The organism is Pseudomonas sp. TWR1-1-4 (genome assembly GCF_049897165.1).
In the GTDB taxonomy this organism is placed as follows: domain Bacteria; phylum Pseudomonadota; class Gammaproteobacteria; order Pseudomonadales; family Pseudomonadaceae; genus Aquipseudomonas; species Aquipseudomonas canadensis.
In genome coordinates, this window is sequence record NZ_JAFCVS010000005.1 from 622,601 (window position 1) to 733,732 (window position 111,132).

110 protein-coding genes (2 of these 110 only partly in view) are annotated in these 111,132 nt (G+C 59.8%); 54 read left to right on the forward strand and 56 right to left on the reverse strand.

From position 1 onward, the window contains the following. The 15 genes from ACP7C6_RS18635 to mnmG form a co-directional block, all read right to left on the reverse strand. Positions 1-334: the 5' portion of a DeoR/GlpR family DNA-binding transcription regulator gene (locus ACP7C6_RS18635; protein WP_028618576.1), read on the reverse strand. The gene continues 434 nt to the left of window position 1, outside the view; the window shows 334 of its 768 coding nt (coding positions 1-334); it begins with the start codon at positions 332-334; its stop codon lies beyond the left edge, outside the window. 193 nt (positions 335-527) lie between these two features. Continuing rightward, positions 528-1,895, reverse strand: a complete 1,368-nt coding sequence (glmU, locus tag ACP7C6_RS18640) for a bifunctional UDP-N-acetylglucosamine diphosphorylase/glucosamine-1-phosphate N-acetyltransferase GlmU (RefSeq protein ID WP_028618577.1) — start codon at positions 1,893-1,895, stop codon at positions 528-530. A gap of 123 nt (positions 1,896-2,018) precedes the next feature. Continuing rightward, positions 2,019-2,435 carry a F0F1 ATP synthase subunit epsilon gene (locus ACP7C6_RS18645; protein ID WP_003177061.1) on the reverse strand — a complete coding sequence of 139 codons (417 nt, stop codon included), beginning with the start codon at positions 2,433-2,435 and terminating at the stop codon, positions 2,019-2,021. A 44-nt stretch (positions 2,436-2,479) separates the two neighbouring features. Further along, positions 2,480-3,856: a F0F1 ATP synthase subunit beta gene (gene atpD, locus ACP7C6_RS18650; RefSeq protein ID WP_010207684.1), complete on the reverse strand. Its 1,377-nt coding sequence runs from the start codon at positions 3,854-3,856 to the stop codon at positions 2,480-2,482. Between the two features lie 27 nt (positions 3,857-3,883). After that, positions 3,884-4,744 carry a F0F1 ATP synthase subunit gamma gene (atpG, locus tag ACP7C6_RS18655; protein ID WP_028618578.1) on the reverse strand — a complete coding sequence of 287 codons (861 nt, stop codon included), beginning with the start codon at positions 4,742-4,744 and terminating at the stop codon, positions 3,884-3,886. Positions 4,745-4,794: 50 nt separating this feature from the next. Continuing rightward, complete coding sequence (atpA, locus tag ACP7C6_RS18660) at positions 4,795-6,339, reverse strand: F0F1 ATP synthase subunit alpha (RefSeq protein WP_010207686.1); 1,545 nt, start codon at positions 6,337-6,339, stop codon at positions 4,795-4,797. A 21-nt stretch (positions 6,340-6,360) separates the two neighbouring features. Continuing rightward, entirely contained in the window at positions 6,361-6,897 is a 537-nt protein-coding gene (locus tag ACP7C6_RS18665) for a F0F1 ATP synthase subunit delta (RefSeq protein WP_028618579.1), read from the reverse strand. 12 nt (positions 6,898-6,909) lie between these two features. Next, positions 6,910-7,380, reverse strand: a complete 471-nt coding sequence (locus tag ACP7C6_RS18670; RefSeq protein WP_008439543.1) for a F0F1 ATP synthase subunit B — start codon at positions 7,378-7,380, stop codon at positions 6,910-6,912. Positions 7,381-7,436: 56 nt separating this feature from the next. Beyond that, complete coding sequence (gene atpE / locus ACP7C6_RS18675) at positions 7,437-7,694, reverse strand: F0F1 ATP synthase subunit C (RefSeq protein ID WP_002555987.1); 258 nt, start codon at positions 7,692-7,694, stop codon at positions 7,437-7,439. A 134-nt stretch (positions 7,695-7,828) separates the two neighbouring features. After that, positions 7,829-8,698, reverse strand: coding sequence for a F0F1 ATP synthase subunit A (atpB, locus tag ACP7C6_RS18680; RefSeq protein WP_016978714.1), 870 nt, complete (start codon positions 8,696-8,698; stop codon positions 7,829-7,831). A gap of 16 nt (positions 8,699-8,714) precedes the next feature. Beyond that, complete coding sequence (locus ACP7C6_RS18685; protein WP_426109089.1) at positions 8,715-9,122, reverse strand: F0F1 ATP synthase subunit I; 408 nt, start codon at positions 9,120-9,122, stop codon at positions 8,715-8,717. Positions 9,123-9,270: 148 nt separating this feature from the next. Next, positions 9,271-10,143 (reverse strand): ParB/RepB/Spo0J family partition protein, encoded by an 873-nt coding sequence (locus tag ACP7C6_RS18690; RefSeq protein ID WP_016970690.1) that lies wholly within the window; start codon positions 10,141-10,143, stop codon positions 9,271-9,273. Positions 10,144-10,152: 9 nt separating this feature from the next. Continuing rightward, positions 10,153-10,950: a ParA family protein gene (locus ACP7C6_RS18695; RefSeq protein WP_016978715.1), complete on the reverse strand. Its 798-nt coding sequence runs from the start codon at positions 10,948-10,950 to the stop codon at positions 10,153-10,155. Between the two features lie 18 nt (positions 10,951-10,968). Continuing rightward, on the reverse strand, positions 10,969-11,613 hold the full coding sequence (gene rsmG / locus ACP7C6_RS18700) for a 16S rRNA (guanine(527)-N(7))-methyltransferase RsmG (protein WP_028618580.1): 645 nt from the start codon (positions 11,611-11,613) through the stop codon (positions 10,969-10,971). Beyond that, positions 11,610-13,502 (reverse strand): tRNA uridine-5-carboxymethylaminomethyl(34) synthesis enzyme MnmG, encoded by a 1,893-nt coding sequence (mnmG, locus tag ACP7C6_RS18705; protein ID WP_068937761.1) that lies wholly within the window; start codon positions 13,500-13,502, stop codon positions 11,610-11,612. The genes rsmG and mnmG overlap by 4 nt, the downstream gene beginning before the upstream one ends. 565 nt (positions 13,503-14,067) lie before the next feature. On the opposite strand from mnmG, the gene ACP7C6_RS18710 reads away from it, so the two are divergent. The 3 genes from ACP7C6_RS18710 to ACP7C6_RS18720 all read left to right on the forward strand — a co-directional run bounded on the left by ACP7C6_RS18710 (position 14,068) and on the right by ACP7C6_RS18720 (position 18,049). Further along, positions 14,068-14,574: a sigma-70 family RNA polymerase sigma factor gene (locus tag ACP7C6_RS18710; RefSeq protein ID WP_426109090.1), complete on the forward strand. Its 507-nt coding sequence runs from the start codon at positions 14,068-14,070 to the stop codon at positions 14,572-14,574. Beyond that, positions 14,574-15,518, forward strand: a complete 945-nt coding sequence (locus ACP7C6_RS18715; RefSeq protein ID WP_426109091.1) for a FecR domain-containing protein — start codon at positions 14,574-14,576, stop codon at positions 15,516-15,518. The genes ACP7C6_RS18710 and ACP7C6_RS18715 overlap by 1 nt, the downstream gene beginning before the upstream one ends. 92 nt (positions 15,519-15,610) lie before the next feature. Beyond that, a complete protein-coding gene (locus ACP7C6_RS18720) occupies positions 15,611-18,049 on the forward strand; it encodes a TonB-dependent siderophore receptor (RefSeq protein WP_426109092.1) in 2,439 nt (812 codons plus the stop codon). Between the two features lie 83 nt (positions 18,050-18,132). Here the strand turns inward: ACP7C6_RS18720 and mnmE are convergent, their stop codons facing one another. From mnmE to rpmH, 5 genes are all read right to left on the reverse strand, one after another. Then, positions 18,133-19,503: a tRNA uridine-5-carboxymethylaminomethyl(34) synthesis GTPase MnmE gene (gene mnmE, locus ACP7C6_RS18725; protein WP_426109093.1), complete on the reverse strand. Its 1,371-nt coding sequence runs from the start codon at positions 19,501-19,503 to the stop codon at positions 18,133-18,135. 79 nt (positions 19,504-19,582) lie between these two features. Continuing rightward, positions 19,583-21,265 carry a membrane protein insertase YidC gene (gene yidC, locus ACP7C6_RS18730; protein WP_068937756.1) on the reverse strand — a complete coding sequence of 561 codons (1,683 nt, stop codon included), beginning with the start codon at positions 21,263-21,265 and terminating at the stop codon, positions 19,583-19,585. A gap of 2 nt (positions 21,266-21,267) precedes the next feature. Further along, entirely contained in the window at positions 21,268-21,513 is a 246-nt protein-coding gene (gene yidD / locus ACP7C6_RS18735; protein ID WP_003213574.1) for a membrane protein insertion efficiency factor YidD, read from the reverse strand. Further along, complete coding sequence (rnpA, locus tag ACP7C6_RS18740; protein WP_068937760.1) at positions 21,506-21,910, reverse strand: ribonuclease P protein component; 405 nt, start codon at positions 21,908-21,910, stop codon at positions 21,506-21,508. Before rnpA ends, yidD begins: the two co-directional genes overlap by 8 nt. Positions 21,911-21,926: 16 nt before the next feature. Beyond that, positions 21,927-22,061 carry a 50S ribosomal protein L34 gene (rpmH, locus tag ACP7C6_RS18745; RefSeq protein WP_003213577.1) on the reverse strand — a complete coding sequence of 45 codons (135 nt, stop codon included), beginning with the start codon at positions 22,059-22,061 and terminating at the stop codon, positions 21,927-21,929. 585 nt (positions 22,062-22,646) lie between these two features. Between rpmH and dnaA the strand changes: the two genes are divergently transcribed. From dnaA to gyrB, 4 genes are read left to right on the forward strand one after another with little or no spacing between them, the layout of a single operon-like run. Continuing rightward, the gene (gene dnaA / locus ACP7C6_RS18750; RefSeq protein ID WP_032864428.1) at positions 22,647-24,164 is read left to right on the forward strand and encodes a chromosomal replication initiator protein DnaA; all 1,518 of its coding nucleotides are present in this window, start codon (positions 22,647-22,649) and stop codon (positions 24,162-24,164) included. Positions 24,165-24,202: 38 nt separating this feature from the next. Continuing rightward, positions 24,203-25,306 (forward strand): DNA polymerase III subunit beta, encoded by a 1,104-nt coding sequence (dnaN, locus tag ACP7C6_RS18755; RefSeq protein WP_010207719.1) that lies wholly within the window; start codon positions 24,203-24,205, stop codon positions 25,304-25,306. A 20-nt stretch (positions 25,307-25,326) separates the two neighbouring features. Further along, a complete protein-coding gene (gene recF, locus ACP7C6_RS18760; RefSeq protein ID WP_068937310.1) occupies positions 25,327-26,430 on the forward strand; it encodes a DNA replication/repair protein RecF in 1,104 nt (367 codons plus the stop codon). A 4-nt stretch (positions 26,431-26,434) separates the two neighbouring features. After that, positions 26,435-28,852, forward strand: coding sequence for a DNA topoisomerase (ATP-hydrolyzing) subunit B (gene gyrB / locus ACP7C6_RS18765; protein ID WP_028618589.1), 2,418 nt, complete (start codon positions 26,435-26,437; stop codon positions 28,850-28,852). Between the two features lie 105 nt (positions 28,853-28,957). On the opposite strand, the gene ACP7C6_RS18770 is transcribed toward gyrB, so the two are convergent. Then, positions 28,958-29,680, reverse strand: coding sequence for a response regulator transcription factor (locus ACP7C6_RS18770; protein WP_028618590.1), 723 nt, complete (start codon positions 29,678-29,680; stop codon positions 28,958-28,960). Between the two features lie 246 nt (positions 29,681-29,926). On the opposite strand from ACP7C6_RS18770, the gene ACP7C6_RS18775 reads away from it, so the two are divergent. Further along, positions 29,927-30,844 (forward strand): FecR family protein, encoded by a 918-nt coding sequence (locus ACP7C6_RS18775; protein ID WP_353632009.1) that lies wholly within the window; start codon positions 29,927-29,929, stop codon positions 30,842-30,844. Positions 30,845-30,847: 3 nt separating this feature from the next. Further along, positions 30,848-33,127, forward strand: a complete 2,280-nt coding sequence (locus tag ACP7C6_RS18780) for a CHASE2 and HATPase_c domain-containing protein (protein WP_236317359.1) — start codon at positions 30,848-30,850, stop codon at positions 33,125-33,127. Between the two features lie 181 nt (positions 33,128-33,308). Here the strand turns inward: ACP7C6_RS18780 and ACP7C6_RS18785 are convergent, their stop codons facing one another. The 4 genes from ACP7C6_RS18785 to glyQ all read right to left on the reverse strand — a co-directional run bounded on the left by ACP7C6_RS18785 (position 33,309) and on the right by glyQ (position 37,705). Beyond that, positions 33,309-34,079 carry a lysophospholipid acyltransferase family protein gene (locus tag ACP7C6_RS18785; RefSeq protein WP_426109094.1) on the reverse strand — a complete coding sequence of 257 codons (771 nt, stop codon included), beginning with the start codon at positions 34,077-34,079 and terminating at the stop codon, positions 33,309-33,311. An 82-nt stretch (positions 34,080-34,161) separates the two neighbouring features. Beyond that, a complete protein-coding gene (gene gmhB / locus ACP7C6_RS18790; protein WP_426109095.1) occupies positions 34,162-34,698 on the reverse strand; it encodes a D-glycero-beta-D-manno-heptose 1,7-bisphosphate 7-phosphatase in 537 nt (178 codons plus the stop codon). 2 nt (positions 34,699-34,700) lie between these two features. Next, positions 34,701-36,755 carry a glycine--tRNA ligase subunit beta gene (gene glyS / locus ACP7C6_RS18795; protein ID WP_068937314.1) on the reverse strand — a complete coding sequence of 685 codons (2,055 nt, stop codon included), beginning with the start codon at positions 36,753-36,755 and terminating at the stop codon, positions 34,701-34,703. After that, positions 36,752-37,705, reverse strand: a complete 954-nt coding sequence (gene glyQ, locus ACP7C6_RS18800) for a glycine--tRNA ligase subunit alpha (RefSeq protein WP_003187265.1) — start codon at positions 37,703-37,705, stop codon at positions 36,752-36,754. Before glyQ ends, glyS begins: the two co-directional genes overlap by 4 nt. 81 nt (positions 37,706-37,786) lie before the next feature. Between glyQ and ACP7C6_RS18805 the strand changes: the two genes are divergently transcribed. Then, positions 37,787-38,344 (forward strand): DNA-3-methyladenine glycosylase I, encoded by a 558-nt coding sequence (locus ACP7C6_RS18805; RefSeq protein ID WP_068937315.1) that lies wholly within the window; start codon positions 37,787-37,789, stop codon positions 38,342-38,344. Positions 38,345-38,384: 40 nt separating this feature from the next. Continuing rightward, positions 38,385-39,272, forward strand: a complete 888-nt coding sequence (locus tag ACP7C6_RS18810; RefSeq protein ID WP_028618597.1) for a lysophospholipid acyltransferase — start codon at positions 38,385-38,387, stop codon at positions 39,270-39,272. 72 nt (positions 39,273-39,344) lie between these two features. Here ACP7C6_RS18810 and ACP7C6_RS18815 read toward each other — a convergent pair whose 3' ends face one another. The 5 genes from ACP7C6_RS18815 to def all read right to left on the reverse strand — a co-directional run bounded on the left by ACP7C6_RS18815 (position 39,345) and on the right by def (position 43,923). Next, complete coding sequence (locus ACP7C6_RS18815; RefSeq protein ID WP_426109096.1) at positions 39,345-39,653, reverse strand: tetratricopeptide repeat protein; 309 nt, start codon at positions 39,651-39,653, stop codon at positions 39,345-39,347. 42 nt (positions 39,654-39,695) lie between these two features. Further along, complete coding sequence (gene trkA / locus ACP7C6_RS18820) at positions 39,696-41,069, reverse strand: Trk system potassium transporter TrkA (RefSeq protein WP_028618599.1); 1,374 nt, start codon at positions 41,067-41,069, stop codon at positions 39,696-39,698. A 22-nt stretch (positions 41,070-41,091) separates the two neighbouring features. Beyond that, complete coding sequence (gene rsmB / locus ACP7C6_RS18825) at positions 41,092-42,402, reverse strand: 16S rRNA (cytosine(967)-C(5))-methyltransferase RsmB (RefSeq protein WP_426109097.1); 1,311 nt, start codon at positions 42,400-42,402, stop codon at positions 41,092-41,094. Further along, a complete protein-coding gene (gene fmt, locus ACP7C6_RS18830) occupies positions 42,399-43,349 on the reverse strand; it encodes a methionyl-tRNA formyltransferase (protein WP_028618601.1) in 951 nt (316 codons plus the stop codon). Before fmt ends, rsmB begins: the two co-directional genes overlap by 4 nt. 67 nt (positions 43,350-43,416) lie before the next feature. Beyond that, positions 43,417-43,923, reverse strand: a complete 507-nt coding sequence (gene def / locus ACP7C6_RS18835; protein ID WP_016978734.1) for a peptide deformylase — start codon at positions 43,921-43,923, stop codon at positions 43,417-43,419. Positions 43,924-44,058: 135 nt separating this feature from the next. Between def and ACP7C6_RS18840 the strand changes: the two genes are divergently transcribed. The 3 genes from ACP7C6_RS18840 (at position 44,059) to ACP7C6_RS18850 (ending at position 46,605) form a co-directional block, all read left to right on the forward strand. Then, positions 44,059-44,835: a peptidoglycan-binding protein gene (locus tag ACP7C6_RS18840; RefSeq protein ID WP_122555062.1), complete on the forward strand. Its 777-nt coding sequence runs from the start codon at positions 44,059-44,061 to the stop codon at positions 44,833-44,835. 63 nt (positions 44,836-44,898) lie between these two features. Then, complete coding sequence (gene dprA / locus ACP7C6_RS18845; RefSeq protein ID WP_068937319.1) at positions 44,899-45,993, forward strand: DNA-processing protein DprA; 1,095 nt, start codon at positions 44,899-44,901, stop codon at positions 45,991-45,993. Positions 45,994-46,047: 54 nt separating this feature from the next. Beyond that, positions 46,048-46,605 carry an L-threonylcarbamoyladenylate synthase gene (locus ACP7C6_RS18850; protein WP_003170728.1) on the forward strand — a complete coding sequence of 186 codons (558 nt, stop codon included), beginning with the start codon at positions 46,048-46,050 and terminating at the stop codon, positions 46,603-46,605. A gap of 81 nt (positions 46,606-46,686) precedes the next feature. On the opposite strand, the gene ACP7C6_RS18855 is transcribed toward ACP7C6_RS18850, so the two are convergent. Further along, positions 46,687-47,664: an NADPH:quinone reductase gene (locus tag ACP7C6_RS18855; RefSeq protein WP_068937320.1), complete on the reverse strand. Its 978-nt coding sequence runs from the start codon at positions 47,662-47,664 to the stop codon at positions 46,687-46,689. Positions 47,665-47,823: 159 nt separating this feature from the next. On the opposite strand from ACP7C6_RS18855, the gene hemF reads away from it, so the two are divergent. Then, positions 47,824-48,756, forward strand: a complete 933-nt coding sequence (gene hemF / locus ACP7C6_RS18860) for an oxygen-dependent coproporphyrinogen oxidase (RefSeq protein ID WP_426109098.1) — start codon at positions 47,824-47,826, stop codon at positions 48,754-48,756. Beyond that, positions 48,756-49,574, forward strand: a complete 819-nt coding sequence (gene aroE / locus ACP7C6_RS18865) for a shikimate dehydrogenase (RefSeq protein ID WP_122686976.1) — start codon at positions 48,756-48,758, stop codon at positions 49,572-49,574. Before hemF ends, aroE begins: the two co-directional genes overlap by 1 nt. A gap of 119 nt (positions 49,575-49,693) precedes the next feature. Here aroE and ACP7C6_RS18870 read toward each other — a convergent pair whose 3' ends face one another. From ACP7C6_RS18870 to betC, 3 genes are all read right to left on the reverse strand, one after another. After that, complete coding sequence (locus ACP7C6_RS18870) at positions 49,694-51,262, reverse strand: SulP family inorganic anion transporter (protein ID WP_028618607.1); 1,569 nt, start codon at positions 51,260-51,262, stop codon at positions 49,694-49,696. 133 nt (positions 51,263-51,395) lie between these two features. Then, positions 51,396-52,310, reverse strand: a complete 915-nt coding sequence (gene choX / locus ACP7C6_RS18875) for a choline ABC transporter substrate-binding protein (protein ID WP_028618608.1) — start codon at positions 52,308-52,310, stop codon at positions 51,396-51,398. Between the two features lie 15 nt (positions 52,311-52,325). After that, entirely contained in the window at positions 52,326-53,840 is a 1,515-nt protein-coding gene (gene betC / locus ACP7C6_RS18880; RefSeq protein ID WP_426109099.1) for a choline-sulfatase, read from the reverse strand. A gap of 103 nt (positions 53,841-53,943) precedes the next feature. Between betC and ACP7C6_RS18885 the strand changes: the two genes are divergently transcribed. The 6 genes from ACP7C6_RS18885 to ACP7C6_RS18910 all read left to right on the forward strand — a co-directional run bounded on the left by ACP7C6_RS18885 (position 53,944) and on the right by ACP7C6_RS18910 (position 59,581). Then, positions 53,944-54,894, forward strand: coding sequence for a choline sulfate utilization transcriptional regulator (locus ACP7C6_RS18885; protein ID WP_028618610.1), 951 nt, complete (start codon positions 53,944-53,946; stop codon positions 54,892-54,894). A gap of 31 nt (positions 54,895-54,925) precedes the next feature. Next, a complete protein-coding gene (locus ACP7C6_RS18890) occupies positions 54,926-55,255 on the forward strand; it encodes a DOPA 4,5-dioxygenase family protein (protein ID WP_028618611.1) in 330 nt (109 codons plus the stop codon). 96 nt (positions 55,256-55,351) lie between these two features. Then, positions 55,352-56,311, forward strand: coding sequence for a 2-dehydro-3-deoxygalactonokinase (locus ACP7C6_RS18895; RefSeq protein WP_068937324.1), 960 nt, complete (start codon positions 55,352-55,354; stop codon positions 56,309-56,311). A gap of 1 nt (position 56,312) precedes the next feature. Then, on the forward strand, positions 56,313-56,933 hold the full coding sequence (locus tag ACP7C6_RS18900; protein ID WP_028618613.1) for a 2-dehydro-3-deoxy-6-phosphogalactonate aldolase: 621 nt from the start codon (positions 56,313-56,315) through the stop codon (positions 56,931-56,933). A 47-nt stretch (positions 56,934-56,980) separates the two neighbouring features. After that, entirely contained in the window at positions 56,981-58,129 is a 1,149-nt protein-coding gene (gene dgoD, locus ACP7C6_RS18905) for a galactonate dehydratase (protein ID WP_122686974.1), read from the forward strand. A 144-nt stretch (positions 58,130-58,273) separates the two neighbouring features. After that, entirely contained in the window at positions 58,274-59,581 is a 1,308-nt protein-coding gene (locus tag ACP7C6_RS18910) for an MFS transporter (RefSeq protein ID WP_028618614.1), read from the forward strand. Positions 59,582-59,605: 24 nt separating this feature from the next. Here ACP7C6_RS18910 and ACP7C6_RS18915 read toward each other — a convergent pair whose 3' ends face one another. The 3 genes from ACP7C6_RS18915 to trpB form a co-directional block, all read right to left on the reverse strand. After that, positions 59,606-60,046, reverse strand: a complete 441-nt coding sequence (locus tag ACP7C6_RS18915) for an anti-virulence regulator CigR family protein (RefSeq protein WP_028618615.1) — start codon at positions 60,044-60,046, stop codon at positions 59,606-59,608. A 136-nt stretch (positions 60,047-60,182) separates the two neighbouring features. Next, entirely contained in the window at positions 60,183-60,992 is an 810-nt protein-coding gene (gene trpA, locus ACP7C6_RS18920; RefSeq protein WP_028618616.1) for a tryptophan synthase subunit alpha, read from the reverse strand. Further along, positions 60,992-62,218 (reverse strand): tryptophan synthase subunit beta, encoded by a 1,227-nt coding sequence (trpB, locus tag ACP7C6_RS18925; protein ID WP_068937326.1) that lies wholly within the window; start codon positions 62,216-62,218, stop codon positions 60,992-60,994. The genes trpA and trpB overlap by 1 nt, the downstream gene beginning before the upstream one ends. Positions 62,219-62,327: 109 nt before the next feature. On the opposite strand from trpB, the gene ACP7C6_RS18930 reads away from it, so the two are divergent. Continuing rightward, positions 62,328-63,224 (forward strand): LysR family transcriptional regulator, encoded by an 897-nt coding sequence (locus tag ACP7C6_RS18930; protein ID WP_028618618.1) that lies wholly within the window; start codon positions 62,328-62,330, stop codon positions 63,222-63,224. Here ACP7C6_RS18930 and ACP7C6_RS18935 read toward each other — a convergent pair. Continuing rightward, positions 63,221-63,547, reverse strand: coding sequence for a DUF883 family protein (locus tag ACP7C6_RS18935; RefSeq protein WP_003170746.1), 327 nt, complete (start codon positions 63,545-63,547; stop codon positions 63,221-63,223). The genes ACP7C6_RS18930 and ACP7C6_RS18935 overlap by 4 nt on opposite strands. A 156-nt stretch (positions 63,548-63,703) precedes the next feature. Here ACP7C6_RS18935 and ACP7C6_RS18940 point away from each other — a divergent pair, with 156 nt between their 5' ends. Then, positions 63,704-63,919, forward strand: a complete 216-nt coding sequence (locus ACP7C6_RS18940) for a dodecin (protein WP_007953919.1) — start codon at positions 63,704-63,706, stop codon at positions 63,917-63,919. A gap of 115 nt (positions 63,920-64,034) precedes the next feature. Continuing rightward, the gene (locus ACP7C6_RS18945) at positions 64,035-64,262 is read left to right on the forward strand and encodes a DUF1161 domain-containing protein (protein ID WP_028618619.1); all 228 of its coding nucleotides are present in this window, start codon (positions 64,035-64,037) and stop codon (positions 64,260-64,262) included. 59 nt (positions 64,263-64,321) lie between these two features. Here ACP7C6_RS18945 and ACP7C6_RS18950 read toward each other — a convergent pair whose 3' ends face one another. Continuing rightward, positions 64,322-65,323: an LLM class flavin-dependent oxidoreductase gene (locus tag ACP7C6_RS18950; RefSeq protein ID WP_028618620.1), complete on the reverse strand. Its 1,002-nt coding sequence runs from the start codon at positions 65,321-65,323 to the stop codon at positions 64,322-64,324. Between the two features lie 217 nt (positions 65,324-65,540). Here ACP7C6_RS18950 and ACP7C6_RS18955 point away from each other — a divergent pair, with 217 nt between their 5' ends. Next, positions 65,541-65,972 (forward strand): OsmC family protein, encoded by a 432-nt coding sequence (locus ACP7C6_RS18955; RefSeq protein ID WP_003170750.1) that lies wholly within the window; start codon positions 65,541-65,543, stop codon positions 65,970-65,972. Positions 65,973-66,188: 216 nt separating this feature from the next. Continuing rightward, positions 66,189-66,428: a DUF1161 domain-containing protein gene (locus tag ACP7C6_RS18960; RefSeq protein WP_016969660.1), complete on the forward strand. Its 240-nt coding sequence runs from the start codon at positions 66,189-66,191 to the stop codon at positions 66,426-66,428. Here the strand turns inward: ACP7C6_RS18960 and ACP7C6_RS18965 are convergent, their stop codons facing one another. Continuing rightward, positions 66,429-66,851 carry a hypothetical protein gene (locus ACP7C6_RS18965; protein ID WP_028618621.1) on the reverse strand — a complete coding sequence of 141 codons (423 nt, stop codon included), beginning with the start codon at positions 66,849-66,851 and terminating at the stop codon, positions 66,429-66,431. It lies immediately after the preceding gene. A 141-nt stretch (positions 66,852-66,992) separates the two neighbouring features. On the opposite strand from ACP7C6_RS18965, the gene ACP7C6_RS18970 reads away from it, so the two are divergent. Further along, the gene (locus ACP7C6_RS18970; protein ID WP_426109100.1) at positions 66,993-68,036 is read left to right on the forward strand and encodes an aminopeptidase; all 1,044 of its coding nucleotides are present in this window, start codon (positions 66,993-66,995) and stop codon (positions 68,034-68,036) included. Positions 68,037-68,131: 95 nt separating this feature from the next. On the opposite strand, the gene ACP7C6_RS18975 is transcribed toward ACP7C6_RS18970, so the two are convergent. Then, a complete protein-coding gene (locus tag ACP7C6_RS18975) occupies positions 68,132-68,791 on the reverse strand; it encodes an HAD family hydrolase (RefSeq protein WP_426109101.1) in 660 nt (219 codons plus the stop codon). Beyond that, positions 68,788-69,330, reverse strand: coding sequence for a gamma carbonic anhydrase family protein (locus ACP7C6_RS18980; protein ID WP_016978759.1), 543 nt, complete (start codon positions 69,328-69,330; stop codon positions 68,788-68,790). Before ACP7C6_RS18980 ends, ACP7C6_RS18975 begins: the two co-directional genes overlap by 4 nt. A gap of 54 nt (positions 69,331-69,384) precedes the next feature. Between ACP7C6_RS18980 and prlC the strand changes: the two genes are divergently transcribed. Both prlC and ACP7C6_RS18990 read left to right on the forward strand, forming a co-directional pair. After that, positions 69,385-71,484 carry an oligopeptidase A gene (gene prlC / locus ACP7C6_RS18985; protein WP_308908175.1) on the forward strand — a complete coding sequence of 700 codons (2,100 nt, stop codon included), beginning with the start codon at positions 69,385-69,387 and terminating at the stop codon, positions 71,482-71,484. Then, positions 71,481-71,756, forward strand: a complete 276-nt coding sequence (locus ACP7C6_RS18990) for a YheV family putative zinc ribbon protein (RefSeq protein WP_010207776.1) — start codon at positions 71,481-71,483, stop codon at positions 71,754-71,756. The genes prlC and ACP7C6_RS18990 overlap by 4 nt, the downstream gene beginning before the upstream one ends. A 112-nt stretch (positions 71,757-71,868) precedes the next feature. Here the strand turns inward: ACP7C6_RS18990 and ACP7C6_RS18995 are convergent, their stop codons facing one another. Next, the gene (locus ACP7C6_RS18995; protein ID WP_426109102.1) at positions 71,869-72,525 is read right to left on the reverse strand and encodes a tyrosine-protein phosphatase; all 657 of its coding nucleotides are present in this window, start codon (positions 72,523-72,525) and stop codon (positions 71,869-71,871) included. Positions 72,526-72,755: 230 nt separating this feature from the next. Here ACP7C6_RS18995 and ACP7C6_RS19000 point away from each other — a divergent pair, with 230 nt between their 5' ends. The 6 genes from ACP7C6_RS19000 (at position 72,756) to ACP7C6_RS19025 (ending at position 80,329) form a co-directional block, all read left to right on the forward strand. Then, entirely contained in the window at positions 72,756-73,508 is a 753-nt protein-coding gene (locus tag ACP7C6_RS19000) for a gluconate 2-dehydrogenase subunit 3 family protein (protein WP_426109103.1), read from the forward strand. A gap of 2 nt (positions 73,509-73,510) precedes the next feature. Then, positions 73,511-75,295 carry a GMC family oxidoreductase gene (locus tag ACP7C6_RS19005; protein WP_126569393.1) on the forward strand — a complete coding sequence of 595 codons (1,785 nt, stop codon included), beginning with the start codon at positions 73,511-73,513 and terminating at the stop codon, positions 75,293-75,295. A gap of 12 nt (positions 75,296-75,307) precedes the next feature. Further along, on the forward strand, positions 75,308-76,603 hold the full coding sequence (locus tag ACP7C6_RS19010; RefSeq protein WP_311893496.1) for a cytochrome c: 1,296 nt from the start codon (positions 75,308-75,310) through the stop codon (positions 76,601-76,603). Between the two features lie 81 nt (positions 76,604-76,684). Then, positions 76,685-77,743 (forward strand): PA0069 family radical SAM protein, encoded by a 1,059-nt coding sequence (locus tag ACP7C6_RS19015; RefSeq protein WP_028618629.1) that lies wholly within the window; start codon positions 76,685-76,687, stop codon positions 77,741-77,743. A gap of 227 nt (positions 77,744-77,970) precedes the next feature. Further along, complete coding sequence (locus ACP7C6_RS19020; protein ID WP_028618630.1) at positions 77,971-78,702, forward strand: carbonic anhydrase; 732 nt, start codon at positions 77,971-77,973, stop codon at positions 78,700-78,702. An 85-nt stretch (positions 78,703-78,787) separates the two neighbouring features. Then, a complete protein-coding gene (locus ACP7C6_RS19025) occupies positions 78,788-80,329 on the forward strand; it encodes a SulP family inorganic anion transporter (protein ID WP_028618631.1) in 1,542 nt (513 codons plus the stop codon). Positions 80,330-80,397: 68 nt separating this feature from the next. Here the strand turns inward: ACP7C6_RS19025 and ACP7C6_RS19030 are convergent, their stop codons facing one another. After that, entirely contained in the window at positions 80,398-81,045 is a 648-nt protein-coding gene (locus ACP7C6_RS19030; protein WP_068937335.1) for a hypothetical protein, read from the reverse strand. A 367-nt stretch (positions 81,046-81,412) separates the two neighbouring features. Between ACP7C6_RS19030 and coxB the strand changes: the two genes are divergently transcribed. Genes coxB through ACP7C6_RS19050 form a run of 4 tightly spaced genes read left to right on the forward strand, consistent with a single transcriptional unit; the run spans position 81,413 to position 85,681 of the window. Next, complete coding sequence (gene coxB, locus ACP7C6_RS19035; RefSeq protein WP_028618633.1) at positions 81,413-82,540, forward strand: cytochrome c oxidase subunit II; 1,128 nt, start codon at positions 81,413-81,415, stop codon at positions 82,538-82,540. 58 nt (positions 82,541-82,598) lie between these two features. Then, positions 82,599-84,185 carry a cytochrome c oxidase subunit I gene (ctaD, locus tag ACP7C6_RS19040; protein ID WP_095014128.1) on the forward strand — a complete coding sequence of 529 codons (1,587 nt, stop codon included), beginning with the start codon at positions 82,599-82,601 and terminating at the stop codon, positions 84,183-84,185. Positions 84,186-84,206: 21 nt separating this feature from the next. Continuing rightward, entirely contained in the window at positions 84,207-84,758 is a 552-nt protein-coding gene (locus ACP7C6_RS19045; RefSeq protein ID WP_028618635.1) for a cytochrome c oxidase assembly protein, read from the forward strand. 35 nt (positions 84,759-84,793) lie between these two features. Further along, entirely contained in the window at positions 84,794-85,681 is an 888-nt protein-coding gene (locus ACP7C6_RS19050) for a cytochrome c oxidase subunit 3 (protein ID WP_028618636.1), read from the forward strand. A 6-nt stretch (positions 85,682-85,687) separates the two neighbouring features. Here the strand turns inward: ACP7C6_RS19050 and ACP7C6_RS19055 are convergent, their stop codons facing one another. Then, positions 85,688-85,891: a twin transmembrane helix small protein gene (locus ACP7C6_RS19055; protein ID WP_016978774.1), complete on the reverse strand. Its 204-nt coding sequence runs from the start codon at positions 85,889-85,891 to the stop codon at positions 85,688-85,690. Between the two features lie 28 nt (positions 85,892-85,919). Between ACP7C6_RS19055 and ACP7C6_RS19060 the strand changes: the two genes are divergently transcribed. Genes ACP7C6_RS19060 through ACP7C6_RS19080 form a run of 5 tightly spaced genes read left to right on the forward strand, consistent with a single transcriptional unit; the run spans position 85,920 to position 89,843 of the window. Next, the gene (locus ACP7C6_RS19060) at positions 85,920-86,684 is read left to right on the forward strand and encodes an SURF1 family protein (protein ID WP_426109104.1); all 765 of its coding nucleotides are present in this window, start codon (positions 85,920-85,922) and stop codon (positions 86,682-86,684) included. Beyond that, positions 86,650-87,234: a hypothetical protein gene (locus ACP7C6_RS19065; RefSeq protein ID WP_068937338.1), complete on the forward strand. Its 585-nt coding sequence runs from the start codon at positions 86,650-86,652 to the stop codon at positions 87,232-87,234. Before ACP7C6_RS19060 ends, ACP7C6_RS19065 begins: the two co-directional genes overlap by 35 nt. Positions 87,235-87,244: 10 nt before the next feature. Continuing rightward, positions 87,245-88,324 carry a COX15/CtaA family protein gene (locus ACP7C6_RS19070; protein ID WP_426109105.1) on the forward strand — a complete coding sequence of 360 codons (1,080 nt, stop codon included), beginning with the start codon at positions 87,245-87,247 and terminating at the stop codon, positions 88,322-88,324. Continuing rightward, entirely contained in the window at positions 88,312-89,211 is a 900-nt protein-coding gene (gene cyoE / locus ACP7C6_RS19075) for a heme o synthase (RefSeq protein ID WP_028618640.1), read from the forward strand. The genes ACP7C6_RS19070 and cyoE overlap by 13 nt, the downstream gene beginning before the upstream one ends. Further along, positions 89,208-89,843: an SCO family protein gene (locus tag ACP7C6_RS19080; protein WP_028618641.1), complete on the forward strand. Its 636-nt coding sequence runs from the start codon at positions 89,208-89,210 to the stop codon at positions 89,841-89,843. Before cyoE ends, ACP7C6_RS19080 begins: the two co-directional genes overlap by 4 nt. 99 nt (positions 89,844-89,942) lie before the next feature. Here the strand turns inward: ACP7C6_RS19080 and ACP7C6_RS19085 are convergent, their stop codons facing one another. From ACP7C6_RS19085 to ACP7C6_RS19095, 3 genes are read right to left on the reverse strand one after another with little or no spacing between them, the layout of a single operon-like run. Next, complete coding sequence (locus tag ACP7C6_RS19085; RefSeq protein WP_028618642.1) at positions 89,943-90,713, reverse strand: MetQ/NlpA family ABC transporter substrate-binding protein; 771 nt, start codon at positions 90,711-90,713, stop codon at positions 89,943-89,945. A gap of 51 nt (positions 90,714-90,764) precedes the next feature. Beyond that, complete coding sequence (locus tag ACP7C6_RS19090) at positions 90,765-91,439, reverse strand: methionine ABC transporter permease (RefSeq protein ID WP_010207814.1); 675 nt, start codon at positions 91,437-91,439, stop codon at positions 90,765-90,767. Beyond that, complete coding sequence (locus ACP7C6_RS19095; protein WP_028618643.1) at positions 91,439-92,446, reverse strand: methionine ABC transporter ATP-binding protein; 1,008 nt, start codon at positions 92,444-92,446, stop codon at positions 91,439-91,441. Before ACP7C6_RS19095 ends, ACP7C6_RS19090 begins: the two co-directional genes overlap by 1 nt. A 244-nt stretch (positions 92,447-92,690) precedes the next feature. On the opposite strand from ACP7C6_RS19095, the gene katE reads away from it, so the two are divergent. Beyond that, positions 92,691-94,853, forward strand: a complete 2,163-nt coding sequence (gene katE, locus ACP7C6_RS19100) for a catalase HPII (RefSeq protein ID WP_426109106.1) — start codon at positions 92,691-92,693, stop codon at positions 94,851-94,853. A gap of 87 nt (positions 94,854-94,940) precedes the next feature. Here the strand turns inward: katE and ACP7C6_RS19105 are convergent, their stop codons facing one another. From ACP7C6_RS19105 to ACP7C6_RS19120, 4 genes are read right to left on the reverse strand one after another with little or no spacing between them, the layout of a single operon-like run. Then, entirely contained in the window at positions 94,941-95,660 is a 720-nt protein-coding gene (locus ACP7C6_RS19105; RefSeq protein ID WP_028618645.1) for a PA5502 family lipoprotein, read from the reverse strand. Between the two features lie 37 nt (positions 95,661-95,697). Next, on the reverse strand, positions 95,698-96,486 hold the full coding sequence (gene znuB / locus ACP7C6_RS19110) for a zinc ABC transporter permease subunit ZnuB (RefSeq protein WP_311893493.1): 789 nt from the start codon (positions 96,484-96,486) through the stop codon (positions 95,698-95,700). Then, on the reverse strand, positions 96,479-97,264 hold the full coding sequence (gene znuC / locus ACP7C6_RS19115; protein ID WP_426109108.1) for a zinc ABC transporter ATP-binding protein ZnuC: 786 nt from the start codon (positions 97,262-97,264) through the stop codon (positions 96,479-96,481). Before znuC ends, znuB begins: the two co-directional genes overlap by 8 nt. Next, positions 97,264-97,746 carry a Fur family transcriptional regulator gene (locus tag ACP7C6_RS19120; protein WP_028618648.1) on the reverse strand — a complete coding sequence of 161 codons (483 nt, stop codon included), beginning with the start codon at positions 97,744-97,746 and terminating at the stop codon, positions 97,264-97,266. Before ACP7C6_RS19120 ends, znuC begins: the two co-directional genes overlap by 1 nt. Positions 97,747-97,804: 58 nt before the next feature. Between ACP7C6_RS19120 and znuA the strand changes: the two genes are divergently transcribed. Then, a complete protein-coding gene (znuA, locus tag ACP7C6_RS19125) occupies positions 97,805-98,734 on the forward strand; it encodes a zinc ABC transporter substrate-binding protein ZnuA (protein WP_068937340.1) in 930 nt (309 codons plus the stop codon). A gap of 27 nt (positions 98,735-98,761) precedes the next feature. Here the strand turns inward: znuA and ACP7C6_RS19130 are convergent, their stop codons facing one another. Beyond that, positions 98,762-99,715, reverse strand: coding sequence for a homoserine kinase (locus tag ACP7C6_RS19130; RefSeq protein WP_028618650.1), 954 nt, complete (start codon positions 99,713-99,715; stop codon positions 98,762-98,764). Between the two features lie 56 nt (positions 99,716-99,771). Continuing rightward, positions 99,772-100,062: a DUF2782 domain-containing protein gene (locus ACP7C6_RS19135; protein WP_012721523.1), complete on the reverse strand. Its 291-nt coding sequence runs from the start codon at positions 100,060-100,062 to the stop codon at positions 99,772-99,774. A gap of 74 nt (positions 100,063-100,136) precedes the next feature. Here ACP7C6_RS19135 and polA point away from each other — a divergent pair, with 74 nt between their 5' ends. Beyond that, positions 100,137-102,914, forward strand: coding sequence for a DNA polymerase I (polA, locus tag ACP7C6_RS19140; protein ID WP_426109109.1), 2,778 nt, complete (start codon positions 100,137-100,139; stop codon positions 102,912-102,914). 269 nt (positions 102,915-103,183) lie between these two features. Here polA and yihA read toward each other — a convergent pair whose 3' ends face one another. Next, positions 103,184-103,825 (reverse strand): ribosome biogenesis GTP-binding protein YihA/YsxC, encoded by a 642-nt coding sequence (gene yihA / locus ACP7C6_RS19145; protein WP_028618652.1) that lies wholly within the window; start codon positions 103,823-103,825, stop codon positions 103,184-103,186. Between the two features lie 192 nt (positions 103,826-104,017). Between yihA and ACP7C6_RS19150 the strand changes: the two genes are divergently transcribed. From ACP7C6_RS19150 to ACP7C6_RS19175, 6 genes are all read left to right on the forward strand, one after another. Next, complete coding sequence (locus ACP7C6_RS19150) at positions 104,018-104,239, forward strand: c-type cytochrome (protein ID WP_016978791.1); 222 nt, start codon at positions 104,018-104,020, stop codon at positions 104,237-104,239. Positions 104,240-104,273: 34 nt separating this feature from the next. Further along, complete coding sequence (locus tag ACP7C6_RS19155; protein ID WP_426109110.1) at positions 104,274-104,885, forward strand: c-type cytochrome; 612 nt, start codon at positions 104,274-104,276, stop codon at positions 104,883-104,885. Between the two features lie 168 nt (positions 104,886-105,053). Beyond that, on the forward strand, positions 105,054-105,689 hold the full coding sequence (gene dsbA, locus ACP7C6_RS19160; protein ID WP_068937343.1) for a thiol:disulfide interchange protein DsbA: 636 nt from the start codon (positions 105,054-105,056) through the stop codon (positions 105,687-105,689). 10 nt (positions 105,690-105,699) lie between these two features. Next, positions 105,700-106,578, forward strand: coding sequence for an endonuclease/exonuclease/phosphatase family protein (locus ACP7C6_RS19165; protein WP_028618653.1), 879 nt, complete (start codon positions 105,700-105,702; stop codon positions 106,576-106,578). Then, positions 106,575-108,623: a diguanylate cyclase gene (locus ACP7C6_RS19170; protein ID WP_426109111.1), complete on the forward strand. Its 2,049-nt coding sequence runs from the start codon at positions 106,575-106,577 to the stop codon at positions 108,621-108,623. Before ACP7C6_RS19165 ends, ACP7C6_RS19170 begins: the two co-directional genes overlap by 4 nt. An 88-nt stretch (positions 108,624-108,711) precedes the next feature. Further along, on the forward strand, positions 108,712-109,488 hold the full coding sequence (locus tag ACP7C6_RS19175) for an N-acetylmuramoyl-L-alanine amidase (protein ID WP_028618655.1): 777 nt from the start codon (positions 108,712-108,714) through the stop codon (positions 109,486-109,488). On the opposite strand, the gene ACP7C6_RS19180 is transcribed toward ACP7C6_RS19175, so the two are convergent. Further along, positions 109,485-111,132: the 3' portion of a KinB sensor domain-containing domain gene (locus ACP7C6_RS19180; protein ID WP_236318435.1), read on the reverse strand. 140 nt of this gene lie beyond the right edge of the window; only the last 1,648 of its 1,788 coding nucleotides appear in the window; its start codon lies off the right edge, out of view; it ends in the stop codon at positions 109,485-109,487. The two genes, ACP7C6_RS19175 and ACP7C6_RS19180, sit on opposite strands and share 4 nt — an antisense overlap.

Sequence of the window (111,132 nt, forward strand, 5' to 3'; positions counted from 1 at the left end):
GGCCCAGTTCGGGGATCATGGCGGCGGTGGTGCTGCCACTGTCGATGATGATGCGAGCGTGTTCACGCAGGCGCATCACGGCGGCACGGGCGATGGCGCGCTTGTACACCGAGATGGGCTGGGCAGCGTCGCCCACCAACTCCTGGGGCATGGTGATGGCGCCCCCGTAGCGACGCAGCAGCAGGCCGTTGCTTTCGAGTGCGGCCAGGTCCTTACGGATCGTAACTTCCGACGTCTCGAAACGCTTGGCCAATTCGTCCACGCTGACTTCGCCCTGTTCATTGAGCAAGGTCAGGATGTTGTGGCGCCGTTGGGGAGTATTTCGTTTCGACATGGTGACGATAAGTTTCGTTTCGAAAGATAACGAAGGCAATCAAAACCTATTGCCGAAAGATCGTCAAGCGGGACACACAAAAAAACCTGTAGGAGCCGGCTTGCCGGCGATAGCGTCGGTGTGTTCAGCGGTGAACATTCGGGCGTTATCGCCGGCAATCCGGCTCCTACAGGTTGTGCGGGTTGTGGATAAGTCAGGTCTTTTTGATTTTGACCGGACGCTTCCAGCCGTCGATGTTGCGTTGGCGGGCGCGGGCTACCGCCAGTTGAGACTTATCCACATCCTGGTTGATGGTTGAGCCCGCTGCGGTGTTCGAGCCATCTCCGATAGAAACGGGGGCGATCAGCGAGTTGTTGGAGCCGATAAATACGTCTTCACCAATGGTAGTCTGGTACTTGTTTGCGCCGTCGTAATTACAGGTAATGGCACCAGCGCCAATGTTGCTGCGAGCCCCAATCACCGCATCACCGAGGTAGGCCAAGTGGCCGGCCTTCGCATCGTCACCCATTTTGGCGTTTTTCAGCTCGACGAAATTGCCCACGTGCGCCCTGGCGCCCATGACGGTTCCGGGGCGCAGTCGCGCAAACGGACCCGCATCGCTGCCCTCCCCCATCACCGCACCGTCCAAGTGACTGTTGGCCTTGACCACCACGCCTTTGCGCAGGGTACTGTCCTTGATCACGCAGTTAGGGCCAATCACCACGTCGTCCTCGATGATCACGCGGCCTTCGAGGATCACGTTGATGTCGATCAGCACATCGCGGCCGACGGTCACTTCACCGCGTACATCGAAGCGTGCCGGGTCACGCAAGGTCACGCCTTGGGCCATCAGGCGACGGCCTTCGCGCAATTGGTAGTGACGTTCCAGTTCGGCGAGTTGCTTGCGGTCGTTGGCGCCCTGCACTTCCATCGGGTCGTGGGGCTGCTCGGTGGCGACCAGCAGGCCATCGCTTACTGCCATCTCGATGACGTCGGTGAGGTAGTACTCGCCCTGGGCGTTGTTATTGGACAGGCGGCTCATCCAGTCGCCGAGCTTATCGGCGGGGACCGCCAGGATCCCGGTGTTGCCCTCGGTAATGGCGCGCTGGGCTTCGCTGGCATCTTTGTGCTCGACAATAGCGGCAACCTTGCCATCGGCGTTACGCACGATGCGCCCGTAACCGGTGGGATCATCCAGTTCAACCGTCAGCAGGCCCATCTGGCCAGGCACGACGTGCTTGAGCAGGCGTTGCAGGGTTTGGACTTCGATCAGCGGTACGTCGCCGTAGAGGATCAGCACAGTGTCGGCGGTGATGAACGGCACGGCTTGGGCGGTGGCATGGCCGGTGCCCAGTTGTTTGTCTTGCAATACGAAATTCAGATCGTCCGCGGCGAGGCGCTCACGTACCACATCGGCGCCATGGCCGATCACTACATGAATGCGTTGCGGATCGAGTTGCCGGGCGCTGTGGATAACATGGCCCAGCATGGAATTGCCGGCAACCGGGTGCAGCACCTTGGGCAGGGCCGAACGCATGCGGGTGCCCTGGCCTGCGGCGAGAATGACGATTTCAAGAGACATGAGTGGCTACCAATCCTGGGCGGTCCGGCTTCAGACCAAAGAAGTGTTCTGCTGAAAAAGAAAAAGGGTAGCCGAGGCTACCCTTTTTAATCAATCGCGCATGAAGCATGACGGCGTGGCCGGTTACTTCTTGCGGATCTGCTGGAGCGTGCGCAGCTGAGCTGCAGCCTCGGCCAGACGTACAGCAGCAGCGCTGTAGTCGAAGTCCGCACCCTTTTCGTTCAGGGCCTTCTCAGCAGCCTTGACGGCTTCCTGAGCGGAGGCTTCATCCAGGTCGCCAGCACGTTGCACGGTGTCGGCAAGAACCTTGACCATGTTCGGCTGAACCTCGAGGAAACCACCAGAGATGTAAAACACCTCTTTTTCCCCGCCTTGCTTGGTCAGAGTGATCGGACCTGGCTTCAAGCTGGTGATCAACGGCGCGTGACCCATGGCAATACCAAGGTCACCGAGTTCGCCGTGTGCAATCACCATCTCTACCAGACCGGAGAAGATTTCCCCTTCCGCGCTGACGATATCGCAATGGACTGTCATAGCCATCTGATTGCCTCAACCTGATGAGCGCCCGTTTCCGGGCGCCTGGATTACAGTTTCTTGGCTTTCTCGATCGCTTCTTCGATGCCGCCGACCATGTAGAACGCTTGTTCTGGCAGGTGGTCGTAGTCACCGTTGAGGATGCCTTTGAAGCCAGCAATGGTGTCTTTCAGGGAAACGTATTTACCCGATGCACCGGTGAAGACTTCAGCCACGAAGAACGGCTGCGACAAGAAACGCTGGATCTTACGAGCACGGTTTACCAACTGCTTGTCGGCTTCCGACAGCTCGTCCATACCCAGGATCGCAATGATGTCCTTCAGTTCTTTGTAACGCTGCAGCACGTACTGAACGCCGCGAGCGGTGTCGTAGTGCTCCTGGCCGATCACGTTCGGGTCCAGCTGGCGCGATGTCGAGTCGAGTGGATCGACCGCTGGGTAGATACCCAGGGAAGCGATGTCACGGGACAGAACGACGGTGGCGTCCAAGTGGGCGAAGGTGGTCGCTGGCGACGGGTCGGTCAAGTCATCCGCAGGTACGTATACCGCTTGGATCGAAGTGATCGAACCTTCCTTGGTCGAAGTGATACGTTCTTGCAGAACGCCCATCTCTTCAGCCAGGGTCGGCTGGTAACCTACTGCGGAAGGCATACGGCCCAGCAGTGCGGATACTTCAGTACCGGCCAGGGTGTAACGATAGATGTTGTCGACGAACAGCAGAACGTCGTTACCTTCGTCACGGAACTTCTCGGCCATGGTCAGGCCGGTCAGTGCTACGCGCAGACGGTTACCCGGCGGCTCGTTCATCTGACCGTAAACCAGTGCCACTTTGTCCAGAACGTTGGAGTCCTTCATCTCGTGGTAGAAGTCGTTACCCTCACGGGTACGCTCACCCACACCGGCGAACACGGAATAACCGCTGTGCTCGATGGCGATGTTACGGATCAGTTCCATCATGTTTACGGTCTTGCCTACACCGGCACCACCGAACAGACCGACTTTACCGCCTTTGGCGAACGGGCAAACCAGGTCGATAACCTTGATGCCGGTTTCCAGCAGGTCGTTGCCGCCAGCTTGTTCCGCGAACGAAGGTGCTGGACGGTGAATGCCCCAACGCTCTTCGGTGTCGATCGGACCAGCTTCGTCAATCGGGTTGCCCAGTACGTCCATGATCCGGCCCAGGGTCGCTTTACCGACCGGTACGGAGATGGCTGCGCCAGAGTCGACAACGTCCAGACCGCGCTTCAAGCCTTCGGTGGAACCCATCGCAATGGTACGAACTACGCCGTCGCCCAGCTGCTGCTGAACTTCCAGGGTAGTGTCCGCGCCTTGTACTTTCAGCGCGTTGTAGATGCTCGGTACGCTGTCGCGTGGAAATTCCACGTCGATAACGGCGCCGATGATTTGAACGATACGTCCGCTACTCATAGCTGGATCCTCTGAATATTTGAACCGTTAAACCGCGGCAGCGCCGCCGACGATTTCCGAGATCTCTTGGGTGATCGCAGCCTGACGCGCCTTGTTGTAGATCAGCTGCAAATCGCTGATCAGATCACCGGCGTTATCGGTAGCGTTTTTCATCGCGATCATCCGCGCCGCTTGTTCAGCTGCGTTGTTCTCGACCACCGCCTGGTACACCTGCGACTCCACGTAGCGCACCATCAAGCCGTCAAGCAGCTCTTTGGCGTCTGGTTCGTAGAGGTAGTCCCAGTGGTGCTTGAGTTCCTGATCCGGAGTCGCCACCAGTGGAATCAATTGCTCCACGGTTGGCTGCTGGGTCATGGTGTTGATGAACTTGTTGGATACCACGGAGAGGCGGTCAATCCGGCCTTCCAGGTATGCATCCAGCATCACCTTCACACTGCCGATCAAATCGTTGATCGACGGCTCTTCACCCAGGTGGCTGATAGCTGCTACGACGTTGCCGCCGAAGTTGCGGAAAAAGGCCGCACCCTTGCTACCAACTACACACAGATCAATCTCGACGCCGTTTTCGCGGTTTACCGCCATGTCCTTGACCAGGGCCTTGAACAGGTTGGTATTCAAACCACCGCACAAACCACGGTCACTGCTCACAACCACATAACCCACACGCTTAACTTCGCGCTCGATCATGAATGGGTGGCGGTATTCCGGGTTGGCGTTGGCCAGATGCCCAATTACCTGGCGGATACGCTCCGCATAAGGACGGCTAGCAGCCATGCGCATTTGTGCCTTGCGCATTTTGCTGACCGCCACTTTTTCCATGGCGCTGGTAATCTTTTGCGTGCTTTTGATGCTCGCAATCTTACTGCGAATCTCTTTTGCGCCTGCCATGTAACACCTATCAGGTTAGCAAGCGGGAGCCTTGCGGCTCCCGCTGCGGCTTACCAGGTTTGGGTGGCCTTGAACTTCTCGATACCGGCTTTGAGGCCAGCGTCGATTTCGTCATTGAAGTCACCCTTCACGTTGATCTTGGCCAACAAGTCGGCGTGATCGCGGTTGAAGTAAGCAATCAGCGCTTGTTCAAAGCTGCCGACCTTGGCGATTTCGACGTCAGTCAGGAACCCACGCTCAGCGGCATACAGCGACAACGCCATGTCAGCGATCGACATTGGGGCGTATTGCTTCTGCTTCATCAGCTCGGTAACGCGCTGACCATGCTCAAGTTGCTTACGGGTCGCTTCGTCCAGGTCAGAAGCGAACTGGGCGAATGCCGCCAGTTCACGGTACTGAGCCAGAGCGGTACGGATACCACCGGAGAGCTTCTTGATGATCTTGGTCTGAGCGGCACCACCCACACGGGATACCGAAACACCGGCGTTCACTGCAGGGCGGATGCCCGAGTTGAACATGGCCGATTCCAGGAAGATCTGACCGTCAGTGATGGAAATCACGTTGGTCGGAACGAACGCGGAAACGTCGCCAGCCTGGGTTTCGATGATCGGCAGTGCGGTCAGGGAACCGGTTTTGCCGGTCACTGCGCCGTTGGTGAACTTCTCTACGTACTCTTCCGAAACGCGGGATGCGCGCTCCAGCAGACGGGAGTGGAGATAGAACACGTCGCCTGGGTAAGCTTCACGGCCTGGTGGACGGCGCAGCAGCAGGGAAATCTGGCGGTAAGCCACTGCTTGCTTGGACAGATCGTCATAAACGATCAGCGCGTCTTCACCGCGGTCGCGGAAGAATTCACCCATGGTGCAACCGGCATACGGTGCCAGGTATTGCAGTGCAGGCGATTCCGAAGCACTGGCAGCCACGATGATCGTGTTTTTCAGTGCGCCGTTCTCTTCCAGCTTGCGAACCACGTTGGCGATGGTCGATTGCTTCTGACCGATGGCTACGTAGACGCAGAAAATGCCGCTGTCTTTCTGGTTGATGATCGCGTCGATCGCCAGAGCGGTTTTACCGATCTGACGGTCACCGATGATCAGCTCACGCTGGCCACGGCCGACAGGGATCATGGCATCGACAGCCTTGTAGCCAGTCTGTACAGGCTGGTCTACCGACTTACGCCAGATCACGCCTGGAGCAACTTTCTCGACCGCGTCGGTCTCGGTGTTGCCCAGTGGACCTTTGCCGTCAACAGGGTTACCCAGTGCGTCGACTACGCGACCCAGCAGTTCCTTACCAACCGGAACCTCCAGGATGCGGCCGGTGCACTTGGCGCTCATGCCTTCGGCCAGAGACTGGTAAGCACCCAGGATAACGGCACCTACGGAGTCCTGCTCCAGGTTGAGGGCCATACCGAAGACGCCGCCCGGAAACTCGATCATCTCGCCGGACATTACGTCGGCCAGACCGTGAATCCGCACGATACCGTCAGATACGCTGACGACAGTGCCTTCGTTACGGGCTTGGGAGGTCACATCGAGCTTGTCGATGCGGCCCTTGATAATTTCACTTATTTCGGAAGGATTGAGTTGCTGCATTGCTCTGCTGCCCCTTCAAACTCAAGATTTCAATGCTTCGGCAAGATTCGCGAGTTTGCCGCGAATCGAGCCATCGATAACCAGGTCGCCGGCGCGAATGACAATGCCCCCAATGAGGGACTTGTCTTCCGCAACTTGCAGGCGCACTTCCCGGTCGAGTCGTGCACTGAGAACCTTGGCGAGTTTGTCTTGCTGTTCTTGGTTCAATGCAAAAGCACTGGTCACTTCAACGTCTACCGACTTCTCTTGCTCGGCCTTGTACAGGTCGAACAGAGCGGCAATCTCCGGCAGAAGCAGGAGACGGTCGTTTTCGGCAACGACGTGGATGAAGTTCTGCACTTTCACATCAAACTTGTCGCCGCACACTTCAATAAAAGTGGCGGCCTTGTCTGCGCTCGTCAGTCGCGGGGCCTTGAGCACGCTCTGCATTGTGTCGTCTTGCGACACTGCTGCAGCCAGGCCGAGCATGGCTGACCAAGAGGCCAGCTGCTGGTGGGCCTGGGCGTGCTCGAAGGCTGCCTTAGCGTAAGGTCGGGCCAACGTGGTCAATTCTGCCATGATCGCCCTCGCTTAAATTTCAGCAGCCAGTTTGTTTACCAGCTCCGCGTGCGCGTTTTGATCGATTGTGGCACCCAGGATCTTCTCAGCACCGCCGACGGCCAGAGCACCCAGTTGGGCACGCAGCGCATCTTTGACACCGTTCAGTTCCTGCTCGATCTCGGCCTGAGCCTGAACCTTCACACGGTCAGCGTCGATACGGGCTTTTTCAACAGCCTCTTCAACGATCTGGTTACCGCGTTTCTTGGCTTGCTCAATGATTTCGGCTGCTTGAGCTTTCGCTTCGCGCAGTTGTTGACCCGCTTTATCTTGGGCCAACTCCAGGTCGCGAGCTGCTCGTGCTGCAGCGTCCAGCCCATCCGCGATCTTCTTCTGACGTTCGTGCAGAGCTGCGATGACCGGAGGCCATACGAACTTCATGCAGAAAACGACAAAAATCAAGAACGCTAAGGACTGACCAATAATGGTTGCATTAATGTTCACGCCAATACCTCGCTCATTCGTTGCACAACACACCAATCACTCGAAAAGACGAGTGATTAACCGGCGAGTTGACCAACGAAAGGGTTCGCGAAGGTGAAGAACAGAGCGATACCAACACCGATCATGGTCACGGCGTCGAGCAGGCCGGCGACGATGAACATTTTAACTTGCAGCATTGGAACCATTTCTGGCTGACGCGCTGCGCCTTCCAGGAACTTGCCGCCCAGCAGGCCGAAACCAATGGCAGTACCCAGGGCGCCCAGGCCGATCAACAGTGCAACAGCGATAGCGGTTAGACCAACTACAGTTTCCATCTTTCCTCCCGACTTTTACGTCGTATGGTTTAGGTTTTTTAGATTTTAAAGCGGTAAAACAAATCGTTTCATAGCCCGGTAGGGCCTACCTTCCCGTTTGACCGGGAAGGACATCAGACTAGTCGAGACTGGTCTTAATGGTTCTCTTCGTGCGCCATCGACAGGTAGACGATGGTCAGCATCATGAAGATGAAGGCCTGCAGGGTGATGATCAGGATGTGGAACACAGCCCACGCCCACTGCAGAACAATGCCCAGGCCGCTAAGCCAGAGCAGGCCGCTGCCGAACATCACAGCGATCAGAATGAATACCAGCTCGCCGGCATACATGTTGCCGAACAGTCGCAGAGCCAGGGAAATCGGCTTGGCGATCAGGGTCACGAATTCCAGCAGGAAGTTCACCGGGATCAGCAGGGCTTGAACGAAGATGTTCTTGCTGCCGAACGGGTGCAGGGTCAGTTCGCCGATGAAGCCGCCGATGCCCTTGATCTTGATGCTGTAGAAAATGATCAACGCGAAGACCGACAGGGCCATGCCCAGGGTAGCGTTCGGGTCAGTGGTCGATACGGCACGGAATGGAATGTGCGGGTCGCCGCTGATCGCCATGGCCAGCTGAGGAATCCAGTCAACCGGGATCAGGTCGACGGCGTTCATCAGGAACACCCAGACGAAGATGGTCAGTGCCAGCGGTGCGATCACCGGGCTACGGCCATGGAAGCTGTCTTTCACGCTGCCATCGACGAATTCGACCAGTACTTCAACGAAGTTCTGCAAAGCACCTGGCTGACCGGAAGTCGCCTTCTTTGCCGCCATGCGGAAAATGAAGACGAAGATCAGACCCAATGCGACCGACCAGCCCAGAGTATCCAGGTGGAAAGCCCAGAAGCCCATTTCTTTGGCCTCTGCTGCGGAGTGGGCAAAGCCCCAGCCGCCATTAGGAAGCTGACCGAAGGTCAGGTTCTGCAAGTGGTGCTGGATATAGCCCGAAGCGGTTGTTTCTGCCATGGTTGCCTCAAACGCCCTAAGGTTTCGAAAGTCTTGTTTTCATTAGCAGGGGAGCGAACCAGCTGACCAGTTGGATCAACACGAAGACGCCGAATACAGCCAGCGGCGCCAATGGCTTCACACCTGCAAAGGTCAGTGCAAACAGCACTGCCGTCAAAATCAGTTTCCCTGCCTCGCCGGCATAAAATGACCGGACGATAGCCTGGGCTGCTCGGGCGCCGGAAAACCGAAAGGCCCTGTGAGCAAAATACATATTGGGCAGCAAGGCTATCAGGCCTCCGCAGAGTCCTGAATATCCGGCAACGACTCCATGCCAATACCAAAGCGCCAACGCGGCGATCAGCAAAATGACAAATTGACCCAATAAAACCGGAAAAACGGCCAAGCGATGGAACGGCAACGTGTTTGGCGTGCGGGTTTCCATCACTCTTGCTCCTCAATGGTCGGCTGCCGGAAATCAATAACTTGGCATAATTTGTGCCGACAAAATGCGCGCAGAGTATAGGGGCGGTTCTGCCCCTATTCAACTGTCGGGTAGTGATTTCCGATCACACGCTACATAAGCAAATGTTTCAGCGGATGTGGGCAAGGACGCCCTGGAGCTCATCAAGCGAGTTATAACCGATGACCAATTGCCCTTTGCCTTTCTTGCCGTGGCGAATTTGCACCGCAGAGCCCAGGCGCTCGGCCAGGCGCTGCTCGAGACGGGCGATATCCGGATCAGGTTTAGCCGTTTCGACCGGTGCAGGTTTGCCGCTGAGCCACTGGCGAACCAACGCCTCGGTCTGGCGAACGGTGAGCCCCCGTGCGACAACGTGTCGCGCCCCTTCAACCTGTTGATTTTCCGGCAAACCGAGCAAAGCACGGGCGTGACCCATTTCCAGGTCGCCGTGGGACAACATGGTCTTGATGACTTCCGGCAGCGCAATCAAACGCAGCAAGTTGGACACGGTTACGCGGGATTTACCCACCGCCTCGGCCACCTGTTGCTGGGTCAGCTGGAATTCCTGTTGCAAACGCTGCAACGCGATCGCTTCTTCGATCGGGTTGAGGTCTTCGCGCTGGATGTTCTCGATCAACGCCATGGCGATGGCGGTTTCATCCGGTACATCGCGCACCATCGCCGGGATGGTTTCCTTGCCGGCCTGCTGGCTGGCGCGCCAGCGGCGCTCACCGGCGATGATTTCAAAGCGGCCGCCGCCAATCGGGCGTACCACGATTGGCTGCATCACGCCCTGGGCCTTGATCGAATTGGCCAGTTCTTCCAGTGCCTGGGGGTCCATGTCCCGGCGTGGCTGGTATTTGCCGCGCTGGATCAGGTCCAGCGGCAGGTGCTGCAACTCGCGCTCGTCGGCCTGCACCGCTTGTTCTTCAAGCGATGTGACGGTCGGACCACTCAACAGTGCATCCAGTCCACGTCCGAGACCTCGTTTCTTGACGGCCATGGGGATTCCTTAAGTTGGCTGGGCTGCAGCGGTGCGTGAGTTGCGGCGTTGGCGACGAACCATCTCGCCGGCCAGGGCCAGGTAGGCAATGGCACCACGGGATGACTTGTCGTACGCCAGCGCGGGCATGCCGTAACTTGGCGCTTCGGCCAGACGGATGTTGCGCGGGATCACCGTGTCGTAAAGCTGATCACCGAAATGTTCCTTGAGCTGCGCCGACACATCGTTCATCAGGCTCAGGCGCGGATCGAACATGGTCCGCAGCAAGCCTTCGATCTGCAGGTTCGGGTTGAGCAACTCAGCGATACGCTTGATGTTATCCACAAGGTCGCTCAAGCCTTCCAGTGCGTAGTACTCGCACTGCATGGGGATAATCACCCCATCAGCTGCCACCAACGCGTTCAGCGTGAGCATCGACAGTGACGGCGGGCAGTCGATCAAAATGTAGTCGTAATTCTCGCGGATCGGCGCCAAGGCGCTACGCAGACGGCTTTCCTTCATCTGCATTTCCAGCAGCACCACTTCCGCCGCGGTCAAATCGCGGTTGGCCGGCAGCAGTTGATAACCGCCGTGTTCGGAGTAGTGCATGGCCTGGGCCAGGTCGCACTCGCCAATCAGCAAGTCGTAGACCGAGTTTTCCAGGCCGTGTTTATCCACACCGCTACCCATGGTGGCGTTGCCCTGTGGATCGAGATCGATCAACAGCACCCGGCGCTTGGTGGCGACCAGGGATGCTGCGAGGTTGATGCAGGTGGTGGTTTTGCCCACGCCACCTTTCTGGTTCGCTATCGCGAATACCTTAGCCATTCTTGCTTGTGTTCCCAATCATGCCGTGCGGCGCAGTATCAGCAGATGGCGTTGGCCTTGGCAACCGGGTACAGCCAAGGCGTGTTCGCTATCGAGGTGGAAGTCTGCCGGCAATGCTAACAGCTCATCGCTTGGATGGACGCCCTTCATTGCCAGCCAGCGGGTATCGCGGTCGCCGAGGTGGCGGGTCCAGTTGCTGAAGTTCTCCATGCTGCTGAAGGCCCTGGAAACAATTCCGTTGAAAGGCTGTTCAGGCGTAAAGGCTTCGACGCGACTGTGGATAACTTGCAGGTTATCCAGCTTGAGTTCGAGTTTGACCTGGGTCAGGAAACGGGTTTTCTTGCCGTTGCTGTCCAGGCAGGTCACTTGGGACTCGGGAAACAGGATGGCCAACGGAATACCAGGCATGCCGCCGCCACTGCCAACGTCAAGCCAGCGGCCGTTTTCGATGAATGGCATCACGCTCAAGCTGTCGAGCAGGTGACGGGACACCATTTCGTCGGGATCACGCACTGCGGTCAGGTTGTAAGCCTTGTTCCATTTGATCAACAACGCCAAATACCCCAACAGCAGCTCGTGCTGGGTTTCGGTCAGGTCGACGCCCAACTGGCGTGCGCCTGTGGATAACTCTTCTGCGTGTTGCGAGGTGACCAACGAACTCAAGCGCTTTGCTCCAACTGACGGCCCGCGCCGCGTTTTTTCAAATGAATCATCAACAGCGAAATGGCTGCTGGGGTGACGCCGGGAATACGTGAAGCCTGGCCCAATGTCTCGGGGCGAGTTATCCCCAGCTTGCTTTGGATTTCTTTCGACAAGCCGGAAATCCCGGTGTAGTCGATATCCACAGGCAACTTGGTGTCTTCACTGGCGCGCAGGCGAGCGATCTCGTCCTGTTGGCGGTCAATGTAACCGGCGTATTTGGTCTTGATTTCGACCTGCTCGGCGACCTGTGGATCTTCCGCGCCCTGGCCGGTCACTTCGACCAGACCAGCGTAGTCGATTTCCGGACGGGACAGCAGGTTGAGCAAGTTGTACTCGTGGGTCAGCGGCGTGCCGAATTTTTCAGCGATCGCGTCGCCTTGTTCAGTCCCCGGCCGAACCCAGGTGCTTTTCAGGCGCTGTTCTTCCAATGCAATGCTTTCGCGTTTTTTGCAGAAGGCTTCCCAACGCACATCATCGACCAGGCCAAGTTCACGTCCTTTTTCGGTCAGGCGCAGGTCGGCGTTGTCTTCGCGCAGGATCAAACGGTATTCCGCCCGAGAGGTGAACATCCGGTACGGTTCCTGGGTCCCCAAAGTAATCAGGTCGTCGACCAATACACCGATGTACGCTTCATCGCGACGCGGGCACCAGCTGTCTTTGCCTTGCGCACGCAATGCTGCGTTGGTCCCGGCCAGCAAACCTTGGGCGCCGGCTTCTTCATAACCGGTGGTTCCGTTGATTTGGCCAGCGAAGAACAGACCGCCAATCACTTTGGTTTCCAGGCTGTACTTCAGGTCGCGCGGGTCGAAATAGTCGTATTCGATGGCGTAGCCCGGACGCACGATGTGTGCGTTTTCCATGCCGCGGATCGATTGCACGATCTGGATTTGCACGTCGAACGGCAGGGAAGTGGAAATGCCGTTCGGGTACAGCTCATGAGTGGTCAAGCCTTCGGGCTCGATGAAGACCTGATGGCTTTCCTTGTCGGCAAAGCGGTGGATCTTGTCTTCGATCGACGGGCAATAACGCGGGCCGATCCCTTCGATCACACCGGAGTACATCGGCGAACGATCGAGGTTCGCAGCAATGATTTCGTGGGTGCGGGCATTGGTGTGGGTGATCCAGCAGCTTACCTGTTTCGGGTGCTGTTCTTTGGAACCCATGAACGACATGACTGGGATCGGCGTATCGCCGGCCTGTTCGGTCATCACCGAGAAGTCCACAGAACGCCCGTCGATACGCGGCGGGGTCCCGGTTTTCAGGCGGCCGACACGCAGCGGCAATTCACGCAGGCGTTTTGCCAAAGCAATCGACGGCGGATCACCGGCACGACCGCCGGAATAGTTCTGCATACCAATGTGGATAAGTCCGCCGAGGAATGTGCCGGTGGTCAACACCACGGATTCCGCGAAGAAACGCAGGCCCATTTGCGTGACAACCCCGCGTACCTGGTCTTGTTCGACGATCAGGTCATCCGCGGCTTGCTGAAATATCCACAGGTTCGGTTGGTTTTCCAGGGTTTCGCGCACAGCAGCCTTGTACAGGATGCGGTCGGCTTGAGCCCGGGTAGCCCGTACGGCTGGGCCTTTGCGGCTGTTGAGCACACGAAATTGAATACCACCCTTATCGGTAGCCATGGCCATCACGCCGCCAAGGGCATCGATTTCCTTGACCAAATGGCTTTTGCCGATCCCACCAATGGCGGGGTTGCAACTCATTGCTCCGAGGGTTTCCACGTTATGCGTTAACAACAGGGTTTTTACGCCCATGCGTGCTGACGCCAGTGCTGCCTCGGTACCGGCATGACCGCCGCCGATGACGATCACTTCAAAACGGGAAGGGAAATCCACCACGCACCTCGTGCCTGCTTATGTAGGTAATCAGGAATTGTCTGTTGAAAGAGTTTTAGAGCTTTGGCGGCAAGTATAGGGACTTAGCCCTTCCTAAAGAACCCTTTGCACAAAATTTAACCAGCTGTGGATGAATCACAGACAATAGAAATTAAAAGAGAGAAATTTATTAAATCTTTGTTTTTATGTTTATTTCTATGTAGCCACCTTTCTGTGGATAGATCTCTGCAGTCCTTTGTTTACATTGTGTACAGCGATTCAAAAGTCTGTGGTCATGTGCCAATGAGAGGCTTGGATAAGTGCTTTAAGCCTGTGGATTAAACAGGTGCTTATCCACAGGCGGGTTTTTACTCAGGTTTCAGGCCCTGTTATCAACTGGGCACAGAGGCGGTTATTCACAGGGCTTAATCCACAGAAATCGGTGAAGCTGTCCGTATTCAGTCCACGACAACGTCAACTGAAACCTCCAATCGGTGGTGAGCACAGCAAAAAAAGAGATCTATTGTGAGAAAACGACAGGGCAGTTAATAATAGCGATTATCATTAACCTACATTGTCTTGCCCTATGTCCCCTTCTTCACACACGGCTGCGGTCCAGAACATCTATGAGCAGCACCATTCCTGGCTGCACGGGTGGCTCAAAGGGAGGTTGCATAACGCCTGCGATGCGGCCGATGTGGCGCACGACACGTTCGTGCGCATCCTGGGCGGGCGGCATGCGGCGCAGATCGTTGAACCGCGAGACTATTTGGCGACCATTGCCAGGGGGTTGGTGATTGATCGCTACCGTCGACATGCCATCGAACAGGCCTATAAGCAAACCTTGGCCGAACGGCCTGAAACCCTAGCCATCAGCGAAGAAGACAGAGCCATCATCATCGATACGTTGGTAGCTGTGGATAAAGCCTTGTCGGCACTCGGCGAGCGAGCACGGCGGATATTCATGCTGTCGCAGATCGAGGGCCTGACTTATCAACAGATTGCCGATCAGCTTCAGGTTTCACTGACCACGGTGAAGAAGCACATGATCCGTGCATTGACCGAATGCGCATTGATCATGGCCAGCTTGTAATGGCGGCGCCTGATCGCAAGACCTTCGAGGCCGCTGCCAATTGGTATGTGCAGTTTCAATCCCAAACCCCTACCGCCGCCGAGCGCCAAGCCTGGCAACAATGGCTCAACGGCGATCCGTCCCATCAGGCCGCGTGGAACCAGATGGAGCAGTTGCAGCGCAGTCTCGGCGCCCTGCCCCAGGATTTCACCCGCCGGGCCTTGTCGACCAGCCAGCAACGGCGCCAGGTGTTGAAGTGGATGCTGGTGCTGGGCGGTACCGGTTACCTCGGCTGGAATGTCCAGCAACACACGCCCCTGGGCAATGTATGGGCCGACTACCGGACGTCCGTGGGTGAGCGCCGGCGTATCGAGCTGGCTGACGGTACGCGGATTGATCTGAACACCCGTACGGCAATTGACGTGGTATTCGATGGGCGCCAGCGTTTGATTCGCCTGCGTGAAGGTGAAGTACTTATCCACACCGGCAAGCGGGGCGGCCAGACGCCCTTTTATGTCGAGACCCGCCAAGGCCGAATCCAGGCCTTGGGCACCACCTTCACCGTGCGCCAGTTGCCAGACTCCACACGTGTCGGCGTCCTCGAGGATCGGGTGAGCGTAGCGCCTGGTGACCAACCCAATCACGCGCGGCTACTCAGTGCCGGTGAAAGCGCTGACTTCGATCGCCAACACGTGGGGCTTAACCACGCTTACCGCGGCTCACAAGCGGCGTGGGTCGATGGTCAGTTGATCGTATTGGATGCTCGCCTCGGGGATGTGATCGAAGACCTCGCCCGCTACCGCCCGGGTGTCCTGCAATGCGACTTGGCGTCGGCACGCCTGCGTGTCTCCGGGACGTTCCGCCTGGATTCCACCGATGCGGTACTGGCCAATCTGCAGGCAACCCTGCCGATCCAGGTGAAGTATTTCACCCGCTATTGGGTTTCAGTGAAACGAATCGGCTGATTGCAAAAAATATCCGCACAAGGGGTTATCTTTTTTTGACCTGACACGGCCCTACAGGTAATCACGACGCCACCTTCAGGGCTTATCCACTTATGCGCCTCCCTTCCAAGCTCCGCCAGCGACTTTCCTACCACGGTATGACGTGCAGCCTGCTACTCGGCACGGCAGCCACCGGCGGTATTTTGTTATCCACTGATGTCCTGGCCGCCAGCGCGGTGCAGCACTACGCTATTGCGGCGGGCCCCCTGGACAATGCGTTGAGCCAATTTGCCGCTCGGGCGAATGTGATTCTATCTTTCTCGCCCCAGCAAACTGCGCGTTTGAACTCGACCGGGATTGAAGGCGACTATTCGGTAGAGCAAGGCTTCGCGCTGTTGCTGCAGAACTCGGGTTTACAAGCGGTAGCCCAGGCGCCCGACAGCTATGTCCTGCAGGCCATTCCTGGTGGGCAGCTCACGCTTGCGCCCACCACGGTCAGCACTTATCAACAGGACGGGTTCAACCAGGAGATCGCCGGGGATGTGGGCTACAAGGCACAAAACAGCCGCGTCGGTACCAAGACCAGTACGCCTCTGTCAGAAACGCCGCGTTCGGTATCCGTAGTCACCGGTCAGCGCATCAAGGACCAGAAGTCACAGACCCTGACGGAAGTGTTGGGCTACGTGCCAGGTATCTTTGCGCCACCCTTTGCTGCCGGCGACGGTCTGGCTGGTGACCTGTTCTTCATTCGTGGTTTCAATGCCACCGATTACGGCTACGGTTTGCTGCGAGATGGCCTACGTGTACAGGGCAATCGGTATGACACCACCAGTGAGCCGTATGGCCTGGAGCGCGTCGAAATCTTCCGTGGCCCCTCTTCCCTGCTCTACGGCGAAAACGCACCTGGCGGTTTGGTGAACCTGGTGAGCAAGCACCCGACAGCCACGCCGCAAGGTGAGGTCCAGCTGGGGTATGGCTCGAATAATCGGCGTCAGCTGGGTGTGGATATCTCGGGGCCGCTCAATGACAGCGACAATATTCTTGGCCGAGTTGTGATGCTCGGTCGCAAATCCGACACGCAGACCGACCATGTGCCAGATGATCGCCTGTACATCGCGCCATCACTGACCCTGAATTTCGACGACTACAACACCCTTACCCTGTTGGCTAATTATCAAAAGGACCACACCAATCTCGAACTTGGCCTACCGGCCGCCGGCACCTTGCTGACAAATCCCAATGGCAAGCTGTCCAAGCACACCATGCTCGGCGACCCGGACTGGAACACTTTTGAACGTGAAGCCTGGAGCACCGGTTACGAATTCAGCCACAGCTTCAACGACGATTGGCAGTTCCGCCAGAACTCGCGGTATATGCAGTCGCGCATCAACCGCCATGAAACCTGGCCCAGCGCCCTGAATAACCGCGGGTTTGGTACGCAACTGAACATGACCGCCTATGACCGCTATAACAAGTCGATGGTGTATTCCCTGGATAACCAGTTGGAAGGCAAATTCCAGGTGGGCGGTCTGGAAAATACGGTGCTGTTGGGTGCCAGCTATGACCGCACTTCGTTCAATCAGGATTGGGACGCCGGTTTCGCCGGCACCATCAATGTGTATAACCCGGTGTATCTGCGTGATCCGCTTACGCCGGTGGCAGTGCAAAACACCTTGCTCGAGCAGCAGATGAAGGGCGTTTATGCACAGATCCAGAGCAAGTACGACCACTGGCTGTTCTTGCTGGGTGGCCGTCAGGATTGGGTCGACAGCGATTTCCGCGACAAGGTCAACAAGGCCAGTAACACCGGCTCGGAAGATCGCAAGTTCACCTACCAAGGCGGGGTGATGTACCAGTTCGACAACGGCCTGACGCCGTACGTCAGCTACTCCACCGCATTTGTGCCGGTGCAGCAGATCTCCAATGCCGGGTCACCGCTGAAGCCGATTACCAGTAGTCAGTACGAAGTGGGTGTGAAGTACGAGCCGATCGGCTGGGATACGGCGATGACCCTCTCGGTGTATGACCTGCGCAAGGAAGACGACACCTACCTCGACGCCACCACCAACAGCTATCGCCAGGTGGGCGAAAGCCGGGCCAAAGGTGCGGAAGTCGAGGTGAACAGCAACATCACGCCCAACCTGAATGTGACGGCCGCTTACACCTACACTGACGCTCGGATTACCAAGGATTCGGCTACATCGCTGGTCGAAGGGCACCAGATGACGGGGGTTCCACGCAACCAGGCTTCGGTATGGGGCAAGTACCGCTTCCTTGATGGCCAACTCAAAGGTTTGTCGTTGGGCGGCGGTGTGCGTTATTTCGACAGCACCTTTTCCTACACCGCGCCATCGCTATACGGGAAGTTGGATGCAGGAAGCGTCACCTTGGTGGACGCAGCCGTTGGCTATCAAATCGACAAACATTGGTCTGTGGATGTGAACGCCAAGAACCTGTTCGACAAGGAATATGTATCTGGTTGCAACGATGCAGGCCGCTGCTATTGGGGGGATAGCCGCACCCTGCTTGGGACGGTTTCGTACAACTGGTGATGGGTGAGCGCCTGAAGAATGTGGTGTTCTTCAGGCCGCTATCGCTGCCAAGCCAATGCCTGCAGGGTCTGTGGATAACTTTTTTATTTACCGATGCAGAAGCTGGAGAAGATCCGGCCCAACAAATCATCGGAGCTGAATGCACCGGTTATCTCTCCCAACAGCTGCTGCGCCTGACGGAGATCCTCTGCCAGCAGCTCCCCTGCCCCTGCTAAGGTCAACTGTGCCCGGCCGTGCTCCAACGCTGCGCTCGCGTGGCGCAACGCCTCCAGGTGCCTACGGCGCGCACTGAAGCTACTTTCCGAGGTCTGCTCGTAGCCCATACAGGCCTTAAGGTGCTCGCGCAGCAGTTCCAGGCCTTCACCCGCCGACTTGGCGCTCAGGCTGATCGTGACGTGACCATCCGCGCTGGTTTCCATCGCAATGGCTTCACCCGTCAGGTCGGCTTTGTTACGAATCAAGGTGACCTTCGCTGGGTCCGGCCGTTGCTCAAGGAACTCCGGCCACAACGCGAAAGGATCCACAGCCTCGGGCGCCGTCGCATCCACCACCAGCAGAACTCGATCCGCTTCGCCGATGGCCTTGAGCGCGCGTTCCACGCCGATCTTTTCCACTTGGTCATCGGTGTCGCGCAAGCCGGCGGTGTCGACCACGTGCAATGGCATGCCGTCGATGTGGATATGTTCGCGCAGGATATCCCGGGTGGTGCCGGCGATCTCAGTGACGATGGCGGCCTCACGCCCCGCCAGCGCATTCAACAGACTGGATTTGCCTGCATTGGGCCGTCCAGCAATCACCACCGTCATGCCGTCACGCAGCAGCGCACCCTGCCCGGCTTCACGCAGCACTGTGGATAACTCATCACGGACCTTATCGAGCATCGCCAATACATGGCCATCGGCGAGGAAATCGATTTCTTCCTCGGGAAAATCAATCGCCGCCTCGACGTATATGCGTAGGCTGATCAGTTGTTCGGTCAGGTTATGCACACGTAGCGAGAACGCGCCCTGCAGCGAGCGCAGTGCGTTGCGTGCAGCCTGTGCAGAACTGGCTTCGATCAAATCAGCAATGGCCTCAGCCTGGGCCAGGTCGAGCTTTTCGTTGAGAAAGGCGCGTTCGCTGAATTCCCCAGGCCTGGCCAGACGGCAGCCCAGTTGCAGGCAACGCTGCAGCAACATATCCAGCACAACCGGGCCGCCGTGGCCCTGCAATTCCAGGACATCTTCCCCAGTAAAGGAATTGGGCCCTGGGAAATAAAGAGCCAAGCCTTCGTCCAGCACCGTTTCATCTGCATCCAGGAACGGGCCGTAATGGGCATACCGCGGCTTCAACTCGCGGCCGCTGATAGCCTTGGCTGCAACGCTTGCGAGCGGCCCGGAAATTCTAACGATACCGACACCACCGCGACCTTGAGCGGTAGCGACAGCAGCGATGGTTTCACGAGGAGCGCTCATCAGCAGGTTCCAGAACTAAAATGACGGAAAGCAAAACGCCCCACTAGGGGGCGTCTTGAGTGGTTATCCACAGAGTAAATTACGCAGAGGCTTTTGCGGTAGCCGCTTCGATTTTACGTGTGATGTACCACTGTTGAGAGATCGACAACACGTTGTTGACCACCCAGTACAGCACCAGACCAGCAGGGAACCACAGGAAGAAGAAGGTGAAGATGATTGGCATCATTTTCATTACCTTGGCCTGCATCGGATCCGGCGGAGTCGGGTTCAAACGCTGCTGGATAAACATGGTCGCGCCCATGATGATCGGCAGGATAAAGAACGGGTCTTTGATCGACAGGTCAGTTATCCACAGCATGAACGGAGCCTGACGCATTTCCACGCTTTCCAGGAGTACCCAGTACAGCGACAAGAATACCGGCATCTGCACCAGAATCGGCAAGCATCCACCCAGCGGGTTGATCTTCTCTTTCTTGTACAGCTCCATCATGGCCTGCGACATTTTCTGCCGGTCATCGCCATGCTGCTCTTTCAGCGCCGCCAGTTTCGGGGCCACGGCACGCATGCGCGCCATCGACTTGTAGCTGGCTGCCGACAGAGGGAAGAAGATCCCCTTGATCAGCATGGTCAGGAAGATGATCGAGAAGCCCCAGTTACCTACAATGCTGTGGATATGTTGCAGCAACCAGAAAATCGGCTGGGCGATGAACCACAGGAAGCCGTAATCCACAGTCAGTTCCAGACCTGGGGACAACTCCTTCAGCACAGCCTGGCTTTTCGGGCCGGCGTACAACGTGGCGCTGGTTTCAGCCTTGGCGCCTGGCGCGACGGTCAACGCCGGGCCAGTGAAGCCAATGATGTAGTTGCCTTGGCTGTCCTTGCGGGTTTGAACCAGGTTCGCGTCGCCCTTGCTCGGGATCCAGGCGGTCACAAAGTAGTGTTGCAGCCAGGCTACCCAACCACCTTGGACGGTTTCTTTCAGCGAGCCCTTGTCGATATCTTTCATCGACACTTTTTTATACGGTTCGCTACTTGTCCACAGGGCGGCGCCCAGATAAGTCGCGGTGCCGGTGGCGGTGCTGGAAGAAGGATCGGAACTGGCATCACGCTTGAGCTGGGCAAACAGGTTGCCGCTCCATGGTTTGTCGCTTTCGTTGTCGATCAGGTAAGTGACCTTCAAGTCGTACAGACCACGGGTAAAGCTGAAACGCTTGATGTAGTTGACGCCGTCGAGGCTGAATTTCAGGTCAACGTTCAACTGGTTCTGGCCATCAGCCAGTTGATAAGTCTTCTGTTCGGTCGAATAAACCGGACGACCGGTAGCACGAGCATCCGGACCATTGGTGCCGGTCAGGCCACTTTGCGCCAGATAAGTACGTTCACCACCGTTATCGAACAGTTGGAACGGAACATCCGGATGGTCTTGGCGACGTGGATACAGCGGCAGTTTCAACTGCGCGATATCACCACCTTGTGGGTCGATAGCCAGGTCGAGCACATCCGTTTTTACGTGGATGAGGTCTTTATTGGTGACCACTGGCGTTTCTAAAGGGGCGCTTGTCTCGCCATTCGCGCTGGGAACATCGGCACTCGCGGACGCATTGTTACCCAGCGGGGTGTCCGGAATAGCCGGCGCAGCCTGATTGGTAGCAACATTCTGAGTCGGCAGGGCAGCTTGGCCGTAGTCCTGGTTCCACTTAAGAACCATGACGTAGGACACGATTGCCAGGGCGACGATCAGGATCGTGCGTTTAATATCCATGATTACTCGGCCATCGAAGAAGAACGGGAGGTAGGGATAGGTGGAACCGGGTCATAACCACCGGGATTCCACGGATGACAGCGACCTAAACGACGAAAGGTCAGCCAGCCACCGCGCAGAAGACCATGATTTTCTATGGCCTCTAACGCGTAGCAGGAACAACTGGGGTAGAAACGACAGTGGTTGGCCATCAGAGGACTAATGGCATAGCGATAAAACTGGATCGGAACGAGGGCCAGTTTACGCATCGGTGCTGTCTACCCCTACAGTTTCGGTGTTGGCCGCTGGAGCTGGTTTGTTGGTACGCGCCAGACGTTTCCAGAGCTTGCCGAAATGCTGAATCAATTCGGGGTTTTCTACATCACCCAAGCCTTTGCGCGCGACGATAACAATATCCCAACCAACCAGAGTGTCCTGGTGGAGGCGAAACGATTCGCGCATCAGACGCTTGAGGCGATTGCGCTCAACGGAGAGCTTTACGCTCTTCTTGCCGATCACCAACCCGAGACGGGGGTGATCAAGATCGTTGTTACGCGCAAGGAGCAGGAGATTTTTCCCCGGAACCTTGCCGGTGGGGGAGTCAAAGACTGCCTTGAAATGCCGGGGGGTTAGCAGACGCTTTTCCCGACTGAAGTCCTGACTCACCACCAGTACCGGATTATCAAACTGCCAGACGCGCACGACCTTTGGCGCGGCGACGCGACAGGACAGCACGGCCGTTCTTGGTAGCCATGCGAGCACGGAAGCCGTGGGTGCGGGCGCGTTTGATGGTGCTTGGTTGGAAAGTACGTTTCATGGCGTTGTTACCTGGTTCGTCCACAACGGGCCGGAATGGCCCCCGTTTTAAGAGACCGGCGATTCTAGTGAAAGCAAGCCTCTAGGTCAATTTCCAACCAGCTTTTCCTTTAATTAGATCTCCACAGGCCATCCGGTCATTTCTATCCGCCAGGCTTCCACCGGTCATGGCTTAGATATAAAAATAAAGAAGGAAGTTATTTAAAGCTTTTCTGTAAAGCTTATAAAAGCTAGGCAGTCAATCATCTGTGGATAACTGCCTTAAGGCCATATTCTACGTGCTGTACAGAGAATGACAACACGGGGGAGAAACGGTGCTCTGCCTGTGCTGCGCTGTCGGATAAGCTGTGGGTGGAATGGCTTGTTATCCACAGGCCAGTTACCCACAGACTTTCGACCCCACTTGTACAACGACCTCAAGGGCGCTTATCCACAGAGCTTATGCACAGACCATTGGTCGCCTTTATTGCTGTTAAGACGTTGATTTTGGCTGGCCTCTGATCAACCTACATGTGGATAAGTGGGCGGCTCGCCGCTACAATGGCGGCTGTTTTTGCCTCACCGGCTTTCAACTTAGGGGATATCCGTGTCAGTGGAACTTTGGCAGCAGTGCGTGGAGCTTTTGCGCGAAGAGCTGCCTGCCCAGCAATTCAACACCTGGATCCGTCCGCTACAGGTCGAAGCCGAAGGCGACGAGTTGCGTGTCTACGCGCCCAATCGTTTTGTTCTCGACTGGGTCAATGAGAAGTACCTGAGCCGCGTTCTCGAATTGCTCGATGAACATGGCAACGGCCTCGCGCCCGTGCTCTCCTTATTAATAGGCAGCAAACGTAGCTCGGCGCCTCGCGCTGCGCCGAATGCGCCACTGGCCGCGGCTGCGTCCCAAGCCCAGGCAGCGACAGCACCTGCTGTCAGTGCGCCCGCGCCTGCACCGGCGCCCTCCAAATCCTCTGCGCAAAAAAGCGCTCCAGAGAATGAAGAGCCATCCCGCGACAGCTTCGACCCTATGGCAGGCGCCGCCTCCCAACAAGCCCCAGTTCGCGCCGAACAGCGCACTGTGCAGGTCGAAGGCGCGCTCAAGCACACCAGCTACCTGAACCGCACCTTTACCTTCGAGAACTTCGTCGAAGGTAAGTCCAACCAGCTGGCTCGCGCTGCCGCCTGGCAGGTCGCCGACAACCCCAAGCACGGTTACAACCCGCTCTTCCTTTATGGCGGTGTTGGCTTGGGTAAGACTCACTTGATGCACGCTGTGGGTAACCACCTATTAAAGAAGAACCCGAATGCCAAGGTCGTGTACTTGCACTCGGAGCGCTTCGTAGCTGACATGGTCAAGGCCTTGCAGCTCAACGCCATCAACGAGTTCAAGCGGTTCTACCGCTCGGTAGACGCGTTGTTGATCGATGACATTCAATTCTTTGCCCGCAAAGAGCGTTCCCAGGAAGAGTTCTTCCACACGTTCAACGCGCTGCTTGAAGGTGGCCAGCAGGTCATCTTGACCAGTGACCGTTACCCGAAAGAAATCGAAGGCCTCGAAGAACGTCTGAAATCCCGCTTCGGCTGGGGCCTGACGGTTGCGGTAGAGCCGCCGGAGCTGGAAACCCGCGTTGCGATCCTGATGAAAAAAGCCGACCAGGCCAAGGTCGACTTGCCCCACGATGCGGCGTTTTTCATCGCTCAACGCATCCGCTCCAACGTGCGTGAGTTGGAAGGCGCGCTCAAGCGGGTCATCGCACACTCTCACTTCATGGGCCGCGACATCACCATCGAGCTGATTCGTGAATCCCTGAAGGACTTGCTGGCACTGCAGGACAAACTGGTGAGTGTGGATAACATCCAGCGCACCGTGGCCGAGTACTACAAGATCAAGATTTCCGACCTGCTGTCCAAGCGCCGTTCGCGCTCGGTGGCACGTCCTCGGCAGGTGGCCATGGCGCTCTCCAAAGAGCTGACTAACCACAGCCTGCCGGAAATCGGTGATGTGTTTGGCGGGCGCGACCACACCACGGTCTTGCACGCGTGCCGCAAGATCAACGAACTTAAGGAATCCGACGCGGATATTCGCGAGGACTACAAGAACCTGCTGCGTACACTGACCACTTGAAGACACCAGCGCAGCTTATTAAGGCAAGGGACTAGACCATGCATTTCACCATTCAACGCGAAGCCCTGTTGAAACCCCTGCAACTGGTCGCAGGCGTCGTCGAGCGCCGACAGACCTTGCCGGTGCTTTCCAACGTATTGCTGGTAGTCGAAGGCCAGCAGTTGTCCTTGACCGGTACTGACTTGGAAGTCGAACTGGTCGGTCGTGTGCAGCTGGAAGAGCCTGCCGAGCCGGGCGAGATCACCGTACCGGCGCGCAAGCTGATGGACATCTGCAAGAGCCTGCCGAACGACGCGCTGATCGACATCAAAGTTGATGAAGCGAAGTTGGTGGTCAAGGCCGGCCGCAGCCGTTTCACCCTGTCCACGTTGCCGGCGAATGATTTCCCGACCGTTGAAGAAGGCCCGGGCTCGCTGACCTGCAGCCTAGAGCAGAGCAAGCTGCGTCGTTTGATCGAACGCACCAGCTTCGCCATGGCCCAGCAAGACGTGCGTTACTACCTCAACGGCATGCTGCTGGAAGTGTCGGAAGGCATTATCCGCGCCGTGGCCACCGACGGTCACCGCCTGGCCATGTGCTCGATGCGCGCCGATATCGGTCAGCCGGACCGTCACCAGGTGATCGTGCCGCGCAAAGGTATCCTTGAACTGGCGCGCCTGCTTACCGAGCCGGAAGGCAACGTCAGCATTGTGTTGGGTCAACACCATATTCGCGCGACCACTGGTGAGTTTACCTTCACCTCCAAGCTGGTTGACGGCAAATTCCCGGATTACGAGCGTGTGCTGCCTAAAGGTGGCGACAAGCTGGTTCTCGGTGATCGTCAGGCACTGCGCGAAGCGTTTAGCCGTACCGCGATTCTGTCCAACGAAAAGTACCGTGGTATCCGCCTGCAACTGGCCAACGGTCAGTTGAAGATCCAGGCGAACAACCCGGAGCAGGAAGAGGCGGAAGAAGAAGTGGGCGTCGACTACAACGGCGGTTCGCTGGAGATCGGCTTCAACGTGAGCTACCTGTTGGACGTATTGGGTGTTATGACCACTGAACAGGTTCGCCTGATTCTGTCGGACTCCAACAGCAGCGCCCTGGTGCAGGAATCCGACAACGACGACTCGGCGTACGTTGTCATGCCGATGCGCCTGTAATCATGCTCAGCAGAAGCTAGATGTCCCTCAGTCGCGTCTCGGTCACCGCGGTGCGCAATCTGCACCCGGTGACCTTCTCCCCCTCCCCCCGCATCAATATCCTCCACGGCGCCAACGGCAGTGGCAAAACCAGCGTGCTGGAAGCCATTCATCTGCTGGGCCTCGCCCGATCCTTTCGCAGCGCTCGCTTGTTACCAGTGATTCAGTACGAGCAATTGGCGTGCACCGTGTTTGGCCAAGTCGAACTCGCTGAAGGTGGGCATAGCAGCCTGGGGATATCCCGTGATCGCGGCGGAGAGTTCCAGATTCGCATTGACGGTCAAAATGCACGCAGTGCTGCGCAGTTGGCAGAGATCCTGCCGCTGCAATTGATCAACCCTGACAGTTTTCGTCTGCTGGAAGGTGCTCCAAAAATCCGCAGGCAATTCCTCGATTGGGGAGTGTTCCACGTGGAACCGCGTTTCATGGCCACTTGGCAGCGCCTGCAGAAGGCCCTGCGGCAGCGGAACTCATGGCTGCGGCATGGTACACTTGACGCCGCTTCTCAAGCGGCCTGGGACCGGGAGCTGTGCCTGGCCAGCGACGAAATAGATGAATACCGCCGTGCCTATATCAAAGCCTTGAAACCAGTCTTTGAACAGACCTTGAGTGAGTTGTTGGATCTTGAGGGGCTGACGCTGAGTTACTACCGTGGTTGGGATAAAGAACGTGAGCTGAGTGCTGTGCTCGCGGCGTCCTTGCAGCGGGATCAGCAAATTGGCCATACCCAGGCCGGCCCCCAACGGGCTGATTTGCGTCTTAGATTAGGCGCTCACAATGCTGCGGACATCTTGTCCCGTGGCCAGCAGAAGTTGGTGGTGTGTGCGCTGCGTATCGCCCAGGGCCATCTGGTTAGCCAGGCCCGACGCGGACAGTGTATTTATCTGGTGGATGACTTGCCGTCAGAACTCGACGAGCAACACCGCCGCGCGCTATGCCGCTTGTTGGAAGAATTACGCTGCCAGGTGTTTATCACCTGTGTAGACCACGAATTATTGAGGGAAGGCTGGCAGACGGAAACGCCAGTCGCTTTGTTCCACGTGGAACAAGGCCGTATCACCCAGACCCACGACCATCGGGAGTGAAGGCATGAGCGAAGAAAACACGTACGACTCGACCAGCATTAAAGTGCTGAAAGGTTTGGATGCCGTACGCAAACGTCCCGGTATGTACATTGGCGACACTGATGACGGTAGCGGTCTGCACCACATGGTGTTCGAGGTGGTCGACAACTCCATCGACGAAGCTCTGGCCGGTCACTGCGACGACATCAGCATCATCATCCACCCGGATGAGTCGATTACCGTGCGCGACAACGGTCGCGGTATTCCGGTAGACGTGCACAAAGAAGAAGGCGTTTCGGCAGCAGAGGTCATTATGACCGTGCTCCACGCCGGCGGTAAGTTCGACGACAACTCCTATAAAGTATCCGGCGGTTTGCACGGTGTGGGCGTTTCGGTAGTGAACGCACTGTCCGAAGAGCTGATCCTGACTGTTCGCCGCAGCGGCAAGATCTGGGAACAGACTTACGTTCACGGCGTCCCACAAGAGCCGATGAAAATCGTCGGCGACAGTGAAACCACCGGTACACAGATCCACTTCAAGCCATCGGCTGAAACCTTCAAGAATATCCACTTCAGCTGGGACATCCTGGCCAAGCGTATTCGTGAACTGTCCTTCTTGAACTCCGGTGTGGGCATCGTCCTCAAGGATGAGCGCAGCGGCAAGGAAGAGCTGTTCAAGTACGAAGGCGGCCTGCGTGCGTTCGTTGAATACCTGAACACCAACAAGACTGCGGTCAACCAGGTGTTCCACTTCAACATCCAGCGTGAAGACGGCATCGGTGTGGAAATCGCCCTGCAATGGAACGACAGCTTCAACGAGAACCTGTTGTGCTTCACCAACAACATTCCTCAGCGCGACGGCGGTACGCACCTGGTGGGTTTCCGTTCCGCACTGACGCGTAACCTGAACACTTATATCGAAGCCGAAGGCTTGGCCAAAAAGCACAAAGTCGCCACCACTGGTGACGATGCACGTGAAGGCCTGACCGCGATTATCTCGGTAAAAGTGCCGGATCCTAAGTTCAGCTCCCAGACCAAAGACAAGCTGGTGTCTTCCGAAGTGAAGACTGCCGTTGAACAGGAAATGGGCAAGTACTTCTCCGACTTCCTGCTGGAGAACCCGAACGAAGCCAAGCTGGTCGTAGGCAAGATGATCGACGCTGCGCGTGCCCGTGAAGCAGCGCGTAAAGCCCGTGAAATGACTCGCCGTAAAGGCGCGCTGGATATCGCCGGCTTGCCAGGCAAACTGGCTGACTGCCAGGAGAAGGACCCTGCCCTCTCCGAACTGTACCTGGTGGAAGGTGATTCTGCTGGCGGTTCCGCCAAGCAGGGTCGTAACCGTCGCACCCAGGCCATCCTGCCGTTGAAAGGTAAGATCCTCAACGTCGAGAAGGCTCGCTTCGACAAGATGATTTCTTCCCAGGAAGTTGGCACCTTGATCACGGCTTTGGGTTGCGGTATCGGTCGCGACGAGTACAACATCGACAAGCTGCGCTACCACAACATCATCATCATGACCGATGCTGACGTCGACGGTTCGCACATCCGTACCCTGCTGCTGACCTTCTTCTTCCGTCAGTTGCCGGAGCTGATCGAGCGTGGCTACATCTACATCGCTCAGCCGCCGTTGTACAAAGTGAAAAAGGGCAAGCAAGAGCAATACATCAAAGACGACGACGCCATGGAAGAGTACATGACGCAGTCGGCCCTTGAAGATGCCAGCCTGCACTTGAACGACGAAGCGCCCGGCATCTCCGGTGAGGCGCTGGAGCGTCTGGTTAACGACTTCCGCATGGTGATGAAGACCCTCAAGCGTCTGTCGCGCCTGTACCCTCAGGAGTTGACAGAGCATTTCATCTACCTGCCGGCCGTCAGCCTGGAACAGTTGGGCGATCACGCAGCGATGCAGGATTGGCTGGCTCAGTACGAAGTGCGCCTGCGTACTGTCGAGAAGTCTGGCCTTGTGTACAAAGCCAGTCTGCGTGAAGACCGTGAACGTAACGTGTGGCTGCCAGAGGTCGAACTGATCTCCCACGGCCTGTCGAACTATGTCACCTTCAACCGCGATTTCTTTGGCAGCAATGACTACAAGACCGTGGTGACCCTGGGCGCTCAACTGAGCACCTTGTTGGACGACGGCGCTTATATTCAGCGGGGCGAGCGCAAGAAGCAGGTCAAGGAATTCAAGGAAGCCCTTGACTGGCTGATGGCGGAAAGCACCAAGCGCCACACCATCCAGCGCTACAAAGGTCTGGGTGAAATGAACCCGGATCAGCTGTGGGAAACCACCATGGACCCGGCTCAGCGTCGCATGCTGCGCGTGACCATCGAAGACGCCATTGGCGCGGACCAGATCTTCAACACCCTGATGGGTGATGCGGTCGAGCCTCGTCGTGACTTCATCGAGAGTAATGCCTTGGCGGTTTCTAACCTGGACTTCTGATCCCGGTAAGCCCGTCATATTAAAAAGGCCAACGTTTAGACGTTGGCCTTTTTTATTGGGTAAAAATCACTGGTTTTGAAATGCTCCACGTGGAACATCAACGGATCAGGCTTGGGACGCGGCTGCGACACTCTCCAGGCGGTAGCCATACCCATAGATGGTCAGCAATTGCCAACCCCGATCCGCGGTCAGCCCGAGCTTGTTTCTTAGCCGATAGATATGCGTATCCAGCGGCCGCGAGGACACCATTTCTTCATGGGTCCAGAACCGCTCGTAGAGGTACTCGCGAGAAAGGGGGCGTGCCAGGTTGGCAAACAGGCAGCTAGCCAAACGGTACTCACGCTCCGTGAGGTTGATCGGTTTGCCCGCGCGGGTCACGGTCAATTCAGCATCATCAAAGGTCAAGTCATTGAAACTTTGCACCTCGTGGGTGGCAGACTTTTGCAGTCCATGCCGACGCAGAACCGCCGTGACCCGTGCTTTCAATTCATTAGGACGGAAAGGTTTGCTGACGTAATCATCGGCGCCACTGTTGAGCGCAGTGACGATGTCGCTCTCGGCATCACGGCTGGTGAGCATGATGACGGCGGGCGGCGACTCCATGTGTTCGCGGGTCCAGCGCAGCAACGCGATCCCGGTGATATCCGGCAATTGCCAGTCGAGTATCAGCAGGTCGAAGGTTTCCCGGCGCAGTTGGCGGAGCAGGTCTTCGCCACGTTCAAAGCAATGCAGGGACCAAGGCTGTTCTGCGGTACTGGGGATTTGTCGCAGTGTCTGTTCCACCCGGCGCAGTTCGGCGGGTTCGTCATCCAGTATTGCGACACGCATGGGTGGGTCCTTTCATTTGAAGAGTGCGGCAGCCGTCGGCCGGTTTTTGAATCTGAAGAATTGTGCGCAGATTCATCGACCCCTCGGATCTCTCTATACGCTGGGATCAATGAGCGGTTGACCCATTGAAAGTCCTCGATACCAATGAGGGAAAGATACCGGCTCCTGACCCTAAGGAAAAGGATCAGCCGACGCATGTGCTGCCGTAAACTCCTGTGCGCTGATGCCCTCTGGAAACCTGACTTTATGAGCGCCATGTTTGTTACTTCCAATTGCTTGCGCCGTGCCCTTCCCTCTCTGTTGATCATGGTGATTGGCTCGGCGGGCGCTGCTACAAAGGTTCGTGCAACTTACATCGACGATGACTTCCTGTGCCGAGCCCAGCCCCTGCCTGCCGTGGTCCAGCATCTCACCGGTGAGGCCTGGAAACTCGACATCCAGGGCAAGGTAACTCCCTTGCTGGAAGGCATGACCATTGATGAACGGGAAGGTGTGAAGACCTCGGCTTCGGCGTTCGTCAGCCTGTTGCTCGGTGATGGATCCCGCGTAGTGTTGCCCTCTGACTCCCAGGTGCGGTTGCGCGTGGAGAAGAAACTGTCGATTCCCCAGGTGGTGCTCGAACAAGGCCAGGCCGAGGCGTATGTGATCAAGCGCGCCAGCGATCATGATCGCTTCCAGATCGTGACGCCGGTAGGTGTGCTGGGCGTACGGGGCACGCACTTTCGAGTGCGCAATGACGCTGAGCGATCGCTGTTGGAAGTGTTGGACGGTCAGGTAGCCGCCAACCGAGAACGGACAGGCGAGATCAAAGTTGACGCCCGCCAAGGTCTGCTCTTCAAGAAACAGGGCGACCTCAATCCCGTGGAGCTGCTTCCCGCCCCTAAGCTCATGGGCCAAGACGGCCAAAAAGGCGACGCGCCGGTCTGGAGCTTGTACCTTCGGCCATTGCCCGGCGCCCAGCGCTACCGTGCCCAGGTCGCCACCGACAAAGCCTTTATGAACATCAAGCAGGAAAACTTTTCCAGCGCGCCGAAAATGAGCTTCACTGGGCTCAAAGCCTCGTTCTATCACGTGCGCTTGTCGGCTTACGACGAAAACGGCCTGGAGGGAGAAACCGGGGTCTATGACATCTTCTACTACCCGCCGACTGCCCAGGTACGTTGACCAATGATGCTCTGGGGCAAGGCCGAAAAACGACAACCCACCCATGCCCAGCGACTGTTCCACGGTCTGGTGCGCGAATGGTTGTGGATAGGCTTGCTGCTGCTGCCTATCACCGCCTACCTGTCGCTGAGCCCAGGCCTGGCTTTGAACAATCCTTTATACGACAGCCTGCGTCGCCTCGCACCGCTACCCGTCGATCCACGTATCCTGCTGGTTACGATCGATGATTCCAGCCTTAAAAAGCTCGGACGATGGCCTTGGCCACGCAGCCTGCACGCCGACCTGATCGACCGTCTGAGCGCCGCGCAACCGGCAGGCATTCTGTTCGATGTGATCTTCAGTGAGCCCGGTGACCCCACCCATGACAAACGCCTGGCCGAGTCGGTCTGCAACGCTGGCAATGTCTTGCTACCCCTGGTGCGTGAAGGTCCTGCGAACTACAGCCAACCGGACACGCAGATGATGCCCCTGCTTAAATGCGCCAAAGGTGTGGGCCATATCAATGTTGAAGCAGACACCGACGGCGTGGTCCGCAGCCTCTACCTGCGTGAAGGCCCGCCTGATGCCACGGCACCGCAGTTGGCCTGGTTGGCCTATGAGATGAGTGGCGAGTTGTCTGAAATGCCGGGCGAGCCTCTGCAATCGATTACTCAGCACTGGCACCGGGAACACGCTATCCGCATCCCGTTTATTGCACCTCATACCCATTTTCCCAGTGTGTCTTACGCCAGCGTACTGCGCGGTGAAGTCGCTCCCGAGCAACTACGTGGCCGTTTGATCTTGGTGGGGTCGACAGCCTCCGGGTTGGGCGATCGTTTCGTCACACCTCTGTCTTCGACGGTGGGGACTACGGCAGGCGTAGAGATCCAGGCCAACGTGCTGAATGGCTTGCTTCAAGGCCGCAGCATCGTTGATCTGCCAGGCTGGCTCGCGGCCTTGATGGCGACCTCGTTGGTCGCATTGCTATTGGGTCTGCTGCTCTATCGCCCGCGCTATGCGCTGTGGATGACGCTGGGTTGCATGGCCGTCGCATTAGTCAGTTCCCTGGCTCTATTGCGCCTGGGCCACTGGTGGTCGCCTGCGGCCTGTCTGATCGGTTTGTTGCTCAGTTACCTGATCTGGAACTGGCGCCGCCTCAGTGTGATCCTCGCCTATTTCGGCTGGGAACTGGCGCGGCTGGACAACGAACCCAAAGTCCTGCCTGAACGCCGCCGTGCGCCCGCCAGCAAAGGCGATGTGTTGCAGGCGCGGATCTTTGCCCTGGAACAAGCCGTGAGCCGCACACGCGACACACGGCGCTTCATGGCCGATGGCCTGGAGTGCCTGCCGGTGGCAACCCTGATTACCGACCCCAAGGGCAATATCCTGCTGGCCAACCGCATTGCCCGGGACGTGTTCGGCAACGATCTGGTCAACGAAAACCTGTTGGAGCAACTCGCCGACCTGGGCTACCCGCCGCTGCACAATGGCGTGCGCCCTGCCCTGTCGGCGCTGGAACTTGTGGAGTTTCGGGACATCCACCAACGCAGCCTGCGCATGGAGCTTGCGCCCTTGCTGCCGGCTGAAGGCGATGTCGCCCTTGGTTGGCTGCTGAGCCTGACGGATTTGAGTAAGGAGCGCGAAGCCCAGCAACACCGCGAGACCATGTTGCGGTTCCTCTCTCACGACCTGCGCGCGCCCCATTCAGCGATCCTTGCGCTGCTGGATGTGCATAACGGCGAGTCCCCGGTCTTCGCCCAGATCGAACAGCAGGTTCGCCGTGCCTTGGGCCTCACCGAATCCTTCGTGCAACTGGCGAAAGCCGAGGCTGACGGTTACCAATTCCAACCGACCCTGTTCGCCATGTTGGTCATGGATGCTTTTGACCAGGTGGCGTTGATTGCCCAGCTTAAAGGGATTCATTTGGTCCATGATTTGGATGAAGCGGATGAAGGTATGGTCTCTGCCGACCAATCACTGCTCACACGGGCTTTGTTCAACGTGCTGGAGAACGCGATCAAGTATTCGCCTTCCGGGACGACCGTGAGGTTGGGGCACAGTAGCGAGCAAGGCTGGTTGGAATGCCGTATCAGCGACCAGGGCCCGGGGATTGCCGCGGTGGACTTGCCGGAACTGTTCAGCCAATACCGTCGCTTCGATTCAGCCCAGGGCAGTGAAGGCCTGGGCCTGGGACTGACCATGGTCAAGGCTGTGGTGGAGCGTCACGGCGGGCGCATCAGTTGCGAAAGCGTGGTGGGCAAAGGCACCACATTCAGCCTTCAACTGCCGCTGTTGGAAGACTGAAAAACGTACTTTTCTGCTGTGCATAAAAAACCGGTCGCAAGGACCGGTTTTTTTAGGCGGAAAAAACTTATGCACCTTTTCCGTGATTTTATGAGCTTGGGAAATATGTAAGTAAATCAGCCTCTTAAAAGACAAAAAAGACGATTCGCCAACAAACCGTACACAGGTTATCCACAGATGATCAGATGACCGGCGTGTCGACTACAACCGGCACCGGCGGCAGCGATCCCATGGCCCGTTGCTGGGCTTCATTCCACGCTTGGGCGCGGTCATTCAGCGCGGCGATGGCGCGGGGTCCTTCACCTTCGGCGTACATCGGTTCACCGATCACCACGGTGATGGTGCCTTGGCGTTTAGCCCAGCCGGTCTTTGGCCAGAACTTGCCGGCGTTATGCGCAATCGGCAGTACCGGCAGATGGGCATTGACCGCCAAAGCCGTACCTCCGCGTGAGAACTTGCCTACCGTGCCGTAGGGCACACGTGTGCCTTCGGGGAAGATCAGCACCCAAACACCATCCTTGAGCAGCTCGTCACCCTTCTTGGCCACGTGCTTGAGCGCGGCCTTGGGGTTATCACGGTCGATGGCGATCGGACGCAGCATGGCCATGGCCCAGCCGAAGAACGGCACATACAGCAACTCACGCTTGAGCACTTGGCTCAACGGCGAGAAGTATGCCGACAGGAAGAACGTCTCCCAGGTGCTCTGGTGGTTCGACAGAATCACGCAGGGCTGGTCCGGGACGTTTTCCGCGCCCTTGACCTCGAAACGGATGTTCAGAAACACCTTGGACAGCCACAACGCGCAGCGGCACCAATAGACGTTGATAAAGCGATAGCGCGCCTTGAACGGCAGGAAGGGCGCAATAAAAAAGCTCAGGGTGCACCAGAGAAACGAACTGGTGCCCAGCAGCAGGTAAAAGAAAAAGGTTCTGATGGCCTGCAAAATCGACATGGCGGCATTTACCGTTGCGGGACACGGCCCGCCTGCTAAAAGCGCACTCCCGAGCAATCCTTGTTCAGGAAGTCGAGGGTGGCTAGTTGTTGATAAGTTCTGCGGCAACGGCCGCCAGATCGTCAAAAATCAAGGTGCCTACCGGCAGGTTATTCGCCTGGGTCTTTTCGCCTTTTCCGGTCTTAACCAAAACTGGCTGAGAGTCGACGGCTTTGGCCGCCTCCAGGTCACCGAGGCTGTCCCCGACGAACCATATCCCAGCCAAGGGCACCTTGTAATGTTCTGCAATGGTTTTCAACATGCCAGGCTTGGGTTTGCGGCAATCGCAGCCCTCATCCGGCCCGTGGGGGCAGTACACCACCAGCCCCACCTCACCGCCCTGCTCGGCCACCAACGCGCGCAGGCGTGCGTGCATGGCGTCCAGGGTGGCGATGTCGTAGTAACTACGGGCGATGCCAGACTGGTTGGTGGCGATGGCCACCGTCCAGCCGGCTTTGCTCAACTGCGCGATGGCCTCGATCGAGCCGGGCAGTGGAATCCACTCCGCCACCGACTTGATGTAAGCGTCGGAGTCATAATTGATCACCCCGTCCCGATCGAGAATCAGCAGTTTCAACATGGTCAGCTCAGCGTCGAAATGTCAGCGATATTGACGAACAAGCCACGCAGGCGCGCCAGCATGGCGTAGCGGTTTTTCCGCACGCCGGCATCGTCGGCATTGATCATCACGGCTTCGAAGAACGCATCCACCGGCTCACGCAAGGTGGCCAGGCGCGCCAGGGCTTCGGCGTAGTTGCGCTCTGCGATCAACGGTTTCACCGCGTTCTCCGCCTTGGCGATGGCCGAGTTCAGCGAGAACTCCTTGGCATCGGCAAACAGGCCAGGGTCGACTTCTGCGTTGCCCAGGCCTTCGGCCTTGCTCAGCAGGTTCGACACACGCTTGTTCACGGCGGCCAGGGCATCGGCTTCCGGCAGTTTGCGGAAGGCCTGCACGGCTTGTACGCGCTGGTCGAAGTCCAGCGCCGAACCCGGCTGCAGGGCACGTACCGACAGGTACACCGACACGTCCACGCCTTCGTCTTCGTAGCGCGCACGCAGGCGGTCGAACACGAACTCCAGCACTTGCTCGGCCAGGCCGGCTTGCTTGACCTTGGCGCCGAACTGGCCGACGGCGAACACCACGGCCTGGGTCAGGTCGAGGTCGAGCTTCTTGTCGATCAGGATGCGCAGCACGCCCAGGGCCGCACGGCGCAGGGCATACGGGTCTTTGCTGCCGGTTGGCAACATGCCGATACCGAAGATACCCACAAGGGTGTCCAGCTTGTCGGCGATCGCCACGGCTGCACCGGTCAGGGTGGTCGGCAGTTCAGCGCCGGCACCGCGTGGCATGTACTGCTCGTTCAGGGCCAGGGCGACATCTTGCGGCTCGCCGTCGTTGAGTGCGTAGTAGTAGCCGGCAACACCTTGCATCTCCGGGAACTCGCCGACCATCTCGGTGGCCAGGTCGCACTTGGACAGCAAGCCTGCACGCGCAGCCCAGGCGGAATCGCCGCCAATGCGTGGCGCAATGTAAGCGGCCAGCTTGGAGACTCGTACGGCCTTGTCGTAGACGCTGCCGAGTTTTTCCTGGAACACCACGTTTTGCAGGCGCAGGTTGAAGTCTTCGAGCTTTTGCTTCTTGTCTTGCTTGAAGAAGAACTCGGCGTCAGTCAGGCGCGGGCGAACGACTTTCTCGTTACCGGCGATGATCTGCTGCGGGTCCTTGCTTTCGATGTTGGCCACGGTGATAAAGCGCGGCAGCAACTTGCCATCCACATCCAGCAGGCAGAAATACTTCTGGTTGTCCTGCATGGTGGTGATCAGCGCTTCTTGCGGCACGTCGAGGAAACGTTCTTCGAACGAGCACACCAGCGGCACCGGCCATTCGACCAGCGCGGTTACTTCGTCGAGCAGGCTTGGCGGCACGATGGCGGTGCCTTCTTGCAGACGAGCCAGCTCTTCGGTGCGCTTGCTGATCAGCTCGCGACGCTCGTTGGCGTCGGCCAGCACGTAGGCGGCACGCAGGTCGGCGGCGTAGTTGGCCGGCGAGGTGATGCGTACAGCTTGCGGGTGATGGAAGCGGTGACCACGGGAATCACGACCGGACTTCTGGGCGAGAAGGGTGCAATCGATGACCTGGTCACCGAGCAGCATCACCAGCCATTGGGTCGGACGTACGAACTCTTCTTTACGTGCACCCCAGCGCATGCGCTTGGGGATCGGCAAATCATTCAACGAGTCTTCAACGATGGTCGGCAACAGGCTGGCAGTCGGCTTGCCGGTGATGACTTGGCTGAAACGCAGTTTCGGACCGCTCTGGTCGATTTCGCTCAGCTCGACGCCACACTTCTTGGCAAAACCCAGTGCAGCTTGAGTCGGGTTGCCTTCAGCATCGAAAGCCGCCTGGCGTGGCGGGCCGTCGAGGTTGATGCTGCGGTCCGGCTGCTGGGTTTCCAGCGCGGTCAGCAACACGGCCAGGCGACGTGGCGCGGCGTAGACTTTTTTCGCGGCGAATTTAAGGCCAGCGGTCTGCAGGCCTTTTTCGATACCGGCCAGGAACGCGTCTGCCAGGGTGTTCAGTGCCTTGGGTGGCAGCTCTTCTGTGCCCAGTTCAACCAGGAAATCTTGAGCACTCATTGTGCAGCCTCCAGCTTAGCCAACACTTCATCACGCAGGTCCGGGGTTGCCATCGGGAAGCCCAGCTTGGCGCGAGCCAGCAGGTAGGCTTGGGCGACGGAACGCGCCAGGGTGCGTACACGCAGGATGTATTGCTGGCGCGCGGTGACCGAGATGGCACGGCGGGCATCCAGCAGGTTGAAGGTATGGGAGGCCTTCAACACCATTTCATAGCTTGGCAACGGCAGCGGCTGGTCGAGTTCGATCAGGCGCTTGGCTTCGCTTTCATAGAAGTCGAACAGTTCGAACAGTTTGTCGACGTTGGCGTGTTCGAAGTTGTAGGTGGACTGCTCCACCTCGTTCTGGTGGAACACGTCGCCGTAGGTCACTTTGCCAAACGGGCCATCAGCCCACACCAGATCGTAGACCGAGTCCACGCCTTGCAGGTACATGGCCAGGCGCTCGAGACCGTAGGTGATTTCGCCGGTCACCGGGTAGCACTCGATGCCGCCCGCTTGCTGGAAGTAAGTGAACTGCGTCACTTCCATGCCATTGAGCCAGACTTCCCAGCCCAGGCCCCAGGCGCCCAGGGTCGGCGATTCCCAGTTGTCTTCGACAAAACGGATGTCGTGGACCAGTGGGTCCAGGCCGACATGTTTCAGCGAGCCCAGGTACAGTTCCTGGAAGTTATCCGGGTTCGGCTTCAGTACCACCTGGAACTGGTAGTAGTGCTGCAGACGGTTCGGGTTTTCGCCGTAGCGGCCGTCAGTCGGGCGACGACTGGGCTGCACATAAGCGGCGTTCCAGGTTTCCGGGCCAATGGCCCGCAGGAATGTAGCGGTGTGGAAAGTGCCGGCGCCTACTTCCATATCGTAGGGCTGAAGTACCACACAACCTTGCTCGGCCCAGTATTGCTGGAGGGCGAGGATCAAGTCTTGGAAGGTACGCACGGCTGGCGTAGGCTGGCTCACGAAATTCACCTGTTACTTGGGCTGCGATTTAAAGAGCGGGAGTATACCCGATTCGGCCGCGCCACCATCCCCTGGAGCCTTATGCCACGCTGCTTTTGGTGTTCTGAAGATCCGCTGTACATGGCTTATCACGATCAGGAGTGGGGAACGCCGCTGCGCGATGCGCAGGGTTTGTTCGAGTTGCTTTTGCTCGAAGGGTTCCAGGCGGGCCTTTCCTGGATCACCGTTTTACGCAAACGCGAGCATTATCGAAAGGTCTTGTTTGGTTTTGACGCGCAGCGATTGGCGCGGTTGACCGATGATGAGATCGAAGCGCTGATGCAGGATCCGGGCATTGTGCGCAATCGCCTGAAGCTCAACGCCACCCGTCGCAATGCCGCTGCCTGGCTGGCGTTGGAGGACCCGGTGGGGTTGCTCTGGTCCTTTGTTGGCGGCACCCCCAGGGTCAATCATTTCAAGGATCGCAGCGAAGTGCCGGCGATTACACCGCAGGCTGAAGCCATGAGCAAAGCCTTGAAGAAAGCCGGTTTCACTTTCGTCGGGCCAACCATTTGCTACGCGTTCATGCAGGCCTCGGGCATGGTCATGGACCACACTCAAGACTGCGACCGTTACGCGGACTTGGCCAACGCCGGTTAGAATGCCGGCTTTGCGCACCACACACGATCAGGAGTGACCTGTGGAAAAGTTTAAAGGCGCCTTGCTGGTAGGCGCTCTCCGGCTGTTTGCCCTACTGCCCTGGCGCGCTGTCCAGGCCGTCGGCACGGCCATTGGCTGGATCATGTGGAAAACCCCCAACCGCTCCCGCGACACGGTGCGGATCAACCTGTCCAAATGCTTCCCGGACATGAACCCAGCCGAGCGCGAAGCGCTGGTCGGGCGCAGCCTGATGGACATCGGCAAGTCCCTGACCGAAAGCGCCTGCGCCTGGATCTGGCCGGCCCAGCGCTCCATTGACCTGGTGCGTGAAGTCGAAGGCCTGGAAGTGCTGCACGAAGCCCTCGCCTCGGGCAAAGGCGTGGTCGGCATCACCAGCCACCTGGGCAACTGGGAAGTGCTGAACCACTTCTATTGCAGCCAATGCAAACCGATCATTTTCTACCGCCCACCCAAACTCAAGGCGGTGGACGAATTGCTGCGCAAGCAGCGCGTGCAACTGGGCAACCGCGTGGCCGCGTCGACCAAGGAAGGCATTCTCAGTGTGATCAAGGAAGTGCGCAAAGGCGGCCAGGTAGGTATCCCCGCCGACCCGGAGCCGGCCGAATCCGCCGGGATCTTCGTGCCATTCTTCGCCACCCAGGCGCTGACCAGCAAGTTCGTGCCGAACATGCTCGCCGGCCACAAGGCGGTAGGTGTGTTCCTGCATGCGCTGCGGCTGCCGGACGGTTCGGGTTACAAAGTGATCCTGGAGGCGGCGCCGGAAGACATGTACAGCACCGACACCGCCACGTCCTGCGCTGCGATGAGCAAGGTGGTGGAGCGGTATGTCGGCGCGTACCCGAGCCAGTACATGTGGAGCATGAAGCGCTTCAAGAAACGCCCGCCGGGCGAGGCGCGGTGGTACTGATACCGGCCTGACATTTGTAGTGAGCGAGCTTGCCTCGCGCGGGGCAAGCCCGCTCACTACAAAAGCACGCGTTTACACGCGGTCGAGTTTTTTCAGGAACACCGTCATCTCTTTTTCGGCCTGTTTGTCGCCATGGGCCTGGGCCGCTTCGATGCCCTTCTCCCACGCCAGCCGCGCCGCCGCACGCTCTTCCAAGCCCAACTGCGCCTTACCCAACAACTTCCACGCCGCCGAATACTTGGGGTCGAACTCCACGCATTTCTGCAAATGCTCCGCCGCCTTGGCGTTGTCCTTCAGGTCCAAATAACCCTTGCCCAAACCAAAGCGCAGCAGGGAGTTATCCACACCCTTGGCCAGCATTTTTTCCAGGGATTCAAGCATACAAAGGATCCTGTAGGAGCCGGCTTGCCGGCGATAGCGTCATCAGAAAAAACTCAACCCCACGTGGAACAGCTTCTCCACATCGCGGATATGTTTTTTATCCACCAGAAACAGAATCACATGGTCCCCGGTTTCGATCACCGTATCGTCGTGGGCAATGATCACCTCTTCATCACGAATAATCGCGCCAATGGTGGTGCCCGGCGGCAAGCCGATATCGCGGATGGCCTTGCCGATCACTTTGCTCGACTTCGAGTCGCCGTGGGCAATCGCCTCAATGGCTTCCGCCGCGCCCCGGCGCAGGGAGTGCACGCTGACGATATCGCCACGGCGCACGTGGGCCAGCAAGGTGCCGATGGTCGCCAACTGCGGGCTAATGGCGATGTCGATATCGCCGCCCTGGATCAGGTCCACGTAGGCGGGGTTGTTGATGATGGTCATCACTTTTTTCGCGCCCAGCCGCTTGGCCAGCAACGACGACATGATATTGGCTTCGTCATCGTTGGTCAGGGCCAGGAAGATATCTGCGTCGGCGATGTTCTCTTCCATCAGCAGGTCGCGGTCCGAGGCACTGCCTTGCAGTACGACGGTGCTGTCGAGGGTGTCGGACAAATGCCGGCAACGTGCCGGGCTCATCTCGATGATCTTCACCTGATAGCGGCTTTCGATGGCTTCGGCCAAACGCTCGCCGATCTGCCCACCGCCCGCGATGACGATGCGCTTATAGGTTTCATCGAGGCGGCGCATTTCGCTCATGACTGCACGAATATTCGCTTTGGCGGCGATGAAAAACACTTCGTCGTCGGCCTCGATCACGGTATCGCCCTGGGGCAGTATCGGGCGGTCGCGCCGGAAAATCGCGGCGACGCGGGTTTCCACACTGGGCATGTGCTCACGCAACTGACGCAGTTGCTGGCCCACCAGCGGGCCGCCGTAATAGGCCTTTACCGCGACCAGTTGCGCCTTGCCGCCGGCAAAGTCGATCACCTGCAAGGCGCCCGGAATTTCGATCAGGCGCTTGATGTAATGGGTGACCACTTGTTCCGGGCTGATCAGCACGTCGACGGGAATCGCGTCGTTGTCGAACAGACCTGCGCGGGTCAGGTAGGCCGCCTCGCGCACACGGGCGATCTTGGTCGGGGTGTGGAACAGGGTGTGGGCGACCTGGCAGGCGACCATGTTGGTTTCGTCGCTGTTGGTCACGGCGACGAGCATGTCGGCATCGTCGGCGCCGGCCTGGCGCAGCACGGTTGGAAACGACGCGCGGCCCTGCACCGTGCGGATGTCCAGGCGGTCGCCGAGGTTGCGCAGGCGCTCGGCATCAGTGTCGACCACGGTGATGTCGTTGGCTTCACTGGCCAAATGTTCGGCCAGCGTACCGCCGACCTGCCCTGCCCCAAGGATGATGATTTTCATCCGGTCACTCCCTTAAAACCATTCAGCCGCGCGCGGCGGCGATCTTGATCAGTTTGGCGTAGTAGAAGCCATCGTGTCCGCCCTCTTGCGCGAGCAACTGGCGGCCATGGGGCTGCTTGATGCCGGCCGTGGTGGCAAGGTCCAGCTCCCGGGCGCCGCTGGTGCGGGCGAGGAAGGCTTCGATCACCTCGGTGTTTTCCGTCGGCAAGGTGGAACAGGTGGCGTAGAGCAGGATGCCGCCGACTTCCAGGGTCGGCCACATCGCGTCGAGCAGCTCACCTTGCAGCACGGCCAGGGCGGCGATGTCGTCGGGTTGGCGGGTGAGCTTGATGTCCGGGTGGCGGCGGATCACGCCGGTGGCGGAACACGGTGCATCGAGCAGGATGCGTTGGAACGGCTTGCCGTCCCACCAGGTGGCGGTGTCACGGCCGTCGGCAGCGATCAGCTCGGCGCTGAGGCCCAGGCGCGCCAGGTTCTCGCGCACGCGCACCAGACGCTTGGCCTCCAGGTCGACAGCGACGACACCGGCCAGGTCTTTTTCAACTTCCAGGATGTGACACGTCTTACCGCCTGGCGCGCAGCAGGCGTCGAGCACGCGCTGGGCCGGCGCCAGGTCGAGCAGGTCGGCGGCCAGTTGCGCGGCTTCGTCCTGCACGCTGATCCAGCCCTCGGCAAAGCCCGGCAGGCTGCGCACGTCAGTGGCGGCTTCGAGCACGATGCCGTCGACGCTGTACACGCATGGCGTGGCGTTGATGCCGGCCTCGTTGAGCAATTGCAGGTAGGCGTCACGGCTGTGATGACGACGGTTGACCCGCAGGATCATCGGTGGGTGCGCATTGTTCGCCGCGCAAATGGCTTCCCACTGCTCAGGCCAGAACGCCTTCAGGGACTTTTGCAGCCAGCGCGGATGGGCGGTGCGCACCACCGGGTCATGTTCCAGCTCGGCCAGCAGCGCCTCGCTTTCGCGCTGGGCGCGGCGCAGCACGGCGTTGAGCAGGGCCTTGGCCCAGGGTTTTTTCAGCTTGTCGGCGCAACCGACCGTTTCGCCGATAGCGGCGTGGGCGGGCACGCGGGTGTAGAGCAGTTGATAGAGGCCCACCAGCAGCAGCGCCTCGACATCCGCATCGGCCGCCTTGAACGGCTTTTGCAGTAATTTGGTTGCCAGCGCCGACAAGCGTGGCTGCCAGCGCGCCGTGCCAAAGGCCAAATCCTGGGTGAACCCGCGATCACGGTCTTCGACCTTGTCCAGTTGGGTGGGCAACGAACTGTTCAGCGAAGCCTTGCCTTGGAGGACGGCGGCGAGAGCCTTGGCGGCGGCCAGACGTGGGTTCATTGGGCAGCCCCAAGGACGGTGCCCACGGCAAATTTCTCACGACGGCTGTTGAACAAATCGCTGAAATTAAGCGCCTTGCCCCCGGGCAATTGCAGACGGGTCAGGCACAGCGCCTTATCGCCGCAAGCGACCAACAGGCCGTCCTTGCTGGCGCCGATGATCTCACCGGGAGCGCCTTTGCCCTCGGCCAGGGTGGCGGCCAACACTTTCAAGGCTTCGCCGTTGAGGGTGCTGTGGCAGATCGGCCATGGGTTGAAGGCTCGCACCAGGCGCTCCAGCTCCACGGCCGGGCGGCTCCAGTCGATGCGCGCTTCGTCTTTGTTGAGTTTGTGGGCGTAGGTGGCGAGGTTGTCGTCCTGCACTTCGCCTTCCAGGGTGCCGGCGGCCAGGCCGGCGATGGCCTGGATCACAGCAGGTGGGCCCAGCTCGGCAAGGCGGTCGTGCAGGCTGCCTCCGGTGTCTTCGCCGGTGATCGGGGTGGTGACCTTGAGCAGCATGGGGCCGGTGTCCAGGCCGGCTTCCATGCGCATCACGGTCACACCACTTTCACTGTCACCGGCTTCTACGGCGCGCTGGATTGGCGCCGCACCGCGCCAGCGTGGCAGCAGCGAGGCATGGCTGTTGATGCAGCCCAGGCGTGGGATATCCAGCACCACTTGCGGCAGGATCAAGCCGTAGGCCACCACCACCAGCAGGTCCGGCTTCAGCGCGGCCAGTTCGGCCTGGGCCTCGGCGTTGCGCAGGGTCGGCGGTTGCAGCACGGGAATGTTGTGCGCCAGCGCCAGCTGCTTGACCGGGCTCGGCATCAGTTTTTGTCCACGACCGGCCGGGCGATCCGGCTGGGTGTACACCGCGACGATGTCATAAGGGCTGGCAAGCAGGGCCTTGAGGTGTTCGGCGGCAAATTCAGGCGTGCCGGCAAAAACAATGCGCAGTGGCTCGGTCATGGGAGGTCTCGGTTAAAAGCAGTCACAAAAGAAAAAGGCTTGCCGCAGCAAGCCTTTGGAAGGGGCATCAAGCTTGCTGGCGATGCTTTTTTTCCAGCTTCTTCTTGATCCGGTCGCGCTTGAGCGTGGACAGGTAATCGACAAACAGCTTGCCGTTGAGGTGGTCGCATTCGTGCTGGATGCACACCGCCAGCAGGCCTTCGGCAATCAGCTCAAATGGCTTGCCGTCGCGGTCCAGGGCCTTGATCTTCACGCGCAGCGGGCGTTCGACGTTCTCGTAGAACTCCGGCACGGAGAGGCAGCCTTCCTGGTATTCGCCCATCTCGTCGGTCAGCGGTTCGAACTCCGGGTTGATGTATACCATCGGTTCGCTGCGATCTTCCGACAGGTCCATGACCACGACGCGCTGATGCACGTTGACCTGGGTCGCGGCGAGGCCGATGCCCGGGGCTTCATACATTGTTTCAAACATGTCATCGACCAACTGACGAACCTTGTCGTCCACTACGGCCACCGGTTTGGCGATCGTGCGCAGGCGCGAGTCGGGGAATTCGAGGATGTTCAAAATAGCCATAAGCGTAATTGCTGCACATGTGAGGTAGAGGCAAATCGGCGTTGGGATGGACCCACACGACCGGTGTGAAACCCTTAAAAGCCGCGAAGGCCAGGGCATTTCACGCGAACGCACATAATAAAGGAGATTCACCCCATGAGGAAATCGCTACTCGTCTTGCTGCTGTGGTCCCCGTTTTCCATGGCCCTGCTGCCCCAGCCCATCCAGCGCCTGGAACAACCGACGCAACAGGCTATCCAGCGATTCCTGCTGCATAACCGCATCCTTGATACACCCCAGGACCTGGACAACGCGCCGTATATCGTCGCTGCCGAGGCTGGCCGCGTGCTCGGCGCCAATGGCGAGCGGGTGCATGCCAGGGGCAACCTGGACCCTTCCCAACCCCTTTACGGCATATTCCGAGGCGGCAAGGTCTACACCGACCCGCAGACCCGAGAGCTGCTGGGGATCAACGCCGACGACATTGGCACCGCCCGTTTTGTAACGGCTGGCGACCTCACCACCCTGGCCGTCCAACGTATTACCCAGGAGGTGCGACCCGGTGACCGTCTGTTGCGTGCACAACCTCCGGCCGATCCGGCAGCCTTTGCGGTCTTGCCAACCACGCCCTTTATCGAAGGGCAGATCATCGATATCCCCAAGGGCGTGACCCAGATCGGCGTGCTGGATGCCGTGACCCTGAACAAGGGTCGTCGTGACGGCCTGGTTGAAGGCCAACTGCTCAGCGTGATCAAGACCGGCGCCAAGGTTCGCGACAGCCTGACCGGCGCACCGACCAAACTGCCCGACGAACGCGCGGGCACCCTGCTGGTGTTTCGCACTTACGAAAAACTCAGTTACGGCTTGGTTCTCAATGCCTCACGACCCCTGGCAGTGATGGACCGTTTCGAGACTGCTCATCAAACGCAATAAATAGCCTGCTAAATAAGTTACCAACAGAGTTATCCACAGCTTGTTACGGTCAAGGATGATCAGATGTATCCGACAAACAACCACGAAATATCCCCGTCAGAACTGGAAGCTCGACTACGCTTGCACAGGCTGCCGGAACTGGGTCAGAAACGTTTTCGCTTATTGATCGAGGCCTTCGGCTCTGCCTCAAAAGCCATCAGCGCACCTGCCAGTGCCTGGCGTTCGCTGGGGTTGCCGGCCATCAGCGCTGATGCCCGGCGCAGTCATGAAATCCGCGACGGCGCCAGCGCGGCATTGGCCTGGCTGGCCCGCCCGGCCCAGCATTTGCTGATGTGGGACCAGCCTGACTACCCCGCACTGCTTGCCCAGATCGATGACGCGCCACCGTTGCTATTCGTCGCCGGTGACCCTGCGATCCTGGAAAAACCGCAACTCGCGATGGTGGGTAGTCGTCGTGCATCGCGTCCCGGCATGGACACGGCGGCAGCGTTTTCACGCAGTCTGGCGAGCGCCGGTTTTGTCATCACCAGTGGCCTTGCATTAGGCATTGACGGTGCAGCCCATCAGGCGGCATTGGACGTGGGTGGCCAGACAATCGGTGTGCTTGGCACCGGGCTGGAAAATTTTTATCCACAGCGCCACCGACGGCTGGCGGCGGCGATGATTGACCAAGGCAGCGCCGTGGTTTCCGAGTTTCCTCTGGACGCACCGCCCCAGGCGGGCAATTTTCCCCGCCGCAACCGGATCATCAGTGGCCTGTCCCTGGGTGTGTTGGTGGTGGAAGCCAGCATGGCCAGCGGTTCGCTGATCACGGCGAAGCTGGCGGCGGAGCAAGGGCGCGAGGTGTATGCGATCCCGGGTTCCATCCACCATCCCGGTGCAAAGGGATGCCACCAGTTGATCCGTGACGGCGCGGTTCTAGTGGAGACGATCGAGCACATCCTGGAAGGTTTACGTGGCTGGCAGGCATTGTCCCGCCCAGCGCCGATGCCGGTTGTGCATCCGCTGGTGGCGTTGCTGCACGCGGCGCCCCACACCAGCGAAGCCCTGGCGATTGCCAGTGGGCGATCGTTGTCCCAGGTGCTGGCAACCCTTACGGAGCTTGAGCTCGAAGGTCAGGTCATCTGCGAAAGCGGGCGCTGGCTTGCGCGCTGCTAGGTTTTGTAAAGAAGATCGGTAAACTGCGCAGAGCTTTAGTCTGGAGAGTGAACAATGGTCAACCGGTGGCGTGTGCTGGAAACCGCACGAGAAATTCGCGCAGGCGCGGTGATTGCCTATCCAACCGAAGCGGTTTGGGGCTTGGGCTGCGACCCGTGGAACGAAGAAGCAGTGGACCGTTTGCTCGCCATCAAGAACCGTTCGGTGGACAAGGGCCTGATCCTGGTGGCGGACAACATCCGTCAGTTCGACTTTCTGTTCGAAGATTTCCCGCAGGACTGGATCGACCGCATGGCCAGCACCTGGCCAGGGCCGAACACCTGGCTGGTGCCCCATCAGGACCTGTTGCCGGAGTGGGTGACGGGTGTGCACGACACCGTAGCGCTGCGGGTGACTGACCATCCGCTGGTGAGGGATTTGTGCTCGCTGGTAGGGCCGTTGATTTCTACTTCGGCCAACCCACAGGGTCGCCCGGCGGCGCGCACGCGGATTCGCGTGGAGCAATACTTCCGTGGCCAAGTGGACCTGGTATTGGGTGGCGCCCTGGGTGGGCGCAAGAACCCGAGCCTGATTCGCGATCTGGTGACGGGTGAGGTGGTGCGGCCTTCTTGAGACCTCGCCGGCAAGCCGGCTCCTACAGGGATTGTGTGCTTTCTGTAGGAGCCGGCTTGCCGGCGATAGCACCCTGAAGCCTTACGGCAACAGAATGGTCGACCCTGTCGTCCGCCGTCCCGATAACTCCGTCTGCGCTTTCGCCGCCTCCGCCAGCGCATACCGCTGGTTGATATCAATGCGCACCTTGCCGCTCTTGATCATCGAGAACAGGTCATCCGCCATCGCCTGCAGGTTTTGCGGGTTGTTGGCGTAGGTCGCCAGGGTTGGCCGGGTGACGTACAGCGAGCCCTTGGCCGACAGGATCCCCAGGTTCACCCCGTCCACCGCGCCTGACGCATTGCCAAAACTCACCACCAGCCCACGTGGCGCTACGCTGTCCAGCGAGGTCAGCCAGGTGTCCTTGCCGACGCCGTCGTACACCACTGGCACTTTTTTGCCGTCGGTCAATTCCAGCACGCGCTGTGCGACGTTTTCTTTGCTGTAGTCAATGGTTTCCCAGGCGCCGAGGGATTTGGCCAGGGCGGCTTTTTCCGGCGAGCTGACCGTGCCGATCAACTTAACGCCCAGCGCCTTGGCCCATTGGCAGGCCAGGGAGCCTACGCCGCCGGCCGCAGCGTGGAACAGGATGGTCTCACCGCCTTTCAATTCATAGGTCTGGCGCAGTAGGTACTGCACGGTCAGGCCCTTGAGCATGGCGCCGGCGGCTTGTTCGAAGCTGATGTCGTCCGGCAGATGTACCAGGTTGGCGGCGGGCAACACATGCAGTTGGCTGTAGGCGCCCAGCGGGCCGCTGCCGTAGGCCACGCGGTCACCGACTTTGAATTGAGTGACTTCACTGCCGACCGCGTCGACCACCCCGGCGCCTTCTGCGCCCAACCCCGATGGCAACGCGGGCGGCGCATACAGGCCGCTGCGGAAATAGGTGTCGATGAAGTTGAGGCCGATCGCCTCATTACGTACGCGAACCTGCTGCGGGCCGGGATCTGCCGGCGTGTAGTCCACATACTCAAGCACTTCGGGGCCGCCATGGGCGCTGAACTGGATACGTTTTGCCATCTGCCTTCTCCTTGGGTCGAATTCGCATAGCCCCCTATCCCACTCCTAAGCTTGATCTTCGTCAACTGCGGCGCAACCGGGTGCAGTGGTATCCTGTGCGCCCATTTGCCGCCGACGCCCAATGGCCTCGCGTAGCTTTGCCCGATTCAAGGTGATGCCATGACTACCCGCACCGAGGCTGTAAAGGCCTACCTGCTTGACCTGCAAGACCGCATTTGCAGCGCCCTGGAAACCTTTGAGACGGACACTCGCTTTATCGAAGACGCGTGGACCCGGCCTGCGGGCGGCGGCGGTCGCACCCGCGTGATCGAAAACGGTTCGGTGATCGAAAAAGGCGGCGTCAACTTTTCCCACGTGTTTGGCAGCGGTCTGCCACCGTCCGCCAGCGCGCATCGGCCTGAGCTGGCCGGCCGTGGCTTTGAGGCCTTGGGGGTGTCGCTGGTGATCCACCCGCACAACCCACACGTACCGACTTCCCACGCCAACGTGCGCTTTTTCATCGCTGAAAAAGAAGGCGAAGAGCCGGTGTGGTGGTTCGGCGGTGGTTTCGACCTCACGCCTTACTATGGCAACGACGAAGACTGCATCCACTGGCACCGCGTGGCCGAGCAGGCCTGTGCACCGTTCGGTCCAGACGTGTATTCGCGCTACAAAGCCTGGTGCGACACCTACTTCCACATCAAGCACCGCAACGAACCGCGCGGCATCGGTGGCCTGTTCTTCGATGATCTGAACGAATGGGACTTTGACACCTGCTTCGCCTTCATCCGCGCCATCGGTGACGCCTACATCGACGCCTACTTGCCGATCGTGCAGCGCCGCAAGGCCACCGCCTACACCGAGCAGCAGCGCAAATTCCAGGAATTCCGTCGCGGCCGCTACGTTGAATTCAACCTGGTCTACGACCGTGGCACCCTGTTCGGCCTGCAATCGGGCGGGCGCACCGAGTCGATCCTGATGTCGTTGCCGCCGCAAGTGCGCTGGAGCTACGACTGGAAAGCCGAGGCCGGCAGCGAAGAAGCGCGTCTCACCGACTACTTCCTGCAAGACCGTGACTGGCTGGGCCTGGCCGCGCCCAAGGCGGCTGTCTGATGGACCGCTATGTCGTGTTCGGCAACCCCATCGGCCACAGCAAGTCGCCGCTGATCCATCGCATGTTCGCCGAGCAGACCGGCGAGCAACTGGACTACAGCACCTTGCTGGCGCCCTTGGAAGATTTCACCGGCTGTGCCCGTGAGTTTTTCCAACAAGGCCGTGGTGCGAACGTCACCGTGCCGTTCAAGGAAGAGGCATACCGTTTGGCCAACACCTTGACCGAACGCGCCCAACGCGCGGGCGCGGTGAACACACTGAGCAAGCTGGCCGACGGCAGCCTATTGGGTGACAACACCGACGGCGCCGGCCTGGTGCGCGACCTCACGGTCAACGCCGGGTTGAGCCTGCAAGGCAAACGCATCCTGTTGTTGGGCGCCGGAGGCGCGGTGCGCGGCGCATTGGAACCGTTGCTGGCCGAACAGCCCGCTTCGCTGATCATCGCCAACCGAACCGTGGAAAAGGCCGAACTACTCGCCGAGTTGTTCGATGATCTTGGCCCGGTGTCCGCCAGTGGTTTCGACTGGCTTCGCGAGCCGGTGGACGTCATCATCAACGCCACTTCCGCCAGCCTGTCAGGCGATGTACCGCCGATTGCCGGCAGCCTGATCGAACCAGGCAAGACGTTTTGCTACGACATGATGTACGCCAAGGAGCCGACCGCGTTCTGCCGCTGGGCCAACGAACAAGGCGCAGCCGTGGCGATGGATGGCCTGGGCATGTTGGTGGAACAGGCGGCGGAAGCGTTCTTCCTGTGGCGCGGTGTGCGCCCGGAGTCAGCGCCGGTGTTGGCCGAGCTGCGCCGCCAGTTGGCCTGACATCGATCTGGCACGGGCACGGTCATTGTAGGAGCCGGCTTGCCGGCGATTGGCCCTCAAGACGTGTGCTGACCTCGCGGGCGCTATCGCCGGCAAGCCGGGCTCCTACAGGGGTGGGTTCAGTCTTCGAAATGGAGGGGGCACTTGTCGGCCCCCTCCAGCTTCTTAAGTTCTTCAACGACCTGTGCCCGCGCCCGACGCAACGTCAAGCTGCGCCCCAACCCGCGCAAGCGCCGCGCCTCCTGGTGCAGCATCTCCACCCCCGAATAGTCGATAAAGTTGATCTGCTGCGCCTCGATCACCACCCGTTCGCCCTGCAGGCTTTGCAGGCGCACTTGCAGGTAGTGGCTGGCGCCGAAAAAGATCGAACCGCCCACTCGCAGCACATCCTCATCACCATCGCGCCATTGCTGAACCCGTGGCTGCGACGTGCGCTTGAGGTAGAAAAACAGCGACGCCAGCACCCCGGCGTAAATCGCTGTTTGCAGCTCCAGCAGCAAGGTGGCGACGCAGGTCAGGCTCATCACCACGAACTCGGCACGACTGACGCGGAATAAAGCGCGAATACCGCGACGGTCCACCAGCCCCCAACTGATCAGCAAGATGCTCGCTGCCATGCTCGGGATCGGAATATGGGCGATCAATGCCGCGCCAAACAGCGCAAACAGTGCCACCCATAATGCGGAAAACACGCCCGCCAACGGCGAACAGGCGCCCGCCTCGTAGCTGAGACCAGAGCGTGTGAACGAACCGGCTGACAAATACCCGGAGAAAAATCCGCCAACGATGTTGGATAAGCCCTGCGCACGCACTTCCTGATTGGCGTCGAGCAATTGCTGCGAACGCGCCGACAGCGAGCGGGCAATCGACAGGCTGGTCACCAACCCCAGCATGCCCACCGCCACGGCGCTCGGCAGCAGGCGCAGGATCACGTCCAAGTCCATGGGCAACGGGCTGAACGGCGGCAGTTTACCGATAAACGAACTGACCAGCGCCACATGCCCGAACATCGCCGGCCACAGCCACGCCACCAGGCTGCCCAGCGCCAGGGCGATCAACAGGGTCGGCCAGCGCGGTACGAGGTACTTGAGCAGTGCGCCAACCAGCAAGGTACCGAGCCCGAGAGTGAGTGAGGCATGATCCCATTCGCCGCTATGGTGGATCAGTGCCAGCAGGCTATTGATCGCCGTGGCTTGGCTCGGCAAATCCAGCCCCAGCAGATTGGGCAGTTGCCCGAGCGCAATCACCACGGCGGCACCCAGGGTGAAACCGAGCACCACCGAATGGGAGACAAAATTCACCAGCGCGCCAAAACGCAGCATGCCCAGTAGCCACTGGAAAACCCCGGCGAGGAAGGTGAGCAACAGTATCAGGGTGATGTAGTCCTGTGAGCCCGGCACGGCCAGCGGGCTGACGCTGGCGTAGAGCACAATGGAAATCGCCGCCGTGGGGCCGCAGATCAGGTGCCAGGACGAACCCCAGAGGCAGGCGATCAGCACTGGGATGATCGCGGCGTATAGGCCGTATTCGGGTGGGAGACCGGCGATCAGCGCGTAGGCAATTGACTGTGGCAAGGCGAGAACCGCGCCACTGAGGCCCACCATCGCATCCCGGCCAACGCTGGCGCGGGTCTGGCGCGGGAGCCAGGCGAGGAAGGGGAAAAGTGTATGGCGGTTGGGCCGGGGCATCGGGCTGCTCGAAATACTGTAGGAGCTGGCTTGCCAGCGAAGGTGGCTAACGATAACGCGGGTTGTCTGAAAAAACGCGGCGTTTTCGAGTGCTTCGCCGGAGAGCCGGCTCCTACAGGGGGTGATGTTGCATTCAGAGTTTGGCTTTTACGGCCGCCAGCGCATCCTTGCCATCTACGGTCTTCACGCCATCCAGCCACTTATCCAATACCGCCGGGTTGGCCTTGATCCACGCCTTCGCCGCTTCGGCATTGCTGACCTTGTTGTTGGCCACCTCGGCCATGATGCTGTTCTCCATCTCCTGGGTAAAACTCAGGTTGGTCAGCAGTTTTCCTACGTTCGGGCAGGCCTGTGCGTAGCCCTTGCGGGTCAAGGTATACACGCTGCCGGTGTCACCAAAATATTTCTCGCCGCCTTTGAGGTAGTGCATTTTCAACTGCACGTTCATCGGGTGCGGGGTCCAGCCGAGGAAGGTCACGAACTTCTGCTTTTTAACGGCGCGCGACACTTCGGCGAGCATCGCTTGTTCGCTGGACTCCACCAACTTCCACTGGCCGAGCGCGAAGTCGTTTTTCTTGATGATCTCCTGCAACGAAATATTCGCCGGCGCGCCGGAGCCGATGCCGTAGATCTTCTTGTCGAACTTGTCGGCAAATTTGTTCAGGTCGGCAAAGTCATGCACCCCGGCGTCCCACACATAGTCGGGCACGGCGAGGGTGAACTCAGTGCCGTCTAGGTTCTTCGCCAGTTGCACCACGTCGCCATTGGCCACGAACTTGTCATAGAAGCCCTGCTGCGCCGGCATCCAGTTGCCTAGGAACACATCCACCTGGCCGTCCTTGAGCCCGCCAAACGTAATCGGCACCGCCAGGGTGTCGACCTTGGGTTTATAGCCCATGCCCGTCAGGAGGAAACCGGTGATGGCATTGGTGGCCGCAATATCGCTCCAGCCCGGATCGGCCATCTTTACCGTTTCACAACTGGCGTCTGCGTAAACATTGGCGCTTCCCAGCGCCAGGAGCCCCAGCATCACAGTTAATTTTTGCATGGCCTTCCCTCAGTGTTATTGGTTTTGGCAGGGTTGTGGATAACGTGCCTTGCGCTCCAGGTCGTCGAGGTCGATATGGTTGCGCATGTATTGCTGACTGGCGTCCACCAGTGGCTGGTGATCCCAGCTCTTCAGCTTGCCCTGGGTCAGTGCTTCAAACACCAGACGGCGGCGGCGTTGGCTGGCGAGCACCTGTTGGTGGATCGCCTGGATGTCCCATTTGGCCCGCGCCTCGTCCAGGAAGGCTGCAAACAGCGCCTGATGCTGCGGCGACTGGCTGAGGTCTTCCTGCTCCCGAGGGTCGTTGTGTACATCGAACAGTAGACAAGGGTCGTCTTCGCTGTAGATGAATTTGTAGGCGCCACGGCGAATCATCATCAGCGGGCCGATGGTGCCTTCGGCCATGTATTCGCCGAACACTTCGTCGTGCCCGCCCTGCCCTCGCAAGTGCGGGACCAGCGAGCGGCCGTCCAGCGGCAGGCGCGGGTCCAGCTCGCCGCCGGCCAATTCCACCAGGGTCGGCAACAGGTCGGCGGTGGACACGGCTTTGCTGACGCGGCCCGCCGCGAATTGCCCTGGCGCACTGATCAGCAGCGGTACGCGGGCGGCCATTTCAAACCAGTGCATTTTGTACCAGAGGCCCCGCTCGCCGAGCATGTCACCGTGGTCGCCGGAGAAGATGATGAGGGTGTCGTCGGCCAGCCCGGTGTCTTCCAGGGTCTGCAGCAGCTTGCCGACATTGCTGTCGATGTAGCTGCACGCGCCGAAATAGGCACGGCGCGCATCACGGATCTTATCCACAGGCAGCGGCTTGTCCCACAGGTCGTAGACCCTGAGCAGGCGCTGGGAATGTGGGTCGAGATCGCTTTGCGCGGGTGTTGCAGGCAACGGGATATCAGCGTCGTCGTACAGGTCCCAGAACGGCTTGGGAATGGTGTAGGGATCGTGGGGGTGAGTCATCGACACGGTCAGGCAGAACGGCTGGTCGCCGTCTTCGCGGATATGGTCGAACAGGTATTGCTGGGCTTTGAACACCACCTCTTCGTCGAAATCCAGCTGGTTGGTGCGCACGCACGGCCCGGCTTGCAGCACCGACGACATGTTGTGATACCAAGTGGGGCGTACGTCCGGCTCATCCCAGTTCACCGCCCAGCCATAGTCGGCGGGGTAGATGTCGCTGGTCAGGCGTTCTTCGTAGCCATGCAACTGGTCGGGACCGCAGAAGTGCATCTTGCCCGACAGCGCGGTGCGGTAGCCGAGGCGGCGCAGGTAGTGGGCGTAGGTCGGCACGTCGGCGGGGAAATCGGCGGCGTTGTCGTAGGCGCCGATCTTGCTCGGCAACTGGCCACTCACCAGGGTGAAACGCGACGGCGCGCACAACGGGCTGTTGCAATAGGCGGCATCGAACACCACGCCTTGTGCGGCGAGGCGGCTCAAATTCGGTAGTTTGATAGGCGAAGAACCGTAGAACGGAAGCAACGGCGCGGCCATTTGATCGGCCATGATGAAAAGAATGTTCTTGCGCTTCATGATCTATCGGCATTCCATAGGCGGTGTTTATGCGAAAGAGCATGCAGCCCATGAAAAGTGGGGTAAAGCCCATGAAAAGCAATGTCTAGGATAAGCACAGCTTATGTATGAAGCCCTTGGTGACCTGTCCCTCGATTTGCTGCGTGCTTTCGAAGCCGCCGCACGTCATCGCAGCTTTACCGCCGCTGCGATGGAACTGGGCACCACCCAGCCGGCTATCAGCCAACAGATCAAGCGCCTGGAAGAACAGTTGGCGATCCGCCTGTTTGATCGTATCTACCGGGGGATCGAACTGACCGACGCCGGCGCCCTGCTGTTCGAGCATGTGCAAGGTGGGTTGCAGGGCATCAACCAGGGGCTGAGCCTCATTACCCAACAGGACCAGCATGAAGTGCTGCAAGTCGCCACCGACTTCGCCTTCGCCGCCTATTGGCTGATGCCGCGCCTGCATCGATTTCACCAGGCCAACCCGCAGGTCGATGTCAGCCTGGTGACCAGCGAGCGCAACCACGCCACCTTGCGCAGCGATATCGACGTGGCAGTGTTGTTTGGTGACGGCCGTTTCAAGCAGGGCGACAGCCTGTGGTTGTTCAATGAGGAAGTGTTCCCTGTGTGCAGCCCGCAGTGGCTCAAGGACCAGGCCACGCGATTGACTGTGCAAAATTTGCACGATTTCCCGCTGCTGCACCTGCGCCAGGAAAACAACAGCCAGTGGTTCGACTGGAGCGGTGTGTTTCGCGAACTGGGCATCGCCAGCGCGCCAACGCCTGGCCAACTGCGTTTCGACAACTACACCCTACTCATTCAGGCGGCGATTGCCGGCCAGGGCGTAGCCATCGGCTGGCGGCACCTTGTGGATAACCTGCTGGAGCAGGGCTGGTTGTGCCGGCCGGTCAGCGACACGGTGATCTCGCGCTTTGGCTATTACGTGGTGCAACCCCAGCGCAAACGTCGGGGGCAATTGGTCGAGCGTTTCGTTGACTGGCTGGTGGCGGAGCAAGCCAGCAGCGCACAGTCGCTGACCGGGCTGGCCCTGCCGTCCATTGCGGTCTAGCATCTGGCGCATATTGGATCTGGAGTCCGCCATGCAACGTATCAAGGGCTACCACGCCCATATCTACTTCGACGCGAGCACCATCGAACAGGCGCGCACCTTGTGCGAAGACGCCGCCAAACTCTTCCCACTGCGCATGGGCCGTGTGCACGAACGACCGGTGGGCCCGCACCCGGATTGGAGCTGCCAGTTGGCGTTCGATCCAGAGTACATCGGTGTCGTGTTGCCGTGGTTGGTGATTCATCGCAATGGACTGGTGGTTTTTTTGCACCCCGAAACCGGTGATGACCTGAAGGACCACACTGATTATGCCGTCTGGATGGGGGCGATGCGGGAGCTGAACCTGTCAGCCTTTTCTTAAATTTCATCCCTAAATATGGGATTGATATTTATATATTGAGACTTCCGTTCGCGTAGGTTTATATTCGCTGCATCCGCTCAGAACTCAGGTGAAGCGATGCAGGCGCAATTGATCGCGCTCGATTGGGGAACCAGCTCCCTTCGTGCTTATAAACTCGGCCCCGCCGGCGTGGTGCTGGAACAGCGCTCGCTGGGGTGGGGCATCATGCATTTGCCCAGCGAACCCCGGGACATTGCCGGCGTGCGTTGCAGCAACGGTTTCGAGTTGGCGTTCGATGCGGCGTGCGGGGATTGGCTCGACGCCCAGCCCGGGCTACCGGTAATTGCCTGTGGCATGGTCGGCAGCGCCCAGGGCTGGAGCGAAGCGGCCTATCGCAATACCCCGGTCGATGTCGCCAGCCTCGGCCAGGCGCTGCATCAGGTGCACAGCCTGCGCGGCGTGGACGTGCACATCGTGCCGGGCGTGATCGAGCAGGTCGGCTTGCCCAATGTGATGCGTGGCGAAGAAACCCAAGTGCTGGGCGTGCTGCATGGGCTGGGTGCCGATGTGTTGATCGGCCTGCCGGGCAGCCATTCCAAGTGGGTCGAGGTGGTCGAGGGCTGTATCACGCATTTCGATACCTTTATGACCGGCGAGCTGTTTGCGGTGTTGAGCAAACACAGCATCCTTGGACGTACTCAGCTGCCGTCCGAACAATTCCAGGTCGAAGCCTTCGACCGAGGCGTGCACGTGGCGCTTTCCGAAGACGGCCAGCGCGGCGTGCTGTCCACCTTGTTCAGTGCCCGCACCCTGGGGCTCACCGGCGAACTCGCCCCTGACCAACAGCCCGATTACCTGTCCGGCTTGCTTATCGGCCATGAACTCGCCGGTCTGCCCGACAGCGCCAAACACAAGCCGATCATCCTGGTCGGCGCCGCGCCCCTTTGCGCCCGCTATCAACGCGCCCTCGCCCTCTGCGGCTTTGCCCACGTCAGCCTGGCGCAGGAAGCCACCGAGCGCGGCCTGTGGCAACTGGCCTTAGCGGCCGGGCTCACTCAACCTGTACTGGAGGCCTGACATGCTCAAGCAAGCACTCGCGCAAAACGGTTTGATCGCCATCCTGCGCGGCATTCGCCCGGACGAAGCCCAGGCTGTCGGCCAGGTGCTGTACCAGGCAGGGTTTCGGGTGATCGAAGTCCCGCTGAATTCGCCTGATCCCTACACCAGTATCCGCACCCTGCGCGACAGTTTGCCCGCCGATTGCCTGATCGGTGCTGGCACGGTGTTGACGCCGGAGCAGGTCGAGCACGTGAAGGCTGCTGGTGGCCAGGTGATCGTTATGCCCCACAGCGATGCCAAGGTGTTGCGTGCCGCCAAAGCCGCGGGCCTGTTTCTGTCCCCGGGCGTGGCCACGCCCACCGAAGCCTTCGCCGCACTGGCCGAAGGTGCTGACGTGTTGAAGCTGTTCCCCGCCGAGCAAATGGGCCCTTCGGTGATCAAGGCGTGGCTGGCGGTATTGCCGGCCGGCACCTTGCTGCTGCCGGTGGGTGGCATTACCCCGGACAACATGCAGGTGTTCATCGACGCCGGCGCCAAAGGTTTCGGGCTGGGTTCCGGGTTGTTCAAACCGGGTATGACCGTGGATCAGGTAGCGAGTCGCGCCCAGGCTTATGTCGCCGCCTGGAAAGCCCTGAACTGAATCAAGTTTCGCGCCCACAGGCGCCGCATCTATAAGAGAGATAACAGATGAAAATAACCAAACTGACGACCTTTATCGTCCCTCCGCGCTGGTGCTTCCTCAAGGTCGAGACCGACCAGGGCGTGACCGGCTGGGGTGAGCCCGTGGTCGAAGGCCGCGCTCACACCGTGGCGGCTGCCGTTGAAGAACTGTCCGACTACCTGATCGGCAAAGACCCACGCAATATCGAAGACATCTGGACCGTGCTCTATCGCGGCGGCTTTTATCGCGGCGGCGCCGTGCACATGAGCGCCCTCGCCGGCATCGACCAGGCGCTGTGGGACATCAAGGGCAAGGCCCTCGGTGTTTCCGTCAGCGACTTGCTCGGTGGCCAGGTGCGCGACAAGATCCGCGTTTACTCGTGGATCGGTGGCGACCGTCCCGCCGACACCGCCCGCGCTGCCACAGAGGCCGTGGCCCGTGGCTTCACGGCGGTAAAAATGAACGGCACCGAAGAGCTGCAGTTCGTCGACAGCTTCGAAAAGGTCGACCTGGCCCTGGCCAACGTCGCCGCCGTGCGTGATGCGGTCGGCCCCAACGTCGGCATCGGCGTCGACTTCCATGGCCGGGTGCACAAGCCCATGGCCAAGGTGCTGATGAAGGAACTCGACCCGTACAAACTGATGTTCATCGAAGAGCCGGTGCTCAGCGAGAACTACGAAGCGCTGAAAGAGCTGGCCCCGTTGACCAGCACGCCGATTGCCCTGGGCGAGCGCCTGTTCTCGCGTTGGGATTTCAAGCGTGTGCTCAGCGAAGGCTACGTCGACATCATCCAGCCGGATGCGTCCCATGCCGGTGGCATCACCGAAACCCGCAAGATCGCCAACATGGCCGAAGCCTACGACGTGGCCCTGGCCCTGCACTGCCCGCTGGGCCCGATTGCCCTGGCGGCGTGCCTGCAACTGGACGCGGTCTGCTACAACGCGTTTATCCAGGAACAAAGCCTGGGCATTCACTACAACGAGAGCAATGACCTGCTCGATTACGTGCGCGATCCGGGCGTGTTCGACTATGACCAAGGCTTTGTGAAGATCCCCAACGGACCGGGCCTGGGCATCGAGATCAATGAGGAATACGTGATCGAACGCGCGGCTATCGGCCACCGCTGGCGCAACCCGATCTGGCGCCACGCCGACGGCAGCTTCGCCGAGTGGTAAGCACCGCTTACCGGTAGGAGCCGGCTTGCCGGCGATTGCGGTGGATCAGCCACTGCCGGTGTCGACTGGCGCGCCGCCATCGCCGGCAAGCCGGCTCCTACAAGTTGATCCATACCTCAATAAGCATAAGAAGAGGCAACCCCCATGCACCCTGAATCCTTCACCGGGCAGGCATCTTTAGTCACGCCTACCCGAAAGCGTTTCTTCATCATGGTGCTGCTGTTTATCACCGTGGTGATCAACTACCTCGACCGCAGCAACCTGTCCATCGCCGCCCCGGCCCTGACCAGTGAACTGGGGATCGACCCGGTGCATGTCGGGCTGATTTTCTCTGCGTTCGGCTGGACCTACGCCGCCATGCAGATTCCCGGCGGTTGGCTGGTGGACCGCGTGCCGCCGCGTATTCTCTACACGGCGGCGCTGCTGTTGTGGTCCATCGCCACCGTCATGCTCGGCTTCGCGGCCAGCTTTATCGCGCTGTTTGTGTTGCGCATGGCGGTAGGGGCTTTAGAGGCCCCGGCCTATCCGATCAACAGCCGCGTAGTCACCACATGGTTCCCTGAGCGCGAGCGCGCCACGGCGATTGGCGTCTATACCTCCGGGCAGTTTGTCGGGTTGGCATTCCTGACGCCGGTACTGGCCTGGCTGCAGCATGCATTTGGCTGGCACATGGTGTTTGTCGCGACCGGTGGCGTGGGGATCCTGTGGGCAGTTATCTGGTACGCGGTGTACCGCGAACCGAAAGACTTCAAAGGCGCCAACGCCGCTGAAATCGACCTGATCCGTGAAGGTGGCGGCTTGGTTGATATGCAGGAAAAAGCTGCCAAGGCGCCGTTCAGTTGGGTCGACCTGGGCATCGTGTTGAGCAAGCGCAAGCTGTGGGGCATTTACCTGGGGCAGTTCTGCCTCAACTCCACGTTGTGGTTCTTCCTGACATGGTTCCCGACCTACCTGGTGAAATACCGCGGCATGGACTTCATCAAGTCCGGCCTGCTGGCGTCATTACCATTCCTCGCGGCGTTTGTCGGCGTGCTGTGTTCCGGGATCTTTTCCGATTGGCTGATTCGTCGTGGCGCGTCGGTGGGCTTTGCCCGCAAGTTGCCGATCATCGGCGGGCTGCTGATTTCCACGGCGATCATCGGCGCCAACTACGTGGACTCGACGGCGTGGGTGATTGCGTTCCTGGCGGTGGCGTTCTTTGGTAATGGGTTGGCGTCGATTACCTGGTCGCTGGTGTCGACCCTGGCACCGGCCCGCCTGTTGGGGCTGACCGGTGGGGTGTTCAACTTCATCGGCAACCTGTCGGCGATTGCCACGCCGATCGTGATTGGTTTTCTCGCCAGTGGCGATTCGTTTGCACCGGCGATTACCTATATCGCGGTGCTGGCGTTGCTCGGGGCGCTGTCCTACGTGTTGCTCGTAGGCAAAGTCGAACGCATCGAACTCAAATAACCACTGCCCTGTAGGAGCCGGGTTTCAGTTGAGGACGCCGTCGAGGATCTCGTAGACGATGCCCGTACCCACGGCGATCAACACCACATCCGGCCCCGAACGGCGCCATTCATAACCGGGATACACCGGCAGGCGTGCCAGGGCGCGGTTATCGAGGCGTTCGCCGTAGTAGCCGCGGGGCAGCGGCTGGCCACGCACCAGGCGCACATTCGGCGGTGGCGGTGCGCCACGGGCGAACTGGCCGTGGTTGTCGTGGATGATCTGGCGGACCGGGCCGAAATCCTGGGGCGGGCCGCCGCGACGGTTGTCCTGCGGGCCGCGATGGTCGTCGCCGCGTTGTTCGTGCTGGCCCTGCGGGCCGCCACGATCAGGGCCGCCTTGATCATAAGGCGCGGCCTGCACCAGGGCGCTGGCGCCAAGCACCAGCACGCCAAGGCCTGCAATCACGGATTTAGGCATTTTCATCGGGTATTCCTCAGGGCACACAAGCAAAAAAGGGATTTCGAACGAGGTTCGAAATCCCTTGGTCTTGCTGTTTAGGCCGTGCCCGAGCGGGTTGATTCCTCTGTATCAGGAACTTTACCTACTGCTTACGGGGCCCTTACTTACGCGCGTTACGAACGCCTTCCGACAATGCCGCACACAGGCTCAACACGCCGTCGATGGCTTGCTGGTCATTCTTGGCATTGGCGATATGGTCGATCAGTGCCGAACCTACGACGACACCGTCAGCCAGGCGGGCGATGGCTGCCGCTTGTTCCGGGGTGCGGATACCAAAACCGATGCTGATCGGCAGGTCGGTATGGCGACGCAGGCGGGTCACGGCTTCTTCGACGTGCTCCAGGGTCGCAGCGCCAGCACCGGTCACACCGGCCACCGACACGTAGTACACGAAACCGGAGCTGCCATTCAGAACTGTCGGCAAGCGCACATCGTCAGTGGTCGGCGTGGTCAGGCGGATAAAGTCGATGCCAGCGGCCTGGGCCGGGTCGCACAGCTCGCCGTTATGCTCGGGCGGCATGTCGACCACGATCAGGCCGTCCACGCCGGCTTCCTTGGCGTCGGCGATGAACTGCGGCACGCCATATTTGTGGATCGGGTTGAAGTAGCCCATCAACACCAGCGGCGTGTCGTTGTTGTCCTGGCGGAACTCGCGGACCATCTGCAGGGTTTTCAGCAGGTTCTGCTTGGCTTCCAGCGCGCGAATGTTGGCCAGCTGGATCGCCGGGCCGTCGGCCATCGGATCGGTGAACGGCATGCCCAACTCGATCACGTCGGCGCCGGCGGCCGGCAAGCCCTTGAGGATCGCCAGCGAGGTGTCATAGCCAGGGTCGCCGGCCGTGACGAAGGTCACCAGGGCAGCGCGGTTTTGTTCTTTAAGCTGTGCGAAGCGGGTTTGCAGGCGGCTCATCAGTGTTTCTCCTGCTTGGCGGTTTCCATATGGTGCATCACGGTCTGCATGTCTTTGTCGCCACGGCCGGACAGGTTGACCACCATCAGGTGATCCTTCGGCAGGGTCGGTGCGCGTTTGAACACTTCGGCCAGGGCGTGGGCGCTTTCCAGGGCAGGAATGATCCCTTCCAGGCGGCAGCATTTGTGGAAGGCGTCGAGGGCTTCGTCGTCGGTCACCGAGGTGTACTGGACGCGACCGATGTCGTGCAACCAGGCGTGTTCCGGGCCGATGCCAGGGTAATCCAGGCCTGCGGAGATGGAGTGTGCGTCGATGATCTGGCCGTCGTCATCCTGCAGCAGGAACGTACGGTTGCCGTGCAGTACGCCGGGTACGCCACCGTTGAGGCTGGCGGCGTGCTTGCCGGTCTCGATGCCGTGGCCGGCCGCTTCAACGCCGATGATCTCGACGCTGGTGTCGTCCAGGAACGGGTGGAACAGGCCCATGGCGTTGGAGCCACCGCCGATGCACGCCACCAGGCTGTCCGGCAGGCGGCCTTCTTGGGCTTGCAACTGGTCGCGGGTTTCCTTGCCGATCACGGCCTGGAAGTCGCGCACCATTGCAGGGTACGGGTGCGGGCCGGCCACGGTGCCGATCAGGTAGAAGGTGCTGTCGACGTTGGTCACCCAGTCACGCAGGGCTTCGTTCATCGCGTCTTTCAGGGTGCCGGTGCCGGCAACCACCGGGATCACTTCCGCGCCCAGCAGCTTCATACGGAACACGTTGGCTTGCTGGCGCTCGATGTCAGTGGTGCCCATGTAGATCACGCATTGCAGGCCGAAGCGCGCAGCCACGGTGGCAGTGGCCACGCCGTGCATGCCGGCGCCGGTCTCGGCGATGATGCGTTTCTTACCCATGCGCCGAGCCAGCAGGATCTGGCCGATGCAGTTGTTGATCTTGTGCGCGCCGGTGTGGTTCAGCTCTTCACGCTTGAGGTAGATCTTGGCGCCGCCGCAGAATTCGGTCAGGCGCTCGGCGAAGTACAGCGGGCTTGGGCGTCCGACGTAGTCGCGCTGGAAGTAGGCCAGTTCTTCGTTGAAAGCCGGATCGATCTTGGCCGCTTCGTATTCACGGGCCAGGTCGAGGATCAACGGCATCAGGGTTTCAGCGACGTAACGGCCGCCGAACGCGCCAAACAGGCCGTTGGCGTCTGGGCCGTTGCGTAGATCGGTCTGGGACTGAGTCATGGGACGCTCCAGGAAAGAAGGGTGTGGGAAGCAATGAGGGTCACTCTACCCCTGACGTTCTATGCTGAAAACCGATAAGATCGCCGCAACCTGTCAGGAAAACTCACAGATGAGCCGAGACCTTCCGCCCCTCAATGCCCTGCGTGCCTTTGAAGCGACTGCGCGATTGAACAGCGTCAGTCAGGCAGCCGAGCAATTGCATGTGACCCACGGCGCCGTCAGCCGGCAGCTGAAGGTGCTGGAGGAGCATTTGGGTATCAGCTTGTTCGTCAAGGAAGGTCGCGGCCTTAAACTCACAGATGCAGGCGTCCGGCTACGGGATGCCAGCGCGGAGGCATTCGAGCGCCTGAGGGATGTGTGTGCCGAGCTGACCCAGGCCAGCGCCGATGCACCTTTTGTACTCGGCTGTTCGGGCAGCCTGCTCGCGCGCTGGTTGATCCCGCGCCTGGGCCGCTTGAACGCCGACTTGCCGGACCTGCGCCTGCACCTGTCGGCGGGCGATGGGGATCTGGACCCGCGCCGCCCAGGCCTGGACGCGCTGTTGGTGTTCGCTGAACCGCCATGGCCGGCGGATATGCAGGTGTATGAGCTGGCCAGTGAACGCATCGGCCCGGTGATGAGCCCGCGCTTTGCCGGCTATGAACACTTGCGCAATGCGCCCGCCGAGGCCTTGTGTGGTGAAAAGCTGTTGCACACCACGTCACGCCCGCAAGCTTGGCCCAGTTGGGCAGCGCAGCACGGCATCGAGCCCGGCGCGTTGAAACACGGCCAGGGGTTTGAACATTTGTATTATTTACTGGAGGCGGCAGTGGCAGGATTGGGCGTGGCGATCGCGCCTCAGCCGCTGGTGGCTGAAGACTTGCGCGCGGGTCGCCTAGTGGCGCCCTGGGGGTTCAGCGAAACCCCGGCGCACCTGGCGCTGTGGCTGCCAAAGCGCGCCGCAGACGGGCGCGCCGGGCAACTGGCGCAGTGGCTCAAGGCTGAGCTATTGCGCGAACCGGTTTAATCGCCGCGTTTGCACAGCAGATAAGCCGCGAGCAGGCCCAGTGCACCGACGGCAACGCCGGCTGTGGTCCATGGATGCTCTTGTGCGTAGTCCCGGGTTGCAACACCGGTTTCGCGGATTTTGACTTTGCTTTCTTCGTAGGCGTCGCTGATCAGGTGGCGGGAATGCTTGAGGGCATTCTCGGCATTGCTTTTCAGGGCCTTCAAGGTTTTGCGCGACTCGTCGGATGCATCGTCCTTGAGACTTTCCAAAGACTTGAGCAGGCTCGAAATCTCGGCTTCCATGCTTTCCAGCGACGCTTTGCGTAAAGAAGTGTTGGCCATGTGGACTCTCCTGAAGTGATTGAGTGGCGTGTGTAGATACCGACTACGGCCGTTTCAGAAAGTGCAGTAAATCTGAACTTTCGGGTACGAACAGTCGCCAGAAGCAGTACGAACATTGACTGCTACGCTTGCTTAACGACCCTTAGGAGAACTGCCATGAGTGATCATCACACTTACAAGAAAGTCGAACTGGTGGGCTCGTCCACCTCCAGCATTGAAGACGCCATCAACAATGCGCTGGCCGAGGCCAATAAAAGCATCAAGCATCTGGAATGGTTCGAGGTGACTGAAACCCGTGGTCACATCAAGGACGGCAAGGCTGCGCACTTTCAGGTCACCCTAAAGGTGGGGTTCCGAATTGCCAGTAGTTGATCGCGTCGGTTGAACTTGCTGACTGGCCGATTGCCATAACCTGCGCTACAACCAATGGGTGCCGATGCCACAAGCGTCGGCACGCTCTTTTAGATCAGCGCAAGGAAAGTAACGGATGAAGAAGTTCCTGTTAGCGGTAGGTTTGTTGAGCATTGCCGGCACAGCCCTGGCGGCGGGCAAGCCTTGTGAAGAGCTGAAAAGCGAAATTGCAGCGAAAATCGACGCCAAGGGCGCTTCGGGTTATTCGCTGGAAGTGGTGGATAAAGGCGCTGCGCCGAGCGATCACACCGTGGTCGGCACCTGCGAGGGTGGCACCAAGGAAATTGCCTACAAGCGCGGTTAACACCGTGTTGCAGACATAAAAAACCGACGCGCTGCGTCGGTTTTTTATGTCTGCAGGTTTTAGCCCTTCATCACCTGCGCCAGCAGTTCGTAGGAATGAATCCGGTCGGCGTGTTCGTACAGGTCGCAGGTAAAGATCAACTCGTCGGCGCCAGTCTGCTCGATTAGCACTTCCAGTTTGGCGCGGATCTTCGCCGGGCTGCCTACCATGGCCAGGCCAAGAAAACTGCCGACCGCATCCTTTTCATGGGGCAACCACAGGCCGTCCATGGTTTTTACCGGCGGGCGCTGCACCAGGCTTTGCCCGCGCATGAGGGCGAGGATGCGCTGGTAGACCGAAGTTGCCAAGTAATCAGCCTGCTCGTCGGTATCCGCCGCCACCAAGGGAATGCCTAGCATCACGTAGGGTTTATCCAGCACGGCTGAAGGTTTGAAGTGATTGCGGTACACGCGAATCGCTTCATGCATCAGGCGGGGTGCGAAATGCGAGGCGAAGGCGTAGGGCAAACCGCGTTCACCTGCCAGCTGTGCGCTGAACAAGCTTGAACCGAGCAGCCACACCGGCACATTGGTGCCGGTACCCGGTACGGCAATGATCCGTTGATCGGGCGTGCGTGGGCCGAGGTAGGCCATTAACTCGGCGACATCTTCCGGGAATTCATCGGCGCTGCCGGAACGCTCGCGGCGCAGGGCGCGGGCGGTCATTTGGTCAGAGCCGGGCGCACGGCCCAGGCCGAGGTCAATACGGCCAGGGTAGAGACTCTCCAGGGTGCCGAACTGCTCGGCGATCACCAAGGGCGCGTGGTTGGGCAGCATCACGCCACCGGAACCGACACGAATGGTCGAAGTGCCACCGGCCAGGTACCCCAGCAGCACCGAGGTCGCGGAGCTGGCGATGCCGTCCATGTTGTGGTGTTCGGCCACCCAGAAACGGTTGTAGCCGAACTTTTCCACATGTTGGGCCAGGTCCAGGGAATTGCGCAGCGACTGCGCCGGACTGCCATTGGCCCGCACGGGCACCAGGTCGAGGGTCGAGAACTTTACGTCGGACAGCGATTTCATAAGCCTGCTTCTCCAAGGGGGCCGCAGGCTTTTTAGACGAACCAAAACCTGCCGCTTCATGTGCATACCTATGCAATGAGGGCATATACCCGAGATTCAATAGTTGAGTCGGAAATTTCCTACTGAATCGCTCGGTTTCTCCGACAAGATGAACTTTGCCACGCCGTCTATCCTCAGAACCCTTACTGACGCAAAACCACCGTTCGAGGAGACCGCTATGAGTATCGTGAAAAAAGCATCCGCGCATTGGGAAGGTGACCTGAAGACTGGCCTGGGTTCCATTTCCACGGAAACCGGCGTGCTACGTGAAGCGCCCTACGGCTTCAAGGCCCGTTTCGAAGGCGGCAAGGGTACCAACCCGGAAGAACTGATCGGTGCGGCCCATGCGGGCTGTTTCTCCATGGCATTTTCCATGATTCTCGGCGATGCCGGGCTCAAGGCTGACAGCATCGACACCCAGGCCGAAGTGACCCTGGACCAGGTGGACGGCGGTTTTGCGATCACCGCTGTGCACCTGATCCTCAAGGCCAAGATTCCGGGCGCGAGCCAGGCGCAGTTCGATGAGTTGAGCAAAAAGGCCAAGGAAGGGTGCCCGGTGTCCAAGGTGCTGAATGCGACTATCACCCTGGATGGCACGCTCGTAAATTGACACCGCTAAACCGGTAGGAGCCGGCTTGCCGGCGATGAGGCCCTCAGATTTACATGGTTTTTGAGGTCGTCATCGCTGGCAGGCCAGCTCCTACAGTGGTTTTTGGGGTGGCTAAAACATCTGCTTCAAATCAGAACTCGTGTTTTGTAAGTGTGGTCCTATTACCATGCAGCCTAGGCGCACACCCGTGCGCAATGCATTCAGGGAGCTTCACACATGAAACGTTTTGCCTTGGCGATCATTTGCGGTGTATTGGCCACTTCGGCCGTGGCCGCGCCAAAAGATTGTGAAGAGCTCAGGAAAGAGATTGAAGTGAAGATCCAGGCCAAGGCGATTCCTTCGTACACCTTGGAAATCATCACCGCCGAAGAAGCCAAGAATCATGACAGTGCGATGATTGTCGGTTCATGCGAAAACGGCACCAAGCGCATCATCTACCAGAAAAACAACGACTGATCAGATGCAGTTGACGCTGCGTTCCTCCGCGAGCAACTGACGCGCCGAATCATACAACCTGATATTCGGCGTGAAGGCCAACGAGCGCCCTTCCAGCACATAACGCTGGCCGGCCTGGAAGTGGTCATATTCCAGGGTCATGAAGCAGGTGCGATACATCATCTGGCTGAGCCCCCCCAAACCGCCGCCGGCCGGGACTTCAAAGTCGAAGCGCACCATCAATTCGTGATGGCCGGGCGGGAATTGGAAGAAACGTCCGTCATCCAGGTTCTTGCCGTCCAGGCGCTGCGCCATGACCAGCTTGGAGCCCGGCGTCGGCGTAGTGAAATCGACCCACGCCTGTTGCGGATCCATCGGTGGCACGGGTGTTGTCGTGCAGGCGCTGAGGAACAAAGCGGCGACGGGTAACAAGAGCTGGCGCATGGCAGGCACTCAACGGGAAGAAAGAATTGAGCCTGCTGCGACGGCGGCAGACTTCCTATGAGTATAAACACGTCGAGCCATGGAAAAATTCCGCACAGGCGCGATAGTCTGGCGAGCAAATTACCCAGGAGCGGTCGCGGCATGGTCAGGCGTTTTCTTCCAGGGTTGATGGTTGTGCTGCTCAGCGGCTGTTCCAGTGTCAGTTATTACAGCCAGTTGGCCAGCGGCCAATGGCAATTGTTGCGGGCCCGAGAGCCGGTGGCGCAGGTCATTGCCGATCCTTCCCGCCCACCGCTGTTGCGCGAACACTTGGTGCAATCACAAAAAGCGCGCACGTTCGCCAGTGAGTATTTGCACCTGCCGGACAACCAGAGCTACAGGTTGTACGCCGATATCGGTCGGCCCTATGTGGTCTGGAATGTCTTCGCCACGCAGGAATTTTCCCTGTCCCCTGAAACCCATTGCTTCCCAATTGCTGGTTGTGTGGCCTATCGCGGCTATTACAACCAAGGTGCGGCGCGTGGTGAGGCTGCGTTGTTGAAGCAGCGTGGCATGGACGTGTCGATCGGTGGCGTAGAGGCTTACTCGACCTTAGGCTGGTTCAACGACCCGATCATGAACTCGATGATGAACTGGGGCGATGAACGCCTGGCCACGCTGATCTTCCATGAGCTGGCGCACCAGCGTTTCTATGTGAAGGACGACACCGAGTTCAACGAGTCGTTTGCCAATTTCGTCGAGCAGGAAGGTACACGCCAATGGCGCGCTGCGCGGGGGCTGGCGCCTGATAGCTTGTCCACGTCCAAGCAGCGTGACCAGTTTATCCAGTTGGTCCTCGATACCCGTCAACGCTTGCAAAAGCTCTACGCCCAACCCTTGGCTGAGGATGCGATGCGTCAGGCCAAGGCGGCGCAATTCGAGCGTTTGCGCAGCGATTACCGGCAACTGCGCGACAGCCAATGGGGCGGCGATAAACGTTATGACGCCTGGATCAACCAGCCCATGAACAATGCGCGGCTGTTGCCATTTGGGCTGTACGACCAGTGGGTGCCGGCGTTTGCGGCGTTGTTTGCGCAGGAAGGTGGGGATTGGGTGAGGTTTTATGCGGCGGTGGAACGGTTGGGAGGGTTGCCGGTGGAGCAGCGCAAGGCGGCGTTGAGGCACTTGCAAGGTGGTGGCCTTTAGGGCCTCATCGCAGGCAAGCCAGCTCCCACAGTTGACCGATTTTCAACATGAGAACGCTTTCAACTGTGGGAGCTGGCTTGCCTGCGATAGCTATTTTAAGGTCGCTGCAAAAATGCCTGGTGCATCTGTGCCAATGTCTCAAAATGCCAAGTCGGCGCCTCGGCATTCAATTCTTCAAAGCTGCCAAACCCATACCCCACCGCTGCCGAATCCAGCCCATTGCTGCGCGCACCGATCAGGTCATGCTTGCGGTCACCAATCATCAGGGTGGCGGCGGGGTCCAGATGCTCTTCGTTGATCAAATGGGCAATCAGCTCGACCTTATTGGTGCGTGTGCCATCTAATTCGCTGCCGTAGATCACCTTGAAGTGCTTGGCAAAATCGAAGTGCCGCGCGATCTCGCGGGCGAATACCCAAGGCTTGGACGTCGCGACGTAGAGCTGGCGCCCCTGGCCGCTCAACTCCTCCAGCAACGGCATCACGCCCTCGAACACGTGGTTCTCATACAGGCCGGTCACCTTGAAACGCTCGCGGTAGAAATTCACCGCCTCCCAGGCCTTGGCTTCATCAAAGCCGTAGAACTGCATGAAGGCTTGCAGCAACGGTGGGCCGATGAAGTGTTCCAGCTTGGTCAGGTCCGGCTCATCAATGCCGAGTTTGCCGAGGGCGTACTGGATCGAGCGGGTGATGCCTTCGCGCGGGTCGGTGAGGGTGCCGTCCAGGTCGAATAGCACGGTTTGGTAGTGCAGGGTCATCGGTCGAATCCTTCAGCCAGGTGCAGGTCTTTGAGCTTCACGTAGTTCGCGGCGCTGTAGGTGAAAAAGGCGCGCTCCTTGTCAGTCAGTGGGCGGATCTGTTTAACCGGGCTGCCCACGTACAAGAAGCCGCTTTCGAGTTTCTTGCCTGGCGGCACCAGGCTCCCAGCGCCGATGATCACGTCGTCTTCCACCACGGCGCCGTCCATCACGATGCTGCCCATGCCGATCAGGATGCGGTTGCCCACGGTGCAGCCATGCAGCATGACTTTGTGGGCGATGGTCACATCGTCGCCGATCAGCAGTGGGAAGCCATCCGGATTGAACGGACCCGCGTGGGTGATGTGCAGCACGCAGCCATCCTGCACGCTGGTGCGCGCACCGATGCGGATGCGGTGCATGTCGCCACGGATCACGGTCAGCGGCCAGACCGAGCTGTCGGCGCCGATTTCGACATCGCCGATCACCACCGCCGAAATATCGACAAAAGCCCCGGCGCCCAGGGCTGGCGTGTGGTTCTGATAGGTACGAAGGGTCACGATAGCCTCTCTCTCTTCTGCTGATAGCTGCGGCGGACGTTGATTGTAATTAAGATGGCCCCATCTTTGTTCTTACATGTTTCTTCAGCCAAGGTGCCAACCGTGAGCGCGAACAACCCTCTTCTGCAGTCCTACGACCTGCCGCCGTTCTCGGCGATCCGTGCCGAGCACGTCCAGCCGGCCATCGAACAGATCCTCGCCGACAACCGTGTCGCCATCGAAGGCATCCTGCAAAGCCAGGGGAAAAATCCGACGTGGGCCGGCCTGGTCCTGGCCATGGATGAACTGAATGACCGCCTGGGCGCCGCCTGGAGCCCGGTCAGCCACCTCAACGCCGTGTGCAACAGCGCTGAACTGCGCGAAGCCTACGAAAGTTGCCTGCCGGCGTTGAGCGCCTACTCCACCGAGATGGGCCAGAACCGCGAGCTGTTCCAGGCCTTCGAAGCCCTGGCCAACAGCCCGGAAGCCGCCGGTTTCGATGTGGCGCAGAAAACTATCCTGGAACACTCGCTGCGTGACTTCCGCCTGTCCGGCATCGATCTGCCGCCCGAGCAGCAAAAGCGCTACGCCGAAGTGCAGAGCAAACTGTCCGAGTTGGGCAGCAAATTTTCCAACCAGTTGCTGGACGCCACCCAGGCCTGGACCAAACACGTCACCGACGAAGCCACCCTCGCCGGCCTAACCGATTCGGCCAAGGCGCAAATGGCTGCCGCCGCCCAGGCCAAAGGCCTCGACGGCTGGCTGATCACCCTGGAATTCCCAAGCTACTACGCGGTGATGACCTACGCCCAGGACCGCGCCCTGCGTGAAGAAGTCTACGCGGCCTACTGCACCCGTGCGTCGGACCAAGGCCCGAATGCCGGTCAGAACGATAACGGCCCAGTGATGGAACAGATCCTCGACCTGCGTCAGGAACTGGCCCAGTTGCTGGGTTATGCGTCGTTCTCCGAACTGAGCCTGGCCACCAAAATGGCCGAGTCCAGCGATCAGGTGCTGAGCTTCCTGCGCGACTTGGCCAAGCGCAGCAAGCCGTTTGCCGCCCAGGACCTGCAACAACTCAAGGCCTACGCCGCCGAACAAGGCTGCGCCGAGCTGCAAAGCTGGGACAGCGGTTTCTACGGCGAAAAACTCCGTGAGCAACGCTACAGCGTGTCCCAGGAAGCCCTGCGCGCCTACTTTCCGATCGACAAGGTGCTGGGCGGCCTGTTTGCCATCGTGCAACGCCTGTACGGCATCGAGATCGCCGAGCAGAAAGGCTTCGACACCTGGCACCCGGATGTCCGCCTGTTTGAAATCAAGGAAAACGGCCAGCATGTCGGTCGCTTCTTCTTCGATCTCTACGCCCGCGCCAACAAGCGTGGCGGTGCCTGGATGGACGGCGCCCGCGACCGTCGCCGCACGATCGACGGTGTACTGCAAAGCCCGGTGGCCAACCTGGTGTGCAACTTCACCCCGGCTGACAGCGGCAAGCCTGCCCTGCTGACCCACGATGAAGTCACCACGCTGTTCCACGAATTCGGCCACGGCCTGCATCACCTGCTGACCCGCGTTGAACATGCTGGCGTGTCCGGCATCAACGGCGTGGCCTGGGATGCGGTGGAGCTGCCGAGCCAGTTCATGGAGAACTGGTGCTGGGAGCCCGAAGGCCTGGCGCTGATCTCCGGTCACTACGAAACCGGCGAAGCGCTGCCTCAGGACCTGCTGGAAAAAATGCTCGCGGCGAAGAATTTCCAGTCTGGCCTGATGATGGTGCGCCAGCTGGAATTCTCGCTGTTCGACTTCGAACTGCATGCCACTCACGGTGATGGCCGGAGTGTGGCGCAGGTGCTGGAAGGCGTGCGCGATGAGGTGTCGGTGATGCGTCCGCCGGCCTACAACCGTTTTCCCAATAGCTTCGCGCACATCTTCGCTGGCGGATACGCGGCGGGTTACTACAGCTACAAGTGGGCTGAAGTGTTGTCGGCGGATGCCTTCTCTAAGTTTGAAGAAGAGGGCGTGCTCAACGCTGAGACCGGCCGCGCCTTCCGCGAGGCGATCCTGGCGCGTGGCGGTTCCCAGGAACCGATGGTGCTGTTCGTCGACTTCCGCGGACGTGCGCCGTCGATTGACGCACTCTTGCGTCACAGCGGCCTGAGTGAGGACGCGGCAGCATGAGTGAAGGGCCTGTGATCACCAAAAAGCAATTTATCGCCGGGGCGGTCTGTCCGGCGTGCAGCGAGCCGGACAAGTTGAAGATGTGGACCGAAGACAACGTGCCCCATCGCGAGTGCGTGGCCTGCGGTTATACCGACACGCTGAATGACCAGGGGTTGTCGGTGCCCAAGGAATTGGGCACGCGGGTGAATACGTCTGCATTGAAAGCGCCGGCGGACCCCAAGGTGCAGGCGGTTCAGTTCTTTCCGAATCCGAAGTTGAAAAAAGACTAAGAAACCGCACGAGTCACTGTAGGAGCGAGCTTGCTCGCGAAGAACGTTAACGATCACGCGCTTATCCTGGATAAATGCGGCGCCTTTTGGTTCTTCGCGAGCAAGCTCGCTCCTACAGGTGTTCCTCAGCTTTGCTGGAGGTCGTGATCCAATCCTTCATCGAGCACAGCGCAAACGCGCTGGTGCTGCAATCGCCGTTCGCCAAGGCTGTACGCAACTTGTCGACATCGGTCCTCATCATGTAGCGAACGCCGTCCTTGAAGCCGTTACTGGTGCCGAAGCCGCCCAAGGTCATCTCGTTCAGCGCATCTTCCTTGCTCCACCCTTGAATCACCACCCGATACATCGCCGCCATCAGGCCGGTACGGTCAGAGCCGTGCTTGCAATGCATCAGCACCGGGCCATTGGTTTCGGCTTCCTGGATGGCTCTCAGCGCTGCCAGCACGTCGGAATCATCCACATGGTTGGTGCGATAAGTCAGCTGTACTTGTCGGATATCGGGCAATTTGAGCCAGTCAGCATCGGATTCCGGCAGGAAATTGATCACGGTGCCGATCTTGAGCTTTTCCAGCAGCGGCGCTGCGTTGCTGTCGGGTAACCCGCTGCGATAGAGCGTGGGCGTCATCTGGTGAAGGTTGTACTGACTTCCCACCGGTTGTGCCCACTCGGGGGAACGGATGGAGATGGGCTCGTCGGCTTGCGCGAAAGCGCTAGAGAACAGCGCGATGAACACGAGGCCGAAGGCCGGCAGCCATTGATTCTTGAGCATGGATGACATGACCGGGCAGGAGATTGGTGAATGCCGCTCAGGTTGGTCCAAGGGGGGTCAATGAGGCGTGAGGGGGGCGTCAAAGAATCGTGAATCATCAGTCTTTAGTCGCTGAAACGATTCCTCCGATGCATAGCCTGCTATCATTTGTAACTATTGATTGCCGAAAAAACCAAGCCGCTCGCTAGAAGTCGGCTGATAAACCCGTGACCACATGATGAGGTGCCACCATGTCTGATCAAGATCAAGACAACCCGCGGCGTGACTTTTTGCGCAAATCCTTGACCTTGATCCCGGTGGTCACGGTTGCCAGCACCGGCCTTGGCGGCTCAATGCTGATGGCGACGCCTGAGCCGGCGCAAGCCGCGCCAGCCAAGCCTACAACCAGCGAAAAGGCCTACGAGCCAACTTATTTCACCGCCGAGGAATGGGCGTTCATCAACGCCGCCGTCGCGCAATTAATTCCTGCTGATGCCCAAGGCCCAGGTGCTCTGGAAGCCGGTGCACCGGAATATATCGACCGCCAGATGAACACGCCGTACGCCAGCGGTGCCCTGTGGTTCATGCAAGGTCCTTTCAACGCCGACGCGCCGTCGGAGATGGGCTGGCAGTCCAAACTGGTGCCCAAAGAGATCTATCGCCTGGGCATTGCCGCGACGGATGCATGGTCGAAGGCGTTCAACGGCAAAGTTTTTGCCGCGCAAGACAGCGCTACCCGAGACGATATGTTGCGGCGTCTGGAGGCTGGCGGTAGTGAGGTAACGGCGCATTTTGATGCGGTGCCGCCAAAGATCTTCTTCAACTTGTTGCTACAAAACACCAAGGAAGGCTTCTTCTGCGACCCGATCCACGGCGGCAACAAAGGCATGGTCGGCTGGACCATGATCGGCTTCCCCGGCGCTCGCGCCGACTTCATGGACTGGGTTGAGCGCAACGAGCAATACCCCTTCCCGGCACTTTCCATCCGCGGCGAGAGGGCATAAACGTGGCGACCATCATGAAGAAAGTGGATGCAGTAATCGTAGGCTTCGGCTGGACCGGCGCGATCATGGCCAAGGAGCTGACGGAAGCAGGCCTCAACGTGGTAGCGCTGGAGCGCGGCCCGATGCAGGACACTTATCCGGATGGCAACTATCCCCAGGTCATCGACGAATTGACCTACAGCGTGCGTAAGAAACTCTTCCAGGATATCTCCAAGGAGACGGTGACCATTCGTCATAGCGTGAATGACGTCGCCCTGCCCAACCGTCAGTTGGGTGCGTTCCTGCCGGGCAATGGCGTGGGCGGCGCGGGTCTGCACTGGTCGGGCGTGCATTTCCGTGTCGACCCGATCGAGTTGCGCATGCGCAGCCACTACGAGGAACGTTACGGCAAGCACTTCATTCCCAAGGACATGACCATCCAGGACTTCGGCGTGAGCTACGAAGAGCTGGAGCCGTTCTTCGACTACGCGGAAAAAGTCTTTGGCACTTCTGGGCAAGCCTGGACCGTGAAAGGACAGTTGGTCGGCGAAGGCCGTGGCGGCAACCCCTATGCGCCCGACCGTTCCAACCCGTTCCCGTTGGAATCGCAGAAAAACACCGTCTCCGCACAGCTGTTTCAGAAAGCGGCTAGTGAAGTGGGTTACAAACCCTACAACCTGCCGTCTGCCAACACCTCGGGGCCCTACACCAACCCCTATGGCGCCCAGATGGGCCCTTGCAACTTCTGCGGTTTTTGCAGCGGCTACGTGTGCTACATGTATTCCAAAGCCTCGCCGAACGTGAACATTTTGCCAGCGCTGCGCCAGGTGCCGAATTTTGAACTGCGGCCCAACTCCCACGTGCTCAAGGTCAACCTCGACAGCACCAAGAGCAAGGCCACTGGCGTGACTTACATCGACGCCCAGGGCAGGGAGTGCGAGCAACCGGCGGACTTGGTGATCCTCGGCGCCTTCCAGTTCCATAACGTGCGTTTGATGCTGCTCTCCGGCATTGGCAAGCCCTACGATCCGATCACCAACGAGGGCGTGGTGGGCAGAAACTTCGCCTACCAGAACATGGCGACCATCAAGGCCTTCTTCGACAAAGACACTCACACCAACAACTTCATCGGTGCGGGTGGCAACGGCGTGGCCATTGATGACTTCAACGCCGACAATTTCGACCACGGGCCCCATGGTTTTGTGGGCGGTTCGCCGATGTGGGTCAACCAGGCTGGCAGCCGACCGATTGCCGGTACGTCAAACCCGCCGGGCACTCCGGCCTGGGGCAGTGCCTGGAAGCGTGCCACCGCCGATTACTACACCCACCAGGTGTCGATGGATGCCCACGGTGCCCATCAGTCCTACCGGGGTAACTACCTGGATCTGGACCCGGTGTACCGCGATGCCTACGGCCAGCCCTTGCTGCGGATGACGTTCGATTGGCAGGAAAACGACATCAAGATGAACCGCTTCATGGTCGAGAAAATGGGCAAGGTCGCTGAGGCGATGAACCCCAAGGCCATTGCTGTGCTCGGCAAAAAAGTCGGCGAGCACTTCAACACGGCGTCGTACCAGACCACCCACTTGAACGGTGGCGCGATCATGGGCGCCGACCCGAAAACCAGTGCGTTGAATCGCTACCTGCAGTGCTGGGATGTGCACAACGTGTTTGTCCCAGGCGCGTCCGCTTTCCCACAAGGTTTGGGCTACAACCCTACAGGCTTGGTGGCGGCGTTGACCTACTGGTCGGCGCGGGCAATCCGTGAGCAGTATCTGAAAAACCCCGGCCCACTGGTTCAGGCATAAGGAGCGATGACCATGAAAGCACTTGTTATCGCGACCTTCGCGCTTTTCAGCAGTTGCTCTGTGAGCGCCGCTGAAACGGACTTGATCAAGCAAGGTGAATACCTGGCCCGCGCGGGTGACTGCGTGGCTTGCCACACGGCCAAAGGTGGTAAACCCTTTGCCGGCGGCCTGCCAATGGAAACCCCGATTGGCGTGATCTATTCCACCAACATCACCCCGGACAAGACCGGCCTGGGCGACTACAGCTTCGAAGACTTCGACAAGGCCGTGCGCCATGGCGTCGCCAAGAGCGGCAGTACGCTTTACCCGGCGATGCCCTACCCGTCTTACGCACGCGTCAGCGACAGCGATATGCAGGCGTTGTATGCGTACTTCATGAAAGGTGTCGAGCCCGTCGCCCAGGAGAACAAGGACAGCGATATTCCGTGGCCTTTGAGCATGCGCTGGCCGTTGGCGGCATGGCGCTGGATGTTTGCGCCTTCTGTCGAGGAGCATCAGGTCCAAGCCGCCGACCCGGTCATCAGCCGAGGCGCCTACCTGGTGGAAGGCCTTGGCCATTGCGGTGCGTGCCACACGCCGCGGGCGTTGACCATGCAGGAAAAAGCCCTGAGTGCCACTGACGGAAACGCCTTCTTGTCCGGCAGCGCGCCGCTGGAAGGTTGGATCGCCAAGAGCCTGCGCGGTGACCACAAGGATGGCCTCGGCAGCTGGAGCGAGGAACAACTGGTGCAGTTCCTCAAAACCGGCCGCAGTGACCGCAGCGCGGTGTTTGGTGGCATGAGCGACGTTGTCGTCCACAGCATGCAGTACATGTCGGAAAATGACCTGACCGCTATCGCCCGTTACCTCAAGAGCCTGCCGGCGGTGGATCCCAAGGATCAGCCGCATCAGTACGACAAGCAAGCGGCCGAGGCGTTGTGGAAAGGCGATGACAGTCAGCGCGGCGCCTCGGTGTATATCGACAACTGCGCGGCTTGCCACCGTACCGACGGCCATGGCTACACGCGGGTGTTTCCGGCGCTGGCGGGCAACCCGGTGTTGCAAACGGCGGATGCCACGTCGTTGATCAACATCGTGTTGAACGGCGGCACTTTGCCGGCGACCCACGCGGCACCGTCGACCTTCACCATGCCGGCGTTCGCCTGGCGGCTGTCGGATCAGGAAGTGGCGGATGTGGTCAGCTTCATACGTGGCAGTTGGGGCAATCAGGGCGCGCCGGTGAAGGCCAGCGATGTGAAGGACCTGCGCCACAACGATATGCGCACCACCTCCGGCGATGACCTGGGGCAAGTGACGCAGAAGCACTGAGGCTTGCCTGACCGCCAAACGGCACTGGTCAGAACCCTCGCGTCTCGATACTGTATATAAAAACAGTATCGAGGCGCTTTCATGTCTACTCCGCTGCCGCCCCGTGGCCGGGGCACGGCCACCAATCTGCATAACCGCTTTGCGCCTACGGTGAGCGTGGCCGAGGATGATGGCTGGTTTCAGGAAGTGCCACCGACCCAGGGCACCGAAGTGCGTATCGAAACGGCCAAGAGCATCATCACCCGTAACAACTCGCCGGACTTGCCTTTCGATCGCTCCATCAACCCTTATCGTGGCTGCGAGCATGGCTGTATCTACTGCTACGCACGGCCCAGCCATGCCTATTGGGACATGTCACCGGGGTTGGATTTCGAAACCAAACTGATCGCCAAGACCAACGCCGCGGACGTGTTGGAGCAGCAGCTTTCGAAGCCAGGATACGTGTGCGCGCCGATCAACCTGGGCTCCAATACCGACCCGTACCAGCCGATCGAGCGCGAGTACAGGATTACCCGGCAAACCCTCGAAGTGCTGCTGCGCTATCGACACCCGGTGACCATCATCACCAAGGGCTCGCTGATTTTGCGAGACTTGGACCTGCTCACCGAGTTGGCGCGCCAGCGATTGGTGGCGGTGATGATCAGCCTCACCAGCCTGGACGATGAACTCAAGCGAATCCTGGAGCCACGCACGGCAGCACCCAAGGCGCGGTTGCGGGCGATTCGGGTGATGCGTGAGGCGGGGATTCCGGTGGGCGTGTTGTGTTCGCCGATGATTCCGATGATCAACGACAGCGAATTGGAGAGCCTGCTGACCGAGGCCCATGCTGCGGGCGCGCAAAGCGCGGCGTACATGATGCTGCGCTTGCCGTTGGAGGTGGCACCGCTGTTCGAGGAGTGGCTGGCGGCGCACTACCCGCAGCGCGCGGCCCATGTGATGAGCTTGGTGCGCCAGGTGCGTGGCGGTGAGGTGTATGACAGTCGCTTCGGCGTACGCATGCGCGGTGAAGGGCCGTTTGCCGACTTGCTGGCCCAGCGCTTCAGCAAGGCAATCAAGCGCCTGGGGCTTAATCAGCGAGAAGGTTTCAATCTGGATTGCACTGCGTTCTGTCCACCGGGCAGGCAGATGGCTTTGTTGTAGACTTAAGAGGAGAAATGCACCCTTCCTGTAGGAATAGTCGCGTTTTGATATCACTGAGACCCTCGATCTAGAGCGGTTCATTCAGTTTGAGTTAAGTTTCGGCGGTTACCTTGTTCAGCGAGTGACTGATAAGTCGGCGGCCCGGTTTTGAGACGTTTGCAACTGTTCTCCTGGCCCGGCGTCGAACTGATTTGAGCACTCCCCTGCATTAATCAAGAGGATGAATCATGAGTGACAAGGATAAACAGCCGTTGGCTGCGTCGGCTTCTGCCTCTCCGTTGGCTGAAACCGCCGATGCAGCGCTGCAGCATATCGTTGACGGCTTTTTGCATTTCCATCACGACGTCTTCCCCCAGCAGGAAGAACTCTTCAAGAAACTCGCCACGGCCCAAAGCCCGCGTGCGATGTTCATTACCTGTGCCGACTCGCGCATCGTGCCTGAGTTGATCACACAAAGTTCGCCTGGCGACCTGTTCGTGACGCGTAACGTCGGTAACGTAGTGCCGCCTTACGGCCAGATGAACGGTGGTGTGTCCACGGCTATCGAGTACGCGGTGCTGGCCCTGGGCGTGCAGCACATCATTGTCTGCGGGCACTCCGATTGCGGCGCCATGCGTGCGGTACTCAACCCCGCCAGCCTGGAGAAGATGCCAACAGTCAGGGCCTGGCTGCGGCACGCCGAGGTCGCAAGGTCCATGGTCGAGGACAACTGCGACTGTGCCAATGAAGGCGAGAGCATGAAAGTGCTGACTGAAGAAAACGTCATCGCCCAGTTGCAACACTTGCGCACCCACCCTTCCGTGGCTTCGCGCATGGCCAATGGTCAGCTGTTTATCCATGGCTGGATCTACAACATCGAGACCAGTGAAATCCGGGCCTACGATGCGGACCAGTCAGCGTTCCGATCGCTGAGCGGCGACGGGCCGATTCCTTCCGCGACGCCTAAAGCGCGCTTCTAAAACACTTCCCTGCCGGGTAAAGCGGTGGCTGCCATGGACGCAGCCAGGCTTTGCCGCGCCCGGCGAATGCCTCGGGAGAGTCATCATGCGTGCTGCTCAATTGAAAGCTGTACTGCCACGGGAGCTGCTGGCTTCCGTGGTTGTGTTTCTGGTCGCCCTGCCCCTGTGCATGGGGATCGCGATTGCCTCCGGCATGCCCCCGGCAAAAGGCCTGATCACCGGGATTATCGGTGGCCTGGTGGTGGGTTGGCTGGCGGGATCGCCGCTGCAGGTCAGTGGCCCGGCGGCGGGCCTGGCGGTGTTGGTGTTCGAATTGGTGCGCCAGCACGGCATGCTGATGCTCGGGCCGATCCTGTTACTGGCGGGCTTTCTGCAACTGGTGGCCGGGCGTTTGCGCCTGGGTTGCTGGTTCCGCGTCACAGCGCCGGCGGTGGTGTACGGCATGCTGGCGGGGATTGGCGTGTTGATTGTGCTATCCCAGATTCACGTGATGCTCGACGGCGCGCCCAAGCCTTCCGGGCTGGATAACCTGGCGGGGTTCCCGGCGGCGTTGGCCGAGGCGATCCCAGCCCTGGGCGGCGGCCTGGGGTGGCAGGCGGGATTGCTCGGCTTGTCGACGATGCTGGTGATGTACGCCTGGGACAAATTACGCCCGCAACGCCTGCGCTTTGTGCCGGGGGCCTTATTGGGTGTGGGCCTGACTACTGTGGTCAGCCTGGTGCTGGCGCTGCAGGTCAAGCGCGTGGAAGTCCCGGAAAACCTCGCGGATGCCATTGACTGGCTGCGTCCCAGCGACCTGCTCAACCTCGCCGACCCTCAACTGCTGATCGCCGCCTTTGCCGTAGCGTTCATTGCGAGCGCCGAAACCCTGCTTTCCGCTGCTGCGGTCGACCGTATGCACAGTGGTCAGCGTTCTGATTTTGACAAGGAATTATCTGCCCAAGGTGTAGGCAACATGCTCTGTGGTCTGGTCGGTGCCTTGCCGATGACCGGTGTGATTGTGCGCAGCTCGGCTAACGTGCAAGCCGGTGCGACCACCCGTCTGTCGGCTATGTTCCACGGCCTGTGGCTGCTGGCGTTCGTGCTGTTGCTGTCGAGTGTGCTGCAAAGCATTCCGGTGGCGAGCCTGGCGGGTGTGTTGGTGTACACCGGGATCAAGTTGGTGGACATCAAGGCGTTCAAGGCACTGGGACGTTATGGGCGGATGCCGATGTTTACCTACGCGGCCACGGCGTTGGCGATCATCTTTACCGACCTGCTGACCGGTGTGCTGGTGGGCTTCGGGTTGACGTTGGTCAAGCTGGCGTTCAAGGCGTCACGCCTGAAAGTGAGCTTGATCGATTTGCCCCAGGAAGGAGAGATGGAGTTGCGTCTGACAGGCGCGGCCACCTTCTTGAAGGTGCCGGCGCTGACCCAGGTGCTGTCGACGGTGCCTGCGGGGACCACCGTGCATGTGCCGTTGAGCAACTTGAGTTACATCGACCATTCCTGCCTGGAGTTGCTGGAGGAATGGGGGCGAGCCAATGCGGCCAAGGGCTCGACGCTGGTGATCGAGGCGCGTGGGTTGAAGCGAAGGCTGGAAGGTCGGGTCAGGATGACGACGGGGATAGGTTCCGCGCCAGCTTAACCACAAAGCAACCCTGTGGGAGCCGGGCAAACCCGGCTCCCACATTTGATCGTTTGCGACCCAGGAAATTAAGCCGGCTGATCCAGCGCCAGCTCAACCCCCAGCTGCCGCGACAGGCACGGCCAGCGCTTCCACGCCGCTTCCGTATTCGGGCTCTTGAGTGTCTCGCGATAAGCCTCCACCGACTCCAGCGCAAAGCTGTCTTCATTGAGCATTTCATCCACCGCGTGATGCACTGCTTCATCCAGTTGGTTGGCGAAGGTCTCGCCGATCAGTTGGTGGGCGATGACATTGGCCACCGTGGTATCCGCCGGAATCAACGGCTGGCCAAAGTGCTTGATGTACAGATCGTTCACCTCTTCAACCAACCGATGAGCCAGGTAAGCCTCGTCCAGCAGGCCGTCGAGCCCTTCATGGCCAGCCAGGATCGCGGGTGGCTGCAGGAAGAAATGCTCGGCAATCTTCAGCACCGGCTTGATCTGGCTTTCGATACCGGCTTCGCGGGCCACGTCGTTGGCGGCGTCCAGCAAATCCGGGACGAGGTCGATGTAGGCGCTGACAAAGCGGGTCATGACAATGTTGCGATCACCGTCAGCCAGGGAGATGGCCGAATGCAGGTGCGGCAATTGTTTTTCCAGTTGCTGGGCAAGCTGGCCCGTGGTGGCTTCGTGTTGATGGGCACGGGAAATCTGCTCGCGCAATGCGGCGGTGTTCATGAAGGCTCCAGTGATGCAGGCGTAGGAAAAGGGAGAGGATAAGGTAGCTCGTTTATACGAGCGCCTAAGACGCATTTGTCATAATTATTTCATGGTTATGCGCGCGCGTTATATCGAATTGCCATCGTTCGTCGGATAAACGATTCCGCACCCGGTTTTATTAGCCCAGACGCATCATTTCTACTCATTTGCCCCCACACATTGCGGGGTTGCAGAGCCTGTCTATACTCGGATTTGTACGCGATTAGCTGATGACGCCAGACTGCATAAGCAGGCAAGGCCAGGCGGTTGTAAGCAGTATGGAAGCCGCTCCCTTCGACGCAGGTGCAAACCGGCGGGATAACAAGAACGATAAGGGGAACCCGCAATGATGCGACATCCACACGTTTGGATGGGCCTCCTGTTGTGGTCGGTATTCGGTCAGGCACATGCCGCCTGGACAACGAATATGGCGCCAGGGGCGACAGAAGTCAGTCACGCTGTGTTCGACCTGCACATGACCATATTCTGGATCTGTGTGGTGATCGGCATCATCGTGTTTGGCGCGATGTTCTGGTCGATGATCGTTCATCGCCGGTCCACGGGCCAGGTCGCGGCCAAGTTCCACGAGAGCACCACCGTGGAAATCCTCTGGACGGTCGTGCCCTTGCTGATCCTGATCGCGATGGCCATTCCGGCCACCAAGACCCTGATCAATATCTACGACAGCAGTGAGTCGGATATCGATATCCAGGTCACCGGCTATCAGTGGAAGTGGCATTACAAATACCTGGGCCAGGACGTGGAGTTCTTCAGCAACCTGGCCACGCCCGCCGAGCAGATCCATAACCAGGCCACCAAGGGCGAACATTACCTGCTGGAAGTCGACCAGCCGCTGGTGCTGCCGGTGGGCGCCAAGGTGCGTTTTCTGGTGACGGCCGCCGACGTGATCCACTCCTGGTGGGTGCCGGCCTTTGCGGTCAAGCGCGACGCCATTCCCGGCTTCGTCAACGAGGCCTGGACCCGCGTTGAGAAACCCGGCATCTACCGTGGCCAGTGCGCCGAACTGTGCGGCAAGGACCACGGCTTCATGCCCATCGTGGTCGAGGTCAAGTCCAAGGCCGACTACGAGACATGGCTGGGCGAGCGCAAGGCAGAGGCCGCCAAGCTCAAGGAGCTGACCTCCAAAGAGTGGACGCTGGAAGAGCTGGTGGCACGTGGCGACAAGGTCTACCACACCACCTGCGTGGCCTGTCACCAGGCCGAAGGCCAGGGCTTGCCGCCGATGTTCCCGGCGCTCAAGGGCTCGAAGATCGCCACCGGCCCTGCGGCTGACCACCTGAGCATTGTTTACCACGGCAAGCCCGGCACCGCGATGGCGGCCTTCGGTAAGCAACTCTCGGAAGTGGACATCGCCGCCGTAGTGACCTACGAGCGCAATGCCTGGGGCAACAACAAAGGCGACATGGTCACGCCTAAAGACGTGCTGGCCATCAAGCAGGCGGAAAGCAAATGACCTCTCTCAAGGCGTTTACCTCGACCCGCCCCGCCCACCCGCTTGCAGGAGAACGGCCATGAGCGCTGTGATCGATGACCATGGTCACGCCGACCATGCCCACGGCCCCGCCAAGGGGTTGATGCGCTGGGTGCTGACCACCAACCACAAAGACATCGGCACCATGTACCTGTGGTTCGCCTTTGCTATGTTCCTGCTCGGCGGCTCGTTTGCCATGGTCATCCGCGCCGAGTTGTTCCAGCCTGGCCTGCAGATTGTGCAGCCGGCCTTCTTTAACCAGATGACCACCATGCACGGGTTGATCATGGTGTTCGGCGCGGTGATGCCGGCGTTCGTCGGCCTGGCCAACTGGATGATCCCGCTGATGATCGGCGCGCCCGACATGGCCCTGCCGCGCATGAACAACTTCAGCTTCTGGCTGTTGCCGGCAGCGTTCCTGCTGCTGGTCTCGACGCTGTTCACGCCCGGTGGTGGGCCGAACTTCGGCTGGACCTTCTACGCGCCGCTATCCACCACCTATGCCCCGGAAAGCGTGACGTTCTTCATCTTCGCGATCCATCTGATGGGCATCAGTTCGATCATGGGTGCGATCAACGTGGTCGCCACCATTCTCAACCTGCGTGCGCCGGGCATGACCTTGATGAAAATGCCGCTGTTCGTCTGGACGTGGCTGATCACCGCGTTCCTGCTGATCGCGGTGATGCCGGTGCTGGCGGGTTGCGTGACCATGATGCTGATGGACATCCACTTCGGCACCAGCTTCTTCAGTGCGGCTGGCGGTGGTGACCCGGTGCTGTTCCAGCACGTGTTCTGGTTCTTCGGCCATCCTGAGGTGTACATCATGATCCTGCCGGCCTTCGGCGCCGTCAGCTCGATCATCCCGACCTTCTCGCGCAAGCCGCTGTTCGGCTACACCTCGATGGTCTACGCCACGGCGAGCATCGCGTTTTTGTCGTTCATCGTGTGGGCGCACCACATGTTCGTGGTGGGCATCCCGCTGGTGGGCGAGTTGTTCTTCATGTACGCGACGCTGCTGATCGCCGTGCCCACGGGGGTGAAGGTGTTCAACTGGGTCAGCACCATGTGGCAGGGCTCGCTGACCTTCGAGACGCCGATGCTGTTTGCCGTAGCCTTTGTGATTCTGTTCACCATCGGCGGCTTTTCCGGGCTGATGCTGGCGATTGCACCGGCGGATTTCCAGTACCACGACACCTACTTCGTGGTAGCGCACTTCCATTACGTACTGGTGCCCGGCGCAATCTTTGGCATCTTCGCCTCGGCCTACTACTGGCTGCCGAAATGGACCGGCCACATGTACGACGAAACCCTGGGCAAGCTGCACTTCTGGTTGTCTTTCGTGGGCATGAACATGGCGTTTTTCCCGATGCACTTCGTCGGGCTGGCGGGGATGCCGCGGCGGGTGCCGGACTACAACCTGCAGTTCGCAGATTTCAACATGGTCTCGTCGATCGGCGCGTTCATGTTCGGCGCCACGCAGATCTTCTTCCTGTTCATTGTGATCAAGTGCATCCGTGGCGGTACGCCCGCACCGGCCAAGCCGTGGGATGGCGCCGAAGGCCTGGAGTGGAGCGTCCCCTCGCCTGCGCCGTACCACACCTTCACCACCCCGCCGGAGGTCAAGTGAACAGGATGACGGGAGGCTGCCATGGCTGACTCCGTGCCCACGAAGCGCCTGGTCACCCGCCTGCTGATCCTGGTGGTGGCGATGTTCGCCTTCGGCTTTGCGTTGGTGCCGATCTACGACGTGATGTGCAAGGCGTTCGGCATCAACGGAAAGACGGCTGGGCAGTACGAGGGCGAGCAGATCGTCGACCCAACGCGCCAGGTGCGGGTGCAGTTTTTGTCCACCAACGCCATCGACATGGTCTGGGATTTTTACGCCAAGGCTGACGAAGTGGTGGTCAATCCGGGTGCGGTGACCGAGATGCTGTTCGTGGCCCACAACCCCACCGACAAGCCGATGACTGCCCAGGCCGTGCCCAGTATTTCCCCGGCCGAAGCGGCGATGTACTTCCACAAGACCGAGTGCTTTTGCTTTACCCAGCAAGTGCTGCAACCGGGCCAGCGCATCGAGATGCCGGTGCGTTTCATTGTCGACCGCGACATGCCCAAGGATGTGAAGCATCTGACCCTGGCGTACACGCTGTTTGATATTACTGCGCGCCAACCGCCGGTGGCTGCCCACAGCGGCGGCTAGCTACTGTTTGCCCCCTCAATCAGGAGAGCGAATACATGTCATCTCATGATACGTACTACGTACCAGCGCAAAGCAAATGGCCAATAATTGCCACGTTTGGCCTGTTGATCACGGTGTACGGGCTGGGCCTGTGGTTCAACGACCTCAAGGCCGCGCGGGCGGAATCCCACGGTCCGTGGATCTTTTTCGTCGGCGGGCTGTTATTGGCCTACATGCTGTTCGGCTGGTTCGGCGCGGTGATCAAGGAAAGCCGCGCCGGTTTGTACAGTTCGCAGATGGATCGCTCTTTCCGCTGGGGCATGACCTGGTTCATCTTTTCCGAAGTGATGTTCTTTATCGCCTTCTTCGGTGCGCTGTTTTATGTGCGGCACATGTCGGCGCCCTGGCTGGCGGGTGAAGGCTCAAAGGGCATTGCGCACATGCTGTGGCCGAACTTTGAGTTTGCCTGGCCGTTGCTGAACAATCCCGACCCGAAAATGTACCCGGCACCGGAAGGCACCATCAGCCCGTGGGGCCTGCCGCTGGTGAACACCATTCTGCTGGTGAGTTCCAGCGTGACCATCACCATCGCCCACCACGCGCTGCGCAAAGGTCATCGCGGCGCGCTGAAACTCTGGTTGGCGATCACCGTGCTGCTCGGCCTGGCGTTCCTGGGGTTTCAGGCCGAGGAATACATCCACGCTTATAAAGAGCTGGGCCTGACATTGGGCTCGGGGGTGTATGGCGCGACATTCTTCATGCTCACCGGTTTCCACGGTGCCCACGTCACCATCGGCACGATCATTCTGTTCGTGATGCTGATGCGCATCCTCAAGGGGCACTTCAATGCCGAGCACCAGTTCGGTTTCGAGGCGGCCAGTTGGTATTGGCACTTTGTGGATGTGGTGTGGATCGGGCTGTTTTTCTTCGTCTATGTGCTGTGAGAAGCCTTACCACGGTGCGTGAGAGACCAGCTGGCCGCTGAAAAAGCCCCAGGCGATCAGCGCCACGGTGATCACGGCCAGTACGACACGCACGGTCAAGGCAGTGACGAGGCGATTGGAGTTGCCCTCGTCCTTGACCAGAAAGAACAAGCCACTGAACAGGCTCACAACGGTCGCGATCAGCATCAGGGCAATAGCGGCTTTGAGCATGGTCTGGCTCCAACGGGATGGGCGGGCAATGAAAACAAGTATAGCCAGCGCCATAAAATGCTTTCGGCCAGGAATCGCACCGACATTGGTGGTGTTGGTGCTGCTGCCGTTGATGGTCGGCCTGGGGTTCTGGCAGTTGTCTCGCGGCCATGAAAAACAGCTGCTGGTGGACAGCTACGCCGAGCGGCGCGGGGCAGATCCGATCAGCAGCGCACAACTTAGCGACATGGCGGACCCGGCCTTCCGCCGCGTTCGTCTGCGCGGCCAATTCGACGCCGAACACAGCGTATTCCTCGACAACCGCATGCGCGACGGCAAGGCCGGCGTAGAGCTGCTGCAACCCTTCCACGACCAGGCCAGTGGCCTGTGGCTGTTGCTCAATCGCGGTTGGCTGCCCTGGCCGGATCGGCGCACGCCACCCGCCTTCACCACGCCGGATCAGCCGGTGAATCTCGATGCCTGGGTGTACGTCGCTCCCGGCGAAACCTTCCAGTTGCACCCGGACCCTACGACCGCGCAATGGCCGCGTCTGCTCACGGCGTTGCACCCTGCCGCGCTCTGGGCCGAGTTGAGTCGCAACGGTTTCGCCTATGAGTTGCGGGCCGAAGCAGGCCCCGGCACCTACGAAACCACCTGGCCGATCGTCGCCATGGGACCGGAAAAACACTTGGCGTATGCCGTGCAGTGGTTCGCCATGTCGCTGGCGTTGCTGGCGCTTTACCTCTACCTCGGATGGCACAACAAAAAGGAGAAGCCCCATGGGAGCGGCCACGAATCCACTCAACATGTCTGAAGCCCCGAATCGGCGCAAAGGCCGCTGGCAGTTGATCCTGATCCTGATGATGGTGATCGGCCCGATGGCGCTGGCCACCTTCATGTACAAGCTGCAGTTCTGGGTGCCGGAAAGCCGCAGCTATCACGGCGAGATGATCGGCAACGGCCAGAGCCGCGCCGATATTGGCGTACAAACCGATGAGCAGCGCTGGCAACTGCTGGTGACCGCGCCCACTGCCTGCGCGGCGGATTGCCAGCAACTGGTGTACCTCGCACGCCAACTGCAAATCAGCCTGGGCCGTGATGCCTCCCGCGCCAGCCATGCCTTGGCCAGTGCGCAGCCGCTGAGCGCGGAGTATGAAATCAAGCTGAACGTTGAATACCCGCAACTGCAACGCTACCCGCTGGATTTGCCGACCTTCAGCAAAGGCGCCGCCGCGCCGGGTGACGCGCAGCTGTGGATCGTCGATCCCCACGGCAACCTGGTGTTGCGTTACGACGCCAAGGTCAAGGGCAAGGATTTGCTCAACGACCTGCGCCACCTGCTGAAACTGTCGAACATCGGATAAGGGCACCGTCATGGCCAAACCTGGATTTCGCTTCGCGTTGTTTGCCACCTTGTTGGCTTTGATCGTCGTGCTGCTCGGCGCCTATACGCGCCTGACCCACGCGGGCCTGGGTTGCCCGGATTGGCCGGGCTGCTACGGCTTCATCAGCGTGCCCAAGACCGAAGCCCAGTTGGCCCATGCCGAGCTGCATTTCCCCGATACGCCGGTGGAGGCCGACAAGGGCTGGGCCGAGATGACTCATCGCTACTTCGCTGGCACCCTGGGCTTGCTGATTGTGTTGCTGGCCGCGCGTTCCTGGAGTCATCGGCGTGATCCGGGCCAGCCGGTGAAGCTGCCGCTGTTCCTGCTGGCGGTGGTGTTTGCCCAGGCGGCGTTTGGCATGTGGACGGTGACGCTGAAGTTATGGCCGCAGGTGGTGACGGGGCATTTATTGGGCGGCTTTGCGACCTTGAGCCTGCTGTTTCTGCTGACCCTGCGCTTGTCCGGCGTATTGCCCGCGTTAATCGTGCCCAAGCGCCTGCAATACTGGGCGACGGCGGGCCTGGTGCTGGTGATCGGCCAGATCGCGCTGGGGGGCTGGGTCAGTTCCAACTACGCGGCGGTGGCCTGCGTTGATTTGCCGACGTGCCATGGCGAATGGTGGCCGGCAGCGGATTTCGCCAACGGTTTTCATCTCACCCAGCACATCGGGCCTAACTACCTGGGCGGCCAACTGGACAGCGAGGCACGCACCGCCATCCACCTGACCCACCGCATCGGCGCTGTCATCGTCAGCCTGGTGTTGCTCGGCCTGGCCTGGCAATTGCGCGCGGTGGGCATGACGCGTTTGGCGGGCTTATTGCTGGTCGTCCTGGCCGCGCAAATCTGCCTGGGCCTGAGCAATGTGGCTTTCGGGCTGCCGCTGGCGGTGGCTGTAGGCCATAACGCCGGTGGTGCCGCGTTGTTGCTCAGTCTGGTGCTGGTCAATTACCACGCCCGCACCAGCCTGGTCCGGGTGCGCAACCAACTGCCGTTCGGCTGGCGTTTTATCCCACGCAAACACGTATCGGGCCTCATCACCCTTAAAGGAGAGATGCCATGGCGACCTTGATCGGCGCGCGTCACGGCCAGGCAATCTGGCGTGACTACCTGGAGCTGACCAAGCCGAAAGTGGTGGTGTTGATGCTCATTACCTCATTGGTGGGGATGTTCCTGGCGACCCGTGCGGGTGTGCCGTGGACGGTGTTGGTGTTCGGCAACCTGGGGATTGCTCTGTGTGCGGGCGGCGCGGCGGCGGTGAACCATGTGGTGGACCGGCGGATCGACGCCGTAATGGCGCGCACCCATAAGCGGCCGTTGGCAGAGGGCCGTGTATCGCCGCTGGCGGCGCTGGCCTTTGCATTGTTTCTAGCTGTTGCAGGATTGGCGCTGCTGCTGGCGTTCACCAACCCGCTGGCAGCCTGGCTGACGTTGGCTTCGCTGTTGGGGTACGCCGTGATCTATACCGGCTTTCTCAAGCGGGCGACACCGCAGAATATCGTCATCGGTGGATTGGCAGGTGCTGCGCCGCCCTTGCTGGGCTGGGTCGCGGTCACCGGGCATATCAGCGCCGAGCCCCTGCTGCTGGTGCTGATCATCTTCGCCTGGACCCCGCCGCACTTCTGGGCCCTGGCCATTCACCGCAAGGAGGAATACGCCAAGGCCGATATTCCGATGTTGCCGGTCACTCACGGCGAGCATTACACCAAGGTGCATATCCTGCTCTACACCTTCGCCCTGCTGGCGGTGAGCCTGATGCCCTATGTGATCCACATGAGCGGCTTGCTGTACCTTGCGTGTGCACTGGTATTGGGCGGGCGCTTTCTGCAATGGGCCTGGGTGTTGTACCGTGGCGGTCGGCCACACGCGGCGATCAACACCTTCAAGTACTCTATCTGGTACTTGCTGCTGCTGTTTATCGCGCTGCTCCTCGACCACTACCTACTGTTGAACCTATGACTCGAACTCAAAAAACTGTCTTCATCCTGGTGGCCCTGGTGGCATTGATCATGGGCCTGACCGTTAACAAAGTGCTCTCGGGCAAGGGCCAGGGCGACCCCACTGCCTTGATCGACGCCGGCATTATCCTGTTGCCGCAAAGCCGTCAGTTGCCACCGGTGACCATGACCAACCAGGAAGGCCAGCCGGTGGTGGTCAACGAATTGAAAGGCAAGTGGAGCCTGTTGTTCTTCGGCTACACCTTCTGCCCGGACATCTGCCCGACCACCCTCGCCCAACTGCGCCAGATCAAGAGCGAACTGCCCAAGGACGTTGTGGATAAGTTGCAGGTGATCCTGGTCAGCGTCGACCCGAACCGCGATACGCCGACCCAGCTCAAGCAGTACCTGGGCTACTTCGACCCGCAGTTCCAGGGCCTGACCGGCGCGAATGTGGAGGATGTGCAGAAGGTTTCGAATGCCGTCAGCATTCCGTTCATACCGGCCGACACCAGCAAACCGAACTACACCGTTGACCACAGCGGCAACCTGGCGCTGATCGGACCGGACGGGACGCAGCGTGGGTTTATTCGTGCGCCGTTGAATAACCAGAAGCTCGTAGCGCAACTGCCGGTGCTGTTGCAGCGTAAATAAGCCGGACGCCAGCCTGGCCAGCACCACAAAACAAATGTGGGAGCGAGCAAGCCCGCTCCCACATTTTTTGATCTCCAGTGTTTGGGAGATCGAGTCAGGTCAGAACGCCGGCTTGATCGCGCCTTTGTACTTCTCTTCGATGAATTTCTTCACTTCAGGCGTGTGCAGGGCTGCAACCAGCTTCTTCACGGCGTCCGAGTCTTTGTTGTCTTCACGGGTCACCAGGATGTTCACATAAGGCGAGTCGCTGCCTTCGATGACCAGTGCGTCCTTGGACGGGTCCAGCTTGGCTTCCAGCGCATAGTTGGTGTTGATCAGCGCCAGGTCGACCTGGGTCAGCACGCGCGGCAGGGTCGCGGCTTCCAGTTCACGAAATTTCAGGTTTTTGCTGTTACCGGTGATGTCCTTGATGGTCGACAGGATGTTGGTCGGGTCCTTCAGGGTGATCAGGCCGTTCTTGGCCAGCAGCAACAACGCGCGGCCGCCGTTGGTGGCGTCGTTCGGGATCACGACATTAGCGCCGCTTGGCAGCTCATCCAGCTTCTTGTACTTGCTGGAGTAGGCGCCCAAGGGTTCCAGGTGCACGGCGCCAACGCTCACCAGGTGAGTGCCCTTGGCCTTGTTGAACTCATCCAGGTACGGCTGGTGCTGGAAGAAGTTGGCGTCCAGGCGCTTTTCAGCCACTTGTACGTTCGGCTGCACGTAGTCGGTGAAGACTTTGACCTGCAGGTCTACGCCTTCTTTGGCGAGGGCAGGTTTCACGAATTCCAGGATTTCCGCATGGGGCACCGGCGAAGCGGCGACTGTAATGGTCTCGGCGTGGGCGGAAAACGCGGCAACGGCGGCGAAAGCAACCAGTAGTTTTTTCATCCAACAAGCTCCTTGTTCGGGCATGTACCGGCGTGCGGCCGGCAATGGCCGTTATTTTCGAGAAAAGTGCACCACCAGCTTGTCGCCGACGGTTTGCAGAATTTGCACCAGAATCAGCAGCATCACCACGGTGACCACCATCACATCGGTCTGGAAGCGCTGGTAACCGAAACGGATCGCCAGGTCACCCAGGCCACCGGCACCGACCACACCGGCCATTGCCGTGTAGGACACCAGTGTAATCGCCGTCACCGTAATCGCCGCGAAAATGCCAGGACGGGCTTCGGGCAGCAAGGCGTTGGTAATGATCTGGCGCGTGCTGGCGCCCATGGACTGGGTGGCTTCGATGATGCCGCGGTCCACTTCACGCAGCGCGGTCTCCACCAGGCGCGCAAAGAATGGCGTTGCACCTACGACCAGCGGCGGAATCGCACCCGCCACGCCCAGCGAAGTGCCGGTGATCAGGACGGTGAACGGGATCATCACGATCAACAGGATGATGAACGGCAGCGACCGCAGGATGTTCACGATCAACGAGAGCAACGCGTACAGGCCTTTCTGTTCGAACAGTTGGCGCGGGCTGGTCAGGAACAGCAGCACGCCCAGCGGCAGGCCGAGCACCACGGTGAAGAACAGCGAGCCGAACAGCATGGTCATGGTGTCGCCGGTGGCGAGCCAGATTTCAGACCAGTCGATATTGGCGAAGAAACTCAACAGGACGTCCATTAGCGCAGGATCTCCATGTGGACGTCAGCGGCGGTGAAGCGCGCAAAGGCGGCTTCCATGTCGCCACCGGTGACGGCGAGGGTCAATTGCCCGTAAGGGATGTCTTTGATGCGGTCGATACGGCCAGCGAGGATGCTGTAGTCCACACCCGTTTCGCGGGCGACGGTGCCCAGCAGCGGCGCGTAGGTCGCTTCGCCCTGGAACGTCAGGCGCACAATACGGCCTGGCACGTGGGCGAAGTCGTCGCGTTGCTCGTTTTCGTCGACCTGCTCGGACTCTTGCACGAAGCGCTTGGTGGTCGGGTGCGTGGGGTGCAGGAATACGTCGGCCACCGAGCCTTGCTCGACGATCACGCCAGCGTCCATCACCGCCACCTGGTCGCAGACGCGCCGGATCACATCCATTTCATGGGTGATCAGTACGATGGTCAGCTTCAACTCGCGGTTGATCTCGGCCAGCAGTTGCAGCACTGAGGCGGTGGTCTGCGGGTCGAGGGCGCTGGTGGCTTCGTCGCACAGCAGGATCTTTGGCTTGGTCGCCAGGGCGCGGGCGATGCCGACGCGTTGCTTCTGGCCACCGGACAACTGCGCCGGGTACTTCTTGGCGTGGTCCGACAGGCCGACACGGGCGAGCAATTCGGCGACGCGCAGGTCGATATCCCTACGCGACAACTCGCCAGCCAGCGTCAGTGGCAGCGCCACGTTGTCGGCGACAGTCTTGGACGCCAGCAGGTTGAAGTGCTGGAAGATCATCCCGACCTGCTGGCGGAAACGGCGCAGGCCGTTGGCGTCCAGGGCAGTGACTTCTTCGCCATCCACCGTGATCTTGCCGCCACTCGGTTCTTCGAGGCGGTTGATCAGGCGCAGCAGTGTACTTTTGCCCGCGCCGGAATGACCGATCAGACCAAACACCTGGCCGTTCGCGACGGTCAGGCTGGTGGGGTGCAGCGCGGGAATATCCCTACCGGCGACGCGGTAGGTTTTATGGACGTTTTGAAACTCGATCACGTAGCGAACCTTGTGGGGCGCATGGAAAAGGGATCAGCGGTTAGCCGGGCGCGCATTTTAGCCTGTCCGTATAGCGTTTCTTAGCATTTATTTCGCATTCATCCAGCGATTTGGCAATAACGCGATCAAAGGTCATAAAAAAGGAACGGCCCAAAACCTCGTCAGTCACTACTTAAGCAACTCGATTTCCCAGGTGAAGTGCCTGGGGTTTTGCTCAAACGAGCCGGGGATCGCTCTGGCCAATTTGAATAAGGAGTTTTGTCTGATGAGTACCAAGAAGCCAGCCACCCCGCCGAAGAGTGAACTCGCGGGCACCGATACCTTGGACCGTAGCAACACCAACGCCAAGCTGCAGGCCCTGGAGGCATTCCGTTCCGATGCGACCGGCCAGGCCCTGCGTACCAACCAAGGCGTGAAGATTTCCGACAACCAGAACACCTTGAAAGTCGGTTCCCGTGGCCCATCGCTGCTGGAAGACTTCATCATGCGTGAAAAAATCACGCACTTTGACCATGAGCGCATCCCGGAGCGCATCGTGCATGCCCGTGGCACCGGCGCCCATGGTTATTTCCAGACGTATGAGAACCATTCGGCGCTGACCAAGGCTGGGTTCCTGCGTGACCCTGGGCATAAAACGCCGGTATTCACGCGCTTTTCCACCGTGCAGGGCCCGCGTGGCTCAGGGGATACGGTGCGTGATGTGCGCGGATTTGCGGTTAAGTTTTTCACCGAAGAAGGCAACTTCGACCTGGTGGGCAACAACATGCCGGTGTTTTTCATTCAGGACGCGATCAAGTTTCCTGACTTCGTGCACGCCGTAAAGCCTGAACCACACAATGAAATTCCTACCGGCGGATCGGCGCACGATACGTTCTGGGACTTCGTTTCGCTGCAGCCTGAATCCGCTCATATGGTGATCTGGGCAATGTCTGACCGCGCCATTCCAAAAAGCCTGCGCAGCATGCAGGGCTTTGGTGTGCACACCTTCCGACTGGTGAATGCCGAGGGCAAATCCAACTTCGTCAAATTCCACTGGCGCCCTACGGCGGGTACTTGCTCGCTGGTGTGGGACGAGGCGCAGAAGCTGGCCGGTAAAGATACCGACTACCACCGTCGCGATCTCTGGGAAGCCATTGAAATGGGCGACTACCCCGAGTGGGAGTTGGGTGTGCAGGTTATCCCCGAGGATAAGGAGCATGCCTTCGACTTCGACATTCTCGACCCCACGAAGCTGATTCCGGAAGAGCTGGTGCCAATCACACCGCTGGGCAAGATGGTGCTGAACCGCAACCCGGATAACTTCTTTGCAGAAGTCGAGCAGGTCGCGTTTTGCCCGGGCCATATCGTGCCGGGTATCGACTTCTCCAATGACCCGCTGCTGCAAGGTCGGTTGTTTTCCTACACCGATACACAGATCAGCCGACTAGGCGGCCCGAACTTTCACCAGTTGCCGATCAACCAGCCCGTGACGCCGCTGCACAACAACCAGCGTGATGCCATGCACCGCAGCACCATCGATAAAGGTCGTGCGTCCTACGAGCCGAATTCGATTGATGGTGGCTGGCCTAAAGAAACCCCGCCTGCGGCACAGGATGGTGGCTTCGAGACTTATCCGGAGCGCATCGATGCCCACAAGATCCGTGAGCGCAGCGAGTCATTCGGCGATCACTTCTCCCAGGCGCGCCTGTTCTTCCGCAGCATGAGCAAGCACGAGCAAGAGCACATCATCGCGGCGTATAGCTTTGAGTTGGGCAAGGTAGAGCGTGAGTTCATTCGTGCGCGCCAAGTCAACGAGATCCTGGCGAATATCGACCTGGAACTGGCCAAGCGCGTGGCCCAGAACCTGGGGCTGCCAGCACCGACCAAAGGCACCGTGCCGGAGCGTCAAACCAAGCCGGAGCGCTCGCCAGCGTTGAGCCAGGCGAACCTGCTGCCGGGCGATATCAAGACCCGCAAGGTGGCGATCCTGGCAGCCAATGGCGTGGACGGCGTGGCGATTGCCGCGCTGAAAAAAGCACTGGAAGCAGAAGGGGCGCACGCCAAGCTACTGGGGCCAACCTCGGCGCCGGTGAAGACGGCTGATGGCAAGAGCCTGCCGGTGGATGCGTCGATGGAAGGCATGCCGTCCATTGCGTTTGATGCGGTGTTCGTCCCTGGCGGGAAGGACTCGGTGAAAGCCTTGAGCGGTGATGGGGTGGCGTTGCACTTCCTGTTAGAGGCGTACAAGCACCTCAAGGCGATTACAGTCGCCAGTGACGCGAAGCCGTTGTTGGACCTGCTTAAACTTGAGGTGGATGCGGGGCTGATCGTGGGATCGGATGCCAAGGCGTTCAAGGCGTTTTTTGCCGCGATCGGCCAGCATCGGGTCTGGGATCGCGAGCCTAAGGCCAAGGCGATTCCAGCTTAAGGTATTGGTTGTCGGTTAGATCGCTATCGCCGGCAAGCCGGCTCCTACAGGTTGAAGGGTAGGAGCCGGCTTGCCGGCGATGCTTTTTTAGTCCGCCTTGCGCGGAATCAGCACGACCTGCGCCGGAATGCTCTTCAGAATCTGACGGTGAATCTTCAGGTCATATCCCGAATCGATACGCTTCACCCGTTTGGTCAGCAACGTGGCCAGCCACGGGTAATCCTCTGTGCGCGGCGCCTGGATGCTCACGTCGCACTGGTAATTCACCACGTCGGTGGCAATTGCATCCAGTTGGTGGCGCAGTTCTTCGATATTGGTGAGGTTCAGCGCCACGGTGGTGCTTGGCGCCGCTGGGTCGATGACCTTGGCGGCGGGCTTGGCTTCGGCGGCCTTCAGGGCCTCCTCCGCTTTATCCAGCTCGACTTTGCGGGCGTGGGTGATGGCGCTGTTGACGCCGCCGGTCAGTGCGGGCGCCTTGGGCATCAGGGCGCGGGCGCGGCTCAGGGCGGTTGCAGCGGCGTTGACGTCACCCTTTTGCAGCACGATCTGGCTGCGCTGCAGGTAGGCTTCCGCCAACTGACGCTGATAGTTTTCCAGCACCGGGTCGTTGGGCGACTGGGCTTGCAGTGCCGCCAGCTGGTCTTCGGCAGTGGCCAACTCGCTGCTGGCCAGGTTTTGTTCCAGCTGCGCGATGGCCGCAGCGCGTGCGTCCGGGGCCTCGGGGGCGGCGGGCGGTGTGCTTTGACAGGCGCCCAGCAGCAGGGAAAATGCGGCAAGGAGCAGATAACGGGAGGTGAACGGCTTCATTCCTGCGACTCTCTATTTGCGCAAAAAGCGAGCAAGTCTACACCCCTCGACGGGGCAGGACAAAACTCAGCAGAAACAGGGCGGCGGCCGTGACCACAATCGATGGCCCGGCTGGCGTGTCCTTGAACCAGGACAGCGCCAGGCCCCCGCACACGGCAAGCATCCCCAGCACACTGGCGCCGACCGCCATCTGCTCCGGCGAACGGGCATGGCGCTGGGCGGCGGCTGCGGGAATGATCAGCAGCGATGTGATCAACAATACGCCGACAATCTTCATCGCGACAGCAATCACCACGGCGATCAACAACATCAGGGCCATGCGCAGGCTTGGCACGGGCAAGCCTTCCACCGTGGCCAGTTCTTCATGCACGGTGATTGCCAGCAACGGTCGCCACAGGGCCACCAGCAAGACCAGCACGGCCGCGCTGCCACCGAGGATCCACGCAAGATCAGTGGCGCTGATTGCCAGCAGGTCGCCGAACAGGTAGGCCATCAGGTCGATGCGCACTTCATGCATGAAGCTCAGCACCACCAGGCCCAGTGACAGCGTGCTGGGTGCCAGGATGCCCAGCAAGGTGTCGGAGGCCAGCGGCTGGCGCTGTTGCAGGGTCACCAGCAATACCGCCAGCAGCAGGCAGCCCACGGTTACCGCAATAGTCGGGCTGACATCCAGCAAAAAGCCCATGGCGACGCCCAAGAGCGCGGCATGTGACAACGTGTCGCCAAAATAGGCCATGCGCCGCCACACCACGAACGAACCCAATGGGCCCGCCACCAACGCCAAAGCCAAGCCTGCCAGCAGGGCGTAGAGCAGAAAATCAGCCATGCTTGCAGCTATCTCCATGAACGTGGGTATGAGGTGTGGCGGGATCGTCGACCACGGCGCCATGCAGGTCATGGGCGTGGTCGTGATGGTGGTGGTAGATCGCCAGGCTCTGGGCGTTCTTGCCGAACAGCTCGACGAAGGCCGGGTCGCCGCTGACTTGTTCCGGGTGGCCAGAGCAGCACACGTGACGGTTGAGGCACACCACCTGGTCGGTGGTGCTCATCACCAGGTGCAAGTCGTGGGACACCATCAACACGCCGCAGCCATGGCGGTCGCGCAGACGGGTGATCAGGCTGTACAGCTCGGCCTGGCCGGCGACGTCGACGCCTTGCACGGGCTCATCCAGCACCAGCAGTTCCGGCTCGCGCAACAAGGCACGGGTCAGCAGCACGCGCTGCATTTCGCCGCCGGAGATACTTTGCACCGGGCTGTCGATCACCTGTTCGGCGCCGACTTCTTTGAGCGCCGCTTGCGCGCGGGCACGGTCCACGCCCGGCACCAGGCGCAGGAAGCGCAACACGGACAGTGGCAGGGTCGGGTCCACGTGCAGCTTCTGCGGCATGTAGCCGACCCGCAGCTTGGGCTTGCGCCACACACTGCCGGTGTCGGGCTTGAGCAGGCCGAGTACGGCGCGCACCAGGGTGGTCTTGCCGGCGCCGTTGGGGCCGATCAGGGTGACGATCTGCCCAGGCTCGACGCTTAGCGCGATGTTGTCCAACACGGCTTGCCCGGCGAACGTGACCCCGACCTGTTCCAGGCGGATTAACGCGTTGCTCATCAAGCCCCCTGGCAGCCCGCGCACAGGCCGACCACTTCGACCGTTTGCCCTTCGACCCGGAAGCCGACGTCGGCAGAGCTCTTGATAATGGCGTCGCTGATGCTTTTTTGTTCAAGCTCGATGGCGGCGTGGCACTCGCGGCAGATCAGGAACTGGCCCTGGTGCGCGTGTTCCGGGTGGCTACAACCGACAAAGGCGTTCAACGAAGCGATACGGTGCACCAGGCCGTTTTCCAGCAGGAAGTCGAGCGCACGGTACACGGTTGGCGGCGCGGCGCGGCGGCCATCCTGCTCACTGAGCACGCCCAGGATGTCGTAGGCGCCCAACGGCTTGTGGCTCTGCCACACCAGTTCCAGCACGCGGCGACGCAAGGCGGTCAGGCGCAGACCCTTCTGTGTGCACAGGGTATCGGCCTCCGACAGCGCGGTATGCACGCAGTGAGAGTGGTCGTGGGGACGGCTGGCAAGCGGTGTTTTAGGCATGAGCGGCGGCAGACATTTGATAGAGACGTTATTATGTTACCCGTTCCTACGCCATTGAGTGGTCATCGTGTCCCGACTTTTTCCCGTTTTTGTCGTATTTGTCACCAGTTTGTTCATCGCGAGCGCCGCTCAGGCCGAGGTCAAAGTGCTGACCAGCATCAAACCGTTGCAACTGATTGCCGCAGCTGTGCAGGACGGAGTAGCCGTTCCTGAGGTTTTATTGCCGCCGGGTGCGTCGCCGCATAACTATGCGCTGCGTCCATCCGACGTACGGCGCGTGCAGTCGGTGGACCTGCTGTACTGGATCGGCCCGGATATGGAGAGTTTCCTGCCGCGCGTGCTGAAAGGTCGTACGGCCGCGACAGTGGCAGTGCAGGACCTGCCAGGCATGAAGCTGCGTCGTTTTGCCGAAGATAGCCACTCACACGCCGATGAAGCCGACGAACACGACCACGATCACCGCCCGGGTAGCCTGGATGCGCACTTGTGGTTGTCGACGGTGAATGCTCGGGTGATTGCTGCGCGCATGGCGGCTGACCTGGCTGCCGCCGACCCGGCCAATGCCGCGCGTTATCAGAGCAACGCTAAGGCCTTCGAAGAGCGCCTCGATGCGCTGGACGCTCGCCTGAAAGCCCGCCTGGCGCCGATCGATGGCAAGCCTTACTTCGTGTTCCACGAAGCTTTCGATTACTTCGAAGACGCTTACGGCCTCAAGCACACGGGTGTGTTCAGCGTTGCCGCCGAGGTACAACCCGGCGCCCAGCATGTGGCGGCGATGCGTACGCGTTTGCAGGAAGTGGGCAAGACCTGCGTGTTCAGCGAGCCGCCGTTGCGTCCGCGCCTGGCTGAAACACTGGTCTCCGGTTTGCCGGTGAAGCTGGCGGAGTTGGATGCGTTGGGTGGGTATACCCCGGCTACCGCTCAGGGTTATGAGCAGGTGTTGGAGAAGTTGGGTAATGACTTGGCGGGTTGCCTGGAGTCCTTGTAGGAGCCGGCAAGCCGGCTCCTACAAAGGTTAGAGTGCGAAGGGCAGTTGCACAGTCACGTGCTGACGCTGCACCAACCGATGCTCGAACTCCGCCGGATCATGAATCAACACATCCTGCCCGGCAAACGACTCGGCCGCGATCAGGCGTGAAAGCCAGAACCGCACGCACGCCACGCGCAACATGGTCGGCCACAGCTCCGCTTCCTTGGCGGTAAACGGTCGAAGACCTGCATAGGCTCCCAGCAATGCCCGTGCGCGTTGCCCATCAATCACGCCATCGGCGTCCGAGCACCAGTCATTCAAGGCGATCGCCACGTCATAGAGCATTGGCCCAGAGCAGGCGTTGTAGAAGTCGATCAAGCCTGTAAGGTGCGTGCCTTCGAACATCGCGTTGTCACGGAACAGGTCGGCGTGGACGTTGGCGCGCGGCAGGGCGAGGATCTGGGCCTTGTGGGCTTCGATCTCACTCAGCGCATCCTGCAGCAGACGCTGTTGTGCGTCGTCCAAGTGCGAAATCAACTGCGCGCCTTCGCTGAGCATCCAGTCCAGGCCCCGATCGGTTTTACGCTCCAGCACCTTCTCGCCCTGTGTTGCCAGGTGCAGATGACCCAGCAGGTCACCCACCTGGGCGCAGTGCTGGGCGTTGGCATCCTTGATGTGCTTGCCGGCCAGGCGCGGTTGCAGCAGTGCCGGCTTGCCTTTCAGCTCGCGCAAGGCCACGCCGTCGGTGGTGCGCAGGGCGTAGGGCACGGGCAGGTCGGCGTCGTGGAGCACGTCGAGCAGTTCAATGAAGAACGGCATTTCCGCGACCGGACCGCGTTCAACCAGGGTCAGGACGAACTCGCCCTGCTCCAGGCTGATAAAGAAATTGGTGTTTTCACTACCGGCGGCAATCCCCTGGAAGTCGATCAGGCGGCCGAGGCCGTAAGGGGCGAGAAAGGTTTCCAGCTCGGGCCGAGCCAGGGGGGTGAACACAGACATGGTTAAAACTGCCAGTACGGGCGCCGCAGTGCGCGGCGCCAATTTAAGTTAAGAAATCATTTCCATTCGAAAATCTTCCATGACGGGATCAGCATATCCGGCTGGTCAGAGCGGATGAAGTTCGCATCGGTTCCATCCGCGCGCACCAGGAAATACGGAGGCGCGCCCTTCGGCGTTACCTTGATCGCATACAGGAAACCGTTCTGACGGTACTCCTGGATGGTCTTGTCGCCTTCCGTGCGAATGGTCACTTCCGGATCGCCTCCAGGCGCATCGTCTGCCGCCATGGCAGCCATCGGAGCGAGTGCAATCAAGCCGGTCAACAGCAGGCGATTGAATGTACGCATGATAACCTTGTCCCTTTGTCGTCATTGGTCCGGCTATTCTAGCGCCTGACCCGCCGAAAAGGTTGATTCTGCTCATGAGCCAAGCACCCCTCGTCCTGGTGGACGGTTCTTCTTATTTGTACCGCGCGTTCCACGCGTTGCCACCGCTGACCACCTCCAAAGGCCTGCCCACCGGTGCGGTCAAGGGCGTGTTGAACATGCTCAAGAGCCTGCGCAAGCAGTATCCGGGCAGCCCGTTCGCGGTGGTTTTTGACGCAAAGGGTGGGACCTTTCGCGATGACATGTACGCCGAATACAAGGCCAACCGCCCGAGCATGCCCGATGACATGCGCCTGCAGATCGAGCCCCTGCACCAGAGCGTGATCGCCCTGGGTTTCCCGTTGCTCTGCGTCGAAGGCGTCGAAGCCGATGACGTGATTGGCACCCTGGCGCGCAGCAGCGCGGCTGCCAACCGCCCGGTGGTGATCTCGACCGGTGACAAGGACATGGCGCAGTTGGTCGACGGGCACATTACCTTGGTCAACACCATGACCGGTAGTTCGATGGATATCGACGGCGTAAAGGAGAAATTCGGCGTCGCTCCGGAGCAGATCATCGACTACCTGGCGCTGATGGGGGATTCGTCCGACAACATTCCAGGCGTTCCGGGCATTGGTCCCAAGACTGCTTCCGGCTTGCTCGTCGGTGTGAACGGTGGCATCAAAGAGCTTTATGAACAGCTGGATATCGTGCCGACCCTGCCTATCCGTGGCGCCAAGACGCTGCCGGCCAAGCTGGAAGAACATCGCGAGAGTGCGTTTCTTTCCTACCAGTTGGCGACGATCAAGTGTGATGTGCCGCTGGATGTGGGCCTGGATGACTTGCACCTGATCGAGCCGGATCGCGAGAAGCTGCTGGAGCTGTATACGCTGCTGGAGTTCAAGAGCTGGTTTGATGAAATCCAGCGCGACGCCAAGCGTGTGGAGCTCAAGGCGGCACCTGTTGCTGAGGAAATCGTTGAGGCAGTGGCGCCGACAGAGGCGAGCTACACCACTATCCTCGACCAGGCGACCTTCGATGTCTGGCTGAAAAAGCTCAACGACGCGAAGTTGTTCGCTTTCGACACCGAAACCACCGGTATCGACGCCCAACAGGCGCAGTTGGTCGGCGTGTCCTTCGCCGTCCAGCCCCACGAAGCGGCCTATATCCCGCTGACCCATTCCTACATTGGCGCGCCGGAGCAGTTGGATCGCGACACCGTACTGCTGGCCCTCAAGCCGCTGCTGGAAGACCCGACCAAGCTCAAGGTCGGCCAGCATGCCAAGTTCGACATGAACATCCTGGCCAACTGCGCCATCGGTGGCGACCCGGCGCACGGCATAACCGTACGCGGCATCGCCTTCGACACCATGCTCGAATCCTATGTGCTCAATTCCACGGCCACCCGCCACGACATGGACAGCCTGGCCAAGAAGTACTTGGACTACGACACTGTCGCTTTCCAGGACATCGCCGGCAAAGGCGCCAAGCAGCTGACGTTCGACCAGATCGCGCTGGAGCAGGCTGGCCCGTATGCGGCAGAAGACGCCGATATCACCTTGCGCCTGCATCAGGCGTTGTTTGCGCAACTGGCCGCCATCCCAAGCCTGGCGAGTGTGCTCACGGATATCGAAATCCCGTTGGTGCCGGTGCTGGCCCGTATCGAGCGCCAAGGCGCGCTGGTCGACAAGGATTTGCTGGGCATCCAGAGCATCGAGTTGGGCAACAAGATGGTCGAACTGGAGCGCCAGGCGTTCGAGATCGCTGGCGAGGAGTTCAACCTGGGCTCGCCCAAACAGCTCGGCGCGATCCTTTACGAGAAACTCGGCCTGCCGGTACTGAAAAAAACCGGCAAGGGCCAAGCATCCACGGCTGAAGAAGTGCTGGCCAAGCTGGCCGAAGATGACTACCCGCTGCCCAAGGTGCTGATGCAGTACCGCAGCATGAGCAAGCTGAAAAGTACCTACACCGATCGCCTGCCGGAGCAGATCAACCCGCGCACCGGGCGCATCCACACGTCCTATCACCAGGCGGTGGCGGCGACCGGGCGGTTGTCCTCCAGTGATCCGAACCTGCAGAACATCCCGGTGCGTACCGCCGAAGGGCGGCGGATCCGCCAGGCGTTCGTCGCGCCCAAGGGCTACAAAATGTTGGCGGCGGACTACTCGCAGATCGAACTGCGGATCATGGCGCACCTGTCCAAGGACGAAGGCCTGATGAACGCCTTCCGCGACAACCTGGACGTGCACACCGCCACGGCGGCAGAAGTGTTCAAGGTTGAACTGGGCGAGGTCACTTCGGATCAACGCCGCAGCGCCAAGGCGATCAACTTCGGCCTGATCTATGGCATGGGTGCGCAGAAGCTGGGCAAGGACATTGGCGTCGATACCAAGACGGCCAAGGCGTATATCGATGTGTATTTCGCCCGTTATCCCGGGGTTCGCGAGTACATGGAGCGCACCCGCGCCCAGGCGGCTGATCAGGGTTATGTCGAGACGTTCTTCGGCCGCCGCCTGTACTTGCCGGACATCAACTCCAATAAGCCCCAAGAGCGCGCAGCGGCAGAACGTACCGCGATCAATGCGCCGATGCAGGGCACAGCGGCGGACATCATCAAGAAAGCCATGGTGCGGGTGGACAATTGGCTGACCGACTCAGGCTTGGATGCCAAGGTGATCCTGCAGGTGCACGATGAACTGGTGCTGGAGGTGCGTGAGGATCTGGTAGCGCAGGTCAGCGAGAAGATTCGCGAGCATATGAGCGCTGCCGCGCAGTTGGATGTACCGCTGCTGGTGGAAGTGGGCGTGGGCAACAACTGGGACGAAGCGCACTGAGTCTGGGACTCTGCCATCACCTTGCGTGCTGGCAGAGTGCTTTAGTCCGGAAATCGCCGTCGGTTATTTCAAATAGTTTTTCGAACCTGCCGGAACTTAACCCGTGAACTGCTACTCAGAGTTACTGAATGGGTGGTGAAGCCCTTCAATGCTCCTATGTTGTGTTAAGTGTTGGCAGATATCTGGACCCCGCCCTAGCGGTCCGGAACTTGAACCCCGAACTTCCCCTCCCCATAAGAAGTCCGGGGTTTTTTTTGCCTGCAGAAAAGTTACTCGGCCAGTTCTGCGCCCTTGTCTGCCAATTCCATCCAGCCTGCCAGCACCGTGTAAGCCTCTTCCAGGCCCATGCGTTTGGGCGCCGAGAACAGCTGGATAGTGATCGCATCACCCCAACCTTTACGGATGTCGGACTGCACTTTGAGCAGGGTGTTCTTGGCTGCGCCGTAGGTCAGCTTGTCGGCCTTGGTCAGCAGGATGTGCATCGGCATGCCGCTGGCGACGGCCCAGTCGAGCATCAACAGGTCGAAGTCGGTCATCGGATGGCGGATGTCCATCATCAGAATCAAACCCTTCAAACTCTCGCGGCCACCCAGGTAAGCCTCCAGGTGACGCTGCCAGTGCAGCTTCAACGGGATAGGTACTTTTGCGTATCCGTAGCCCGGCAGGTCGACCAGACGCCGATCATCGTCTAGCTTGAAGAAATTGAGGAGTTGCGTGCGGCCCGGGGTTTTCGAGGTGCGTGCCAGGCTGGCGTGGGTCAGGGTGTTCAGCGCGCTGGACTTGCCAGCGTTGGAGCGGCCGGCAAAGGCGACTTCAAAGCCTTCGTCATCGGGGCATTGGTCAACTTTGGCGGCGCTGAGCATGAACGTGGACTGTTGGCACAGACCGAGGATGGGATTCTTGAGTTGCATGAGATTTCCGATGTGGGCGGTGCCGAAAAAGGGTGCGGCAAGCGGTGTCGTTTCCGTTTCAGTAGCGCCAGTATATAATGCCGCAGATTTTGTGTGTGCTTTGTCCCAGCGAAGGATGAAGTTCACGGGAGCGATAGACCTTTATTGCGCATTAGAACGCAAAACGCTCTCAAACCCTGAAATGGTCGACGTATGACCAAGTGGTTGCTCGCTATCGGTGTCCTGGTCCCGCTTTACGGCGCTCAGGCTACACAGGATCCGGAAGCGGTGTACAACCGAGTGTGCGTGGACACGCTGGTGCAGCACGTGACCCAGGGTTTCAAGGCAATGCCGCCGCGTGGTTTGTGCATGGACTGCAGTACTGAGGATTACCAGGCCGTCATTCAATTGATGGTGAGTAAACCCGGTAGATAACTCTTAAACCCCTTAGCCGTAGTTGGATTAGCTGATGAACAAACTGATCGTGAGTCTGCTGTTGACCTTGGGCATCACCGGTGTTGCCCATGCTGCAGGCGACGCTACAGCGGGCCAGGCGAAAGCCGCCGTATGTGGTGCTTGCCATGGACCGGATGGTAACAGCCCGGCGCCGAACTTCCCCAAACTGGCCGGCCAGGGCGAACGTTACCTGACCAAGCAGATGCAGGATATCAAGTCCGGCAAGCGCACGGTCCTGGAAATGACCGGCTTGTTGACCAACCTCAGCGATCAGGACCTAGCAGACATCGCGGCGTATTTTGCCAGCCAGAAGGGCAGCGTGGGAGCTGCTGATCCGAAATTGGTCGCCCGTGGCGAGAAACTGTTCCGTGGCGGTGACCTGGAAAAAGGCCTGCCTGCCTGCACCGGTTGCCACTCGCCCAATGGCGCGGGCATCGCCGCCGCCGGCTTCCCGCACCTGAGCGGCCAGCACGCCACCTATATCGCCAAGCAGTTGTCCGATTTCCGCAAGGAAGAGGCCGGGCGTGCCAACGATGGCGACGCGGCAATCATGCGCACCATTGCTCGCAAGCTGAGTGATGAAGACATCGCGGCGGTCTCCAGCTACATCCAGGGCCTGCACTGAGATGCACACTACGTTAACGCTCGATTAATCCATCGATGCAAGCATAAAAAGGGTGGCTTAGGCTGCCCTTTTTTGTGGCCGCTACCGTTACACTAACGAACTCATGCCCGCGTAGACCTGTCACAACAAAGGTCGCGTGAGGCGACTTTATTTGTCCAGGAGTAAAGCATGCGTAATCTGATCCTCAGCGCCGCTCTCGTCACTGCCAGCCTCTTCGGCATGACCGCACAAGCTGCCGACGTGCCGCTTGAAGCCGGTAAAACCTATGTTGAATTGGCTAACCCGGTTCCGGTTTCGGAGCCCGGCAAGATCGAAGTAGTGGAGCTGTTCTGGTACGGCTGCCCGCATTGCTATGCCTTTGAGCCGACCATCAACCCATGGGTTGAGAAACTGCCTAAGGACGTCAACTTCAGACGCATCCCCGCCATGTTCGGCGGCCCATGGGATGCCCACGGCCAGCTGTTCCTGACCCTGGAAGCCATGGGTGTGGAGCACAAGGTCCACAACGCAGTATTCGATGCGATTCAGAAACAGGGCAAGCGCCTGACCAAGCCAGACGAAATGGCTGACTTCGTGGCCACCCAAGGTGTCGACAAGGAAAAGTTCGTGGCCACCTTCAACTCCTTCGCCATCCAGGGCCAGATCAAACAGGCCAAAGAGCTGGCGCAGAAGTACGGCGTGCAAGGCGTTCCGACCATGATCGTCAACGGCAAATACCGTTTCGACCTGGGCACCTCCGGTGGTCCTGAGCAGACCCTCAATGTTGCCGACCAGCTGATCGCCAAAGAGCGCGCAGCCAAGTAAGGGGCCTGTCATGCGTCGCTGGGGTACCGAACGTGTGGTTGGCCTGCATGACCCGCAGGTCAACGAACATCACCTGGAATCCACAGGCCTGCCGGCAGACAGCCGCCTGCGTCTGCTGAGCTTCAATATCCAGGTGGGTATCAGTACCGAGAAGTACCGGCATTACCTCACCCGTGGCTGGCAGCACCTGCTGCCCCACAACGGTCGAGCTGGCAACCTGCAGAAGATCGGCAACCTGTTGAGCGACTTCGACCTGGTTGCCCTGCAGGAAGCCGACGGCGGCAGCATGCGCTCCGGTTACATCAACCAGGTCGAACACCTGGCCCAGCTGGGTGCCTTTCCCTACTGGTACCAGCAACTCAATCGCAACCTCGGGCGCCTGGCGCAGCACAGCAATGGCGTGCTCAGCCGCTTGAAACCCTCCGCCATCGAAGATCACCCGCTGCCAGGCCCCAAGGGCCGGGGCGCGATCCTCGTACGGTTTGGCGAAGGCCCGGAAGCCTTGGTGGTGGTGATGATGCACCTGGCGCTGGGTGCCCGCACCCGCACCCTGCAACTGGCCTACATCCGAGAGCTGATCGGCAATTACAAACATCAGGTGCTGATGGGGGACATGAACACCCACGCCAGCGATCTGTTGCAGAATTCTCCGTTGCGCGACCTCGGGCTACTGGCGCCACAAGCCGAAGCCACGTTCCCCAGCTGGCGCCCGCAACGCTGTCTTGACCATATCCTGCTCAGTCCTACCCTCACACTTGAAAGTGTGCAGGTGCTGGCGCAGCCCATCTCCGATCACCTGCCGGTCGCGGTAGAGATTCGTCTGCCGGGGTCGCTCACGGCTGATGCGTTGCCCGCGTTGAGTTCCGGCCCTCGCGGACCTCTTGCATGAGCGACGACGCCCAGCGCTGGAAAGAAAAATACCTTAAAAGCATCGAGCAACAAGAAAAGCTCGAACGCCGTTGGGCGGCCCGCCTCGACCTGCTGCGCCGTGGGCTGGTGCGCAGCACCCTGGCCGCTGAGGGCACCGACCGCGCGGTCGATCAATGCATGAAAGAAATGCGCGACGTTGTCCGCACCGATGATATGGACGCCGCCCTTGCCGCCTTGCTGCCGCGCCTGGAAAAGGCCGTGCTGGATTCGGAACAGCGCCGTGAAACCCGGGTGGACCAGATCAGCACGGCGCTGACGTCCCTGGTCACGCAACTGCAAAAGCTGCCGCTACCGCGTGAAGTGGCCCGTCCACTGAAGACGTTCGCCAAGCAGCTAGACGGCCGAGTCAGCCAGGCGCGCGAGATTCCCTTGCTGCTCAGCGAATTGAGTGGCCTGCAAGGCCAGGCGTTGAACAACCTGGAGCCGGACGGCGAAACCCCGCGTCAGGGGCCAGGGCTTTTGCAGCGCTTGTTTGGCTCCAAAGAAGTCGTGAACGAGGCGGTGGAAAATGAACCGACGCCCCGCCCGGCCCCGCAGCCTGCGGTAGCCAAGCCTGCGGATGCCGAGCCACAGCCGCCCGAGCAATCCGAGGAACTGACGCAAGCGTTGCGCGCCTTTGCGCCGCAGCCTCAAGAAACGCTTGCCCCTGTCAGTGAGCCCGTAGCGCCCGCCAAGCTGGCCGAGCCCTCCAGCGAAACCTTCGTCTACGAGGCCCCGCCTCAAGCCGCACCCATTGAAACGCCAGTAGCGCGGGTCGAGCCCGAGGCTCAAGTCGAAGAGCCTGCGCCGGAAAGCGCGCTCGCCGCCTTCATTGAAACGCCTGAGGTTCAGGTCGAAGCGCCGGATGAGACCGTCATCGGTAGTCTGTCGCTGCCTCCGGTGCTGGAGGTCGAAGAGCCAGATCCCGACGAGCTGCAAGCGGATGGCGCCTATGCCTTGCCCGACTCGCCGGAACCGTCCTACAGCTCCGTGGCCAAGCACATCGAGGACACCCTGCTCGGCTTGCTGGAGGAACTCTCGCTGCCCGAGCGCCACCGTCCCCAGGCCGAAGCCATGCGCGAGCGCCTGGCCCACGGTCTGAACTGGTACGAACTGCTGCCGATCCTCGACGACCTGGCCGTATTGATGCTGGCGATCACCGACAGTGGTCAGCATGAGTTCGAGGCATATCTCAAGCAGCTCAACGAGCGGCTTGAAGCCTTTCAGGGGCACTTGCAGGTCGCCAGCGACGGACACGCCGACAGCCGTTCTGCCGCCCGCGAGCTGGACACGCAGATCCGCGAACAGGTCGATGGCCTGCAAAGCAGCGTGCAGGAAGCTGCCGACCTGGACAGCCTCAAGCACGTGCTGGAAAGCCACCTCGAAGGCCTGCTGGGCACAATGGATGAGCACCAGCAGCAGCGTGACCAGCGCGAGCAGGAAACGGCAGCGCGTCTGAAAGGCTTGGCCGAGCGTGTTGCCAATATGGAGCAGGAAGCCCAGGGCTACCGCGATCACCTGGAGGTGCAGCGCCAGAAGGCCCTGATCGATCCGCTCACCGGGCTGCCCAACCGCGCGGCCTGGAGTGAACGCCTGGATCAGGAGGTCAACACCTGGCATCAGCGCGGCAACAACCTGTCGCTGGCGATGCTGGACCTGGATCATTTCAAGCGCATCAACGATGGTTACGGCCATTTGGCCGGCGATAAGGTACTGAAGATCATCGCCAACGTGCTGCGCAAGCGCCTGCGTCCGAGCGACTTTATCGCGCGTTTTGGCGGGGAAGAGTTTGTGTTGCTGATGCCAAACTCATCTCTGTCGGATGCGCTGGCGGCGGGCGAAGTGTTGCGCGCAGCGATTGAAGCGTGCCCTTTTCACTTCAAGGGCGAACCGGTGACTATCACCGTTTCAATGGGGGTAGCGCAGTTCCAGCCGGGAGAGCGCAGTGACCTGGCGCTCAAACGTGCCGATGAGGCGCTGTACCGGGCCAAGGCGGCGGGACGGAACCAGGTGCAGGCCGCCTAAAAGATGTTCCATTTTGTAATTTGACGGTGGGGTCACAAAGGGTACGTTACACTGTTGCATTATCGTCTTCAGTGTAATGTCTTCCGCCATGAAATCTTTGTACTTCGCCTTTGTATTTCTTCTGCTCGCAGGTTGTGCCAGCGGCCCGCGCCTGGACACCAGCCATCCTTCGGTGAACCACGACAACCGCGTGCAGTTCGTGATTGTCCACTACACCTCCACCAACCTTGAACGCTCCCTGGCATTGCTTACGCACGGCCAGGTCAGCAGCCATTACCTGATCGGCGACGACGCCTCCGGCACCATCTACAAGCTGGTGGATGAAAGCCAGCGCGCCTGGCATGCCGGCGAAAGCGAATGGATGGGCCGCACCTGGCTCAACTCCAGCTCCATCGGTATCGAGATCGTGAACCCTGGCTACAAGGACACCCCGACCGGCCGCTTGTGGTACCCGTACTCCGAAGCGCAGGTTAAATCCCTGGTGGTATTGCTCAAGGACATCAGCAAGCGCAACGGCATCGACCCCAAGAACATCATTGGCCACAGTGACATCGCACCGTTGCGCAAGCTGGACCCGGGCCCATTGTTCCCTTGGAAACGCCTGGCCGATGAAGGGTTGGGCGTGTGGCCGAATGCCCAGGCTGTTGCGCGGTTCCAGATGCAATACGCGGCGGAGCTACCGAGCATTACCTGGTTCCAGGAAGAATTGGCCCGTTTGGGTTACCAGACGCCTCAGACCGGGGAGCTGGATGTCGCCACGCGCCATGTCATTGCGGCGTTCCAGATGCATTTCCGGCCGTCGCTGTTTGACGGCACACCGGATGCGGAGAGTGCCGCAATCCTGCGCGCGTTGAATCGAACCTAAAGCGGCAACGCCATATAAAACTGAGTGCCCTGCCCCGGCCGCGAATACACGCCCATGCGGCCGCCGTGCAGTTGCACGATTTCCTTGCAAAGCGCCAGGCCCAGGCCGGCGCCGCCTTTCTTGCGGCCCACTTGGACAAAGGGTTCGAAGATCCGTCCCTGCTGCCCATAAGCGATGCCTTCGCCGTTGTCCTCGACGCTGACAATCACTCGCTCACCATGACGGCGCGCCTGCAGGCGAATCTGCCCACCCGCCGCCGTGTGGCGCAGGGCGTTGCCCAGTAGGTTGTCCAACACCCGCTCAAGCTGTGCCTGGTCTGCATACAACCGAGGCAGGTCGGATTGAGCTTCCACCAGCAATTCGATGTTCTGAGCATTGGCCGGCTCTACGAAGCGTGCACGGGCGTGCTCCAGCAGGTCAGTCACATCGCACGGCCCCAGCGTTAGCTTCTGCAGACCGTTCTGGTAGCGCGAGAAATTCAGCAGATCATTGATCAACTGCATCAGGCGCTGCATTTCTTCATTGACCGTATCCAGCAAGTCCGCTTCACGGGACTCGGCCGGGAACTTCGCACGCTCGCGAAACAGCCCGAATGCCATGTGCATGCCGGTCACCGGCGTACGCAGCTCATGGGAGGCGCGTAATACGAACTCGCTGCGTACCCGTTCGAAGGCGCGTTGTTCGGTGACGTCGTGCAGCACCATCACTGCGCCGAGGATATGCCCCTGGGTATGGCTCACCGGGGTCAGGCTGTACGTCAGCAGGCGCAGCTCGCCTTCCACTTCCACTTCCAAATCGTCCGGTGCCCGCTCCAGGTTGCCGCCGCGCAGTACCAGTTGCAGTTGCTCATCCAGCTCGGGGCGTGCCAGTGCTTCGCCAAGACCTTGACCGAGGCGTTCCTCGTCCCAGCCCAATTGACGCTGGGCCACGGGGTTGAGGTGTTCCAGACGGCCTTGGCGGTCAATCATCAGCAGGCCATCGTCGATGCTGTCAAGTACAGCTTGCAGACGTTGTTGGCCGGCCAGCAACTCATCGACATTGGTTGCCTGATGCTGGCGCAACGCTTCGGCCATGATGCCGAAGCGGCGTGTCAGCTGGTTCATTTCTGCTGCGGATGAGATCGGCAGCGTGACCTCGAAATCGCCCTGGCCGATCTTGTCGGCGGCTTTGGCCAGAGCTTCGATCGGCCCGCCGAAGCGCCGGGCAATGCCATGGGCGGTCACAAACCCGATGATCAGCACTGCAAGCCCCACCAAGCCCAGCAAGCCGGCGATCAGCAACGCGCGCTCACGTGATTTGTGCTCGCTGTTGCTGATGTTCTCCAACGCCTGCTTGTGTTCGTTGATCAGGCCGTTGCGCAACTTATTGAAGGTTTCGGTGAGCTTTTCCTTGGAGCCTGGAGGAGGCGTCGGTTGCTGGGATTCGTCAAAGGCGTCCAGCAGATCCTGATACTGGCCTCGGGCCTTACTGAACCCAGTCCCGCGATTGTCGCGCTGCTCATGGGCGATGCCCTGGTCCAGCAGGTCGAAGTAGCGTTGCTTGGAGGCTTGCAGTGCCTCAGGGTCGGGGCGCTCCTCCAGCATCATGATCAACTGATCACCCAGGCTTTGGCGCAGCTTGAGGCCCAGGTCCAGGGTGATGAAG

What these genes read in the sequence shown, in the direction of transcription:
- glmU (WP_028618577.1), bottom strand. Translation starts at nt 1,895, where the DNA reads ATGTCTCTTGAAATCGTCATTCTCGCCGCAGGCCAGGGCACCCGCATG.
- ACP7C6_RS18645 (WP_003177061.1), bottom strand. Translation starts at nt 2,435, where the DNA reads ATGGCTATGACAGTCCATTGCGATATCGTCAGCGCGGAAGGGGAAATC.
- atpD (WP_010207684.1), bottom strand. Translation starts at nt 3,856, where the DNA reads ATGAGTAGCGGACGTATCGTTCAAATCATCGGCGCCGTTATCGACGTG.
- atpG (WP_028618578.1), bottom strand. Translation starts at nt 4,744, where the DNA reads ATGGCAGGCGCAAAAGAGATTCGCAGTAAGATTGCGAGCATCAAAAGC.
- atpA (WP_010207686.1), bottom strand. Translation starts at nt 6,339, where the DNA reads ATGCAGCAACTCAATCCTTCCGAAATAAGTGAAATTATCAAGGGCCGC.
- ACP7C6_RS18665 (WP_028618579.1), bottom strand. Translation starts at nt 6,897, where the DNA reads ATGGCAGAATTGACCACGTTGGCCCGACCTTACGCTAAGGCAGCCTTC.
- atpE (WP_002555987.1), bottom strand. Translation starts at nt 7,694, where the DNA reads ATGGAAACTGTAGTTGGTCTAACCGCTATCGCTGTTGCACTGTTGATC.
- atpB (WP_016978714.1), bottom strand. Translation starts at nt 8,698, where the DNA reads ATGGCAGAAACAACCGCTTCGGGCTATATCCAGCACCACTTGCAGAAC.
- ACP7C6_RS18685 (WP_426109089.1), bottom strand. Translation starts at nt 9,122, where the DNA reads ATGGAAACCCGCACGCCAAACACGTTGCCGTTCCATCGCTTGGCCGTT.
- ACP7C6_RS18690 (WP_016970690.1), bottom strand. Translation starts at nt 10,143, where the DNA reads ATGGCCGTCAAGAAACGAGGTCTCGGACGTGGACTGGATGCACTGTTG.
- ACP7C6_RS18695 (WP_016978715.1), bottom strand. Translation starts at nt 10,950, where the DNA reads ATGGCTAAGGTATTCGCGATAGCGAACCAGAAAGGTGGCGTGGGCAAA.
- ACP7C6_RS18710 (WP_426109090.1), top strand. Translation starts at nt 14,068, where the DNA reads ATGTCCCCTTCTTCACACACGGCTGCGGTCCAGAACATCTATGAGCAG.
- ACP7C6_RS18715 (WP_426109091.1), top strand. Translation starts at nt 14,574, where the DNA reads ATGGCGGCGCCTGATCGCAAGACCTTCGAGGCCGCTGCCAATTGGTAT.
- ACP7C6_RS18720 (WP_426109092.1), top strand. Translation starts at nt 15,611, where the DNA reads ATGCGCCTCCCTTCCAAGCTCCGCCAGCGACTTTCCTACCACGGTATG.
- mnmE (WP_426109093.1), bottom strand. Translation starts at nt 19,503, where the DNA reads ATGAGCGCTCCTCGTGAAACCATCGCTGCTGTCGCTACCGCTCAAGGT.
- yidC (WP_068937756.1), bottom strand. Translation starts at nt 21,265, where the DNA reads ATGGATATTAAACGCACGATCCTGATCGTCGCCCTGGCAATCGTGTCC.
- yidD (WP_003213574.1), bottom strand. Translation starts at nt 21,513, where the DNA reads ATGCGTAAACTGGCCCTCGTTCCGATCCAGTTTTATCGCTATGCCATT.
- rpmH (WP_003213577.1), bottom strand. Translation starts at nt 22,061, where the DNA reads ATGAAACGTACTTTCCAACCAAGCACCATCAAACGCGCCCGCACCCAC.
- dnaN (WP_010207719.1), top strand. Translation starts at nt 24,203, where the DNA reads ATGCATTTCACCATTCAACGCGAAGCCCTGTTGAAACCCCTGCAACTG.
- recF (WP_068937310.1), top strand. Translation starts at nt 25,327, where the DNA reads ATGTCCCTCAGTCGCGTCTCGGTCACCGCGGTGCGCAATCTGCACCCG.
- gyrB (WP_028618589.1), top strand. Translation starts at nt 26,435, where the DNA reads ATGAGCGAAGAAAACACGTACGACTCGACCAGCATTAAAGTGCTGAAA.
- ACP7C6_RS18770 (WP_028618590.1), bottom strand. Translation starts at nt 29,680, where the DNA reads ATGCGTGTCGCAATACTGGATGACGAACCCGCCGAACTGCGCCGGGTG.
- ACP7C6_RS18775 (WP_353632009.1), top strand. Translation starts at nt 29,927, where the DNA reads ATGAGCGCCATGTTTGTTACTTCCAATTGCTTGCGCCGTGCCCTTCCC.
- ACP7C6_RS18780 (WP_236317359.1), top strand. Translation starts at nt 30,848, where the DNA reads ATGATGCTCTGGGGCAAGGCCGAAAAACGACAACCCACCCATGCCCAG.
- ACP7C6_RS18785 (WP_426109094.1), bottom strand. Translation starts at nt 34,079, where the DNA reads ATGTCGATTTTGCAGGCCATCAGAACCTTTTTCTTTTACCTGCTGCTG.
- gmhB (WP_426109095.1), bottom strand. Translation starts at nt 34,698, where the DNA reads ATGTTGAAACTGCTGATTCTCGATCGGGACGGGGTGATCAATTATGAC.
- glyS (WP_068937314.1), bottom strand. Translation starts at nt 36,755, where the DNA reads ATGAGTGCTCAAGATTTCCTGGTTGAACTGGGCACAGAAGAGCTGCCA.
- ACP7C6_RS18805 (WP_068937315.1), top strand. Translation starts at nt 37,787, where the DNA reads ATGCCACGCTGCTTTTGGTGTTCTGAAGATCCGCTGTACATGGCTTAT.
- ACP7C6_RS18815 (WP_426109096.1), bottom strand. Translation starts at nt 39,653, where the DNA reads ATGCTTGAATCCCTGGAAAAAATGCTGGCCAAGGGTGTGGATAACTCC.
- trkA (WP_028618599.1), bottom strand. Translation starts at nt 41,069, where the DNA reads ATGAAAATCATCATCCTTGGGGCAGGGCAGGTCGGCGGTACGCTGGCC.
- rsmB (WP_426109097.1), bottom strand. Translation starts at nt 42,402, where the DNA reads ATGAACCCACGTCTGGCCGCCGCCAAGGCTCTCGCCGCCGTCCTCCAA.
- fmt (WP_028618601.1), bottom strand. Translation starts at nt 43,349, where the DNA reads ATGACCGAGCCACTGCGCATTGTTTTTGCCGGCACGCCTGAATTTGCC.
- def (WP_016978734.1), bottom strand. Translation starts at nt 43,923, where the DNA reads ATGGCTATTTTGAACATCCTCGAATTCCCCGACTCGCGCCTGCGCACG.
- ACP7C6_RS18840 (WP_122555062.1), top strand. Translation starts at nt 44,059, where the DNA reads ATGAGGAAATCGCTACTCGTCTTGCTGCTGTGGTCCCCGTTTTCCATG.
- dprA (WP_068937319.1), top strand. Translation starts at nt 44,899, where the DNA reads ATGTATCCGACAAACAACCACGAAATATCCCCGTCAGAACTGGAAGCT.
- ACP7C6_RS18850 (WP_003170728.1), top strand. Translation starts at nt 46,048, where the DNA reads ATGGTCAACCGGTGGCGTGTGCTGGAAACCGCACGAGAAATTCGCGCA.
- ACP7C6_RS18855 (WP_068937320.1), bottom strand. Translation starts at nt 47,664, where the DNA reads ATGGCAAAACGTATCCAGTTCAGCGCCCATGGCGGCCCCGAAGTGCTT.
- hemF (WP_426109098.1), top strand. Translation starts at nt 47,824, where the DNA reads ATGACTACCCGCACCGAGGCTGTAAAGGCCTACCTGCTTGACCTGCAA.
- aroE (WP_122686976.1), top strand. Translation starts at nt 48,756, where the DNA reads ATGGACCGCTATGTCGTGTTCGGCAACCCCATCGGCCACAGCAAGTCG.
- ACP7C6_RS18870 (WP_028618607.1), bottom strand. Translation starts at nt 51,262, where the DNA reads ATGCCCCGGCCCAACCGCCATACACTTTTCCCCTTCCTCGCCTGGCTC.
- choX (WP_028618608.1), bottom strand. Translation starts at nt 52,310, where the DNA reads ATGCAAAAATTAACTGTGATGCTGGGGCTCCTGGCGCTGGGAAGCGCC.
- betC (WP_426109099.1), bottom strand. Translation starts at nt 53,840, where the DNA reads ATGAAGCGCAAGAACATTCTTTTCATCATGGCCGATCAAATGGCCGCG.
- ACP7C6_RS18885 (WP_028618610.1), top strand. Translation starts at nt 53,944, where the DNA reads ATGTATGAAGCCCTTGGTGACCTGTCCCTCGATTTGCTGCGTGCTTTC.
- ACP7C6_RS18890 (WP_028618611.1), top strand. Translation starts at nt 54,926, where the DNA reads ATGCAACGTATCAAGGGCTACCACGCCCATATCTACTTCGACGCGAGC.
- ACP7C6_RS18895 (WP_068937324.1), top strand. Translation starts at nt 55,352, where the DNA reads ATGCAGGCGCAATTGATCGCGCTCGATTGGGGAACCAGCTCCCTTCGT.
- ACP7C6_RS18900 (WP_028618613.1), top strand. Translation starts at nt 56,313, where the DNA reads ATGCTCAAGCAAGCACTCGCGCAAAACGGTTTGATCGCCATCCTGCGC.
- dgoD (WP_122686974.1), top strand. Translation starts at nt 56,981, where the DNA reads ATGAAAATAACCAAACTGACGACCTTTATCGTCCCTCCGCGCTGGTGC.
- ACP7C6_RS18910 (WP_028618614.1), top strand. Translation starts at nt 58,274, where the DNA reads ATGCACCCTGAATCCTTCACCGGGCAGGCATCTTTAGTCACGCCTACC.
- ACP7C6_RS18915 (WP_028618615.1), bottom strand. Translation starts at nt 60,046, where the DNA reads ATGAAAATGCCTAAATCCGTGATTGCAGGCCTTGGCGTGCTGGTGCTT.
- trpA (WP_028618616.1), bottom strand. Translation starts at nt 60,992, where the DNA reads ATGAGCCGCCTGCAAACCCGCTTCGCACAGCTTAAAGAACAAAACCGC.
- trpB (WP_068937326.1), bottom strand. Translation starts at nt 62,218, where the DNA reads ATGACTCAGTCCCAGACCGATCTACGCAACGGCCCAGACGCCAACGGC.
- ACP7C6_RS18930 (WP_028618618.1), top strand. Translation starts at nt 62,328, where the DNA reads ATGAGCCGAGACCTTCCGCCCCTCAATGCCCTGCGTGCCTTTGAAGCG.
- ACP7C6_RS18935 (WP_003170746.1), bottom strand. Translation starts at nt 63,547, where the DNA reads ATGGCCAACACTTCTTTACGCAAAGCGTCGCTGGAAAGCATGGAAGCC.
- ACP7C6_RS18940 (WP_007953919.1), top strand. Translation starts at nt 63,704, where the DNA reads ATGAGTGATCATCACACTTACAAGAAAGTCGAACTGGTGGGCTCGTCC.
- ACP7C6_RS18945 (WP_028618619.1), top strand. Translation starts at nt 64,035, where the DNA reads ATGAAGAAGTTCCTGTTAGCGGTAGGTTTGTTGAGCATTGCCGGCACA.
- ACP7C6_RS18950 (WP_028618620.1), bottom strand. Translation starts at nt 65,323, where the DNA reads ATGAAATCGCTGTCCGACGTAAAGTTCTCGACCCTCGACCTGGTGCCC.
- ACP7C6_RS18955 (WP_003170750.1), top strand. Translation starts at nt 65,541, where the DNA reads ATGAGTATCGTGAAAAAAGCATCCGCGCATTGGGAAGGTGACCTGAAG.
- ACP7C6_RS18960 (WP_016969660.1), top strand. Translation starts at nt 66,189, where the DNA reads ATGAAACGTTTTGCCTTGGCGATCATTTGCGGTGTATTGGCCACTTCG.
- ACP7C6_RS18965 (WP_028618621.1), bottom strand. Translation starts at nt 66,851, where the DNA reads ATGCGCCAGCTCTTGTTACCCGTCGCCGCTTTGTTCCTCAGCGCCTGC.
- ACP7C6_RS18970 (WP_426109100.1), top strand. Translation starts at nt 66,993, where the DNA reads ATGGTCAGGCGTTTTCTTCCAGGGTTGATGGTTGTGCTGCTCAGCGGC.
- ACP7C6_RS18975 (WP_426109101.1), bottom strand. Translation starts at nt 68,791, where the DNA reads ATGACCCTGCACTACCAAACCGTGCTATTCGACCTGGACGGCACCCTC.
- prlC (WP_308908175.1), top strand. Translation starts at nt 69,385, where the DNA reads ATGGCCCCATCTTTGTTCTTACATGTTTCTTCAGCCAAGGTGCCAACC.
- ACP7C6_RS18990 (WP_010207776.1), top strand. Translation starts at nt 71,481, where the DNA reads ATGAGTGAAGGGCCTGTGATCACCAAAAAGCAATTTATCGCCGGGGCG.
- ACP7C6_RS18995 (WP_426109102.1), bottom strand. Translation starts at nt 72,525, where the DNA reads ATGCTCAAGAATCAATGGCTGCCGGCCTTCGGCCTCGTGTTCATCGCG.
- ACP7C6_RS19000 (WP_426109103.1), top strand. Translation starts at nt 72,756, where the DNA reads ATGTCTGATCAAGATCAAGACAACCCGCGGCGTGACTTTTTGCGCAAA.
- ACP7C6_RS19010 (WP_311893496.1), top strand. Translation starts at nt 75,308, where the DNA reads ATGAAAGCACTTGTTATCGCGACCTTCGCGCTTTTCAGCAGTTGCTCT.
- ACP7C6_RS19015 (WP_028618629.1), top strand. Translation starts at nt 76,685, where the DNA reads ATGTCTACTCCGCTGCCGCCCCGTGGCCGGGGCACGGCCACCAATCTG.
- ACP7C6_RS19020 (WP_028618630.1), top strand. Translation starts at nt 77,971, where the DNA reads ATGAGTGACAAGGATAAACAGCCGTTGGCTGCGTCGGCTTCTGCCTCT.
- ACP7C6_RS19025 (WP_028618631.1), top strand. Translation starts at nt 78,788, where the DNA reads ATGCGTGCTGCTCAATTGAAAGCTGTACTGCCACGGGAGCTGCTGGCT.
- ACP7C6_RS19030 (WP_068937335.1), bottom strand. Translation starts at nt 81,045, where the DNA reads ATGAACACCGCCGCATTGCGCGAGCAGATTTCCCGTGCCCATCAACAC.
- coxB (WP_028618633.1), top strand. Translation starts at nt 81,413, where the DNA reads ATGATGCGACATCCACACGTTTGGATGGGCCTCCTGTTGTGGTCGGTA.
- ctaD (WP_095014128.1), top strand. Translation starts at nt 82,599, where the DNA reads ATGAGCGCTGTGATCGATGACCATGGTCACGCCGACCATGCCCACGGC.
- ACP7C6_RS19045 (WP_028618635.1), top strand. Translation starts at nt 84,207, where the DNA reads ATGGCTGACTCCGTGCCCACGAAGCGCCTGGTCACCCGCCTGCTGATC.
- ACP7C6_RS19050 (WP_028618636.1), top strand. Translation starts at nt 84,794, where the DNA reads ATGTCATCTCATGATACGTACTACGTACCAGCGCAAAGCAAATGGCCA.
- ACP7C6_RS19055 (WP_016978774.1), bottom strand. Translation starts at nt 85,891, where the DNA reads ATGCTCAAAGCCGCTATTGCCCTGATGCTGATCGCGACCGTTGTGAGC.
- ACP7C6_RS19060 (WP_426109104.1), top strand. Translation starts at nt 85,920, where the DNA reads ATGAAAACAAGTATAGCCAGCGCCATAAAATGCTTTCGGCCAGGAATC.
- ACP7C6_RS19065 (WP_068937338.1), top strand. Translation starts at nt 86,650, where the DNA reads ATGGGAGCGGCCACGAATCCACTCAACATGTCTGAAGCCCCGAATCGG.
- ACP7C6_RS19070 (WP_426109105.1), top strand. Translation starts at nt 87,245, where the DNA reads ATGGCCAAACCTGGATTTCGCTTCGCGTTGTTTGCCACCTTGTTGGCT.
- cyoE (WP_028618640.1), top strand. Translation starts at nt 88,312, where the DNA reads ATGGCGACCTTGATCGGCGCGCGTCACGGCCAGGCAATCTGGCGTGAC.
- ACP7C6_RS19080 (WP_028618641.1), top strand. Translation starts at nt 89,208, where the DNA reads ATGACTCGAACTCAAAAAACTGTCTTCATCCTGGTGGCCCTGGTGGCA.
- ACP7C6_RS19085 (WP_028618642.1), bottom strand. Translation starts at nt 90,713, where the DNA reads ATGAAAAAACTACTGGTTGCTTTCGCCGCCGTTGCCGCGTTTTCCGCC.
- ACP7C6_RS19090 (WP_010207814.1), bottom strand. Translation starts at nt 91,439, where the DNA reads ATGGACGTCCTGTTGAGTTTCTTCGCCAATATCGACTGGTCTGAAATC.
- ACP7C6_RS19105 (WP_028618645.1), bottom strand. Translation starts at nt 95,660, where the DNA reads ATGAAGCCGTTCACCTCCCGTTATCTGCTCCTTGCCGCATTTTCCCTG.
- znuB (WP_311893493.1), bottom strand. Translation starts at nt 96,486, where the DNA reads ATGGCTGATTTTCTGCTCTACGCCCTGCTGGCAGGCTTGGCTTTGGCG.
- znuC (WP_426109108.1), bottom strand. Translation starts at nt 97,264, where the DNA reads ATGAGCAACGCGTTAATCCGCCTGGAACAGGTCGGGGTCACGTTCGCC.
- ACP7C6_RS19120 (WP_028618648.1), bottom strand. Translation starts at nt 97,746, where the DNA reads ATGCCTAAAACACCGCTTGCCAGCCGTCCCCACGACCACTCTCACTGC.
- ACP7C6_RS19130 (WP_028618650.1), bottom strand. Translation starts at nt 99,715, where the DNA reads ATGTCTGTGTTCACCCCCCTGGCTCGGCCCGAGCTGGAAACCTTTCTC.
- ACP7C6_RS19135 (WP_012721523.1), bottom strand. Translation starts at nt 100,062, where the DNA reads ATGCGTACATTCAATCGCCTGCTGTTGACCGGCTTGATTGCACTCGCT.
- polA (WP_426109109.1), top strand. Translation starts at nt 100,137, where the DNA reads ATGAGCCAAGCACCCCTCGTCCTGGTGGACGGTTCTTCTTATTTGTAC.
- yihA (WP_028618652.1), bottom strand. Translation starts at nt 103,825, where the DNA reads ATGCAACTCAAGAATCCCATCCTCGGTCTGTGCCAACAGTCCACGTTC.
- ACP7C6_RS19150 (WP_016978791.1), top strand. Translation starts at nt 104,018, where the DNA reads ATGACCAAGTGGTTGCTCGCTATCGGTGTCCTGGTCCCGCTTTACGGC.
- ACP7C6_RS19155 (WP_426109110.1), top strand. Translation starts at nt 104,274, where the DNA reads ATGAACAAACTGATCGTGAGTCTGCTGTTGACCTTGGGCATCACCGGT.
- dsbA (WP_068937343.1), top strand. Translation starts at nt 105,054, where the DNA reads ATGCGTAATCTGATCCTCAGCGCCGCTCTCGTCACTGCCAGCCTCTTC.
- ACP7C6_RS19165 (WP_028618653.1), top strand. Translation starts at nt 105,700, where the DNA reads ATGCGTCGCTGGGGTACCGAACGTGTGGTTGGCCTGCATGACCCGCAG.
- ACP7C6_RS19170 (WP_426109111.1), top strand. Translation starts at nt 106,575, where the DNA reads ATGAGCGACGACGCCCAGCGCTGGAAAGAAAAATACCTTAAAAGCATC.
- ACP7C6_RS19175 (WP_028618655.1), top strand. Translation starts at nt 108,712, where the DNA reads ATGAAATCTTTGTACTTCGCCTTTGTATTTCTTCTGCTCGCAGGTTGT.